This window comes from Plantibacter cousiniae (nom. nud.), from assembly GCF_977070315.1.
In genome coordinates this window covers 230534-334193 of record NZ_CDRVEU010000006.1, presented here as the reverse complement: position 1 = coordinate 334193, position 103660 = coordinate 230534, and the positions used below count along the sequence as shown (strand labels likewise).

95 protein-coding genes, 1 other RNA gene and 1 pseudogene (1 of these 97 only partly in view) are annotated in these 103660 nt (G+C 60.2%); 38 read left to right on the top strand and 59 right to left on the bottom strand.

Translation table 11 applies throughout. The features are described 5' to 3' along the window. Positions 1-220: 220 nt before the first annotated feature. Genes ACW55A_RS14520 through ACW55A_RS14505 form a run of 4 tightly spaced genes read right to left on the bottom strand, consistent with a single transcriptional unit; the run spans position 221 to position 3069 of the window. The gene (locus ACW55A_RS14520) at positions 221-955 is read right to left on the bottom strand and encodes an amino acid ABC transporter ATP-binding protein (RefSeq protein ID WP_003432251.1); all 735 of its coding nucleotides are present in this window, start codon (positions 953-955) and stop codon (positions 221-223) included. Then, entirely contained in the window at positions 942-1589 is a 648-nt protein-coding gene (locus ACW55A_RS14515) for an amino acid ABC transporter permease (protein ID WP_003432253.1), read from the bottom strand. Before ACW55A_RS14515 ends, ACW55A_RS14520 begins: the two co-directional genes overlap by 14 nt. Next, complete coding sequence (locus ACW55A_RS14510; protein WP_003365831.1) at positions 1589-2254, bottom strand: amino acid ABC transporter permease; 666 nt, start codon at positions 2252-2254, stop codon at positions 1589-1591. The genes ACW55A_RS14515 and ACW55A_RS14510 overlap by 1 nt, the downstream gene beginning before the upstream one ends. Positions 2255-2283: 29 nt before the next feature. After that, positions 2284-3069 (bottom strand): transporter substrate-binding domain-containing protein, encoded by a 786-nt coding sequence (locus ACW55A_RS14505; RefSeq protein ID WP_003432256.1) that lies wholly within the window; start codon positions 3067-3069, stop codon positions 2284-2286. 250 nt (positions 3070-3319) lie between these two features. Here ACW55A_RS14505 and ACW55A_RS14500 point away from each other — a divergent pair, with 250 nt between their 5' ends. From ACW55A_RS14500 to ACW55A_RS14475, 6 genes are all read left to right on the top strand, one after another. Beyond that, the gene (locus tag ACW55A_RS14500; RefSeq protein ID WP_003365835.1) at positions 3320-4024 is read left to right on the top strand and encodes a FadR/GntR family transcriptional regulator; all 705 of its coding nucleotides are present in this window, start codon (positions 3320-3322) and stop codon (positions 4022-4024) included. A 121-nt stretch (positions 4025-4145) separates the two neighbouring features. After that, complete coding sequence (gene trxA, locus ACW55A_RS14495; protein ID WP_003365837.1) at positions 4146-4475, top strand: thioredoxin TrxA; 330 nt, start codon at positions 4146-4148, stop codon at positions 4473-4475. Between the two features lie 231 nt (positions 4476-4706). Beyond that, a complete protein-coding gene (rho, locus tag ACW55A_RS14490) occupies positions 4707-5966 on the top strand; it encodes a transcription termination factor Rho (protein WP_002551560.1) in 1260 nt (419 codons plus the stop codon). A gap of 127 nt (positions 5967-6093) precedes the next feature. Then, positions 6094-7560, top strand: a complete 1467-nt coding sequence (gene ubiD / locus ACW55A_RS14485; RefSeq protein WP_003317344.1) for a 4-hydroxy-3-polyprenylbenzoate decarboxylase — start codon at positions 6094-6096, stop codon at positions 7558-7560. Beyond that, positions 7560-8528 (top strand): CDP-6-deoxy-delta-3,4-glucoseen reductase, encoded by a 969-nt coding sequence (locus ACW55A_RS14480; protein ID WP_003432257.1) that lies wholly within the window; start codon positions 7560-7562, stop codon positions 8526-8528. Before ubiD ends, ACW55A_RS14480 begins: the two co-directional genes overlap by 1 nt. Before the next feature lie 208 nt (positions 8529-8736). Further along, complete coding sequence (locus ACW55A_RS14475; RefSeq protein WP_003365840.1) at positions 8737-9405, top strand: gamma-glutamylcyclotransferase; 669 nt, start codon at positions 8737-8739, stop codon at positions 9403-9405. Here the strand turns inward: ACW55A_RS14475 and glpT are convergent, their stop codons facing one another. Further along, a complete protein-coding gene (gene glpT / locus ACW55A_RS14470) occupies positions 9406-10755 on the bottom strand; it encodes a glycerol-3-phosphate transporter (RefSeq protein WP_455808315.1) in 1350 nt (449 codons plus the stop codon). A 292-nt stretch (positions 10756-11047) separates the two neighbouring features. Between glpT and ACW55A_RS14465 the strand changes: the two genes are divergently transcribed. Then, on the top strand, positions 11048-11695 hold the full coding sequence (locus tag ACW55A_RS14465) for an energy transducer TonB (RefSeq protein ID WP_498811369.1): 648 nt from the start codon (positions 11048-11050) through the stop codon (positions 11693-11695). Next, positions 11692-12327 (top strand): hypothetical protein, encoded by a 636-nt coding sequence (locus ACW55A_RS14460; RefSeq protein ID WP_003432260.1) that lies wholly within the window; start codon positions 11692-11694, stop codon positions 12325-12327. Before ACW55A_RS14465 ends, ACW55A_RS14460 begins: the two co-directional genes overlap by 4 nt. A gap of 70 nt (positions 12328-12397) precedes the next feature. Here ACW55A_RS14460 and ACW55A_RS14455 read toward each other — a convergent pair whose 3' ends face one another. From ACW55A_RS14455 to ACW55A_RS14440, 4 genes are all read right to left on the bottom strand, one after another. Then, positions 12398-13180, bottom strand: coding sequence for a hypothetical protein (locus ACW55A_RS14455; RefSeq protein WP_455808313.1), 783 nt, complete (start codon positions 13178-13180; stop codon positions 12398-12400). A gap of 47 nt (positions 13181-13227) precedes the next feature. Further along, positions 13228-13497 (bottom strand): bacteriocin immunity protein, encoded by a 270-nt coding sequence (locus tag ACW55A_RS14450; RefSeq protein ID WP_072365143.1) that lies wholly within the window; start codon positions 13495-13497, stop codon positions 13228-13230. Beyond that, positions 13494-15467, bottom strand: coding sequence for a pyocin-S2/colicin E7-DNase domain-containing protein (locus tag ACW55A_RS14445; RefSeq protein ID WP_498811368.1), 1974 nt, complete (start codon positions 15465-15467; stop codon positions 13494-13496). Before ACW55A_RS14445 ends, ACW55A_RS14450 begins: the two co-directional genes overlap by 4 nt. 553 nt (positions 15468-16020) lie before the next feature. After that, on the bottom strand, positions 16021-17004 hold the full coding sequence (locus ACW55A_RS14440) for an NADPH:quinone oxidoreductase family protein (RefSeq protein WP_498811367.1): 984 nt from the start codon (positions 17002-17004) through the stop codon (positions 16021-16023). A gap of 130 nt (positions 17005-17134) precedes the next feature. Between ACW55A_RS14440 and ACW55A_RS14435 the strand changes: the two genes are divergently transcribed. After that, positions 17135-17542, top strand: a complete 408-nt coding sequence (locus ACW55A_RS14435; protein WP_003365857.1) for a flagellar basal body-associated protein FliL — start codon at positions 17135-17137, stop codon at positions 17540-17542. Between the two features lie 6 nt (positions 17543-17548). Here ACW55A_RS14435 and ACW55A_RS14430 read toward each other — a convergent pair whose 3' ends face one another. Continuing rightward, the gene (locus tag ACW55A_RS14430) at positions 17549-17998 is read right to left on the bottom strand and encodes an EVE domain-containing protein (protein WP_096137140.1); all 450 of its coding nucleotides are present in this window, start codon (positions 17996-17998) and stop codon (positions 17549-17551) included. Between the two features lie 194 nt (positions 17999-18192). On the opposite strand from ACW55A_RS14430, the gene ACW55A_RS14425 reads away from it, so the two are divergent. After that, complete coding sequence (locus ACW55A_RS14425) at positions 18193-18345, top strand: hypothetical protein (RefSeq protein WP_003317333.1); 153 nt, start codon at positions 18193-18195, stop codon at positions 18343-18345. Positions 18346-18390: 45 nt separating this feature from the next. On the opposite strand, the gene ACW55A_RS14420 is transcribed toward ACW55A_RS14425, so the two are convergent. The 4 genes from ACW55A_RS14420 to ACW55A_RS14405 form a co-directional block, all read right to left on the bottom strand. Next, positions 18391-19002, bottom strand: coding sequence for a 5-formyltetrahydrofolate cyclo-ligase (locus ACW55A_RS14420; RefSeq protein WP_498811366.1), 612 nt, complete (start codon positions 19000-19002; stop codon positions 18391-18393). Positions 19003-19096: 94 nt separating this feature from the next. Further along, positions 19097-19275, bottom strand: a non-coding RNA gene (ssrS, locus tag ACW55A_RS14415) — 6S RNA. 30 nt (positions 19276-19305) lie between these two features. Further along, positions 19306-19635: a cell division protein ZapA gene (locus ACW55A_RS14410; protein ID WP_003317331.1), complete on the bottom strand. Its 330-nt coding sequence runs from the start codon at positions 19633-19635 to the stop codon at positions 19306-19308. Next, positions 19632-19841, bottom strand: a complete 210-nt coding sequence (locus ACW55A_RS14405) for a TIGR02449 family protein (protein WP_002551573.1) — start codon at positions 19839-19841, stop codon at positions 19632-19634. Before ACW55A_RS14405 ends, ACW55A_RS14410 begins: the two co-directional genes overlap by 4 nt. 150 nt (positions 19842-19991) lie before the next feature. On the opposite strand from ACW55A_RS14405, the gene ACW55A_RS14400 reads away from it, so the two are divergent. From ACW55A_RS14400 to ACW55A_RS14385, 4 genes are all read left to right on the top strand, one after another. Beyond that, positions 19992-20546 carry a YecA/YgfB family protein gene (locus ACW55A_RS14400; RefSeq protein ID WP_003432285.1) on the top strand — a complete coding sequence of 185 codons (555 nt, stop codon included), beginning with the start codon at positions 19992-19994 and terminating at the stop codon, positions 20544-20546. 74 nt (positions 20547-20620) lie between these two features. Continuing rightward, complete coding sequence (pepP, locus tag ACW55A_RS14395; RefSeq protein ID WP_498811365.1) at positions 20621-21955, top strand: Xaa-Pro aminopeptidase; 1335 nt, start codon at positions 20621-20623, stop codon at positions 21953-21955. Continuing rightward, complete coding sequence (gene ubiH / locus ACW55A_RS14390; RefSeq protein ID WP_498811364.1) at positions 21952-23139, top strand: 2-octaprenyl-6-methoxyphenyl hydroxylase; 1188 nt, start codon at positions 21952-21954, stop codon at positions 23137-23139. The genes pepP and ubiH overlap by 4 nt, the downstream gene beginning before the upstream one ends. Before the next feature lie 51 nt (positions 23140-23190). Next, positions 23191-24420 carry a 2-octaprenyl-3-methyl-6-methoxy-1,4-benzoquinol hydroxylase gene (locus ACW55A_RS14385; RefSeq protein ID WP_455808309.1) on the top strand — a complete coding sequence of 410 codons (1230 nt, stop codon included), beginning with the start codon at positions 23191-23193 and terminating at the stop codon, positions 24418-24420. 177 nt (positions 24421-24597) lie between these two features. On the opposite strand, the gene ACW55A_RS14380 is transcribed toward ACW55A_RS14385, so the two are convergent. After that, entirely contained in the window at positions 24598-25590 is a 993-nt protein-coding gene (locus tag ACW55A_RS14380; RefSeq protein WP_003365871.1) for an AraC family transcriptional regulator, read from the bottom strand. A 610-nt stretch (positions 25591-26200) separates the two neighbouring features. Here ACW55A_RS14380 and ACW55A_RS14375 point away from each other — a divergent pair. From ACW55A_RS14375 to ACW55A_RS14355, 5 genes are all read left to right on the top strand, one after another. Beyond that, positions 26201-27511: an MFS transporter gene (locus ACW55A_RS14375; RefSeq protein ID WP_080266234.1), complete on the top strand. Its 1311-nt coding sequence runs from the start codon at positions 26201-26203 to the stop codon at positions 27509-27511. A 213-nt stretch (positions 27512-27724) separates the two neighbouring features. Further along, entirely contained in the window at positions 27725-28306 is a 582-nt protein-coding gene (locus tag ACW55A_RS14370; protein ID WP_003365875.1) for an alpha/beta hydrolase, read from the top strand. An 83-nt stretch (positions 28307-28389) separates the two neighbouring features. Then, a complete protein-coding gene (locus ACW55A_RS14365) occupies positions 28390-29340 on the top strand; it encodes a sigma 54-interacting transcriptional regulator (RefSeq protein WP_096107357.1) in 951 nt (316 codons plus the stop codon). A gap of 203 nt (positions 29341-29543) precedes the next feature. Further along, on the top strand, positions 29544-30326 hold the full coding sequence (locus ACW55A_RS14360; protein ID WP_455808307.1) for a MetQ/NlpA family ABC transporter substrate-binding protein: 783 nt from the start codon (positions 29544-29546) through the stop codon (positions 30324-30326). A gap of 316 nt (positions 30327-30642) precedes the next feature. Next, the gene (locus tag ACW55A_RS14355) at positions 30643-31824 is read left to right on the top strand and encodes an MFS transporter (protein WP_498811363.1); all 1182 of its coding nucleotides are present in this window, start codon (positions 30643-30645) and stop codon (positions 31822-31824) included. Between the two features lie 115 nt (positions 31825-31939). Here the strand turns inward: ACW55A_RS14355 and ACW55A_RS14350 are convergent, their stop codons facing one another. Next, positions 31940-35038, bottom strand: a complete 3099-nt coding sequence (locus ACW55A_RS14350) for an autotransporter domain-containing protein (RefSeq protein WP_498811362.1) — start codon at positions 35036-35038, stop codon at positions 31940-31942. 217 nt (positions 35039-35255) lie between these two features. Here ACW55A_RS14350 and ACW55A_RS14345 point away from each other — a divergent pair, with 217 nt between their 5' ends. The 8 genes from ACW55A_RS14345 (at position 35256) to ACW55A_RS14310 (ending at position 46281) form a co-directional block, all read left to right on the top strand. Further along, a complete protein-coding gene (locus ACW55A_RS14345; protein ID WP_003432305.1) occupies positions 35256-36152 on the top strand; it encodes a TauD/TfdA dioxygenase family protein in 897 nt (298 codons plus the stop codon). 16 nt (positions 36153-36168) lie between these two features. Beyond that, the gene (locus ACW55A_RS14340) at positions 36169-37050 is read left to right on the top strand and encodes an ABC transporter ATP-binding protein (RefSeq protein WP_455808304.1); all 882 of its coding nucleotides are present in this window, start codon (positions 36169-36171) and stop codon (positions 37048-37050) included. Positions 37051-37141: 91 nt separating this feature from the next. Continuing rightward, positions 37142-38008 carry an ABC transporter permease gene (locus tag ACW55A_RS14335; RefSeq protein WP_455808303.1) on the top strand — a complete coding sequence of 289 codons (867 nt, stop codon included), beginning with the start codon at positions 37142-37144 and terminating at the stop codon, positions 38006-38008. Between the two features lie 38 nt (positions 38009-38046). Next, complete coding sequence (locus ACW55A_RS14330; RefSeq protein WP_498811361.1) at positions 38047-39066, top strand: ABC transporter substrate-binding protein; 1020 nt, start codon at positions 38047-38049, stop codon at positions 39064-39066. 626 nt (positions 39067-39692) lie between these two features. Beyond that, positions 39693-40676, top strand: coding sequence for an RHS repeat-associated core domain-containing protein (locus tag ACW55A_RS14325; RefSeq protein ID WP_498811360.1), 984 nt, complete (start codon positions 39693-39695; stop codon positions 40674-40676). A 306-nt stretch (positions 40677-40982) separates the two neighbouring features. After that, entirely contained in the window at positions 40983-42101 is a 1119-nt protein-coding gene (locus ACW55A_RS14320; RefSeq protein WP_003432315.1) for an efflux RND transporter periplasmic adaptor subunit, read from the top strand. Then, positions 42098-43183 (top strand): efflux RND transporter periplasmic adaptor subunit, encoded by a 1086-nt coding sequence (locus tag ACW55A_RS14315; RefSeq protein ID WP_455808296.1) that lies wholly within the window; start codon positions 42098-42100, stop codon positions 43181-43183. Before ACW55A_RS14320 ends, ACW55A_RS14315 begins: the two co-directional genes overlap by 4 nt. Further along, positions 43180-46281 carry an efflux RND transporter permease subunit gene (locus tag ACW55A_RS14310; RefSeq protein WP_455808295.1) on the top strand — a complete coding sequence of 1034 codons (3102 nt, stop codon included), beginning with the start codon at positions 43180-43182 and terminating at the stop codon, positions 46279-46281. The genes ACW55A_RS14315 and ACW55A_RS14310 overlap by 4 nt, the downstream gene beginning before the upstream one ends. A gap of 52 nt (positions 46282-46333) precedes the next feature. On the opposite strand, the gene ACW55A_RS14305 is transcribed toward ACW55A_RS14310, so the two are convergent. From ACW55A_RS14305 to ACW55A_RS14245, 13 genes are all read right to left on the bottom strand, one after another. Beyond that, a complete protein-coding gene (locus ACW55A_RS14305) occupies positions 46334-46834 on the bottom strand; it encodes a hypothetical protein (protein WP_054081244.1) in 501 nt (166 codons plus the stop codon). Between the two features lie 138 nt (positions 46835-46972). Continuing rightward, a complete protein-coding gene (locus tag ACW55A_RS14300; protein WP_003365905.1) occupies positions 46973-47599 on the bottom strand; it encodes a class I SAM-dependent methyltransferase in 627 nt (208 codons plus the stop codon). A gap of 56 nt (positions 47600-47655) precedes the next feature. Then, complete coding sequence (locus tag ACW55A_RS14295; protein WP_044308745.1) at positions 47656-48300, bottom strand: methionine ABC transporter permease; 645 nt, start codon at positions 48298-48300, stop codon at positions 47656-47658. Further along, the gene (locus ACW55A_RS14290; protein WP_498811359.1) at positions 48290-49420 is read right to left on the bottom strand and encodes a methionine ABC transporter ATP-binding protein; all 1131 of its coding nucleotides are present in this window, start codon (positions 49418-49420) and stop codon (positions 48290-48292) included. The genes ACW55A_RS14295 and ACW55A_RS14290 overlap by 11 nt, the downstream gene beginning before the upstream one ends. Beyond that, a complete protein-coding gene (locus tag ACW55A_RS14285) occupies positions 49417-50205 on the bottom strand; it encodes a MetQ/NlpA family ABC transporter substrate-binding protein (RefSeq protein ID WP_003432321.1) in 789 nt (262 codons plus the stop codon). The genes ACW55A_RS14290 and ACW55A_RS14285 overlap by 4 nt, the downstream gene beginning before the upstream one ends. Positions 50206-50763: 558 nt before the next feature. Continuing rightward, a complete protein-coding gene (locus tag ACW55A_RS14280) occupies positions 50764-52122 on the bottom strand; it encodes an LLM class flavin-dependent oxidoreductase (protein ID WP_455808292.1) in 1359 nt (452 codons plus the stop codon). Further along, positions 52122-53327, bottom strand: coding sequence for an SfnB family sulfur acquisition oxidoreductase (locus ACW55A_RS14275; protein WP_003365915.1), 1206 nt, complete (start codon positions 53325-53327; stop codon positions 52122-52124). The genes ACW55A_RS14280 and ACW55A_RS14275 overlap by 1 nt, the downstream gene beginning before the upstream one ends. Before the next feature lie 25 nt (positions 53328-53352). Next, a complete protein-coding gene (locus ACW55A_RS14270; RefSeq protein ID WP_455808291.1) occupies positions 53353-54675 on the bottom strand; it encodes an SfnB family sulfur acquisition oxidoreductase in 1323 nt (440 codons plus the stop codon). Between the two features lie 388 nt (positions 54676-55063). Then, positions 55064-55783, bottom strand: a complete 720-nt coding sequence (locus ACW55A_RS14265) for a hypothetical protein (protein WP_024661618.1) — start codon at positions 55781-55783, stop codon at positions 55064-55066. Between the two features lie 577 nt (positions 55784-56360). Further along, positions 56361-57104 carry an L-cystine ABC transporter ATP-binding protein TcyN gene (tcyN, locus tag ACW55A_RS14260; protein WP_004409156.1) on the bottom strand — a complete coding sequence of 248 codons (744 nt, stop codon included), beginning with the start codon at positions 57102-57104 and terminating at the stop codon, positions 56361-56363. 3 nt (positions 57105-57107) lie between these two features. Next, positions 57108-57776 (bottom strand): cystine ABC transporter permease, encoded by a 669-nt coding sequence (tcyL, locus tag ACW55A_RS14255; protein WP_455808290.1) that lies wholly within the window; start codon positions 57774-57776, stop codon positions 57108-57110. After that, positions 57773-58570: a cystine ABC transporter substrate-binding protein gene (gene tcyJ, locus ACW55A_RS14250; RefSeq protein WP_065350837.1), complete on the bottom strand. Its 798-nt coding sequence runs from the start codon at positions 58568-58570 to the stop codon at positions 57773-57775. The genes tcyL and tcyJ overlap by 4 nt, the downstream gene beginning before the upstream one ends. 220 nt (positions 58571-58790) lie before the next feature. Beyond that, complete coding sequence (locus ACW55A_RS14245) at positions 58791-59789, bottom strand: D-cysteine desulfhydrase (protein ID WP_187809457.1); 999 nt, start codon at positions 59787-59789, stop codon at positions 58791-58793. A gap of 197 nt (positions 59790-59986) precedes the next feature. Between ACW55A_RS14245 and epsC the strand changes: the two genes are divergently transcribed. Beyond that, entirely contained in the window at positions 59987-60940 is a 954-nt protein-coding gene (gene epsC / locus ACW55A_RS14240) for a serine O-acetyltransferase EpsC (protein ID WP_003432332.1), read from the top strand. A gap of 12 nt (positions 60941-60952) precedes the next feature. Here epsC and ACW55A_RS14235 read toward each other — a convergent pair whose 3' ends face one another. The 6 genes from ACW55A_RS14235 to hutC all read right to left on the bottom strand — a co-directional run bounded on the left by ACW55A_RS14235 (position 60953) and on the right by hutC (position 65596). After that, the gene (locus ACW55A_RS14235) at positions 60953-61660 is read right to left on the bottom strand and encodes an anti-sigma factor (protein ID WP_455808289.1); all 708 of its coding nucleotides are present in this window, start codon (positions 61658-61660) and stop codon (positions 60953-60955) included. Next, a complete protein-coding gene (locus ACW55A_RS14230) occupies positions 61657-62223 on the bottom strand; it encodes a sigma-70 family RNA polymerase sigma factor (protein ID WP_003365926.1) in 567 nt (188 codons plus the stop codon). The genes ACW55A_RS14235 and ACW55A_RS14230 overlap by 4 nt, the downstream gene beginning before the upstream one ends. Before the next feature lie 104 nt (positions 62224-62327). Continuing rightward, positions 62328-62861: a DUF3455 domain-containing protein gene (locus ACW55A_RS14225; protein ID WP_003365928.1), complete on the bottom strand. Its 534-nt coding sequence runs from the start codon at positions 62859-62861 to the stop codon at positions 62328-62330. Positions 62862-62965: 104 nt separating this feature from the next. Then, positions 62966-64141 carry a Na+/H+ antiporter NhaA gene (gene nhaA / locus ACW55A_RS14220; protein WP_455808288.1) on the bottom strand — a complete coding sequence of 392 codons (1176 nt, stop codon included), beginning with the start codon at positions 64139-64141 and terminating at the stop codon, positions 62966-62968. Between the two features lie 49 nt (positions 64142-64190). Continuing rightward, positions 64191-64787: a HutD/Ves family protein gene (locus ACW55A_RS14215; protein WP_046718835.1), complete on the bottom strand. Its 597-nt coding sequence runs from the start codon at positions 64785-64787 to the stop codon at positions 64191-64193. Continuing rightward, positions 64784-65596 carry a histidine utilization transcriptional repressor HutC gene (gene hutC / locus ACW55A_RS14210; RefSeq protein WP_003414206.1) on the bottom strand — a complete coding sequence of 271 codons (813 nt, stop codon included), beginning with the start codon at positions 65594-65596 and terminating at the stop codon, positions 64784-64786. Before hutC ends, ACW55A_RS14215 begins: the two co-directional genes overlap by 4 nt. A 102-nt stretch (positions 65597-65698) precedes the next feature. Here hutC and ACW55A_RS14205 point away from each other — a divergent pair, with 102 nt between their 5' ends. Beyond that, positions 65699-67063 (top strand): formimidoylglutamate deiminase, encoded by a 1365-nt coding sequence (locus tag ACW55A_RS14205; RefSeq protein WP_044308736.1) that lies wholly within the window; start codon positions 65699-65701, stop codon positions 67061-67063. A 180-nt stretch (positions 67064-67243) separates the two neighbouring features. On the opposite strand, the gene ACW55A_RS14200 is transcribed toward ACW55A_RS14205, so the two are convergent. The 7 genes from ACW55A_RS14200 to ACW55A_RS14170 all read right to left on the bottom strand — a co-directional run bounded on the left by ACW55A_RS14200 (position 67244) and on the right by ACW55A_RS14170 (position 76578). After that, complete coding sequence (locus ACW55A_RS14200) at positions 67244-67786, bottom strand: lipocalin family protein (protein ID WP_498811358.1); 543 nt, start codon at positions 67784-67786, stop codon at positions 67244-67246. Between the two features lie 39 nt (positions 67787-67825). Next, positions 67826-68080 carry an outer membrane protein assembly factor BamE domain-containing protein gene (bamE, locus tag ACW55A_RS14195; RefSeq protein WP_003403102.1) on the bottom strand — a complete coding sequence of 85 codons (255 nt, stop codon included), beginning with the start codon at positions 68078-68080 and terminating at the stop codon, positions 67826-67828. A 251-nt stretch (positions 68081-68331) separates the two neighbouring features. Next, positions 68332-69342, bottom strand: a complete 1011-nt coding sequence (locus ACW55A_RS14190) for a class 1 fructose-bisphosphatase (RefSeq protein ID WP_003341445.1) — start codon at positions 69340-69342, stop codon at positions 68332-68334. 134 nt (positions 69343-69476) lie between these two features. Continuing rightward, entirely contained in the window at positions 69477-70841 is a 1365-nt protein-coding gene (locus ACW55A_RS14185; RefSeq protein ID WP_498811357.1) for a DUF3999 domain-containing protein, read from the bottom strand. An 11-nt stretch (positions 70842-70852) separates the two neighbouring features. After that, a complete protein-coding gene (locus tag ACW55A_RS14180) occupies positions 70853-73657 on the bottom strand; it encodes a DUF2339 domain-containing protein (protein WP_498811356.1) in 2805 nt (934 codons plus the stop codon). 267 nt (positions 73658-73924) lie between these two features. Continuing rightward, complete coding sequence (locus ACW55A_RS14175; RefSeq protein WP_498811355.1) at positions 73925-76375, bottom strand: glycogen/starch/alpha-glucan phosphorylase; 2451 nt, start codon at positions 76373-76375, stop codon at positions 73925-73927. 65 nt (positions 76376-76440) lie between these two features. Next, entirely contained in the window at positions 76441-76578 is a 138-nt protein-coding gene (locus ACW55A_RS14170; RefSeq protein WP_154583503.1) for a hypothetical protein, read from the bottom strand. A gap of 77 nt (positions 76579-76655) precedes the next feature. Here ACW55A_RS14170 and pip point away from each other — a divergent pair, with 77 nt between their 5' ends. The 4 genes from pip to mdoH all read left to right on the top strand — a co-directional run bounded on the left by pip (position 76656) and on the right by mdoH (position 82886). Further along, entirely contained in the window at positions 76656-77627 is a 972-nt protein-coding gene (pip, locus tag ACW55A_RS14165; protein WP_003365948.1) for a prolyl aminopeptidase, read from the top strand. A 39-nt stretch (positions 77628-77666) separates the two neighbouring features. Further along, complete coding sequence (gene dtd / locus ACW55A_RS14160) at positions 77667-78104, top strand: D-aminoacyl-tRNA deacylase (RefSeq protein ID WP_024662891.1); 438 nt, start codon at positions 77667-77669, stop codon at positions 78102-78104. 308 nt (positions 78105-78412) lie between these two features. Further along, positions 78413-80311 carry a glucan biosynthesis protein G gene (locus ACW55A_RS14155; RefSeq protein ID WP_498811354.1) on the top strand — a complete coding sequence of 633 codons (1899 nt, stop codon included), beginning with the start codon at positions 78413-78415 and terminating at the stop codon, positions 80309-80311. Then, positions 80304-82886: a glucans biosynthesis glucosyltransferase MdoH gene (gene mdoH, locus ACW55A_RS14150; RefSeq protein ID WP_065350831.1), complete on the top strand. Its 2583-nt coding sequence runs from the start codon at positions 80304-80306 to the stop codon at positions 82884-82886. The genes ACW55A_RS14155 and mdoH overlap by 8 nt, the downstream gene beginning before the upstream one ends. Before the next feature lie 463 nt (positions 82887-83349). Here mdoH and ACW55A_RS14145 read toward each other — a convergent pair whose 3' ends face one another. The 11 genes from ACW55A_RS14145 to ubiE all read right to left on the bottom strand — a co-directional run bounded on the left by ACW55A_RS14145 (position 83350) and on the right by ubiE (position 93604). Then, the gene (locus ACW55A_RS14145) at positions 83350-85293 is read right to left on the bottom strand and encodes a methyl-accepting chemotaxis protein (protein ID WP_498811353.1); all 1944 of its coding nucleotides are present in this window, start codon (positions 85291-85293) and stop codon (positions 83350-83352) included. A gap of 202 nt (positions 85294-85495) precedes the next feature. After that, positions 85496-87409, bottom strand: coding sequence for a HAMP domain-containing methyl-accepting chemotaxis protein (locus ACW55A_RS14140; protein WP_498811352.1), 1914 nt, complete (start codon positions 87407-87409; stop codon positions 85496-85498). An 88-nt stretch (positions 87410-87497) separates the two neighbouring features. Next, positions 87498-88205, bottom strand: coding sequence for a 16S rRNA (uracil(1498)-N(3))-methyltransferase (locus ACW55A_RS14135; RefSeq protein ID WP_455808285.1), 708 nt, complete (start codon positions 88203-88205; stop codon positions 87498-87500). Then, complete coding sequence (gene tatC / locus ACW55A_RS14130; protein ID WP_003365962.1) at positions 88202-89002, bottom strand: twin-arginine translocase subunit TatC; 801 nt, start codon at positions 89000-89002, stop codon at positions 88202-88204. Before tatC ends, ACW55A_RS14135 begins: the two co-directional genes overlap by 4 nt. Beyond that, positions 88999-89475 carry a Sec-independent protein translocase protein TatB gene (gene tatB, locus ACW55A_RS14125; protein ID WP_003365964.1) on the bottom strand — a complete coding sequence of 159 codons (477 nt, stop codon included), beginning with the start codon at positions 89473-89475 and terminating at the stop codon, positions 88999-89001. The genes tatC and tatB overlap by 4 nt, the downstream gene beginning before the upstream one ends. Before the next feature lie 4 nt (positions 89476-89479). Continuing rightward, positions 89480-89755, bottom strand: coding sequence for a twin-arginine translocase TatA/TatE family subunit (locus ACW55A_RS14120; RefSeq protein WP_003316632.1), 276 nt, complete (start codon positions 89753-89755; stop codon positions 89480-89482). 44 nt (positions 89756-89799) lie between these two features. Then, positions 89800-90132, bottom strand: coding sequence for a phosphoribosyl-ATP diphosphatase (locus ACW55A_RS14115; RefSeq protein WP_002551631.1), 333 nt, complete (start codon positions 90130-90132; stop codon positions 89800-89802). A 2-nt stretch (positions 90133-90134) separates the two neighbouring features. Then, a complete protein-coding gene (gene hisI / locus ACW55A_RS14110; RefSeq protein WP_003432368.1) occupies positions 90135-90527 on the bottom strand; it encodes a phosphoribosyl-AMP cyclohydrolase in 393 nt (130 codons plus the stop codon). A gap of 67 nt (positions 90528-90594) precedes the next feature. Further along, positions 90595-92214 carry a ubiquinone biosynthesis regulatory protein kinase UbiB gene (gene ubiB, locus ACW55A_RS14105; protein WP_455808284.1) on the bottom strand — a complete coding sequence of 540 codons (1620 nt, stop codon included), beginning with the start codon at positions 92212-92214 and terminating at the stop codon, positions 90595-90597. Beyond that, the gene (locus tag ACW55A_RS14100; RefSeq protein ID WP_003316636.1) at positions 92211-92834 is read right to left on the bottom strand and encodes a ubiquinone biosynthesis accessory factor UbiJ; all 624 of its coding nucleotides are present in this window, start codon (positions 92832-92834) and stop codon (positions 92211-92213) included. Before ACW55A_RS14100 ends, ubiB begins: the two co-directional genes overlap by 4 nt. Next, positions 92834-93604: a bifunctional demethylmenaquinone methyltransferase/2-methoxy-6-polyprenyl-1,4-benzoquinol methylase UbiE gene (ubiE, locus tag ACW55A_RS14095; RefSeq protein ID WP_002551635.1), complete on the bottom strand. Its 771-nt coding sequence runs from the start codon at positions 93602-93604 to the stop codon at positions 92834-92836. Before ubiE ends, ACW55A_RS14100 begins: the two co-directional genes overlap by 1 nt. 144 nt (positions 93605-93748) lie before the next feature. Here ubiE and ACW55A_RS14090 point away from each other — a divergent pair, with 144 nt between their 5' ends. The 3 genes and pseudogenes from ACW55A_RS14090 (at position 93749) to ACW55A_RS14080 (ending at position 94999) form a co-directional block, all read left to right on the top strand. Beyond that, positions 93749-94027 (top strand): polyhydroxyalkanoic acid system family protein, encoded by a 279-nt coding sequence (locus tag ACW55A_RS14090; RefSeq protein ID WP_003316638.1) that lies wholly within the window; start codon positions 93749-93751, stop codon positions 94025-94027. A gap of 64 nt (positions 94028-94091) precedes the next feature. Then, positions 94092-94211 (top strand): annotated as a pseudogene (locus tag ACW55A_RS14085) (phasin family protein); the annotation flags it as partial. An 86-nt stretch (positions 94212-94297) separates the two neighbouring features. Further along, the gene (locus ACW55A_RS14080) at positions 94298-94999 is read left to right on the top strand and encodes a phasin family protein (RefSeq protein WP_455808283.1); all 702 of its coding nucleotides are present in this window, start codon (positions 94298-94300) and stop codon (positions 94997-94999) included. Positions 95000-95152: 153 nt separating this feature from the next. Here the strand turns inward: ACW55A_RS14080 and ACW55A_RS14075 are convergent, their stop codons facing one another. The 6 genes from ACW55A_RS14075 to ACW55A_RS14050 all read right to left on the bottom strand — a co-directional run bounded on the left by ACW55A_RS14075 (position 95153) and on the right by ACW55A_RS14050 (position 102514). Next, positions 95153-95530, bottom strand: coding sequence for a gamma-butyrobetaine hydroxylase family protein (locus ACW55A_RS14075; RefSeq protein ID WP_003316640.1), 378 nt, complete (start codon positions 95528-95530; stop codon positions 95153-95155). A 92-nt stretch (positions 95531-95622) separates the two neighbouring features. Continuing rightward, complete coding sequence (gene hslU / locus ACW55A_RS14070) at positions 95623-96960, bottom strand: ATP-dependent protease ATPase subunit HslU (protein ID WP_455808282.1); 1338 nt, start codon at positions 96958-96960, stop codon at positions 95623-95625. Positions 96961-97026: 66 nt separating this feature from the next. Continuing rightward, positions 97027-97557 (bottom strand): ATP-dependent protease subunit HslV, encoded by a 531-nt coding sequence (hslV, locus tag ACW55A_RS14065; RefSeq protein WP_003392345.1) that lies wholly within the window; start codon positions 97555-97557, stop codon positions 97027-97029. A 206-nt stretch (positions 97558-97763) separates the two neighbouring features. Beyond that, positions 97764-98459, bottom strand: a complete 696-nt coding sequence (locus tag ACW55A_RS14060) for an SPOR domain-containing protein (RefSeq protein WP_002551645.1) — start codon at positions 98457-98459, stop codon at positions 97764-97766. A 1-nt stretch (position 98460) separates the two neighbouring features. After that, complete coding sequence (gene argS / locus ACW55A_RS14055) at positions 98461-100197, bottom strand: arginine--tRNA ligase (protein ID WP_003432149.1); 1737 nt, start codon at positions 100195-100197, stop codon at positions 98461-98463. 97 nt (positions 100198-100294) lie between these two features. Further along, positions 100295-102514 (bottom strand): primosomal protein N', encoded by a 2220-nt coding sequence (locus tag ACW55A_RS14050; RefSeq protein WP_498811351.1) that lies wholly within the window; start codon positions 102512-102514, stop codon positions 100295-100297. Between the two features lie 169 nt (positions 102515-102683). On the opposite strand from ACW55A_RS14050, the gene rpmE reads away from it, so the two are divergent. Further along, positions 102684-102905: a 50S ribosomal protein L31 gene (gene rpmE / locus ACW55A_RS14045; protein ID WP_002551648.1), complete on the top strand. Its 222-nt coding sequence runs from the start codon at positions 102684-102686 to the stop codon at positions 102903-102905. 64 nt (positions 102906-102969) lie between these two features. Further along, on the top strand, positions 102970-103660 hold the 5' portion of the coding sequence (locus tag ACW55A_RS14040; protein WP_498811350.1) for a thermonuclease family protein. 62 nt of this gene lie beyond the right edge of the window; only the first 691 of its 753 coding nucleotides appear in the window; its start codon is at positions 102970-102972; its stop codon lies beyond the right edge, outside the window.

Sequence of the window (103660 nt, the reverse complement as noted above, 5' to 3'; positions counted from 1 at the left end):
GGTGCAGCCCCTGAAAATATGGCGTTTGGACCAAAGTCTTCGTGAGCAAGCTCACTCCCACCAAGATTTCTGTCCAGTCCGATACAGCATGTAGCTGTGACGCAGAGCGTCACGAACTGCATTCCCACGCGGAGCGTGAGGAACGATAGGTGCGCGCAAGACCACTATCGATGCACCGCGTGCGCATGCCGTTCCGGACGCTCTGCTTCCAGGTCCAGCCTCAGGCGTGCTCCACTGTGCCGATGAAGTTCGCCAGTTCCGGGGTTTTCGGGTTGGCGAAGAGTTCTTTCGGATCGCCCACTTCGTGCACCTTGCCCTGGTGCATGAACACCAGCTTGTCACCCACTTCACGCGCGAAGCGCATTTCGTGGGTGACCATGATCAGGGTCATGCCATCGGCTGCCAACTGGCGCACCACGCTGAGCACTTCGTTGACCAGCTCCGGGTCCAGTGCCGAGGTGATTTCGTCGCACAGCAATACCTTGGGCGACATCGCCAGCGCTCGGGCAATCGCTACGCGTTGCTGTTGACCACCGGACAGGCGATCCGGGAAGGCGTCGAACTTCTCGCCCAGCCCGACGCGTTCGAGCATCTTCCTCGCCAGTTTGGCGGCCTCGGCCTTCGGTACTTTCTGCACGACCTGCGGCGCAAGCATGACGTTCTCACCCACGCTCAGGTGCGGGAACAGGTTGAACTGCTGGAACACCATGCCGACCTTCTGGCGCAGCGTGCGCAGGTCGGCGCGCGCGGCGTCCAGGTATTCGCCATCGACCTCGATCACACCATCGTTGATCGACTCCAGACCGTTGAGCGTGCGCAACAGGGTGCTTTTGCCCGAGCCGCTGCGACCGATGATCGCCACGACCTGGCCTTCTTCGACCGACAGATCGATGCCTTTGAGTACGTGATGATCGCCATAGTATTTATGCAGGGCGGAAATTCTAAGCAGAGGCATGCAGTCTCCTTTCCAGATGGCGCGCGCACAGCGACAAGGGGTAGCACAGGATGAAGTAGCCCAGAGCAACGAAGCCATAGACCATGAAAGGTTCGAACGTAGCGTTGGCCAGCATGCTGCCGGTCTTGGTCAGTTCGGTGAAGCCGATGATCGACGTCACTGCAGTGCCTTTGACCACCTGCACGGAAAAGCCGACCGTCGGCGCGACCGCGATGCGCAACGCCTGCGGCAGAATCACGTAACGCATCTGCTCGAATGGGGTCAGCGCCAGGCTCGCGGATGCTTCCCACTGGCCCTTGGAAATCGATTCGACGCAGCCACGCCAGATTTCCGCAAGGTAGGCGCTGGTAAACAGCGTCAAGGCCAGTGCCGCCGCAGCCCAGGGCGAAATGTTCATGCCCATCAGGGCGACGCCGAAGAACACCAGAAACAACTGCATCAACAGCGGCGTGCCCTGAAACAGTTCTATATAGAGTTTCGCGGTCACGCGCGGGCCGGATTTCTCCGAGGTGCGCATGCCCATGATCAGCAAGCCGATCAGCCCACCGCCGATGAAGGCCACCAGCGACAAGGCCACGGTCCATTGCAGGCCGATCAGCAGATTGCGCACGATGTCCCAGAGGGTGAAATCCATCAGCTGTTCCTCGAGATGTAGCGACGCCCGATCCAGGCCAGCAGTTGCCGGATCAGCAGCGCCATGGCCAGGTAGATCAGCGTGGTCACAATGTAGGTTTCGAACGAGCGGAAGTTGCGTGACTGAATGAAGTTGGCAAAGAAGCTCAGTTCTTCAGTGGCAATCTGCGAGCAGACCGACGAGCCCAGCATGACGATGATGATCTGGCTGCTCAGTGCCGGCCAGACCTTGCCCAGCGCCGGAACCAGCACTACGTGGCGAAAGGCTTCGTAACGGTTCATTGCCAGCGCAGCCGACGCTTCAAGCTGACCCTTGGGAATCGCCTGGATACCCGCCCGCACGATTTCGGTCGAGTAGGCACCCAGGTTGATGACCATCGCCAGCACCGCTGCCTGCCATTCCGTGATCTGCACGCCCAGCGACGGCAGACCGAAGAAAATGAAGAACAGCTGGACCAGAAACGGTGTGTTGCGGATCAGCTCGACATAGATGGCAAAGATCGTCGCAAAAGGCTGAATCTTCCAGGCCCTCACGACGGCACCGACAATACCGAGACTGACGCCCAGCAGGGTGCCAATGGCCGTCAGTTCCAGCGTGAACAAAGCCCCGCGCAACAGCAGATCGATGCTCTGCAGGACCGGTGTAAAGTCGAAGTGATAAGCCATTGGTGAATCCTGTTACCGGAAAGCAGTGATCAGAGATCGGCAGGCAGCGGTTGCTTCAGCCATTTCTGGGAAGCATTTTCCAGCGAGCCGTCAGCCTTGGCGGCATTCAGAATCTCATCGACCTTGCCCAACAGTTCCGGCTGACCCTTGTTCACGCCGACATACACGGGCGAGTCCTTGAGTTTCACTTTCAGTGCCGGGATGCGCTTGGGATTGCGCTCGCTGATCGCGACCATCACCACGTTGCCGCTGGCAATCAGGTCGGTCTGACCGGCCAGATAGGCTGCGATGGTGGAGTTGTTGTCTTCGAAGCGCTTGATGACCGCGCCTTCCGGAGCCACTTTCGACAGCTCGATGTCTTCGATAGCACCACGGGTGACGCTGATGGTCTTGCCTTTCAGGTCAGCGATGTCCTTGACCGGCGAATCAGGTGGACCGAATACCGCCAGGTAGAACGGTGCATAGGCGCGTGAGAAGTCGATGACTTTTTCGCGGTCCGGGTTCTTGCCCAGGCTGGAGATCACCAGGTCGACCTTGCCGGTGGTCAGGAACGGAATGCGGTTGGTGCTGTTGACCGGGGTCAGTTCCAGCTTGACCTTCAGCTTGTCGGCCAGCAGTTGTGCGGTGTCGATGTCCAGGCCGCGCGGTTTCATGTCGGGGCCGACTGAGCCGAATGGCGGGAAGTCCTGCGGAACGGCCACCTTGAGGGTGCCGCGCGCTACAACGTCGTCCAGGCCGTTGGCGTGGGCGGGTGTCTGGCTCAGCATCAGACTGGCAAACAGTGCAGTAAGCAGGGCGCTGTAACGCTTGGTCATATGAGGTCTCCGGGCGAAACGAAAGGTGTTGGCCTGTCTCCAGTGCACAGCGCATGCCATTCGGTCATTACCTGCCATGAATCAAGGTTTGCAGCGCATTTATGGTCTTACTGGTCTGACCAGTTGGAGGAGGCCTCGCCCTGCTTTGGCGCGCTTTAAAGCCTTGCTGCCCCAGTGCTGGGCGTCGCTTGCCGAATGTTCGAGATGGCGATAAAAGGGATTTTTACTGGACTGACTGGCCTGAACAGTGATGCCGCACACTTCACTCGCAGTACCCGAATCAGCCCTCCGGGCCATTCGCAAATTGATCGCCGAGCAAGGGTACAAGCCCGGCGAGAGCCTGCCGTCGCAACGCGATCTGGCGGTTTTGCTGGGGGTCAGTCGGGCATCCTTGCGTGAAGCCTTGTCATCGCTCAGCGCACTCGGAGTGGTCAGTGTCCAGCCCGGCAAAGGCGTCTTCGTGCAGTCGATTTCTGAACCAGAACAGCGCACAGGTGGTTTTTCCTGGCCTTATGAAGCTCAGGTTTCCCCGGCCGACACCTTTCAGTTGCGCTATGCACTGGAAGGTTTTGCTGCGGGAATGGCAGCGGTGACCCTGACCGCCGACGAGCGGGATGTGCTGGAGGACAACGTCGAAGCCATGCGCCTGGAGCTGCGTGCCGGTGACTTCGAGGCTGCGGCGCGGCTCGACTTCGAGTTTCATCGGCACATTCTGGTCGCCAGCGGCAATCAGGCGATGCTCGGGATCGTGACTGCCGGGGCCGACATCTTTCTGGAAAGCCAGAAGATGCCGTTCATCCGGGCGGCCAGGGTCATGGAAACCTGGCAGGAGCACCGCAAGATCCTTCGCGCGCTGGCCCGACATGCGTCAGGGCCTGCGCAAAAGGCCATGCAGGACCATATTCGTGGCGCGGCACTGCGCACCGGTATCGTGTTCGTTTCGCCCGCCAACTGAACGCCGGCCATAACTGCAGTCATGGCTCATCATAGTCAGACTCAATGAACCTTCGCTTCCTGAATCACCCGAGGCCCGCTATGATGAGCGTCGTTTTTAGCCTATGAACTCGGAGACTTCCATGAGTAGCGACCTTATCAAACACGTCACCGACGCCACCTTTGAAGCCGAAGTACTCAAGGCTCAGGGTCCTGTGCTTGTTGACTATTGGGCTGAATGGTGTGGCCCTTGCAAAATGATTGCCCCGGTTCTGGACGAAATCGCCAGCACCTACGAAGGCAAGCTGACTGTTGCCAAGTTGAACATCGATGAAAACCAGGACACTCCTGCCAAGCATGGTGTTCGCGGTATCCCTACGCTGATGCTGTTCAAGAACGGCAATGTTGAAGCGACCAAAGTCGGCGCCCTGTCGAAGTCGCAGCTGGCTGCGTTCCTCGACGCCAACATCTGAGGCGTTTCAAAGCCCCGCAAATCGCGGGGTTTTTTTCGGGTGTCGTACTAGACGCCTGGAAAATCAGGTGGTACATTCGGCCCCGCAACGGCTTCTCCGTTGCCCCCTGCTAGCCGTCGCCGACGCTCTCCTTTCGATTTAGTACGCGATCCTGTCGCCTTCTCTGCGGCGCGGCCTCATTAAGCCAAAAGCTTAATTTCCCCCTCCATACATGATTACGTCATTCCCCATATGAACCTGACTGAACTCAAGCAAAAGCCGATTACCGAATTGCTCGAAATGGCCGAACAGGCTGGCATTGAGAATATGGCCCGTTCGCGCAAGCAGGACGTCATTTTCTCCCTGCTCAAACGGCACGCCAAAAGTGGCGAGGAAATATCCGGTGATGGCGTGCTGGAGATTCTCCAGGACGGCTTCGGTTTCCTGCGCTCTGCAGACGCTTCCTACCTGGCCGGCCCGGATGACATCTATGTCTCCCCCAGCCAGATCCGCCGCTTCAACCTGCGTACCGGCGACACCATCGTTGGCAAGATCCGTCCACCCAAGGAAGGCGAGCGTTATTTCGCTCTGCTCAAGGTCGACACGATCAACTACGACCGTCCGGAAAACGCCAAGAACAAGATTCTGTTCGAAAACCTGACGCCGTTGTTCCCGACGATCCGCATGAAGATGGAAGCCGGTAACGGCTCCACCGAAGACCTGACCGGTCGTGTGATCGATCTGTGCGCACCGATCGGTAAAGGCCAGCGTGGTCTGATCGTTGCTCCGCCGAAGGCGGGCAAGACCATCATGCTGCAGAACATCGCGTCGAACATCACGCGTAACAACCCGGAAGTGCATCTGATCGTTCTGCTGATCGACGAGCGCCCGGAAGAAGTGACCGAGATGCAGCGCACCGTGCGCGGCGAAGTGGTTGCCTCGACATTCGACGAACCGCCAACCCGTCACGTACAGGTTGCCGAAATGGTGATCGAGAAGGCCAAGCGCCTGGTCGAGCACAAGAAAGACGTCGTTATCCTGCTCGACTCCATCACCCGTCTGGCTCGTGCCTACAACACCGTCATCCCGAGCTCCGGCAAGGTATTGACCGGTGGTGTCGACGCTCATGCACTCGAGAAGCCAAAGCGTTTCTTCGGTGCTGCGCGTAACATCGAAGAAGGCGGCTCGTTGACCATCATCGCCACCGCACTGGTTGAAACCGGTTCGAAGATGGATGAAGTGATCTACGAAGAGTTCAAGGGTACTGGCAACATGGAGCTGCCTCTGGATCGCAAGATCGCAGAGAAGCGCGTGTTCCCGGCCATCAACATCAACCGCTCCGGCACACGCCGTGAAGAGCTGTTGACCGCTGATGACGAGCTGCAGCGCATGTGGATTCTGCGCAAGCTGCTGCACCCGATGGACGAAGTCGCGGCTATCGAGTTCCTGATCGACAAGCTCAAGCAGACCAAGACCAACGACGAGTTCTTCCTGTCCATGAAACGCAAGTAACGGGCAGGCTGAAACAAAAAATGGTGCCCTTCGGGGCACCATTTTTTTTGCCTGCCTGCCGCCGATTAGCTGCCTTGAAGGGCTGGAGCAGGTACGATGTGCGTCTATTGGATAAATGGCCGGGTTAATGAAATTCAAAGATCTTAGGGATTTCGTGCAGCAGCTTGAGCAGCGCGGAGAGTTGAAACGCATCCAGATGCCGATCTCGCCTGTGCTGGAAATGACTGAAATCTGTGACCGTACCTTGCGTGCCAAGGGCCCGGCCCTGCTGTTCGAAAAACCGGTTGGTTTTGATATCCCGGTGCTGGGCAACCTGTTCGGCACGCCAGAGCGCGTAGCCATGGGCATGGGCGCCGAAGCGGTCAGTGAGCTGCGTGAAATCGGCAAGCTGCTGGCGTTTCTCAAAGAGCCTGAGCCACCCAAGGGTTTGAAGGACGCCTGGTCCAAGCTGCCGATCTTCCGCAAGGTCATCGCCATGGCACCAAAGGTCGTCAAGGATGCACCGTGCCAGGAGGTCGTCATCGAAGGCGATGATGTCGACCTCGGCATGCTGCCCGTGCAGACCTGCTGGCCGGGCGATGTCGCGCCGCTGATCACCTGGGGCCTGACCGTCACCAAAGGCCCGAACAAGGAGCGCCAGAACCTCGGCATCTATCGCCAGCAGGTCATCGGTCGCAACAAGATCATCATGCGCTGGCTCAGCCATCGCGGTGGTGCGCTGGACTTCCGCGACTGGTGCGTCAAGCATCCTGGCGAGCCTTATCCGGTCGCCGTCGCACTGGGCGCGGACCCGGCGACCATTCTTGGTGCGGTGACGCCGGTACCGGACAGCCTGTCCGAATATGCCTTTGCCGGGCTACTGCGTGGCTCGCGCACCGAGCTGATCAAGTGCCGTGGCAGCAATCTGCAAGTCCCGGCCAGCGCCGAGATCGTGCTCGAAGGCGTGATTCATCCGGGCGAGATGGCCGACGAGGGGCCTTACGGCGACCACACCGGCTATTACAACGAAGTCGACAGCTTTCCGGTGCTGACCGTCGAGCGCATCACGCACCGCATCAAGCCGATTTACCACAGCACCTACACCGGTCGTCCGCCTGATGAGCCGGCGATTCTGGGTGTCGCGCTGAACGAAGTGTTCGTGCCGATTCTGCAAAAGCAGTTCCCGGAAATCGTCGATTTCTACCTGCCGCCCGAGGGTTGCTCGTACCGCATGGCGGTGGTGACCATCAAGAAGCAGTATCCCGGCCATGCCAAGCGCGTGATGCTGGGCGTCTGGTCGTTCTTGCGCCAGTTCATGTACACCAAGTTCGTGATCGTCACCGACGACGATATCAATGCACGGGACTGGAATGACGTGATCTGGGCCATCACCACGCGCATGGACCCCAAGCGCGACACGGTCATGATCGACAACACGCCCATCGATTACCTCGATTTCGCCTCGCCGGTGTCCGGCCTGGGATCGAAAATGGGGTTGGATGCCACGAACAAATGGCCAGGTGAGACCAGTCGCGAGTGGGGCAGGGCGATCGTCAAGGACGAAGCCACCACACGCCGGGTGGATGAAATCTGGACTCAGTTGGGAATAGATTGATGCGCGTAACCTTGCAGCCATCAGGTGCGGTGCTGGAAACCCTGCCGGGCGAGCGGATACTCGATGCTGCACAGCGTCTGGGTTACGAGTGCCCGCAGAGTTGTCGCAATGGCAACTGCCATGTCTGCTCGGCTCTGCTGGTCGAGGGCCGTGTGATGCAGTCGGGGCAGACGCTCGATCACGGCGAAATTCACACCTGTGTGGCCGAGCCGCTGACTGAGTGTGTGGTGCTGTGGGATGGCGTGCTGGCCAAGGGTGAACTGCCGGTGCGCAGCTTTGCCTGCCAGTTGAGCGAATGTGTCGAGGTGGGTGGCGATGTCTGGCGGGTCGGCCTGCGCGCGCCGGCCGGCAAGCCACCGCGTTATCACGCCGGGCAGTACCTGATGATCGAGCGCGAGAACGGCGAGAAGTCGGCGTTTTCCATCGCATCGGCGCCGCACAGCGGTCGCGACCTGGAGCTGCACGTGCTGGCTCGTGAAGACAGTGCGCGCAGTCTGATCGAGCAGCTGCAACGCAACCGCATGGCACGGGTCGAGCTGCCCTTTGGCGACACCCACCTTGCAGAGCTGCCGGACGGGCCGCTGGTGCTGATCGCGGCCGGTACGGGCATGGCGCAAATGAACAGTTTGTTGGAACACTGTCGCTCCACAGGCTTCAGTCATCCCGTGCATCTGTACTGGGGCGTGCGTCGTCCCGAGGATTTCTACCAGGTCAGCCATTGGGATGAGTGGGCGAAACTGCCGAACCTGTTCCTGCACAAGGTTGTCAGCGACCTGTGCGGCTGGGAGGGGCGTTGCGGTCTGCTGCACGAGGCGGTTTGCGAGGACATCAAGGACCTTTCGGCCGTCCACGTCTACGCCAGCGGCTCTCCAGCGATGATCTACGGAACGCTGGACGCTCTGGTCGACGCCGGAATGGATGCCCATCAGATGCGCGCAGACGTATTCGCCTACGCACCGCGTCCGTAATGCCGGACTGACGGCTGCATGAGTGGAGTGTAAATTGCTTTAACTGATTACAACCGATGGCGACGCCTGTTCGTCGCCAGGCAAACTTTAGTAACGGCAGGTCCTTGGCCTGTGGCAACAACCGAACCACGACACCCTGATGCCGCTCAACCACGAGCGAGTCGGCGGGGCTCGGTAAAAACTGACAGTCAGACTGTCAGGGAGGCAAATGGAGAACCCAATCAACGAGTTGGCCGTTGCAGTGCATGACGGCCTTGGCCTGACGTACCCGCCCGTTATCGATATGGGCCCACAGCTTACCCGCGAGCAGTTGCTCGCATCCATGAACGCCACCATGCGTCGTCACAAGGGCGGCCCGGTCTGGCTGTTCGCTTACGGCTCACTGATCTGGCGTCCCGAGTGCACCGCCGTGGAGAGCCAGCGCGCCCGAGTGCACGGTTACCACCGCGGGCTTTACCTTTGGTCGCACGAACACCGTGGCACGCCGGAAGTCCCGGGGCTGGTATTTGGTCTGGACCGTGGCGGTTCATGCACCGGCTTCGCCTATCGTCTGCCGGATGAATGCCTGGAAAAATCGCTGCTGGCCTTGTGGGAGCGCGAGATGCCGTACCCCTCGTATCGCCCGCACTGGCTCAATTGCCGCCTTGAAGATGGCCGGAAGGTGCAGGCGCTGGGCTTCGTGCTCGAGCGGCATCTGCCCAGCTACGCAGGCAACCTGCCGGACAGCGTGCTGAGCCAGGTGCTCGCCAGCGCCAGAGGGCGCTATGGGACTACCCGCGAGTACGTGGAGCAGACCGCCAAGGCCCTGCGTAGCCACGCCATGCCAGACCTGAATCTGGAGGCGCGGCTCAAGCGCTGCAAGTCAGAGACTGCCTGATCAGCCTTTGATGTCGCGGGACGTGCTGGCGACCTGCTTGTGCCGCAGCGTCGGCGCAAGGAACGCCATCGCCAGAATGCACGCGCCGATCAACAGCACGAAGCCGCCATCCCAGCCGAAGTGGTCAACCGTGTAGCCCATTGCCGCGCTGGCCGCGACCGACCCGCCCAGATAGCCGAACAGCCCGGTAAAACCTGCCGCCGTGCCTGCTGCCTTCTTCGGCGCCAGTTCCAGCGCCTGCAGGCCGATCAGCATCACCGGGCCGTAGATCAGGAAGCCGATGGACACCAGGGCGATCATGTCGACGGTCGGATTGCCTTCAGGGTTCAGCCAGTACACCAGCGTGGCGATGGTCACCAGAAGCATGAACACCATGCCGGTCAGGCCGCGATTGCCCTTGAAGATCTTGTCCGACATCCAGCCGCACAGCAGCGTGCCCGGAATGCCCGCCCACTCGTAGAGGAAATAGGCCCATGAGGTCTTGTCGACCGTGAAGTGCTTGGCTTCTTTCAGATAAGTCGGTGCCCAGTCGAGCACGCCGTAGCGCAGCAGGTAAACGAACACGTTGGCCATGGCGATGTACCACAGGAATTTGTTGCGCAGCACGTACTTGATGAAGATTTCCCTGGCGCTGAATTCTTCTTCGTGGCTGGCATCGTAGCCTTCCGGATAATCGTTCTTGTAGTGCTCGATAGGCGGCAGGCCGACCGATTGCGGTGTGTCACGCATGGTCGCGAAGGCGAATACCGCGACCAGCAATGCAACCGCCGCCGGCACGTAAAACGCCGCATGCCAGTCGTTGGTCCAGCCCATGCCGAGCAGGAACAGTGGGCCGATCAAACCGCCGCCGACGTTGTGCGCCACGTTCCACACCGACACCACACCGCCGCGCTCTTTCTGCGACCACCAGTGGACCATCGTCCGCCCGCTCGGCGGCCAGCCCATGCCCTGTGCCCAGCCATTGATGAACAGCAGCACGAACATGATCGTGACACTGGACGTCGCCCACGGCGCGAAGCCGAAGATGAACATGATTCCCGCAGAGACCAGCAGGCCGAACGGCAGGAAGTAACGCGGGTTGGAGCGATCCGAAACGATGCCCATGAGGAATTTCGACAAGCCGTAGGCAATCGCAATGGCAGACATCGCCACGCCCAGCTGGCCACGCGTATAGCCTTCGTCGATCAGATACGGCATCGCCAGCGAGAAATTCTTGCGCAGCAGGTAGTAACCCGCGTAACCGATAAAGATGCCTGCGAAGATCTGCCAGCGCAGACGGCGATAGGTACTGTCGACCTTTTCTTCGGGAAGGGGTGCCTGATGCCTGGCAGGGCGGAAAAACCCAAACATGGAGAAGCTCCTGATTATTGTTGTTTTTGCGAATGCGAATATTACATTTTCATTACAGAAAAAAGCAGTGCCTTCGGGCTGATTCCTTGTAGGAAATGCAGGCGATCGGCTGTTCTTTTACGAACATTGCGCAAATGTTTAAAGGTGTTTCAAGTATTTGGGATGGGTCCTACAGCCGTATCGGAAGTCGTGTGCTGACTGATATGTCGGCAGGTTCTTACCATCGTCATCACTGCGCCCTGGAGGTGCACCACGACGATGAGCCCCTACAACAATGAGAATGACCGCGTTCATGATTGCCGCATCACTGGCCCCTCACGTAGGCGCTGCAGAGCCATTTCTGGTGCCGATATACACGCCGACACCGGTTTTTCCGCCTGAGCTGGTCAAGACCCGCTACGCAGTCAAGGTCCGCGCCCAGCTGTGGATCAAATCCGACGGGCAGGTTCGTGAAGCCAAGGCTATCGAGAGTGGGCATCCGCAGCTCGCCGCAGCAGTGGAGCAGGCACTCCGCCAATGGCGCTATAGACCCTGGGTCGGAACAGTCGGCGCGCCGCCCATGACCACGATCACCGTGCCCGTCATTTTTGGTTCCCACGGCTATCGGCGCTTCAACACCGAAGTGACCGTGGGCCTGGGCAATATCCGCTGTGGCTACCTGAACCACGAAGTGAAATCCGCCCGCCAGGACTATCCCAAGGAGCCGCTGAGTAAGGTCGACGTGTTCTGGTACACCGAGCAGGCACTGTTCGGCAGCCATGTTGCCCACCTGCGTAGCGAGCCGCAACGCCAGGTCTTGCTTGAGCAACTGGGCGCCGCGATACCGATGATGGTCAGCAATTGCCGAAGCAATCCCGATCGTCTGTATGGCGACTATCTGCCAGCGCCGATCAAGGCGTTGATGGTCGGGTTGGCCGAGCAAGCGGAGGGCGGCGAATGAGCCGCGTGCTGGGTTGCATGATGATTACAGGGTTGCTTTGGGCGGGGGGAGCACAGGCGTTGCCGTCGTATCCGGTGCCGTTGCATATGCCTGAGCCGGGCTATCCGACATCAATGCTTCGTTCCTCCGTAAAACGCAGTGTCAGCATCAGGGTTTTCATTCAGGCCGATGGAGGCGTGCGCTTCCTGGAAGTGCTGGGGGCGCCCGATCCGAGGCTCATCAGCCTGACCCGAAGTGCTGTCGAACAGTGGGTCTTCGAACCTTGGCAGCCGCCGGCCTCTCACCCCGAGGGCGAAGCAGTTACGGTCACGTTCAATTTCACAGGGCGGCCACATGTCAACCCGCCGCTGACAGCCAATGTCGAGCTGAAGCAGGTGTTGTGCTGGCAGCTGAATACGGAAATGTTCGAGGGACGCAAATGGCGCAAGGACGTCAAGCCGGATGCGCTGATGCGCACAGAACTGTACCTGTCGAGCAGTCCGGTCGTAGAGCAGTTTCTCACTCTGGACGAGCGTCAGGCCCTGGTTCTTGAGCTGCTGGAAGCGACGCCGGGTATTGTCGCTCAATGCCAAAAAAATCCGATGCGCAGGTATGTTGATTATTTGCCGGAGAATGTGAGGAAGGCGTTGTAAGGGAGGGCGCGTTAGCGAAATGCGGGGACCAAAGCATTATTGCCTTGGTCCCCGCACTGTTGGTGAGCGGTTAGTGAGTCGCGCTCATATTTTGAATCGCTTCAAGCTGACTCATATCGAACGCCCCGTGAGCGCTGATCGTATTCGAGAAGTCGGTGATCGCGATTTCGATAGTGCCTCTCAGCACCTTGATCGCATTATCGATTTCTCGCGACGCCTCAGGCCCGAACGTTACCTCGATCGCTCGGAAGGATTCCGCCTCTGTAGCGCGAGCTTCCTCGGCATTGCGTAGGGCCAACGCATGCTCGGCCTCTTCAATCTGACGCTGTGCAAGCTGGAACGCTGCCTCTATGGCTCGCTGCTGCGCAGCATGTTCTTCCGCGAGTCGGCGAGCCGCCTCTTCCGCCTCGGCTCGCGCGCGCGCTTCTTCTTCGGCTTGGCGTTGTGCGGCTTCTTGGGCCATGCGCTCTGCGTGTTGGCGACCAAGTTCTAATAGCCGAGTAAGTAAGTCTTCGATGCTGCGTTTGAAATTCTCTAGGAACAGGATACTTTCCATGAAGAATCTGGCTTCGGCAATTAAATCCATACGACCGTCACCAGGAAGAGTTCGTAGGTGTGCGCTCATTTCCATATCTTCTTTGGTTGAGCGTTGGTCACCCCAAAGTGTATGGGCATACTCGATATTGATCGGCTGCAGGGGCGCTCGTTTACTATTTATCAGATGGTTGACGGCCTGTATGTGTTTGTCGGTTATTTCGATATAATTCATCCCGCTCCAGTCGCCGACGTAAGCCGCAATCTCGGCTTGCAGAAAACCAGGTAATTGCCGTAGGTGATGATGTAGTTCTTCCATGGATGATTTCCTTTTTATAGTATTTGAACTGTTAGTTTGTGAAGTACTTAACTTTTGAATCCAGGCTTGCCATTTTTAGCTCGCCATTCTTTAATTTCTTTCATAACCCCCGCGGCGCTATCCTCCCGGCCTTCGGGTGGATAACATAATAAATCTGATTTTTCTGGATGTTCAGTCACTTCTGCAACGTGATCGATAAGGCTAATGACGTATTCTTCAGCATTTTCTTTGGTTGCGCTTACGCCGTTAAAAAGTTCGTTCAGGATTTCCATGAACTCAGCTTCGGTATAGTCGCTCAATTGAGATTTGAGTTTCATTGGTTTTTCCTGTGAGCTTGAATATGGTCTTTCGGCGTCATGATTACCAAATTGTCCAAGTCGTAAACTGCTCCGCCTTCGCTAATCCAGTGTTTGTGATGGATTTCATATTTCACACGTTTACCTACCCTATCTGCTGCCCTGACAAGAGGTGCACGTTTATCTGATACCTCAATACGGCTTAATTCCCCAAGATGTCGGCTCAACTCCGGGTCTTTGGATACTTCTAGCCAGATCGCTTCCCTCAGCTTGTCAAAACTTGCGAATGGTCGTCCTCTCAGCTTTTCCGCGATGCTCGAAGGAATGGGTGTCGGCTGACTTGCCGTCGGTCCCCTCAGCCAGCTAGCCGTCACCGGCTCACCATACCCACTCGCAACCCCCGGAATCGACCTCGGGTCCTTGAACAGCAGGTAGCTATTCGGCAGCCCTGAATCAATCGGCGATATGAGAATGTAATCATCAGGATCATCTCGATCAATCGCCGGGTAAGCTTCAAGCTCGGGTACAAAAGGTGTTACCACGTTGCCTGGATTTACCGGCAAAGCGGGTGGTCCTGCGGGTGAGCTTGTCGAGCTGTCCGCCGGTCGTGCTATTGGCGTCCATATCAGTGCCGGTGTCGATTCCCCGTCACGGATAAACTCGTAGGAATTGTTCTGTGCGTTATAGGTGAAAGTTCTTACGCGAACCTTGGTACCAACTTTCACACCGTCCGTAGCTACCCAGCGTGCAGCGCCGCTTGTGCCAGCTTCATCGGATGTCAGTCGATGAGGGACATCCAGCGTGCCCTTGACGCTGGCAAGGTAGTGCAGATCGATATGCGGCGGCAGGTTGAGCTGCGACAGAGGTGTGGCGATAACGGCGGGCGGCAGTTCTGCGTCGCCCAACGGTTGTGGATACATCGCCAGCAACGTAACCAGATTGCTGCCCAATGTTCTGGTCGCAATCCTGATGAGTTGATCCTTCGCGATGTTGGTCGCAACGGTTCTGATGCCTGGTGCTGCGGTGGTGGTTGACGCGGGGGCAATAACTGACCACAACTTGTCGATGCCAGCGGCCTGTCGTGCTTCCTGACTCGCCGGTTTATTGGCCAGCGACAGTTCAGCATGGCGCATGGAAAGCGCTGCTGATTGTTCATTGAGCAGCGTGACCGACTCGGCAAGAAGCTTTGCTTCGTAGGTTTGAGATAAAGCGTTTACCCACGCTTCATGGGCCTGCTGCACACGTGGCGGATCACCCTGGCTGTAGTTCACCAGGTAGTTCAGGTGGTCTTTTTGTGTAGCATGGTCAAGCTCTTGACCGGTGAGACTCAGAGCCTGAGTGCGACGCTCGTCCAGTAACGGTTGTTTGATTGCAAGTAAATAGTTAACCCTGGTTTTTTTCTGAAGTATAAGCTCAAGAGCCTGCTCGTCGCGTGGGGGATCAGCATTTAGATCATGACCTGACGCTAGTTCTTTTTGAAGATCATTCGGCAGCGATGCAGAAGCCAGTAAGTAGTTTTGTGCCAATCCAGATTGTAACGAGGGATAGGACGCTGTCAGCGTTTCAAGAGCCTGTCGATGTGCCTGATCTTTTTCGGCCTGTGCGCGCACCTGCGCTTCAACGCGCTCTCGCTCGGCGGCTTCCGCCATTGCCCGAGCATGCGCCTCGGCTTCTACTCGTGCGAGATGAGCCGCGTGTTCTGCCGCTTGCCGCTGTGCCAACGCATGCGCCTCTGCCTCTTGTTGCCTTAATAGACGTCTCAGCTGTTTATTAGTGATACCTCTTCGGCGACCGCGGCCTGGGCCTAGGCCGGTAGTGCTGGGTCCATTGCCGCTACCAACGACTCCAATGTTCCAACCGGAATTGCTGCCGTTGCTTTCCGCACCGATATGAAAGTTTTTTGATAAATCCGAATCCGGGCGCATCGGAATACCACGGTCTACCAGGATGTTTTTTTCCGGAGGGTCATCGTTACTGTTATTTTCGCTCATACAATTTCCTTTTTTTTGTATGGCGATAGGCTAACAAAGGCTTTTTTCTGAAAAGCCATAATTATGTATGGGTGATGTGCCAACTTCCTGATTTATAGTGTTTAGTAAGTTCGCAAATTTACTGCCTGCACTAAAGTCACTGTGATTATTTGAAGATGCTGCCTTAGTGGTTTATATATTTTCGCGTTTACCTTCTAATAAAGAAGGCTATGCGAGCAGTGTGAGGATTTCTTCTCGGTGCGTACAAAGCTTCAGTCACGGACAGCGTGAGCGCCGCGTACTTGTGGGAGTGAGCTTGCTCACGAAGACGTCGGTACAGCCGACGGATATCTCTCGTCTCGCACGCGTCAGCGGGAATGCCTTTCGTAAGGCTCCGCGTCACCATTCGCTCCATGATGCACATTCAAGATTGGACGCGGAGTCTCCAGAGAAGCATGAGCGAGCATGGCAACGAAAATGTTTGTTGCCCTGTGAATACGCCTTCGCGAGCAAGCGAAGCTTCGCTTGGATCGCATCCCCATGTCAGGGAATCTCGCGTGTATTTGCGTGAGTTTCAGGCTTTGCCAACCAAAACCACCACCTTCCCCACAGCCCTGCGCCCACCCAACAAATCAATCGCCTCCCCAGCCCTTTCCAGCGGATAAATCGTCGACACCAGTGGCTTCAATTTCCCTTCTTCAAACCACGCAAACAGCTGCTTGAAGTTCGCCGCATTGTCCTGTGGTTGTCGCTGCGCAAACGAGCCCCAGAACACGCCGACCACCGAGGCGCCCTTGAGCAGGGTCAGGTTGACGGGCAGTTCCGGAATGCGGCCGCTGGCGAAGCCGACGACCAGCAGGCGACCGTTCCAGGCGATGGCGCGGATGGCCTGGTCGAAAAGGTCGCCGCCGACCGGGTCGTAGATCACGTCGGCGCCGTTGCCATTGGTGAGACGTTTGATTTCGTCCTTGAGGCTGGTTTCGCTGTAGTTGATCAGTTCGTCCGCGCCTGCGTTTCTGGCGACTTCGAGTTTTTCTGCGCTGCTGGCGGCGGCGATGACGCGGGCGCCGAGGGCTTTGCCGATTTCCACGGCGGCCAGGCCGACGCCGCCGGATGCGCCGAGCACCAGCAGGGTTTCGCCCGCTTGCAGGTTGGCGCGTTGTTTGAGCGCGTGCATGGAGGTGCCGTAGGTCATGCTGAATGCGGCCGCCGTGGTGAAGTCCATGCCCTGCGGAATCGGCAGTACGTTGTAGTGGGGAACGGCGACCTGCTCGGCAAAGCTGCCCCAGCCGGTGAGCGCCATGACACGGTCTCCGGGTTTCAGGTGGCTGACGTTTTCCCCGACGGCGGCTATTACGCCTGCGGCCTCGCCACCCGGTGAGAACGGGAAGGGGGGGTTGAACTGGTATTTACCCTCGATGATCAAGGTGTCGGGAAAGTTGACCCCGGCGGCGCGTACTTCAAGCAGAATTTCGTTCTTTTTGATCGCGGGGCCGGGGACGTCTTCGAGCACCAGTGTGCTGGCAGGGCCGAATGCTTTGCATAACAGGGCTTTCATCGGGCTATTCCTTTTCCGGTAATGGCCGATAAAGTCAGTTAAGCGGGTTCCCGGGTCAACAAGCATGGCCCTGCCTGATAAGCACACATAAGCTGTAAGCTACGTGGCAAACCGTATTAAGGAGTGGACTGTGAAAGCGTGGATTCTGATGTTGCTGGCCTTGTCATTGCCTGTCATGGCGCAAGAGGAAGCCAAGGAAGAAGGTGGTGCGCCCAAGGCGGCTTATGTCTCGCTGACGCCTCCGTTCGTGGGTAACTACGCGCTCGATGGCGGCCCCAAGCTGCGTGTCTACAAGGCTGACATTTCCTTGCGTGTGACCGGTGCCGACGCCGAGGCCGCCGTGAAGCGCAATGATGCACTGATCCGCAATCAACTGGTTTCGCTGTTCACTCAGCAGACCGTTGATTCCATGAGCAGCGCCGAAGCGAAGGAAAACATTCGTCAGGAGGCACTCAAGCAGGTTCAGCGCGTTATGAACGATGAAGAAGGCAAGCCGATTGTCGAAGACCTGCTGTTCAATAACTTCATCGTTCAATAACGTCCGTCAGCGCAGTGCCAGTATCGCCGCCCATTGCTCGGCGGTGACCGGCATCACCGAGAGCCGGCTGCCTTTCTGTACCAGAGGCAGTTGCTCCAGCTGGCTTTGTTGCTTGAGATAGCCCAGCCCCAGCACGCTCTTGAAGTTCTCCACGAACTCGACGTCGATGGCACTCCACGGATTCTTTTCCTCCGTGGCCTTGGCGTCGTGATAGTGGCTCTCGGGGTCCAGTGCGGTGGGGTCCGGGTAGGCTGACCTGGCGATTTTAGCGATGCCGGCGATTCCCGGCTCCGGGCAACTGGAGTGGTAGAAAAAGAACGCGTCGCCCTCGGTCATGGCTCTCAGAAAATTACGCGCCTGATAGTTGCGCACCCCGTCCCAGCGAGCGTTGCCCAGTCGTTGCAGGTCGCTGATCGAGAATTCATCAGGCTCGGACTTCATCAGCCAATAGGCCATTGTGCTCACTCCACAGACAAAAAGTTCACGGTATTTCGAATGGCTTGATGACAAACCGACAATCGGTTCGCGCCACTATTTGCGTACTGGTTCACGTTACCGCAAAATGCCGCCCTTTAAAGTTCCACGCTGCTGCACGGCCTATACAAAAACCGATGCTGACATCGTATTGATTTGCCTAAGGAGGGCAGTCAATGAAACGCAAGCCTGATTTACTCTGGATTCTGGTTATTTTGTTTGGCTTGGGTGTCGTGACAACCGGTTATGCACAGAGCTTGTGGTCCACCAAGGATGACGCTCCAGTCGAGATCACTCAGCAGCAGCAAAAAGTCCCCGGCAGGCATTGAGCCCTGCTTGTACTCTGATCGTTGATTGCCCTGTTGGCTGAACGATCAGAGTGTCTGCGCCACATACCAGCCTTTATCCGATACCGTGCCTTGCAGCGGTACATCCCAACTGGCCTGCGCCAGTCGATCGACTTTCTGACACTCGTGAGCCAGTCCCAGTAACACCGGTTTGCGCCAGGTCTTTCTACGCGCCAGGTACGCCAGGCTGCGGTCGTAGAAACCTCCGCCCATGCCCAGGCGACCGCCTTCGTCATCGAAACCTACCAACGGCATCAGAATCAGGTCGAGCGCCCATATAGTGCGCTGTTTTGCCCGGTCAATGCGCGGCTCGGGGATGCGGAAACGGTTGGGGATGAATGTCTCGCCGGGACGCACGCGCTGAAAAATCATGCGGGTGCGCGGCCATGCGTTGAGCACTGGCAGATAGGTTGCCTTGCCGCGGCGCTGGGCTTCGTGCAGCAACAGCCGCGGGTCGATCTCGCCATCCATCGGCAGGTACAGCGAAACATGTCGGGCACGTCGAAACAGTGGGTGCTGCGCCAGTTGACGGTAAATATCCCGTGCGGCTTCGCGTTGCTGGCTGCGGCTCAAGGCTTTGCGTGCCTTGCGTAGCTGGCGGCGCAATTGCGGACGTGTAAGTGACTGGGCGCTGATCATGAGCAGGAGGTCATGCAGGCTGATCCGGAAAGGAGGTTGAAGCTTGAGCGGGGTCGTCGTTGCCAGACAACGGGGCTGGCAACTGACCGAATATGGACTCCCCGACGAACCGCTGTCGGTTTAGCCCTTGAACCCGAAAGTTCAAGGTGGAGATTGCAGGAGGTTTTAAGGCTTTCCGTCGAGCGGACATGCACACCAACCCCAACGTGCAACCCCCGTGGTTGTGCGTATCGGCTCAGGGACATGACCGACTGGCAAGCACTCCAGGGAGCAGCGCGAGTATACAGAAATGCCCCGCAATAATCAGCCCCGAGTTGAATCCGGTGTGCCGGGCGTGTCTGTCGCCAGCACCAGATCGACCTTGTCGAGCAGATCGCGGACCTGTTCGCGGGTGGAACCGCTGGTCTGTACGTCAGGCAGATGTTCCTTGTGCAGCAGATCGTGAGTGATGTTGAGAGCGGCCATCACGGCGATGCGATCGGCGCCGATGACTTTACCGCTGCTGCGGATTTCACGCATCTTGCCATCCAGGTAGCGGGCGGCGCTGACCAGGTTGGTGCGCTCTTCCTGAGGGCAGATGATCGAATATTCCTTGTCCAGGATCTGAACGGTAACGCTGTTGCCATTGCTCATGAGTCTTGCTCCAGGGCTTTAAGGCGCGAAATCATTGACTCGACCTTCTGCCGGGCGATTTCGTTTTTTTCAATCAGTTGGGCACGTTCCTCGCGCCAGGTCTTTTCCTGAGCTAATAAGAGTGCGTTTTGGCCTTTAAGTTGCTCGGCATACTTCAGGAGCAGCTCCACACGTTTCATCAGCGCTTGCAGGTCGGTGTCTTCCATTGTTTTCCACTGAATACTTTCTGATGAATGGCAGGGGGAGCGATGCTTGTGCTCAAGCTCGAACCACCGTCCGGGTGATCTTGTCGCGCGGATAGTCTAGGATACAAGGCCTTCATTCTAGACATTGCGCCGTTTGGCGACTAGCTACCCATGCCCATTCAGAATTCTCCGTACAAAGCGTTCGCCACTCTGCTCAACAGTGGCGGTCACCAGGTATCTCCTGCCGAGCTGCATGGCCTGTTGCTGGGGCGCAGTTGCGCAGCTGCCGGTTTCGACAACGAAGGCTGGTTCGCCGACGCGTCGCAACTGCTGGAAACCGAGCCGCAAGACAATATCCGTCAGGCGCTCATCGGTCTGCAAGAGATGGTCAAGGGCGAGCTCACCGGCGACGACATGACCGTTGTGCTGTTGCTGCCGGGCGACGACGAACCGCTGACCGAGCGCGCTGCTGCGCTGGGCCAATGGTGTCAGGGATTTTTGACAGGCTTCGGTCTGAACATCGGCGACAAGCCGCTGGGTACAGAGGCCAAGGCCGTTCTTGAGGATCTGGCGGCGATTGCGCAGGTTCAGGACGCGCTGGAAGAGTCCGAAGACGGCGAAACCGACTACATGGAAGTCATGGAGTACATGCGCGTAGCGCCGCTGCTGCTGTTCACTGAATTCAACGAGCCGTCCGCGCCGCAACCCAAGCCTTCACTGCACTGATAGCCGATCACTGCGACACCGGTCTGCGCGTGCCATAGCGCGAGCCGGTGGACTCCATCAGGACGCTGCTGCCCATGATTCAGATCCCTAAGTCCGAATACGCCCGCCGCCGCAAGGCTCTGATGGCTCAGATGGAGCCGGACAGCATTGCCATCCTGCCGGCCGCTGCGGTTGCCATTCGCAATCGTGACGTCGAGCACGTCTACCGGCAGGACAGTGACTTTCAGTACCTGAGCGGCTTTCCCGAGCCGGAAGCGGTGGTGGTGCTGATCCCCGGTCGTGAATACGGCGAGTACGTCTTGTTCTGCCGCGAGCGCAATCCCGAGCGCGAGCTGTGGGAAGGTCTGCGCGCAGGCCAGGAAGGCGCGATCCGTGAGTACGGTGCAGACGATGCGTTTCCCATCAATGACATCGATGAAATCCTGCCCGGCCTGATCGAAGGCCGGGATCGGGTGTATTCGGCGATGGGCAGCAATCCCGAATTCGACCGGCACCTGATGGACTGGATCAACGTGATTCGCTCCAAAGCGCACCTCGGTGCCGAGCCGCCCAAGGAGTTCGTGGCGCTGGACCATCTGCTGCACGACATGCGCCTGTACAAGTCCGCTGCGGAAATCAAAGTCATGCGTTGCGCGGCAGATATTTCGGCGCGGGCTCACGTGCGTGCGATGCAGGCCTGCCGCGCCGGGCTGCACGAGTTCAGCCTGGAAGCCGAACTGGACTACGAGTTTCGCAAGGGCGGTTCGAAGATGCCTGCCTACGGCTCGATCGTTGCCTCGGGGCGCAACGGTTGCATCCTGCATTATCAGCAGAACGACGCGGTGCTCAGGGACGGTGATCTGGTGTTGATCGACGCCGGCTGCGAAATCGACTGCTATGCCAGCGACATCACCCGTACCTTTCCGGTGAACGGCAGGTTTTCCCCCGAGCAGAAAGCCATTTACGAGGTGGTGCTCAAGGCCCAGCATGCGGCCTTCGAGGCCATCGGCCCCGACAAGCACTGGAACCAGGCACACGAGGCGACGGTCAAGGTCATTACCGCCGGGCTGGTCGAACTGGGCCTGCTGCGCGGCGACGTTGGCGAGCTGATCGAAAGCGAAGCCTACAAAATGTTTTACATGCACCGTGCCGGGCACTGGCTGGGCATGGATGTGCACGACGTAGGCGAATACAAGGTCGGCGGCGAGTGGCGCGTACTGGAGGTCGGCATGACGCTGACCGTTGAACCCGGGATTTACATATCCCCCGACAACCTGGAAGTCGCGAAGAAATGGCGAGGTATTGGTGTGCGAATCGAGGATGACGTGGTTGTGACCAGGCAGGGGTGTGAAATTCTGTCCGGCGGCGTGCCCAAGACCGTCGCCGAGATCGAGGCGCTGATGGCGGCTGCACAGGAACAGGTCGCATGAGCCGCTTCAATATCGCCATCGTCGGCGGCGGGCTGGTCGGTGCAAGCCTTGCGTTGTCGCTGCAGGCTGGTGCCAAGGCGCGCGGCTGGAAAATCGTGCTCATCGAACCCTTCGCGCCGGGTGAGGCCTGGCAGCCCAGTTACGATGCGCGTTCTTCGGCACTGTCGTTCGGCTCGCGACGCATCTATGAACGGCTTGGCCTCTGGCAGCAGATTTCCCGACGCGCCGAGCCGATCCTGCAAATCCAGGTGTCGGACCGTGGTCGCTTCGGCGCCACTCGCCTGCCTGCGATTGAAGAGGGCGTTCCGGCGCTCGGCTACGTAGTCGAAAACGCCTGGCTCGGTCAGGCTCTGTGGGCCGGGCTGGATCGTGATGTGGTCAGTTGGCGTGTGCCGGCCGAGGTCAAACACATGCAGCCATTGGCCGACGGTTATCGCCTGAGCCTGAGTGACGACAGCGAGCTGGACTGTGACCTGGCGGTGCTGGCCGACGGCGGCCGTTCCAGTCTGCGCGAGCAGCTGGGTATCGGGGTGCGGCAACGGCCCTACGACCAGCATGCGCTGATTGCCAATATCACGCCGAGCGAAGCTCACTGCGGGCAGGCGTTCGAACGTTTCACCGAGGACGGGCCGATGGCGCTGCTGCCATTGCCGGAAAACCGCTGTGCGCTGGTCTGGACGCGTCCGGGCAACGATACCCAGCGCCTGGCCGAGCTGGACGACCGCAGTTTTCTGGAAGAGCTGCAGGGCGTGTTTGGCTATCGCCTGGGCACGCTGCGTCAGGTCGGCGCACGGCATGTCTACCCCCTGGCGCTGATCGAGGCCGAAGAGCAGGTGCGTTCGCATCTGGTGATTCTGGGTAATGCGGCGCACAGCCTGCATCCGGTCGCCGGGCAGGGGTTCAATCTGTCCTTGCGTGACGCCGATGCACTGGCCGGGACGCTGCTGGACAGCGCCGCGCCGCCCGGTGAGTTGTCGACTCTGCAGCTCTACCGTGAGCGTCAGCGTCAGGATCAGCAATTGACCGTGGGCTTCTCCGACAAGGTGACACGCCTGTTCGGCAGCTCCCGGTCGGCGGTTGCCACCGGGCGTAACGTCGGGTTGCTCGGCCTCGACCTGCTGCCTGCCGCCAAGCGCTGGTTTGCCCGCCAGGCCATGGGGTTGGGGACTCGATCCGATGTGTGAATCACACACTTTAAACACAGGGCTTCGGCCGCAAGCGAGAACGGTTTGACCATGGAAACGCGCGCAGATGTGCTGATTGTCGGAGCCGGAATGGTCGGCAGTGCCCTTGCCTTGGCATTGCAGGGCAGCGGCCTTGATGTGCTGGTGGTCGACGGTGGGCCGCTGAGCGTCGAGCCATTTGATCAACAGTCGGGCTTCGAGCCACGGGTCAGCGCCCTGTCGGCGGCCAGCCAGCGAATCCTCCAGCGGCTGGGCGTGTGGGAAGGCATCGCAGCCCGGCGCATCAGCCCGTATGCGCATATGCACGTCTGGGACGGCAGCGGCACCGGGCAGATTCACTTCTCGGCCTCCAGCGTGCATGCCGACGTGCTGGGCCACATCATCGAAAATCGTGTGGTGCAGGATGCGCTGCTCGACCGCCTGCATGCCAGCGACATCGGTCTGCTGGCCAATGCGCGGCTTGAACAGATGCGTCACTCCGGCGATGACTGGCTGCTGACCCTGGCCGATGGTCGTCAGCTGCGCGCACCGCTGGTGGTGGCCGCCGACGGTGCGAATTCCGCTGTGCGCCGCCTGACCGAAACGCCGACGCGTGAATGGGATTACCTGCATCACGCCATCGTCACCAGTGTGCGTACCGCCGATCCCCACAGAAAAACCGCCTGGCAGCGTTTCACCGATGACGGGCCGCTGGCCTTTCTACCGCTGGAACGCGAGGGCGAGCACTGGTGCTCCATCGTCTGGTCAGTCACACCTGCCGAAGCCGAGCGCCTGATGGTGCTGGAGGATGACCTGTTCTGCCGCGAACTGGAGCAGGCATTCGAAGGGCGACTGGGCAAGGTGCTGTCTGCCGATAGCCGCCTGTGCGTGCCGCTGCGTCAGCGTCACGCCAAGCGTTACGTTGCCAGCGGATTGGCGTTGATTGGCGATGCGGCACACACCATTCACCCGCTGGCCGGGCAGGGCGTGAACCTCGGTTTCCTCGACGCCGCAGTGCTGGCGGAAGTACTGACCCATGCTGCAAAGCGTGGCGAGCGCTGGTCTGACCTGCGTGTGCTGGGCCGTTACGAGCGCCGCCGCATGCCGCACAACCTCGCGCTGATGGCCGCGATGGAAGGCTTCGAACGCCTGTTCCAGGCCGACCCGCTGCCCTTGCGCTGGTTGCGCAATACCGGGCTGAAAATGGTCAACCGCATGCCCGAAGCCAAATCGCTGTTCGTGCGCGAGGCGCTGGGGTTGTCGGGAGACCTGCCCGAGCTGGCGCGGATCGAAGCACACTAGAAGCCAATGGATACTCACGTGGAGCCCAGGCGCGACGGTGTTCTTGAGAGCACTATCGTTCCGCACGCCCCAGCGTGGGAATGCCTGTCGTGACGCTCTGCGTCATGGATGTGCGCTGCGCCGCTTGATCAAGAGTGGACGCGCAGCATGGGCACGATGGTGTGTCCCTGACAATGCTCAACGCACCACGCCGCTGCGGTACTGTTCCGGTGTCAGCCCGGTCCAGCGTTTGAAGGCGCGGCTCAGGCAGTCGGTGTCGGAAAAGCCCAGCAGGTAGGCGATTTCGCTCAGCGAGCTTTGCTGATCGTTCATGTGCAGCAGCGCCAGGTTCTGGCGGCATTGATTGAGCAGCAGGTCATAGCAGCAGCCCTCGTCGGCCAGATGGCGCTGCAGGCTGCGCGTGCTCAGGTGCAGGGCTTCGGCGATGCTTTGGGCGGTGGGCTCGCCGTCCGGCAGCAGGGTTTCGATGGCCGAGCGTACGCGCTGTTCCCAGATCAGTGACGGTAACGGATCTCCTTGGGATTCCTGGCCGTTCAGCTGTACCGGGCCGTCATCCAGGTGGCTGTCGAATTGGTCACCGCCAAACTCCAGCAGGTTCTCCTGCGCCGCAAACGTGACCGGTGAACGAAACAGGTCGTGCCAGGGCTGCGGATCCTCGGGTGCCGGACGTTGCAGGTGCACGGCGAGCGGCGCATAGCCCCGGCCTAGCCGATTGCGGCAGGTGCGTACGTAAATGGCGGCAAATGCATCCAGCAGCTCATGAACCGGTGACTGACAGGATGGCGGCGTACCGAAGCGAAATTCATAACGCTCGCCGACTGTTCTGAAATCCAGCTCCAGAGAGTCCTCGGCCATCGAGCGGTAACGTACGATGCGCTCGAAAACCTCGCGCAACGAGCCGCTGGCGACAAGCGTGTAGCCCAGCGCATGAAACGCCGTCGGGCTGACAAAGCGTGAAACACGCAAACCCAGGGCAGGGTCAAGGCTGGCTTGCACTGCGCGTTGCCAGAGCGCGGCGGTGACATCCGGCGAGAATTGCGCATCGGGTTCACTCAGCCTGTTCAGGTCAATACCCGCGCTTCGGCACAACGCATCGCTGTCCATACCCAAGGCAATGAGCTGCTTGCGCAGAGCGGGGGTCCAGCTGGCGAGACTGCTTGGCTCAGGCATGCGGACGCCTCTTCCTGGCATAAAGTGACTTCGGCAGCAGGCCGGTGCCGACAAGGCACCACCGGGCAACTCCATTGCCTGACGCCGTCACCAAGAATGAGAGCATTTGTGACAGTTGTGCAAGTGCCAGGACGCGTTTCTTGCCGTCACACGGAAAATAGTCCGCGCTCTAATCGCTGAGCAGTGCCCCATAGGCCCAAACGAGCTATCAGCAGTCGCCAATTGCGCAGTCGTCGTATAACGCGAAAACGCTCCTTCCCTTCTCAACACGTCGCCAGCCCATGCTGCTGAAGGTCAGATCGTTTCTGTCATTTGACACTGGAATGGCAAATGACTATAAGTTCTCCATGTTGTACGACAACATAAGACTCGAATAAAATTACAACCACAAAAATAATTCAAAGAGTAACAACCTCATGATCAGTCTGAATTCTCAGGCCATAAAGGCATGCTCCTCGTGCGAAAAATCTGTTTTTACGCATGATCGTCGGCAGAAAGCGCCTAAAAGTCTTCTGAAGAAACCGTAACCTGAAGTTACATAAAACCAGCCGCCTCACGGCCTTGGCCGCGGGACGCTCATCGCCAATCTAAAAATAAACAGGGTGAAGAGATGAAGATAAAAGGCATTCGGTGGTGGATGGTGGGGCTGGTCACGGCCGGCCTGGTCGTCAACTACCTGGCACGCAATACGCTGTCTGTCGCAGCACCGACGCTCATGAGCGAGCTGAGCATCTCCACCGAGCAGTACGCGCACATCGTGGTCGCCTGGCAATTGTGCTATGCCATCATGCAGCCCGTTGCGGGCTACATCATCGACGCAATCGGCACCAAGATGGGCTTTGCGATTTTCGCCATCGCCTGGTCTGCCGCCTGCGCTGCCGCCGCATTCGCAACCGGCTGGCAGAGTCTGGCGATCTTCCGCGGCATGCTCGGCCTGACCGAAGCCGCGGGGCTGCCGGCAGGCGTCAAGGCGACCACCGAATGGTTTCCGGCCAAAGAGCGCTCGGTCGCCATCGGCTGGTTCAACATTGGCTCGTCGTTCGGCGCATTGCTTGCACCCCCGCTGGTGGTCTGGGCCATTCTGCAGAGTGGCTGGGAGCTGGCGTTCCTGATTGTTGGCGGTCTGGGCATTGTGTGGAGCGGCCTGTGGCTGCTGTTGTACAAGCATCCGCGCGATCAGAAGCGTCTGGGCGATGCCGAACGCGACTACATCCTCAGCGGCCAGGAAGCGCGTCTGAAGGATGCACCTGCCCGGAAAGGCAGTTGGAAGCGACTGTTCAAAAACCGTAATTTCTACGCGATTGCTTCGGCGCGAATCCTCTCCGAGCCTGCCTGGCAGACCTTCAATGCGTGGATCCCGCTGTACCTGATGACCGAGCGCCACATGAACATCAAGGAAGTCGCGATGTTCGCCTGGCTGCCGTTTCTGGCGGCTGACATTGGCTGCGTACTGGGCGGCTACCTCAGCCCGCTGTTCCACAAGTACTGCAAGGTGTCGCTGTTCACCTCGCGCAAGATGGTCATGCTGTTCGGCTGCTCCTGCATGATCGGGCCGGCGTGCATCGGGCTGGTCGAAAGCCCCTACACCGCCATCGCCTTGCTGTGCATCGGCGGTTTTGCCCACCAGACCCTGTCGGGCGCGCTGTATTCGATCACCTCGGATTCATTCGGCAAGAACGAGGTGGCCACAGCGACCGGGATGGGCGGAATGTTCGGCTTTTTCGGGGCGGCGGCGTTCACCATGGTGTTCGGCGTGCTGGTCACCAAAATCGGCTACAGCCCGCTGTTCGTGGTGCTGGCAATCTTCGACATCGTCGCTGCGATCGTGGTGTGGAACGTTGCCCGTGAAGTCCCGCAGCACGACGAGCCGGTACCGCTGCCTGCGGGCGAGCAGGGCCCGCGTACTGTGCCTGCAACCTGAGGCCGTCGTAATCCTGTAACGAAGTACGGATAGTCTTTGCCCTGAAAGTGATTTTTATTAGAGGCCGTTCCTCGAAGGCAGGGAGTGGCCTCTTTTTTTGTCTATTGGCTGATATTCGTTTTGGGAATTAACAAATAGCTTCTTATTCCTTAGCGAATATAACTTCCATCCCTATACTCGTCTCATGAACGCATACATGCAGGAGGCGAATCCATGCATAACGAGTCGATCCGGTATCTGATCGTGCCAGGCTGGCAGGGGTCTCCTGATGATCATTGGCAGACCCACTGGCAGAACAGCCTGCCCAACAGCACACGCGTGGAACAGGCCGACTGGCTCAAGCCTCGTCGTGAAGACTGGGTCGGCGAGTTGCAGCGCACGATTGCCGCGCACGACACCCCCGTGATCCTGATCGCTCATAGCCTGGGTTGCGTCACCGTCGCGCATTGGGCTCAACTCGCGCCGCTGGAAACCTTGCGTCAGGTGCAGGGCGCGCTACTGGTGGCACCGGCGGACGTCGAGCGTCCGAATTGCCCGCCTGCGTTGCGTAATTTCGCGCCGATCCCTGCTGATCTGTTGCCGTTTCCGACGCAGATTGTCAGCTCTGACAACGACCCTGCGGTTAGCTCCCAGCGCGCCATGGAAATGGCCCGTCACTGGGGCGCGGAAGTCGGGTTTCTGAGTCAGGCCGGGCATATCAACGTCAAGTCCGGTCATCAGCGCTGGGAGCAGGGGTTCGCCTACCTGTACCGGCTGCAAAACCGTCTGGAGCAACACGCGCGTCGTCGCGCATGACCGGGCAGCCTGTTTATCGGACTCACCGGGTCCCGTCTTTTTAAACGCTTGAGCCATCGCAAGGGCTCAGGCGGGAGTGTGTCATGAGCCTTCACGAAAACTTCGGCCAGCCGCTGCTGACCTTTCCCGATGCGGAAAAAAGCCCACTGAGCATTCGCGCCAAGGCGCTGGTGTTCATCGACCCACGCTCGCGCCGATTGCGTGAAGAAATGGAGCAACTGGCTCCCCGTTCTCTACCGGTACTGATCCGTGGCGAGTCCGGGACCGGCAAGGAGTTGCTGGCCCGGCATATTCATCGCGGCAGTGATCGCTCGGGTTTATTCGTTTCGGTGAACTGCGGTGCGATCAGCCCGACCTATGCCGACGCCGAATTGTTCGGCTACGCCGCCGGAGCGCACAGCGGTTCGGTCAGCAGTCGGGCCGGCTGGTTTGGCTCGGCCAACGGAGGCACTTTGTATCTGGATGAAATCGGCGACCTGCCGTTGCCGATTCAGGTCAAGCTGCTCGCGGCGCTTGAGAATCACGAAGTCACGCGAGTGGGCGCGCAGCAGCCGAGCCCGGTCGATGTGCGTCTGGTCGCAGCCACCAGTATCGATCTGGCGCAGGCCGTGGCTGCCGGCAAATTCCACGAGCGGCTTTATCACTACCTGAGCGAGGGGCGTCTTGAACTGCCGGCGTTGCGCGAGCAGCCGGGCAACATCCTGCCGCTGGCCGAATATTTTGTCGGGATCTACAGCCAGCGTCTGAATCTGCCGGTGCAACTGATCAGCGAGGATGCGCAGCGCACGCTGGAGGCTCACAGCTGGCCCGGTAATACCCGTGAACTGGAGAACGTCATTCACTTTGCCTTGCTGGTCAGCAGCGGTGATGAAATTCGGGCTGAAGATATCAATCTGCCGGACATCGCCGATCCGTTCACGCTGATCGAGCGCCAGACGCAGCTATTGCTCGATGGTGGTGATCGCAGGCAGCTGTCCGCGCTCAGGCAACTGCTTGAAACAGTCACCTCAGAGCTGGCGCGGCGTCCTGCTTGAGCGCGCCCCAGCATGGTCCTGATGAGGTAGAGTAGATGCTGATGCAAAAAAGCATAAGCACTCGATTAAAAAGTATTTTATCGGAATATAAAACACCGGTAATGTCAGCGTGATGTCGCAGGGTTCGGATAGCTGTGACAAACCATTGAATAATAAGGTGTCATTTCTGGATGACGCTCTCGGATTTTCGTTAAGGACATTGCATGAAAAAGACGTTTTTGCTGACCGCTCTGGCGGCTGTGTTCTCCATTGGCCTGGCTCACGCAGGTGAAAAGCTGGTCGTCGGCGCGACGCCAGTACCGCACGCGGAAATCCTTGAGCTGATCAAGCCGACCCTGGCCAAAGAAGGCGTGGACCTGGAAATCAAGGTCTTCACTGACTACGTGCAGCCAAACGTTCAATTGAGCGAAAAACGCCTGGATGCCAACTATTTTCAAACCAAGCCTTATCTGGATGGCTTCAATAAGGGCAAAGGCACCAATCTGGTGACTGGCGTGGGCGTACACGTCGAACCGTTCGGCGGCTACTCCAGCAAGTACAAGACGCTGGCTGATTTGCCTGAAGGCGCAACCATCGCCATTCCAAACGAAGGCAGCAACGCAGGTCGCGCACTGCTGCTGTTGCAAAAAGGTGGCCTGATCACCCTGAAGGATCCGACCAACGCCCTGTCCACGCCGAAAGACATCGCGAGCAACCCGAAGAAATTCAAATTCCGCGAACTCGAATCGGCTGTACTGCCACGTGCGTTGAGCCAAGTTGACCTTGCCCTGATCAACACCAATTACGCGCTGGAAGCCAAGCTCAATCCGAAGAAAGACGCGCTGATCATCGAAGGTGCCGATTCGCCGTACGTGAACTTCCTCGTCACCCGCGAAGACAACGCTCACACCGACGCCATCGAAAAACTGTCGAAAGCGTTGACCAGCCAGGAAGTCAAAGACTTCATCAACAAGAAGTACGACGGCGCGGTACTGCCTGCGTTCTGACCACTGATTCTCGTTCCCCCGACTAGCATGCGACGCTCCGCGTCGCATGCCGTTCTGAACGCTCCGCGTCCGATCCTGAATGTGCGGCGCGGCACAGATTTGTGACGCAGAGCGTCACGAAAGGCATTCCCACGCCGGAGCGTGAGGAACGATAGTCGTCAGGGAGATCGCTGTACGGGTGGCGCGCGAGGTGTCCGGGCAAACACTATCGTACCCATGCTCCGCGTGGGTATGCCGTTCTGGACGCTCTGCGTCCTCTTCTAAGCATTACGCACGCAAATCCAATAAGCTCCAACGCCTGGCTCGGTTAATAGCGATGCACGTCCAGGCCCACAGGAGTTTTGCATGCGCAAGGATTACCTCGCTTTCTTCATCTCGCTTTTCCTGTGCGGGGCTGGCGTTTTTCGTCGAATCGTTACCGAGGTTTCTCGCGTTTCCGTTGTGCGGCGCGCTGTGCGACAAGTATTCGCCTATCAGAATTCTGCACATCAGCCAGGTCTACCGGGCATTGCTCTGCGTGCTGGCGATGGTGTTCTACGCACTCTTTGGTGGCATTGGATGGCTCGTGGTTCTCTCGGCATTGTGCGGGGTGCTGACCACGCAAGGCATCATGGCGCGCGAAGTGCTCATGCCGCATATCTTTCAGCACTACAGCTACACCAAAACGGTGTCCTATTCCCAGATCGCCGACCAGTCAGGACTGGTCCTCGGGCCGCTGGTGGCGGCACTGATGCTGGAGGTGTGGGCCTGGCACTGGGTAGTGCTCTGGATCGCCGGACTATTCCTGCTGGCAGACCTCTGCATGTTGGCGTGGCGACGTCTTGGCTGTTTTAAGCTGGAAGTGTTCGAGCAGCATCAAGACATCTGGCTGCAGCCACTGCGGATTGCGTTCGGGCATATCCGTGGCCTGGCCGAATTGAAAAAGATCATCACGCTGGCAGTAGGGGTCAACCTGATCGTCGGCGTCACGCTGGCGACCTCGGCAGCCATGGTCATCGGCGAGTACAGCGCAGGCAAGGATAACTATGCAGGGCTGCAGGCGGCGGGGGCAGTGACCACTATCGTGATCCTGTTCTTCCTGGCCCGTGTGGTGCTGCCTTTGCGGGTGCTGGGCGGTGTCGGGTATTCAATGATCGCGATCGGGGCATTTATCAGCGCCCTGAGTCCGAACCTGATTGGCTATGCGCTGGGGTTTCTGTTGATCGTCGGCTTCGACAAGATGTTCAACGTCTACATGCGCACCCTCCGGCAGCGGGTGATACCGCCCCAGGACTTCGGCAAGACGGTGGGCGTGATCACGTTGCTCAACAACCTGTCGCAGCCTCTGGCGGGTTTGCTGGTGGCCCTGCTCGCAGCGCCTTTGGGCATTCGCCAGGTCATCCTGAGTTTGGCCATGCTGACGAGCGTTATCGGGGCGGGTGCCCTGTGGTGGTTTGCAAAGGCACGCAGCCCATTCCCGACCCCGATTGTTGAGGCTGATCGGGAGGCCGGGAAATGAAAACGAGAGGGTTAGAGCTGGATGGAATTGAGGGTCAACGCAAGAGCGCTCAGACCCCCTGATAACTTTGGCAGGCTGCTCTCCGTCCCTACAGAGAGCAGCCGCCGCTTCAGCCTTAAAACGCCAACGTCACCCGAGCATTCAGCGACTGATCCGAAGCATCGTTACTCACCTGACCGTCGTAACTCAGGCCCACGCTCAGCGTATCGCTCAACCCCAGGTCGACGCCTGCGCCGAGCACGGCGGCGCTGCGGGCGATCGGTGCGCCGGAGAGTTCGAAGGTGCTGCCGCCGCTGAAGGCTGAGCGGCTTTCCGGGGTGACGTCACCGTAGGCGCGACGCCAGCCCAGTGTGGCGTTGGGTTTGATCACGACGCTGCCAGCGTTCAGGCGGGTCGCTGCACGCAGGCCCAGGGTACTGAAGGTGATGTGGTTGTCCTGGGATTTGTTCTGCAGGCTGATGGCGTTGCTGTTCTCGTCGAAGGCGTCGGTGTCGAGGCGCACATGGGCGAGGTTGGCGAAGGGTTCAAGCAGCGCATTGCCCATTTCGATGGAGTAGCCCAGCTCGCCGAATACCTGATTGGTCGCTGCCTTGTAGTCTTCCTTGAAGTGCTCGGACGAGCCCGGCAGGTCCAGCGTACGCTTGGCGGTCAGCTCATGCCAGGTGCGTACCGCGCCGAGGCGCAGGCCCAGTTGGCCCCATTTCGCGCCGCCGTAGACACCCAGATGATAGTTGTCGCTGTCGGTCGAGCCAGACGCGTGGCGCAGGTCGAAGCTGCTGTTGCTGAAGCCTGCCAATGCACCCACACGCCAGGTGTCGTCGAGCGGTACGTCGGCGCCGAACAACAGGCCGCTGGTGCGGGTTTCCAGGCCCGAGGCGTCGCGGCTGCTGTCGGTCTGGCCGGTCGCGCCGATGGCTTGGGTCCACACCACACCACGCGAGGCATCACCGGCGAGGGTTTGTGTGGTGCTGCCGAATGCCTGTGTGGATTGCGCTTGTTGCATGCGATCGTTCATGGCATTGCGCACCAGCCGGCTGTCTTCGATCAGTGCAGATTGGGTCGATGCATGCAGCTCGTTGGATAGCGCGCTGAACGTGGCCTGCGCCGTCGAGGCGTCGTCCTGCACCACCTGACGCCACAGCGCGTTGCCTGCGCCCGCGCTGTCCAGACCCTGCGCGACCGCCTTGGCGTTGCGCGTGGTCGCCAGGCTGGCGAAGGATTGTGCGTTGCGATCCAGCGTCAGCCCTACGTCGGTCGCGGTGTAGTTCAGCGTCGGGGTAAGGAACGCGAAGTTGGTTTGCACGGCGGCAAATGCACCGCTCACGCCACCGGCTGCGGAAATGATCGAGTAACGGCTGGCGGCCAGCCAGTTACCGCCTTCGACCAGCGACAGCGTGCTGTTATTGATCGTCGCGCGGCCGCTGGCGACGATGCGGTCGGCATTGCCATTGGCGTCCGATTCCACTTGATAAACCGAACCCTGAGCCAGGTTGACGTCACCGTTGACGTTCAGCTGCCCGACCGAATTACCCGGTGCGACTACGCCACCCTGAGCGACGTTGATGCCGCCGACGGTGCCGTTGCCACCCAGCGTCGCGCCTTGCTGCACGCTGACGATGGAGTTGCCGAGGTTGCCATTCACTGCCAGGCGACCGGCCTGCACGGTGGTCGCGCCGGACAGGCTGCTGTTGCCGGTCAGGTTCAGTGAACCCACGCCGCGTTTGATCAACGCGCCGTTGCCGGTCAGGGTGTTGGCGAGGGTGTCGTTGGTGGACTGTTCGACCACCAGCGTTGCGTTGTCGGTGATCGTGCCGCTGCCGAAGGCCTGGGCATGACCGGTCAGGGTGCCGCCGTTGATCAGCGTGCCGCCCGAGTAGGTGTTGTTGCCGGTCAGGATCAGGTTGCCCGTACCGTTCTTGATCAGCGCACCGCTGCCGCTGATGTCGTTGCGCCAGGCGTCGATGGCGTTATAGCCGCCCAGGCTGGCGTTCATGTTGACGGTGACGTTGGAATTGAACGCGCCGTAACCATCGCCTGCGGCATACAGGTTCAAGCGACCGTAGCCACCTGACTGATCGATCACTGCGTAGCCCGACGACAGCTCAGTGGTCGCCAGAATCTCGCGGCGCTGGCTGGCGTCCAGGTACGGGAAGCGTGTTTCCAGCAGCACTTCAGCGTTGGTCGGCACGACCGGCGCGAGATTGGTCGGGCCGACCGGGTCGAAGCCGTAAGTCATGCGCGCGGTATACAGCGCCTTGTCCTGCGCATGCTGGGAAGTGCGATCGGTGGCCGGGTCGATGGCCGTCATGCAATTGTTGATGTCGCCGCCGCACTGAGCGGTGAAGTAGGCCAGCGCCTGCGCGCGAGCATCGGCGCGCAATTGCGTGTTGGCGGAATTGGACAGGTTGTCGATGGCGAAATAGGTCGCGGTGATTCGCCCGCCCATCACGTCGAAGGGCGAGTGCATGCCCGCTTCGATGCGGTTGTCGCCGATTTCCGAAGCACGCAGCATCAACTCGCTGAACCGCTCGGGGATCGCGTAGGCCAAGGCGTAGGCTGACAGGTAGGCAGCGTTGGTGTGCCCGCTGGGGAAGCCCGAGTCACTGGCCGGCGTGGTGCTTTCGGCCGGGCGCAGGGACGGCGCGACGACGAATGCCAGGCTCTGTCCGTCGAGGCTCTGCCGCCATGGCCGTGGATACAGATAGTGGGACTTGGCCGGGGTCGTGGAGGCATCGTTACGCACGGCACCGACCAGATCGACCACCTTGCCCAGCGCCGAGGACGAACTGCCTGCGCCATTGCCCTTGTCGTCGTACCTGACGGTTTTATTGCTGTCGTCGAATTGCGTGATCGTCGTGAACGCGCCCGCGCCGGCTTTGTAAGCATCGCTCAGCGAGCCCAGGCCGCTGATGGCGCTGTAGCTCTGGTCGCGGCGGTCATCGAAGTAGGCGGCGGTTTCCTGCGCCAGCGTGCGCGAGTTGGCGCGGTCGACCACGATCTGCAGGTTGCGTCGCAGCAGGCTCTGACCGAGGGCAGTCGGCGTGCCGGTGTCCCAGGTCGCACCGGTCGTCCACAGGGTGTTGAACCCGGAGAGCAGGTCGACACCGTTTATACGATTGTCATTGGCACGGCTCGCTGCCTGAACCGAGACGGCAAGCAGCGAAAGTATCAACGACGACACCATTACATGGGCAACCGGTTTATTGGATCGCATAGCGGGCGCTTCACTCGATTCGGATGAGGCGCCGACCCTAGCAAGGCGGTCTTACACTTGGATGTATCTGTCGTGACACATTTATGCTGGCTGACACTACACAGCGAGGCAGTGAAAAAATCAGCACTATAGATATTCCTTAACGGTATTTAAATTATCTTTCTTATACCTATAGAGTTTCGTCTTTCAGTCACACAGTCTTGGAGTCGGAGTTCTCATGCCAGCAGCCTCCCTCGCTTCATCGTCCGCTCAACCTGCTTCGCAATCCTTCGAAGTGCGTCCATTCACCGAAAAGGTGGGCGCTGAAATCGTTGGGCTGGATCTGTCCAGGCCGTTGAACGATGCCGACTTCGCTCGTGTGCATCAGGCACATTTGGATCACCATGTCGTGGTGTTTCGCGATCAGCAGATCACGCCGCAACAGCAGATCGATTTCAGCCGGCGTTTTGGGGTGCTGCAGATCCATGTGCTCAAGCAGTTTCTGTTGGCCAACCATCCGGAAATCCTGATCGTCTCCAACATTGTCGAGAACGATAAGCCTGTGGGCCTGGGCGACGCCGGCAAGTACTGGCATTCGGACCTGTCTTACAAAGAGCTGCCGAGCCTGGGCTCAATGCTTTACGCCCAGGAGCTGCCAAGTGAAGGCGGCGATACGCTGTTTGCAGACATGCACCTGGCGTGGGAAACGTTGCCGCAACACCTGCGCGATGCGGTCGCAGGGCGCTCGGCGGTGCACAGTTACACCGCACGCTACGCCGAGGGCCATAACGCCGCCAACTGGCGTCCGACCCTGACCGCCGAGCAACTGGCTCAGGTGGTGGAAGTCAGCCACCCGATCGTTCGCACCCACCCTGAAAACGGGCGCAAGGCGCTGTTCGTCAGCGAGGGTTTCACGACGCGCATCCTCGGTCTGCCGGAAGACGAGAGCCGTCAGATTCTCAACGAGATTTACGCCCATAGCGTGAAGCCCGAGCACATCTATCGGCACCAGTGGCAGGCCGACGACATGGTGTTCTGGGACAACCGTTCCCTGATCCATCTGGCTGCCGGCTGCCCGGCGCACCTGCGTCGCAAACTGCATCGCACGACCATTCAAGGCACCGCGCCATTTTGATCCAGGAGAGCCGTTCATGAATGCTGTCGCGCAAGGCCACACGGCCAGCACCAGCACCCAACCGCAACCGGCTGAACAGCCGATTGCTGAAGCCTTGTTGCAAGTTCGCGGCGTCAGCCTCGAATACCGCACACCAGAACGTGTGGTACGGGCAACGCATCAGGTCAGTTTCGAAGTCGATCCGGCCGATCGTTTCGTGCTGCTCGGCCCATCCGGTTGCGGCAAGTCCACATTGCTCAAAGCCGTAGCCGGGTTCATCCGGCCCAGCGAGGGCGAGATTCGTCTGGCGGGTCATCAGGTCACCGAACCTGGCCCGGACCGCATCGTGGTGTTTCAGGAATTCGACCAGTTGCCGCCGTGGAAAACCGTGATCGAGAACGTCATGTTTCCGCTGCTGGCATCGCGCACCCTGAAGCGTCCCGAAGCGCTGGAGCGTGCACGTTACTACCTGGAAAAGGTCGGCCTCAGTGCGTTTGCCGATGCCTACCCGCACACCTTGTCCGGTGGCATGAAAGCCCGCGTGGCGATTGCCCGGGCCTTGGCCATGCAGCCGAAAATCCTGCTGATGGATGAGCCGTTTGCCGCGCTCGATGCACTGACCCGACGCAAGATGCAGGAAGAGCTGCTTGAGCTGTGGGAAGAGGTGCGCTTTACGTTGCTGTTCGTCACGCACTCCATCGAAGAAGCGCTGGTGGTCGGTAACCGCATCCTGCTGCTGTCACCGCATCCGGGCCGCGTACGGGCGGAAATCAACAGCCATCAATACGACCTGAAAAGCCTGGGCGGCGTTGGTTTTCAGCAGACCGCGCAGCGTATTCATCGTTTGTTGTTCGATGAGGGCGAGGCCGGTCCGGTGGAGCAGGATCTGAATTTTCAGGACATCCGGATTGCTTACTAGGCGACTGCCTTGATCGTTCCCACGCTCCGCGTGGTAATGCCTTTCAGGACGCTCCGCGTCCTATCTACACGATTACCGGGAAACCCGAATCATGAGCCTCGCACCTCCCGCTCGCGAAGAATATGAAATCACGCTGGAGCCTTTCACTCAGGAAGACCTGGCCCGCGACCTGCCCCTGGCACAGCGCATCTGGCAACTGGGCTGGGTGCGCAAATGCGTCATCATGGTCGCCCTGGCGGTGATCTGGGAACTGGCTGCACGTCTGCAGAACAACGACCTGCTGTTGCCGAGCTTTCTGCAAACGGCGTCCGCCTTTTATGACGGGCTGATCTCCGGCGAGCTTCCAGGCAAGGTGTGGATTTCCCTGACCGTACTGATTCAGGGCTACCTGATCGGCATCGTGCTGGCGTTCGCCCTGACCACCCTGGCAGTGTCCACCCAACTGGGCCGCGACCTGCTCGGCACGCTGACTGCGATGTTCAATCCGCTGCCGGCCATTGCCCTGTTGCCGCTGGCGCTGCTGTGGTTCGGGCTGGGCCAGAACAGCCTGATCTTCGTGCTGGTGCATTCGGTGCTGTGGGCGCTGGCGCTCAATACTTATGCGGGCTTTCTCGGTGTCTCGGAAACCCAGCGCATGGCCGGGCGCAACTATGGTCTCAAAGGCCTGCGCTTTGTCTGGCACATCCTGATTCCTGCTGCGCTGCCATCGATTCTCGCCGGTCTGAAAATCGGCTGGGCCTTTGCCTGGCGCACGCTGATCGCCGCCGAGCTGGTGTTTGGCGCGTCCTCCGGCAAGGGCGGTCTGGGCTGGTACATCTTCCAGAACCGTAACGAGCTGTATACCGACAAGGTCTTTGCCGGTCTGGCAGCGGTGATCCTCATCGGCCTGCTGGTCGAGAACCTGCTGTTCGCCAACATCGAGCGCCTGACCGTCAAGCGCTGGGGCATGCAGCGTTGAAACGCCGTCTTTTTTTGAATAATCAGGGTGGGAACCACATGAACACTGCATTTCAACGCCCGGCACGGACTGTGCTGGCGGCGACGCTTGGCTTGTTTGGCGCGCTGCTCAGTGGCGGCGCTCAGGCTGAAGGCAAGATCAGCATCGCTCAGCAATTCGGCATCGGCTACCTGATCCTCGACGTGGTGCGCGATCAGAAGCTGATCGAGAAACACGGCAAGGAGCAGGGTCTGGACATCAAGGTCGACTGGAACAGCATCTCCGGTGCCACGGCGATGAACGAAGCGCTGCTGGCCGGCGCGCTTGACGTGGTGTCGGCAGGCGTGCCGCCGATGCTGACCGTCTGGGACCGCACCAAGGGCAAGCAGAACGTCAAGGCGATTGCCTCGCTGGGTTCGATGCCCAATTACCTGCTGACCAACAACCCCAGCGTCAAGACCCTCAAGGACTTCACCGAAAAGGACCGCATTGCCGTACCGGCTGCGGGCGTGGGCTTCCAGTCGCGCACATTGCAGATCGAAACCGCCAAGCTGTTCGGTAACGACAACTACAAGAAATTCGACAACATCTCGGTCAGCCTCGCGCACCCGGACGCGACCTCCGCGCTGATTGCCGGTGGTTCGGAAATCAACTCGCACTTCTCCAGCCCGCCGTTCCAGTACCAGGAACTGGAGAACCCCAACGTGCATAAGGTGCTCAGTTCCTATGACGTGCTGGGCGGCCAGGCGACGTTCAACGTGCTCTATACCACCGAGAAATTCCACGACGAAAACCCCAAGACCTACAAGGCGTTCTACGACGCGCTGGCCGAAGCCGAGAAGATCATCAAAGCCGACAAGCCTGCTGCCGCGCAGACCTACATCCGCGTCGAGCAATCGAAGCTGCCGCTGCCACTGGTAGAGAAAATCGTCGCCGACCCGGAAATCGACTTCACCGTCACGCCGCAGCGCACCTTTATCTACGCCGAGAAACTGCATGAGCTGGGCGTGTTGAAAAACAAGGCGGCGAGCTGGAAGGACTACTTCTTCGAAGAAGCGCACGGCACCGAGGGCAGTTGATCGACGCGTTTTGAAGATGACGCGGAGCGTCATGAAGGGCATTCCCACGCGGAGCGTGAGGAACGATAGAAGATCTCCCGGGCGCCTATCGTTCCTCACGCTCCAGCGTGGGAATGCCGTTCTGGACGCTCTGCGTCATCTTCTGAACAAATCAGGTTACTTCCGCTCACGAAAAACCTGTCCTGCAGGACCTTTCTTTCAGTCTTTTCTCTTTCCTGCGTATGACCTTTCCTAGAAAATCCCGGGCCCTTGCGCCTGCCAAATCCGCACACTAGGCTGCGTCGGTCGCTGGTTTTTCAGCGATCGGGTTTAGCAGCCTGTCCAGAGACACGCAGCGCAATTACCGTTTTATGGCGGCTTTGCGTGGGGCACTTTCGAGTGCGCCGGGTCTGTGTTCTCTACCGGTCTGCTAACCCGCGTCAAAGTCGCCACCCTTGTTTGTTTAGCAGCAGGCATCTGATCAATATGGCCAAGGCCGAGCTGGAGCGCTCGCTGGAATGCGTCCAGAACCCCTGACATCCCTGATGCAACCTAGCAGTTCTACGAGTAGCCGCTGCGGTCCCTGCAATGCATTGTGTGCTTGAAGAGGCCTGTCTCGCTAATCAAGACCACTCCGGTTAATCGCCATGCGCCAGCAAACTACTCTGTGCCGTTACCGCTACGACGCGCTTGACCGGCTCGCGGCTCGCACGCCTGCGGCAGGGACCCTTGCCCGCTCGTACTATCAGTCCGACACCTTGGTCAGCGAGATTCAGGGTGCAGAACACGTTCGATTCCTGCATCACGGTCGTCAGTTGCTGGCCACGCAGTCAGCGCTCGCCACGCTGTTGATCTGCTCGGACCAACAGCACAGCGTGCTCCACACCGTATCGGCCAGCTTGTCTGACCCTATCGCTTACACCCCCTATGGGCATGGGCAAGCGTTGAACCAACTGCCAGGCTTCAACGGTGAGCGCCCCGACCCATTGACCGGTCATTATCTGCTGGGCAACGGCTATCGCGCCTATAACCCTGTTCTGATGCGCTTCAACAGTCCCGATAGCCTGAGTCCGTTTGGCAAGGGTGGAATAAATGCCTATGCGTATTGTGCGGGGGATCCGGTCAATCGATCTGATCCGACGGGGCATGGCTTTCTTGAGGATGTGGAAACTTCCCTCTACATCGGTGCTGCAATTCTGAGCGGCATTATTGGTTTGCTGGCGGTCCGTGCACCTATAAGAGCTGTACTAAAAGGTGTCAAAGTGAAGCCTCAGGCTGTCGCCAGCAATAACCTGGCTTTTCCCGTTCAGGAGACAAGAAGACCGGCGAATACAGCGGAAAAAATCTCGGCATTCACCGGAGTGTCTGCACTGGTTGCCACTTCGGCATGGGCCACTTCCTTCGTTCTGACAAAAACTGACCCTGAATCGCCAGCAATTCGCCCACTGAGGATTGCCGCTATCCTTATTGCTTACCCGACGGCTGGGCTGCGTGGCTGGTCAATTGCTCGTTCCATAATGGACAAGCGGGTCCAGAAAGCAGTGCCTGTGCTTCTTAATGGCCCTGCCATGAGAGGCTCAAGTAATGCGTCGAACATTCGTAATGCTTCGGTCATCCGAACGGACTTGTGATATTGGCTACCACTTGTCAGGCATCTTCCCCCCGATACTGACATTTCTGGCAATAGCCCCTCATCCCGAATCGGTTCAGGCTGAAGCCTTTACTCCATCATCAGGGGCCGATCACGGCTCTCCTCTGCCGATACACTTACGACCCGCCGGACCACGTTTCTTCGCTGACGCCACTCGCTCAAGCCGTCTCCCGGCGCTTCTACAACGCAAGCCCCAATGAACCCTCCCTCTCGCACACAGTCGCATACTCACGCTATTCTCTCGCCCTGATCACGTCCGCATCCGGCAGTTGCACAAGGAGTCTGCATGCCCGTTCGTATTTCAAGACTGGTTACGTTCGGTCTGGCTGCTGCATTGGCGGCGCTGGCCGGTTGTGGCGAGGAAAAACCGGCGGCGCCCGAACTGCCCAGGGTTTATGTGCAGACGGTAAAAAGTGCCGACTTCGCCGCCAGTGTCGCCCTGACCGGTGATGTTCAGGCGCGGGTGCAGACCCGGCTTTCATTCCGGGTCAATGGCAAGATCATTCAGCGTAATGTCGATGTGGGCGACCGGGTCACTGCCCGGCAGGTGCTGGCGCGGCTCGACCCCAAGGATCTGCAGGTCAATGTCGACTCGGCCGCTGCTGCTGTGGCCGCCGAGCAGGCCCGCGTGAATCAGGCCAGCGCTGCTTTCGTCCGACAACAAAAATTGTTGCCCAAGGGCTATACCAGCCGCAGCGAATATGACTCTGCACAGGCCGCCTTGCGCGGCAGTGAAAGTTCGTTGAAGGCGGCGCAGGCGCAATTGGCCAATGCCCGTGAACAACTGGGTTACACCGCTCTGGTCGCTGACGCACCCGGTGTGATCACCGCGCGTCAGGCTGAAGTCGGGCAAGTGGTGCAGGCCACCATGCCGATTTTCGATCTGGCGCGCGACGGTGATCGCGATGCGGTGTTCAACGTCTACGAGTCCCTGTTCGTCAAGCCGCCCACCGATCAGGCCGTGCAGGTCACGTTGCTCGATAACCCGACTATCAAGGTCAGCGGCAAAGTGCGTGAAGTGACCCCGGCGGTGTCGGCGCAAACCGGCACCTTGCAGGTCAAGATCGCGCTGGACCCGCTGCCTGAAGGCATGGACCTCGGCTCGGTGGTCAGCGTGGCACTGAGCGCACCGGCCAATGCCAGTGTCGAGTTGCCATGGGCGGCGCTGACCAAGGACCTCGGCGAGCAGTTGGGCAAGCCTGCCGTGTGGGTGGTGGACGAGCAGGGCAAGGTCAATCTGCGCAAGGTCACCGTCACCCGTTACCTGACCGCCAAAGTCATCATCGGCGACGGGCTCAAGAGTGGAGAGAAAGTCGTGGTGGCAGGCGGACAGTTGTTACACCCGGACATGCAGGTCGACATTGCCGAACAGCCCAAGCAGCAGAACGCACAGGTGCAGCCATGAAGCGTCTGTCATGCGTAACGCTGGGCAGCCTTTTGTTGAGCGGCTTACTATTGAGCGGTTGTGGCAAGGATGAAACACCTCCTGAACCGGTGCGTCCTGTCGTCTTCGTCGAAGCCCGACCTGAGTCCGTCCAGGATTTCGGGCGCTTTGCCGGCAATATTCAGGCGCGTTATCAGAGTGTGCTGGGCTTTCGGGTCGCGGGGCGCATCGCCCGGCGCGACGTCGACGTAGGCGCTGAAGTCAGGAAAGGCGATTTGCTCGCAACCCTCGATCCGACCGATCAACAGAATACAGTGCGTGCCCGGCAGGGCGACCTGGCCAATGTTCAGGCGCAGTACATCAACGCCCAGGCCAATGCTCGCCGCCAGCAGGAACTGTTCGATCGCGGCGTCGGTGCCCAGGCGCAACTGGACATCGCCCTGACCGATCTGAAGACCGCCAGCTCGTCGCAGGAACAGGCCAAAGCCGCGGCTCAACAGGCCCGCGACCAATTGAGTTACAGCGAGCTGCGCAGTGATCACGACGCAGTGGTCACCGAATGGAAAGTCGAAGCCGGGCAGGTGGTGACAGCCGGTCAGGAGGTCGTGACCCTGGCGCGGCCGGACATCAAGGAAGCGGTGATCGACCTCCCTGATACGCTGGCTGACCGATTGCCGTCCGACGTGGTATTCACCGTCGCCAGTCAGCTGAATCCGGAAGTGAACACCACCGCCACCCTTCGTGAAATCGAACCCCAGGCCGACCGCACGACGCGTACTCGTCGTGCGCGTCTGTCGCTGGCGCAAACGCCAGCGGCGTTCCGCCTGGGCACGGCCATCAGCGTGACGCTCAGTTCGACCATCACACCGCGCATGCGCCTGCCGATCAATGCCCTGCAGGAAGTCGATGGCAAACGCCAGATCTGGATCGTCGATTCGCAGAGCCAGACGGTTAACCCCAGAGCCGTCACTATTGCCAGCCGTGACAGCGACTCTTTCGTGCTGACCGATGGCGTCAAAGCGGGTGAAAAAGTGGTGAGCGCGGGCGTCAACAGCCTCAAGCCGGGCCAGAAAGTCAAAGTCGATGAGGAAAGCCCGCGATGAAAGGGAATTTCAATTTATCCGAGTGGGCCATCAAGCATCAGTCGTTCGTCTGGTACCTGATGTTCGTCGCGCTGTTGATGGGCGTGTTTTCCTACATGAAGCTTGGGCGCGAGGAAGACCCGTCCTTCACCATCAAGACCATGATTATCCAGACCCGCTGGCCGGGCGCGACGGTGGACGAGACCCTCGAGCAGGTCACCGACCGCATCGAGAAGAAGCTCGAAGAACTGGACTCGCTGGACTACGTGAAGAGCTACACACGACCGGGCGAGTCCACAGTCTTCGTGTACCTGCGTGACACCACCAGTGCCAAGGCGATACCGGAAATCTGGTATCAGGTGCGCAAGAAGGTCGATGACATCCGTGGCCAGTTCCCGCAGGGGCTGCAAGGCCCGTCGTTCAACGACGAGTTCGGCGATGTATACGGCTCGATCTATGCGTTTACCGCAGACGGTTTCTCGATGCGTCAGTTGCGGGACTACGTCGAGAAGGTTCGCGCCGACATCCGCGACGTGCCCGGCCTGGGCAAGGTCGAGATGATCGGTCAGCAGGACGAAGTGGTGTACCTGAACTTCTCGACACGCAAACTCGCAGCATTGGGCATCGACCAGAGCCAGGTGGTGCAAAGCCTGCAATCGCAGAACGCGGTGACGCCTGCCGGTGTTATCGAAGCCGGGCCGGAGCGGATCTCGGTACGCACCTCCGGGCAGTTCGCGTCCGAGAAGGATCTGGCTGCAGTCAATCTGCGCATCAATGACCGTTTTTACCGTCTGAGCGACATTGCTGACATCACCCGCGGCTACACCGATCCGCCCAAGCCGCTGTTCCGCTTCGATGGCAAACCGGCGATCGGCCTGGCCATCGCGATGCAGAAAGGCGGCAACATCCAGTCCTTCGGCAAGGCGCTGCACGAACGTATGGACGCTACCACAGCGGAGCTGCCAGTCGGCATTGGTGTGCACAAGGTCTCGGATCAGGCCGAGGTGGTGAACAAGGCTGTGGGCGGCTTCACCAGCGCGTTGTTCGAGGCGGTAATTATCGTGCTGTTGGTCAGCTTCGTCAGTCTTGGGTTTCGCGCAGGCCTGGTGGTTGCGTGTTCGATTCCGCTGGTACTGGCGATGGTGTTCGTGTTCATGGAATACAGCGGCATCACCATGCAACGGATTTCCCTCGGCGCGCTGATCATCGCCCTCGGCCTGCTGGTGGATGACGCCATGATTACCGTGGAAATGATGGTCACACGGCTGGAAATGGGCGAATCCAAGGAGCAGGCCGCGACGTACGCCTACACCTCGACAGCATTCCCGATGCTCACCGGTACGCTGGTGACTGTGGCTGGCTTTGTGCCGATCGGACTGAACAACAGCTCGGCGGGGGAATACACATTCACACTGTTTGCCGTGATTGCCGTAGCGATGCTGGTGTCGTGGGTGGTTGCCGTGCTGTTTGCGCCGGTGATCGGCGTGCACATTCTGAGCGCCAACATCAAGCCCAAATCCGAAGAGCCGGGCCGCATAGGCCGGGCATTCAACGGCAGCATGCTCTGGGCCATGCGTCATCGCTGGCTGGCGATTGCTATCACGATAGGGTTGTTCGCCGCGTCGCTGTTCTCCATGCAGTTCGTGCAGAACCAGTTCTTCCCGTCTTCGGACCGCCCGGAAATACTGGTCGACCTGAACCTGCCGCAGAACGCCTCGATCAACGAGACGCGCAAGGTGGTGGATCGTTTTGAAGCGAGCCTCAAGGACGATCCGGACATCGAGCGCTGGAGCACCTACATCGGCCAGGGCGCGTTGCGTTTCTACCTGCCGCTCGATCAGCAGCTGGAAAATCCGTTCTACGCCCAGCTGGTGATTGTCAGTAAAGGCCTGGAGGAGCGTGGCGCGTTGACTGCCCGTCTGCAAAAACGCCTGCGTGATGACTTCGTCGGCATCGGGTCCTATGTGCAGGCGCTGGAAATGGGCCCGCCGGTGGGTCGTCCGTTGCAGTATCGCGTCAGCGGCGAGAACATCGACAAGGTACGCCAGCACGCTATCGAACTGGCTACGCTGCTCGATCACAACCCGCATGTGGGCGAAGTGATCTACGACTGGAACGAGCCGGGCAAGGTCCTGCGCATCGACATCAACCAGGACAAGGCCCGGCAGTTGGGTCTGTCGTCGGAAGACGTCGCCAAGCTGATGAACAGCGTGGTCAGTGGTTCTACCGTGACCCAAGTGCGCGATGATATCTACCTGATCAACGTGATCGGGCGTGCTGAAGATGCCGAGCGCGGTACACCGGAAACCCTGCAGAACCTGCAGATCGTGACGCCGACCGGCACGTCGATCCCGCTGCTGGCGTTCGCCACGGTCGGTTACGAGCTGGAGCAGCCATTGGTCTGGCGCCGCGATCGCAAGCCGACCATCACGGTGAAAGGCGCCGTCCGCGATGCAATTCAGCCGACTGATCTGGTCAAACAACTGCAACCGGAAATCGACAAGTTTGCCGCAGGTCTGCCGGTCGGCTACAAGGTTGCAACCGGCGGTACGGTCGAAGAAAGCAGCAAGGCGCAGGGGCCGATTGCCAGCGTTGCGCCGCTGATGCTGTTCCTCATGGCGACGTTCCTGATGATTCAGCTGCACAGCATTCAGAAGATGTTTCTGGTGGCCAGTGTCGCGCCTCTGGGGCTAATTGGTGTGGTGCTGGCGCTGATCCCGACGGGGACGCCACTGGGGTTCGTGGCGATTCTCGGGGTGCTGGCGCTGATCGGCATCATCATCCGCAACTCGGTGATTCTGGTGACCCAGATCGATGCCTATGAGCGCAGTGGGTATCTGCCTTGGGACGCTGTGGTCGAAGCCACCGAGCATCGCCGTCGTCCGATCCTGTTGACGGCGGCAGCGGCCAGCCTGGGCATGATTCCAATCGCCCGTGAGGTGTTCTGGGGGCCGATGGCCTACGCCATGATCGGCGGCATCATCATCGCCACGCTGCTGACCTTGCTGTTCCTGCCAGCGTTGTACGTGGCCTGGTATCGCATCAAGGAACCGACCGATGAACAGCGTCGCGAAGCGGCTGACAAGGATGACGGCGAGCACGCGCAGCCAGCGCATTGAGGTCGGCGTGCCCTGCCGCCTGTGACGCGGGGCAGGGCTGCCGACCCGGCAATCAGTCGGTCTCGTCTGCGTCTTTGACGTCGATCGTGGACAGGCTGAGGTTGGCGAACCGTACCGGGCCGTACGGTGAAGCCAGCCTTGAGTTTGAGAGCGAGAAGCGGAACGTGTTCGAAGGCGCCGACAGATTCACGAAGCATTTTTCAAGCGCTTCTCCGAACGTAATGTCGCCTGAAAAATGTTCCCACTCTTCAGTGGCGAGGCCAATGACCGGTGTCAGATTCAGCGCGCCCTCTTTGTTGTAACCTCCCACGGCTATAACAAAGAGCGCCTCGTCTAATTTCAGGTCTGCGCTATGCACATCGAACTCGATATGCAGGGTAGAGTCAGGCAGCGCATTGATAAATTGGCTTACGGTCACTCCAGTCGCATCCAGTTTGATGCTCTGCCCATCCCCTGCGGGCCAAGGCTTGAAGTCAGGATCAAAGCCCTCCGGTGCTGCCCAGTACTTGAGATCGTCGCTGAAGTTGCCGTTTTTCACGAATTCGGTCGCCATGATCAGTTCCTTTGATCGGTTCAAATAGATTCCATTGCCAGCCGCCTGCGTAGGCGGATGGGAGTCCATCCTAAGGCGCGTGAGTATTTGCCGATACTGTCAGAAGTAACAGCACGCGGAACTGCACAGCGCCGGACATCACTGACGCCGCCAGACACTCGCCAGCCACGGCTGCTGCTCTCTCGGCAATCCGGCGGGGCGGTAGTAATGCTCCAGTTCGATAAAGCCGGCTTCGGTCAGCAATGTGCGCCATGATTCCAGGTCGTGATAAGCGCCGTAACGCTCGCCGTTCCAGCCTTCCTGATTCTCACCACGGGGGTTGGAGCTGAACAGCACGCCGCCCGGCTTGAGCGCGTCATGCAACTGACGCAGGACGCGCGGCAGCTCCTGTTTGGGGATGTGAAACAGCACCGCGTTGGCGAAAACGCCATCGAAGCGGCCGTGCGGCAGGTCGAGTTCGAGGAAGTTTTGTTGCAGCACTTCGCATCCGGTCTCGGCACGGGCCATCTCGGCGAAACGTTCGGACCCGTCGAGCCCGACCGCCACATGGCCCATCGCGGTAAACGTTTTCAGGTCGCGGCCCGGCCCGCAGCCGAAATCGAGAATCTGCCAGGGTGCCGGTCCTTCGATATGCCGCAGCAGGGCGTCGATGTTCTGGCTGACGTCGTGGTCGCGGGTGCCTTCGCGAAAGTCGTCGGCCACGCGGTTGTAATTGTCGAGGGTCGCGGAGGTGATCTGCGCAAGGGTCTGTGGATCGAGTTTCATCAAGGGCGGTCCGGTAAAGGAAGACCGCCAATATACCCTCGCTGCGTTGCGGCTGCTCAGCGCCTGTCGAAGCTGCGTGCCAGCCGGTCCCCGCCCAGCTGCACCAGCGCGACGACCGCTACCAGCAAGACAATCACTGTCAACATCACCTGCGTGTCGAAGCGCTGATAGCCATAGCGATAGGCAATATCGCCCAGCCCGCCTGCGCCGATGGCACCGGCCATGGCCGATGAGTTGATCATGGTCACCAGCGTGATCGTAAAGCCGCCGACGATACCGGGACGCGCCTCCGGCAGCAGCACATGCCAGATGATATGCCAGCGCCGACAGCCCATCGCTTGCGCGGCCTCGACCAGACCATGATCGACCTCCCGCAGGCTCACTTCAGCGACCCGCGCAAAGAATGGCGTGGCGGCAATGGTCAGCGGCACGACGGCTGCCCATACGCCATAGGTGGTGCCGACGATCATCCGCGTGAACGGAATCAGCGCGACCATCAGGATCAGAAACGGAATCGAACGAAACAGGTTCACGAAGCCACCCAGCACCCGGTTGATCCCCGGTGCTTCGTAGATGCCGCCTTTGGAACTGGTGACCAGAATCACTGCCAGCGGAATGCCCAGCAGCAGTGCGATCAATGACGACACACCGACCATCAGAAACGTGTCGAGGGTGCCTTGCAGCAAGCGATCAACCCACATAACCCAGTACCTCCGCGCGTGGCGCCAGTGTGCGGGCGCGCGCCAGCAGTTCTTCCCGGCTGTGTGGCGAGCCGGCAACCGACAGAATGAGATGCCCGATGGGCCGCTCCTGAATCCGCTCGACGCCGCCCTGCAGCAATTGCACCTTGCCGCCCAGCGCGGCAAACAGCGCGGCCAGATCCGGCCCTTCGTCACTGACACCGGTGAAATACACGTCCAGCAGCAGGGCCGCATCGGATCGTTGCGGCTGATCGCTCAGGCGCTCTGCCCACTCTTTCGGCAGCCCGGTTTGCAGCGGAGCCAGCAAGGTTTTGCTGACGTCGTGCTGCGGGTCGCCAAACACCTGCCATACCGGCCCCTGCTCGACGACTCGCCCCTGTTCCAGCACCACCACGCGTTGGCAGATATCACGGATAACCGCCATTTCATGGGTGATCAGCACGATGGTCAGGCCCAGGCGCTGGTTGATCTCGCGCAGCAGGCCGAGGATCGACTGGGTGGTTTCCGGGTCCAGCGCCGAAGTGGCTTCGTCGCACAACAGAATCGCCGGGTCGTGTACCAGCGCGCGGGCGATGCCGACACGCTGTTTCTGCCCGCCGGACAGTTGCGCGGGGTACGCCTTGTGCTTGTCCTGTAAACCCACCAGTTCCAGCAACTGCGCGACCTTGCGCGCGCGTTGCTCCTTGGGCACACCGGCAACCTTGAGCGGCAGTTCGACGTTCTGCCAGACGGTCTTGGCCGACATCAGGTTGAAGTGCTGGAAGATCATGCCGATGCGTCGGCGTAGCTCCACCAGCTTGTCTTCGTCGAACTCGCCGATGTCCACCTGATCGATCAATACGCGACCGCTGCTCGGTTGTTCCAGGCGATTGATGGTGCGGATCAATGAGGATTTGCCTGCGCCGCTGCGGCCGATAATGCCGAAGATCTCGCCGCGCTGGACGGCCAGATCGATATTGCCCAGCGCCTCCACCGTGCCTTGCTTGCCGTGATAGGTCTTGCCCAGGTTGATGAAGCGCACATGCGCGCGATTCAGCTCCGGGTGCAGCTCGGCCTGTTGCGCCCGTTGACCTGCGCCCGCAGTGTCGAGTGGCCGTTGGCGTTGCGCGGTCGCAGTCATTCTTTCCACCCGGCCTGATAAAGCTTGCCGTTGACCTTGTCCAGCGACGCGCGGACGACCGGCGAGTGTTGGTAAATGTCGACGAATTTCGCCAGCCGCGGGTCATCCTTGTGATCAGGTTTGATCACGAACTGAATCACGTATTCCGGGTGGTCCAGGCCGTCGAACAGGATCGCCGAGTCAGCGGGAAAGGTCTTGGCCAGACGGATGTAGGCGGGGTAGCCCTGCACCAGATCGGCATCGTCGTAGGCTCGCACCAGTTGCACGGCTTCGACCTGTATGAGCTTGAGTTTTTTCGGGTTGGCCGTGATGTCTTCTTCGGTGGCCTTGTAACCAACACCTTCCTTGAGCGTGATCAGCCCGGCCTTGGCCAGCAGTTGCAGGCCGCGTCCGCTGTTGATCGGGTCATTGGCGATGGCCACGGTGGCGCCGGTCGGCAGCTCATCGAAGCTTTTGTACTTTTTCGAGTACAGACCTACGTTGTTGATGATTCCCGGTGCGTAAGGCACCAAACCGAAGCCAGCGGCTTCGTTGGCATTGGTCAGGAACGGGATGTGCTGAAAGTAGTTCACGTCGATATCGCCGGCAGCGAGGCTGACGTTGGGCGCGATCCAGTCGGTGAACTCGACCAGCTCGACCTTCAGGCCCTGCTTGCCAGCCTCTTCGACAGCGGCTTCCAGCGGTATCGCGAAGGCTGCCGTGGTCCCGACTTTCAGGGGTTTATCGTCAGCGTAAGCGGTCAGGGTCAACAGGCCGAGGGCCAGTGCAGCGAGGGTTTTGCTCATGATGTGGTCCTTTTAAAAATCCCTAAGTCTCGTTCCCACGTCTTGCGCTTATCGATCCTGTGGGAGCGAGCTTGCTCGCGAATAGGCCAGTGCAGCCGCAGAAAACAGGGCGTCTGGGCAATCGCTTTCGCGAGCAAGCTCGCTCCCACCAAATCTGCGTACAACGCCAGACGCTTCAGCATGGGGCGCATGTCGTCATCAATACGCCGGTGTGCATCCCCGCAGCGCATCGGCCCTGTGGGAGCGAGCTTGCTCGCGAATAGGCCAGTGCAGCCACAGAGAGCAGGGCGTCTGGGCAATCGCTTTCGCGAGCAAGCTCGCTCCCACAAAAACTGTGTACAACGCCAAGCGCTTCAGCGTGGGTGCGCATGTCGTCATCAACTGCGCCGGTGTGCATCCCACTTAGCGCATAGGCCCTGTGGGAGCGAGCTTGCTCGCGAATAGGCCAGTGCAGCCGCAGAAAGCAGGGCGTCTGGCCAATCGCTTTCGCGAGCAAGCTCGCTCCCACAAAATCTGTGTACAACGCCAGGCGCTTCAGCGTGGGGGCGCATGTCGTCATCAACTGCGCCGGTGTGCCGCCCCCCCATGCCGTTGTGGTAAACGGTTGGTGCCTTCCGGAAACAGTTTTTTGCGCAGGCTGCCTTCTTCGTAAGCGGTCTTGTATGAGCCGCGGCGTTGCAGTTCCGGGATCACCAGGTCAATGAAGTCCTCGTAACTTTCCGGGGTGACGATGCGGGTCAGGTTGAAGCCGTCCAGGCCGGTTTCGTCGATCCATGACTCCAGTTCGTCGGCGACCTGTTCGGGCGAGCCGATCAAGGTGATGTAACGGCCGCCCAAGGCGTGCTGGTCGAGCAGTTTCTGGCGCGTCCAGTCGTTGTTTTTCAGGTTCCTGGTCGCCGATTGAATGGCGTTGTTTTTCACGTACTGAATGGGTTCGTCGAGTTCGTACTCAGAAAAATCGATGCCCGTGGACGCGGCGAAGTGCGCCACGCCGGCTTCGGCGCTGGCATGGCGGCGGTATTCGGCGTGCTTCTCCCTAGCCAGTGCTTCGGTGGCCGCGACGATCACGTTCAGGCCCATGAACACTTTGATGTCGTCCGGGTTGCGCCCGGCCTGCACGGCACTGGCGCGCACCTTGTCGACCTGCTCGCGGGTCGCTGCCTTGTTCTGCCCGCTGATGAAAACGCATTCGGCGTTCTTTCCGGCAAACTGCAGGCCGCGCTCCGAACTGCCGGCCTGAAACAGCACCGGCGTGCGTTGCGGCGACGGTTCGCAGAGGTGATAACCCTCGACCTGATAGAACTCGCCCTGGTGCCGGACCTTATGCACCTTGCCCGGCTGGGCGTAGACGCGCCGCTCGCGATCATTGATCACGGCATCGTCTTCCCAACTGCCTTCCCAGAGCTTGTACAGCACCTCCAGGTACTCGTCGGCCTGATCATAACGGCGGTCATGCTCGTTCTGCTCGCTGAGGCCCATGGCCCGCGCCGCGCTGTCGAGGTAGCCGGTGACGATGTTCCAGCCCACCCGGCCACGGCTCAGGTGATCCAGCGTCGACATGCGCCTGGCGAACAGATAGGGCGCGTCGTAGGTCAGGTTGGCGGTCAGGCCGAAGCCCAGGTGTTTCGTGACACCTGCCATCGCCGAGACCAGCAGCAGTGGGTCGTTGACCGGCAACTGGATCGCCTCCTTGAGGGTAACGTCCACCGAGTTCTGATACACGTCATACACGCCCACGATGTCGGCGATGAACAGGCCGTCGAACAACCCGCGTTCGAGCAGTTTCGCCAGGTCAGTCCAGTACTCCAGATTGTTGAATTGCGTCGAGGTGTCCCGTGGATGGGTCCACAGGCCATGGTTGATATGGCCGATGCAGTTCATGTTGAACGCGTTGAGGAGGATCTTTTTACGCGCCATCAGATCGTCCCCCGCAGGGGAGGATTAGTGTCGTTGAGGTAGTAATTGCCGATGGCGTGAAACTTCCAGCGTACCGGGTCGTGCAGCGTATGAACGCGCGCGTTGCGCCAGTGGCGATCCAGGCCATGTTCCGCCAGCGTGGATTGACTGCCCGCCAGTTCGAACAGCGTGCTGCCGGCTGCCAGGGAAATCTCCGTGCTGATGGCGCGCGCTTCGGCCACGGCTATCGAGGCAGCGGCGACGGTTTCGGCATTGCTGTCGGCCTGAGCGACATCGAGAAACTCTCCGGCGCGCTCGAGCAGTGCTTCGGCGGCGTGCAGGCGAATACCCAGCTTGCCGAAGCTGTGCAGCGTCAGCGGGTCATCCACGGCCTTTTCAATACCCGAATCGATCCATGGCCGGGTACGCGTCCGCACGAACGTCAGGGCGTCCTCGAAGGCTGCGCGGGCAATGCCGGTGTCGATCGCCGCATGGAGAATCTGCGCCAGTGGCCCGACCGTGGTGGGGCGCTGGAAGGCGCTCTGGAACGGCACCACATCGCGGGCGCTGACATACACATTGTCGAACACCACCGAGCCGCTGCCCGTGGTGCGCTGCCCGAAACCGCTCCAGTCGTCGATGACGCTGAGCCCCTCGCTGTCATGCGGCACGAACACCAGTTGCTGCACACCCTCGTCGTCAATCACCGAGGTGGGAATACGTTGCGCGTACAACGCGCCGGTGGCGTAGAACTTGCGGCCGTTGATGCGATAACCGTCCCCGTCGCGGCTCAGGCGAGTGGTGCGGTCATGTGCGGTTCTGGTCCCCAGTTCGGCCAGCGCATTGCCGAAGCGTACGCCCGCCAGTGCCTCGGCGTACAAGCGCGCCTGTTGTTCCGGACTGCCGTTCACGCGCAGCACTTCCAGGGCGTAAAAGTGGTTTTGCGGAATCTGGCCCAGCGAGCCATCGGCTTCGGAAATCAGCTGGATCACCTTGGCCAGCGTGACATTGGAAACACCCGCGCCGCCGAAGGCTTGCGGCACACTGATGCCCCACAGACCGGACTGGCTGAATAGGTCGAGTTCGGCATGCGGCAAACGGCGCTCGCGATCGCGTTGCGCGCTGTCGGTTTTCAATTGCAGGGCCAGTTCGCGGGCTGTGTGCAGGGCCTGAGCGTCACTGGTGATCAGCGCTGCGTTAACGCGCGCTTTTGGGTTGAAACTCATGAAGGGTGTTCTCCAGTGGTCTGGTTCAGATCCAGGAATGGCGAGCAGGCAGGGTGCCGTTCAAATGCCAGGTGCCGACCGCGTGGTATTTCCAGCGCACCGGGTCATGCAGGGTGTGGACGCGCGCGTTGCGCCAGTGGCGGTCGAGATTGAACTCGGCCAGGGTCGCGCGGCTGCCGGCCAGTTCGAACAGCTTCTCGCTGGCCAGTAGCGAGATCTCGGTGGTCAGGACTTTGGCCCGCGCCACTGCAATGGAGGCGCGGGCTGCCGATTGCTCATCGATAGGCGCAGCGCTGATTTCGTCAAGTTCCTGGCCCGCCTTGCGCAGCAGCGCTTCTGCGGCGTGCAGTTCGAGTTTCAGCTTGCCGATGTCGGCGATCACATAGAGGTCATCGCTGGCGCGCTCGACGTTGGCGTCGATCCACGGACGGGATTTCTCGCGTACAAAAGCTATCGCATCGTCGATGGCCCCGCGCGCTATGCCCGCATCGATTGCGGCCTGGATCAGTTGCGAAACGGCACCCTGAATGTTCGGCGTCAGGGACAGGCGCCAGTTATCGACCACCAGCCCGGCGTCCACCGGCACGTTGTCGAGCTGCACCGTGCCGCTGGCGGTGGTGCGCTGGCCAAAGCCCGACCAGTCATCAACGATGCGCAGGCCTGGTGTGCCGCGCTGGACGAAGGCCATGATCTGCCGTCCCTGGTCATCCAGCGCCTTGACGGCAACCCAATGCGCGAACAACGCGCCGGTGGAGTAGAACTTCTGTCCGGTGATGGCCAGGCGGTCGCCATTGGCGGTGATCCGTGCCTTGAGTTCCAGTGTGTTTTTGGTGCCGCGCTCGGGCCCGGCGTTGCCGATGCGCCAACCGTCCAGCACGCTCTGGAACAGTGTTTTCTTCTGTTGCTCGGTGGCGCTGCCCTGCAGCAGGTGCAGAATGCCGAACTGGTTTTGCGGAATTTGTCCCAGTGCCGGGTCGGCAGCAGAAATGATCCGGAAGACTTCAGCCACCGTGACGAACGATACTTGCGGGCCGCCGTATGCGCGCGGGATGGAAATACTGCCCAGTCCGCTGCGGGTGAACTGTTCGATTTCAGCCCATGGCAAGGCACGTTGTCTGTCACGATTGGCAGCATTGATCTGTGCGGCTGCGGCCAGTTCATGGGCTGCTGCAATGGCTTGCGCGTCGTTTTGCAACACGGTGGCCTTCAGCAGGCGGGGAGCAGCGTCAGGCTCTTGTGAAGCCTCGACGCGTTGGGTCGCTACCGTCGCCGGATCAGACTCGCGTCGCTCACCGTCAATCGATACGACCCTGGGTTTATCCACAGGGGTAGTTGTGAAAGGGACCATCGGAACCTCGTAGCAGTAGGCCGCATCAGGTGCGGCTGGAAAACATCACGATGTCCGGTGGTCCGGTGCATATACCCTAAGCGTGTATAAAAGTTTTTAAAACGTGCATTTTGGAATAAGCATAGACAGTTATTGTCAGTCGCCAATGCCGCTTCATATCCTCACCTCGCGTAACGCACGATGTTAGACGTGTGCGCAGAGCCAAGTACGGATGAAACATGGCGTATGCCGGAGCGACGTTGAACTTTCTTACACGCGTGGCCAATGTTTAATACAGGTAATGAGCGTGAATAAATAACGTTTCGTTTTTAGAATGGTCCGTACGGTGCTGTTCATTGAACAGTATTGTCGAGTGACGCGGTTTGTCCGACTTGCCGTCGTCAGGCATTCAATGCCCCAGCGGTTGGATCCTTATTATTCGGGGTGGTGCCCAGAGCGAGTTGTTGCCCACCCGGTCGATAACACAGTAACTCACTTCCAGCCGTTGTTCGTCTCCGCCTTCGCGTATCAACTCAGGCGGTACGACCAGGTCGACCGGCTCACCGATATCGTCGGCAGTGAGCGGCGGCAGGTCCATGCGCAGATCGCCCCAGCGCACGGTGATCTCGTCGTGAACAGCCATGTTCAGATAAGGCTCGATGGTCATCGGCAAGCCGCCTTCCAGGTGCCTGCGCGAGAGTCCGTGGCGTATGACCGATGGCGCAACATAGAGTGGCGCCAGCCCCTGGTTTTCTTCCGTGTTGGCGCTGACCAGCCGCCCTCCCGGTGCGTTCAGCTTGACCCATAGCTTGCGGCAGGGCGAGGTCACAGGCACTCCGCCTATCTTCATGACCCGGTAGTAGGTTCTCGCCTTGCCATTCTGCAGAAAGCTTTCCGGCACACGTAGGACGACAGGCTTGCCGACGTCGGATGCCTTCAAAATTGTTGACGCGACGTAACAGCCGTCCCAGAACAGTTCGATCAGATCGCCCTCTTCCATGCTGCCATAGGGTTCAACATGAACAACGAGTTGAGAGGCGTTCCTCACGCCTATGCCATGTCGGCTGGCCAGCGGAACAGAAGGGATAGGCAAGCCCAGGGGGCTGGCGTTGCAAGTGTTTTGACGCATGTCGGGGTACTCCAGATAATCAATGGTTCAAGTAAAGAATCGTCATAAGTTGTCATGTTCAAGTAATGAAGTGTGCGTTTCAGGCAGGGGGATAATTACCTTAAATATCCAAGTTATGGCAAACATTACAAACGGTATGAAAAGTGTGCTTGAAACTTTGCTGCCTCACTGAAATGCGTGAAGTAGGTGAGCTAATGGGCTTTGCGGGAACTTGTCAATGTGCGAAGTGCATTTAAGGACTGTTTACTTGAAAACCGGATACTTCCTACGCTGTGTGTTTGGAACCGTTGACTCCTCACGAAACAACCGTCCTACCACAAAGTATCAATGGCAACAGGCCGTAACCGACAGCAGAGTGTCCGGAAGGGAAAGTCTGGCAACACGGACGCGCAGTGGCGCGCCCGGCTACGAATCAAAGAGCAGGAAGGACGTGGGCTAATTTTATTATTTCGATGATTTTTCGGGAAATTACGCGGGAATTCAGCAAGGATATTGAACGATTAATCCTTCCGGAAATGTAAGAAAAAAGCAGCGCCGCTGGATGGACGCTGCTTTTTGCAGATGCTGATCGTCCTGATCAGGAGCGGGTACGCTCGAGAAACTGCCTGGTGCGTTCTTCTTTCGGGTTGGCGAACAGCGCCTTGGCTTCGCCTTGCTCCACGATCACTCCCTTGTCGATGAAGATCACCCGGTTGGCGACGTCCCGGGCAAAGCTCATCTCGTGAGTGACGATGACCATGGTGCGGTTCTCTTCAGCCAGAGCGCGGATGGTGGTCAGCACCTCGCCGACCAGCTCCGGGTCCAGAGCCGAGGTCGGCTCGTCGAACAGGATCACTTGCGGCTCCATCGCCAGCGCCCGTGCAATCGCCACGCGCTGTTGCTGCCCGCCGGAAAGGCGTCGCGGGTAAGCGTCTTCCTTGCCGCTCAGGCCGACCTTGGCGAGCAGCTTTCTGCCCAGCGCCTCGGCGGCTTCGCGGGCCACCTTCTTGACCACCACCGGACCTTCGATGACATTTTCCAGTGCGGTGCGATGCGGAAACAGATTGAAGTTCTGAAACACGAACCCGACCTGCTGACGCAACTGGCGGATCAACCCCTGTTGCTGGTTCATGGAGCGGGTGCCATCAATCTCGATGTCACCGACCTTGATCCTGCCGCTGTCAGGCGTTTCCAGCAGATTCAGGCAGCGCAGCAGGGTGGTCTTGCCCGAGCCGCTGGGCCCGATGATGGCCACCACTTCCCCGGCTTCGATACGCAGATCGATGCCCTTGAGCACCTCATTGCCCTTGAATGCCTTGGTGAGTTTTTCAACCACTATCATGTGTCAGGTCTCCAGATCGTGCCGGTTGACCCTGGCTTCCAGCTTGTTTTGCAGGTGCGAGAGCGCCGTGGCAAGGATCCAGTAGATCAGTGCAGCGGCCAGGTACATGGTGAAAATTTCGAAGGTGCGTGCGGTGATCAACTGCGCCTGACGGAACAGCTCCGGCACCTGGATGGTGGCTGCCAGCGCCGTGTCCTTGACCAGCGAGATGAAGCTGTTGCCCAGTGGCGGCAATGCGGTGCGTGCGGCCTGCGGGAGGATCGCCCGACGCATGGTCTGCCAGCGGGTCATGCCGATACTGGCCGCGGCTTCCCACTGGCCGCGCTCCACCGAACTGATGGCCGCGCGCAGGATTTCGCAGGCGTAAGCGGCCATGTTCAGGGAAAAACCGATCAGCGCAGCGCTCAGTGGTTCGAGCTGGATACCCAGCTCCGGCAGGCCGTAATAAATCACGAACAGCTGCACCAGCAAGGGCGTGCCGCGAAAGAACGACACGTAGAGGCGTGCTATCCAGTTCACCGGTTTGATGCGCGAGAGGCGCATCAAGGCCAGGCCGAAGCCCAGCAGCAAACCGAAAAACATCCCGCCAATACTGAGGAAGACAGTGTAGTACGCACCCTTGAGGAGGAAGGGCGCGGAGTCCAGCGCGAGCTGAAGGCTCTCTTCAATCATTTGGTGACGTCAGCGTTGAAGTACTTTTCCGACAATTTCTTCAGCGTGCCGTCGGCACGCAGCTTGTCGATGGCCTTGTCGATGGCCGCCAGCAATTCAGGCTCGCCTTTGCGCAGGGCAATGCCCGATTCCTGGCGGGAGAAGGCGTCGCCTGCAGGGACGAGTTTGTTTTTCGTTTTGGCAGCCATTTCCAGGGCGGCCAGACGGTCAACGAGGATCGCATCGATACGACCTACACTCAGGTCCTGGATCTTGCTCGGATCATCGTCATAGGTTTTGACGATCGCGCCCGGAACATTCGCCTTGAGCCATTCCTCGTAGTTGGTGCCCAGGCCCACACCGACCTTCTTGCCGGTCAGGTCTGTGGCTGTCTTGATCTTGTCTTGGTTCGTCTTCAGAACCAGCGCCTGAATGCCGGACACGGTGTAGGGCTCGGAGAAGTCGTACTTCTTCTTGCGCTCGTCGGAGATGGTCACCTGGTTGATCACCACATCCAGACGCTTGGAGTCCAGAGCGGCCAGGATGCCATCCCATTTCGACGGCTGGATCTTGGCCTTCACGCCCAGTTCCTTGGCCAGCGCTTCGGAAAACTCGACTTCGAAGCCGGTGAGCTTGCCGCTCTCATCGACGAAGCTGAACGGTGGGTAAGTGCCTTCCAGGCCTACATTGAGCGTACCGCTGTCCTTGATTTTCTGCAGTTGCTCGCCAGCCATGGCTTGCCCGGCGATACCGGCATTGAGCATCAAGCCCATTGCCGAGAAAAGAAACGTACGACGAATAGCGGAAATGTTCATGCAAGCCCCTTGTTGGTATGGAAGTGTCTGGCCATTTTCTGACCCGACTCAAGCAACTTCGTGCTGATTATTCAGCTTTTTTTCAGTCAGTTACGTCAGGTGTAAGGTTAAGCGTTGTGGTCTGCCGGGCGCGACTATATAGCCATCAGCTTATGAGGAAAAATAACAAAAAAAGTTATTTTCCCTCCACAAAAGCATAAAGGACCCGTTGGCTGAAACGTCACTGGTCGAACGCATCCGGATAGGCAAACAGCGCTGGCGCACCGCCGGTGTGCAGAAAGATCAGTGGGCCGTCGTTAAAGCGTTGACGACCGATACCATCGAGCAGACCGGACATGGCCTTGCCGGTGTAGACCGGGTCGAGCAACAGCCCTTCGTGGCTGGCCACCAGCTTGATGGCTGACAGCGTGCCGGCATTCGGTTCGCCATACCTTGGCGCGAAATACTCATCCCACAGTTCGACCTTGAAGTGTTCGGGCAACGGAGCGCCGAGCAACTCTGCGGTGCGCTCGGCCAGGCCCTGAACCTTGGGCAGCTGTGCTTCTTCACTGCGCGACACGGTCACGCCGATGACCGGCAATTGCGGCAGCTCGTGAGCCAGAGCCAGCGCCAGACCGCTGTGCGTGCCGGCACTGCCGGAGGCCAGAACGACGGCAGCAAACTCGATGCCGGTCTGCTTGATCTGCTCGGCCAGTTCCAGCCCCGCGCGCACATAACCCAGCGCCCCCACCGGGCTCGAGCCACCGATGGGCACCAGATAAGGCTTTTTGCCGCTGGAACGCAGGCGTGCTGCCAGGGCGTGCAGTTGCTCGTCGGCGTTGTCGAGGTTTTCCACCAGCTCGACCTTGGCATCGAACAGCTCCAGCAGCAGGCGGTTGCCGTTTTTCAGGTAACTGGGGTCTTCGGTGCCGATGGGGTTTTCCAGCAGCGCCACACAGCCCAGGCCCAGGCGCGCGGCCAGCGCTGCGGTCTGGCGGACATGGTTGGACTGGATGGCCCCGGCGGTGATCAGTGTGTCGGCACCCTGGGCCAGCGCATCGGCGGCCAGGTACTCGAGTTTGCGCACCTTGTTGCCGCCCAGGGCCAGCGTCGTGGTGTCATCCCGCTTGATGTAGATATCACGATCTGCCCAGACCGACAGGCGCTCGAGCTTTTCCAGAGCCGTTGGCGCGCTGATCAGGTCCAGGCGATTGAAGCGGGCAAGCTGATTTTTGATCATGGTGGTCGATAAGCCGTGTAAAGAGTCAGCGGACTATAGGCAGACGTTTCTCGCACGGCAACTTATCTGTGCGCACGGCTCTCTTCGCGTATTCCGACAGAAATTGTTGTTTTTTTCGTCTGAATGTTTGCCGTAGAGTGGCAACAGCAGCGGCCCGTACTGTCGGTCGCCACCCTTCACATCAAGGAGAGTCAAGCGTGAGCGATATTCCAGAAGCGTCCGCCGACGGCCGCTCCAGCCACTGGCAGTTGCAGCGCATCGTCAGCCAGTTGCGCAGCGCGCGTGAAGACTGGCGGGCTCGCAACAGGCGAGTGAGCGGTGAACACGGTGGGCGTGAGCTGCCTTCGCGTGCGGCCATGGGCGAGATTCTTGAAGCCTTGAGCGGCGCACTGTTTCCGATGCGTCTGGGCCCGGTGGACCTGCGTGAGGAAAGCGAGGACTTCTATGTCGGCCATACGCTGGATGTGGCGCTCAACGCACTGCTGGCTCAGGCCCGGCTTGAATTGCGCTACGTGGCCCATCAGCAGGGCGGTGACCTGAAGAGCATCGATGCGCGAGCACTCGAGCTGATCCAGGGTTTCGCCATGGCCCTGCCGGGTATTCGTCTGTTGCTGGACACCGACGTGCTGGCCGCCTATCACGGCGACCCTGCGGCGCGCAGTGTCGATGAAGTGCTGCTGTGCTATCCCGGCATTCTGGCGGTGATCCACCATCGGCTGGCGCATTATCTGTATCGCGCCGGCTTGCCGTTGCTGGCGCGTATCAGCTCGGAAATCGCCCATTCGGCGACCGGTATCGATATTCATCCGGGTGCGCAGATCGGCCCGAGCTTCTTTATCGATCACGGAACAGGCGTGGTGATTGGCGAAACCGCGATCATCGGCGAGCGGGTGCGGATCTATCAGGCCGTGACCCTGGGCGCCAAGCGCTTCCCGTCGGACGAGGACGGTCAGTTGCAAAAAGGCCACGCACGGCATCCAATCGTTGAAGACGACGTGGTGATCTATGCGGGTGCGACCATTCTGGGTCGCATCACCATCGGCAAGGGTTCGACCATCGGCGGCAATGTCTGGCTGACGCGCAGCGTACCGGCAGACTGCAACCTGACCCAGGCCAACCTGCTGCAACAGGACGACTGCAGCCGCAAGTAGGCGACCTTCGCGTCAGATCACCTTCACCGCCCGGCCGATGAACTGAATCGGCCCGGTGGGTTTGCCGATTGGCGAGCCAGTGGATTTCTCCAGTGTCAGCTCGAACAACTGGTTGGGTTGCAGCGGCGGCAGTTTATCCAGCGGCACATGCAGGCTCTCTCCCGGCTTGACCAGCCCAAGCGAAACCGGGCCTTGCCAGTCGTCACCCTTGGTCCAGAACTCCAGCGCCTTGTCGGTCGGAACCTCGAACACGCCCAGCGGGATAAGCTGTATTTCCTGCGGGTTACTGGCCTGCACGACCCAGCCGGGAGCCTTGTCCTGCGGTCCTACGAGGACCACCAGATAAGACGGTTGCGCCGGTGCGCGGGTCAGCAGCGTCATGCCCAGTACCAGTGAAGCAGCCAGGCCTGCTCCGGCCAGGCCGCGCCAGATCGACAGGTTGTCCCACCAGCGAACGCGCGGTCTTTGCGGCGTGCTGGCAGGCGCGGTCATGTCCAGCAGGTTACGTTCGATACGATCCCACAGGCCGGGCGAGGGCATCACCGGTTCGGCTAGTTCGGTCAGGGGCAGCATACGCTGTTCCCAGGCATCGACGGCGGCCTGCAGGTCGGGCTCGCGCGACAGGCGACGCTGTACGTCGAGCCGCTTCTGCGCCGAGAGCGTGCCGAGTACATACTCGCCCGCCAGCTCGTGAATGTTGTCGTCTAAAGGCCGGGTCATCCCATGCACTCCCGCAAAGCCGTCAGGCTACGCTTGATCCAGGCTTTGACCGTCCCCAATGGCGCGCCAATTTTCTGCGCGATTTCCTGATGCGAATAACCGTCCACGTACGCGTGAAAAACACAGTTGCGTCTTACCGGCTCCAACTGCTCCAGGCATGACGTGATCCGTCCTGGATTGACCTGCCAATCGAAGGCATCGCCGATTTCCTGCCAGCCTTCCAGTGTCGCCTGTTCATGATGATCTTCACTGCCGTCGTCCTCGACACGCACTTCGCGAGCCGTATTGCGCAATGTGTTGAGCGCCAGGTGGCGGGTCACGCTGAAGATCCAGCCACGTGCCGAACCACGCGAGGCATCGAAGCTGGCCGCGTGGGACCAGATTTTCAGGAACGCGTCATGCACGATGTCTTCGGCCAGCGCGCGGTCACGCACCAAGCGCTGAGCGACGCCGAGCAACCGGGCGCTTTCCTGTTGATAGAGACGCTGCAAGGCCTGCTTTTCACCGCGAGCGCAGGCCTGCAACGTCGCTTCGTAATCAAAGAGAGATTCGTGCGAAGACAAGATGATCCGCCATCAATGGAAGACTACTGCCTCGTTGACATCACGAGGCTCCCGCGCAGCAGCATAGACCACTGGCTGCGCAGTCACCCGGTGAATGATGGCTATCAGCTCGCAGTCCAGAACAGGTAGTCAGCCTGATACTTGACCACTTCCTTCGCGCCCTTGTTGCTCTCTGCGCAGGCTTTGGCCGGGGCAACGCCGCCTTTCAGGGCTACACGCTGAATGTACGTGACGCCGGTCATTGCGCCCTTGCCTTCGGCCGGGTTGGCCTTGACCAGCTGGTACGGCAGGTTGCCAGCGCTCGAAGGGGCCACGGCGACTTGAGTGCCGGTTATTTTGGAACCGTCTTTGGCTTCCCAGGTGGCAGGTGGGCCGTAGTAGGTGCCGACCTGTTTGCCGCTCTTGTCGTTGAGCACTGCTTTGGGACCGACGAACGCCCACTCCATTTCGTTGGGCATGTTGGCCTTGGCGCGGCACTCGTAGGTGATCTCGCCAACCCCGGTGGTTTGCATGCCGACCTTGTTGCCAGCCGGCACACGGACGCTTTCGGGGAGGTCGGTCTGAGCCATGGCAACAGACGACAGGCAAGTGAAGGCCAGAGTGGTACCAGCAAGGCAGAGCAAGCGTTTTGCGTTCATGCAGAAATCTCCAGAAGGTTTAACCGCGCTCAGCAACTCGAAGTGGCTGCTGAATGTACTACCCGCGAGAAACCCATCTGGATGCAGTGATTTGAAAATATTTTTCAGCGCCGGCTGAAACGGCTGCGCAGCAGCACAATCCCGGCAATCGCGGCCAGACCCGAGCCGATCAGTACGCCGACCTTCACCTCGTCGATCAGGTGTTGCGAGCCGGGGAACGCCAGGTTGCCGATGAACAGGCTCATGGTGAAACCGATGCCGCACAGAATCGCCACGCCGTACAGTTGCACCCAGTTGCTGCCCTCCGGCAACACCGCCAGCCCGGCGCGGATGGCCAGCACAGCGGCGAGAAACACGCCGATCTGCTTGCCCACGAACAGCCCCAGCGCAACGCCCAGCGGCACAGGATCGACCAGATTGCCCAAGGTAATGCCGGCCAGCGACACGCCCGCATTGGCAAAACCAAAGATCGGCACCACGGCGAAGGCCACCCAGTAGTGCATCTTTTCTTCGAGGAACAGCAGTGGCGAGCGGGCTTCTTCCTCGGGCTTGCCCATCGGGATGCACAGCGCCAGGGCCACACCGGCCAGCGTGGCGTGCACGCCCGATTGCAGGACGAAGAACCACAGCAGCGCGCCGAGCAGCAGATAGGGCAACAGACGGCGCACGTTCAAACGATTCATGACGATCAGCGCCGCCAAGGTCACGAAAGCGGCAGCCAGCATCGGCAGGTTCAGACCGGAGCTGTAGAAGAAGGCGATGATCGTCACGGCGCCCAGATCGTCGAGGATCGCCAGCGCGGCCAGAAACACCTTCAGCGAGGTCGGCACCCGATTGCCGAGCAGCGACAGCACGCCGAGGGCAAAGGCGATGTCGGTGGCTGCCGGTATCGCCCAGCCGCTCAGGGTCTGCGGATTGCCCCAATTGATCGCGATGTAGATCAGCGCAGGCACCAGCATGCCGCCTGCCGCTGCAAAGCCGGGCAGGGCTCGTTGCCCCCAGGTCGCCAGACCACCGGCGAGGACTTCACGTTTGATCTCCAGGCCGACCATCAGGAAGAAGATCGCCATCAGCCCGTCGTTGATCCACAGCTCGACCGAGAGGCCCAGCCAGACGCTGTGCAGGATCGAGAAATAGCCGGCAGAAAGAGGCGAGTTGGCAACGATCAATGCCGCCAGCGCAGCGGCCATCAACACGATGCCGCCGGCTGATTCGGAGGCGAGGAAGCGTGCGAGGACGGCAATGCCTCTGGGCGTTTCCCGGTTCGGAACTTGAGTCATGGTTGTCCTTGAAACGAAGCACTTTTTTATCGTAATGCCAGGAATGCGGTTACTGGCCTGTGGCAGTGAGCTCAATCAGGCAGCAACGGCTGGCGCGAGGCGATTGCAGTTCGACTTCGAGCAGACCGCCAGCATTGTCCACCTGAGCGCAATCGTGTTTGCCAAGAATTTCCCACGGCTGGCTGTCGACGCTGATCGCCACTTGCTCGGCCATACTGAACAGCACCAGGGTGCTGGCAGAGCTGAACAAGCGTTGCGGGTGACGCACGTCTATCCAGTGCAGACGTGCAGTGTAGCGGTGTGGGGCGTAGATCAGGTTGAAATCGCGAATCGGCCCGTCCAGCAAGGTGCAATTGACCTGGCTGTCACCGCTGAATGCGAACGGGTCCGATGGCAGCAGCGGACGACTGCTCAGACCATCCACGTCCAGCGTCATGCCCGTGCCCTGCAGGACGGTGATGATGCGTTGATAACCGGCGAACACCGAAAAGCCGCCCGAGGTTTCGATGTCGGCAATCGACAGCCGCCAACCGAAACCGTCCAGATCCTGGCCGGCGTCGCGAGCGATCTCTTCCGTGCTGCCACCGCCGTTTTTCCACGGCATGCGCGGGTAGTCGACGGCGCGCAAAATGCGGGTCTGGCTCATTTGGTAAAGCGTCCTTCCAGGCGATGACGGGAGCCGGGGTGGATCAGGCGCGCAGCGGTAACCGGCTGACGACCAGACCAGGTCCGACGGCGAATCAGCAGGCAGGGCTCACCCGCCTCAATCTGCAACAGCCTGCATTCATCGGCTTCGGCGAGAATCGCCTCGACCACATGCTCGCCTTCGGTGAGCGGCGCAACCTGCGAGAGGTAGGCGTAAGGCGTCTGCAGGGTAAAGTCCTGCCGGAGGTAGTCCGGAGCGACCTGGGCGTTCACGAAGCGGTCCTCGATCTGCACCGGGATGTCGTTCTCGTAATGCACGATCAGCGAGTGGAAAACCCGCTGGCCTTCGCGCATGTCCAGCGCCAGGGCGCGCTCGGAGCCAGCGGCTTCCTCCTTGAGGACCATGACCTTGCAAGTGTGGCGATGGCCGCGCGCGGCAATCTCGTCGGCAATGTTATGCACTTCGAACAGCGCCGACTGGCTCTTGGGCTCGGCGACAAAGGTGCCGACGCCCTGCATGCGCACCAGCAGGCCCTCGGCGGTCAGCTCGCGCAGTGCCCGGTTTATGGTCATGCGGCTGAAGCCCAGTTGCGTCACCAGTTCGCTTTCGGACGGCACACGGTGATGCGGCGGCCAGGTGCCGTTCTGGATCTGCAGAGCGATCATCTGTTTCACGCGGGCGTACAAGGGTGCGGGACTTTCGCCCATCTGGGCTGCCAGGGAAGAAGCGGCGGGCGGAGTCGACACGTGGGAGTCCTTGTTGTTCGAGACGGTGTTTTCGAGCGCATTCAGACGCTGCAAAGCGCTCACGCTAACCATTAACCTGCTGCTCGGCAAGCGTGCAGGCGGTTTACCGGCCGCTGAAACGTCTGTATATGTATATACAAATTACAGTGATGAGGTGTGAAGTCAATGTCAGCCTTCTTTGCCGAGCGCGCGTTACTCCCCGACGGCTGGGCCAGCAATGTGCGTCTGGAGGTCAGTCAGGACGGTATTTTGACTCGCGTCGAGGCCGATGCCGCTCAGCAGGGCGCCGAGAAAGTCAGCGGGCCTTTGCTGCCTGGCATGCCTAACCTGCACTCCCACGCGTTCCAGCGTGCAATGGCCGGGCTTGCGGAAGTGGCCGGCAACCCCAACGACAGTTTCTGGACCTGGCGCGATCTCATGTATCGCCTGGTGGGGCGCATCAGCCCGCAGCAGTTGGGCGTTATCGCTCGTCAGCTGTATATCGAGATGCTCAAGGGCGGCTACACCTCGGTGGCCGAATTTCATTACGTGCATCAGGACAGTGACGGCAAGCCCTATGCCGATCCTGCCGAGCTCGCGCTGCAGATCAGCCAGGCGGCCGGTTCGGTCGGTATCGGCCTGACCTTGCTGCCGGTGCTGTACAGCCATTCCGGCTTTGGCGGGCAGGCACCCAACGAAGGCCAGCGGCGTTTTATCCACAGCACCGACAGCTATCTGGATGTGCAGGCTCGTCTGCGTCCGGTTCTGGCGGCTCAGCCTGCCCAGCAACTCGGTCTTTGCTTCCACTCGCTGCGCGCGGTGACGCCGCAGCAGATCAGTGAGGTACTGGCTGCCAGCGACCGGCAGTGTCCGGTGCATATTCATATCGCGGAGCAGCAGAAGGAAGTCGATGACTGCCTGAGCTGGAGCGGTCGGCGCCCGTTGCAATGGCTGTATGAAAACGCGCCTGTGGATAACCGCTGGTGCCTGGTCCATGCGACCCATGCCGAGGCGGATGAAGTGGCTCTGATGGCGCAAAGCGGCGCGGTGGCCGGGTTATGCCTGACCACCGAGGCCAATCTCGGCGACGGGATCTTTCCGGCGGTGGACTACATTGCTCAGGGCGGTCGCTGGGGGATCGGCTCGGACAGTCACGTCTCGCTCAGTGTGGTCGAGGAACTGCGCTGGCTGGAATACGGTCAGCGTCTGCGCGATCAGCGCCGCAACCGGCTGTATCGCAGCGATCAGCCCATGGTTGGCCGCACGCTATATGACGCTGCACTTGCCGGTGGCGCGCAGGCATTGGGGCAGCAGATTGGTACGCTGCAAGTGGGTCAACGCGCCGACTGGCTGGTGCTGGATGGCAATGACCCGTACATCGCCACGGCCTCGGAAGACGCCATCCTCAACCGCTGGCTGTTCGCCGGCAGCGACCGGCAGATCCGCGACGTGGCGGTCAACGGGCGATGGGTCATACGTGAGGGGCGACACGCCGCAGAACAACAAAGCAACCGCGAGTTCGCGCAGGTGTTGAGGGAATTGCTCGGCTGATGCAAGAGAGGACGCAGAGCACTCGGCGTTATCCACGAGTCCGCTTCTGATTCTGGCCGCAGGCCGTGGGAGCGAACTTGTTCGCGAAGGGGTCGGAAAGCGTTCTGAAATTTATCGTTCGAACGACCGTCTTCGCGAACAAGTTCGCTCCTACCGGGCTTAGCCAGAATCCCGATTCGGTTACTTCTCGCCCTTGCCGATCTTCGAGTCATCCTCGCGCCAGATCAGGCGTGAGGTGTCGTAGCCTTGCTGGCGGGCCTTGCTCAGCATGTCTTCCCTGACCGATGCGGAGACGGTCGGTGTACGCGACAGCAGCCACAGGTATTTGCGATCCGGGTTGCCGACCACGGCGGTACGGTAGCCTTCGCTGACGTCCAGAATCCAGTAATCACCCTTGGCGACGCTGGGCAGCAGGCGCGAGAACCAGTTGTCGAACACAACCCACAGCTTGTCGGTCTTGCCCGCAACCTGCGGCGAAGCCGTACCCGTTGCTTCTTCCCACTTGCCTTCAATCGTGCGGCAGCGGTTGGTCACTGCGATGTTGCCGTCGTCCTTGAGCGTGTAACGCGCCTCGGACTGAGCGCACTTGCGCTGGAAAAACATCGGCAAGCGGGCGATCTCGTACCAGGTACCCTGATACTGCTTGAGGTCGACGCTACCTACAGTCTTTGGCTCGAGGTTGTCAGCCGAGTGGGCAAAACCGATGGCCAAAAAGCTGGCCATGACACAAATTCCAAAACGTACCAGTACCTTGATCATGGGTTATTTCAGACCCTGACCCGAGAACAGCACCACCTTGTCCGCTGCGTACTGCACGCTGATAAAGGTGTTCTGGTCGCCCCAGGTGCAGCTCGACATGCCCAAGGCACCGGAACATTCCGTCGGGCTGCCCAGCAAGGACTCGACTTGAGCCTTGGGCATGCCAGCGGACAGTTTGGAATAGTTTTCCTGAGTGATCTTGCTGCAGGCAGCCAGCAGGACGCAGAACGAGAGTAACGCGACAGAACGCAAGGACATGGATGTAGCTCCTGAACGGAAGGGGGTCGCGTCGCAGTGCAAGCCGGTGCAGTCTGGCGCTGGCGCAGTACCGCAAGCTTAGAAGAGAAAAAGGGACTCTGGTTCCCGGACGGCGCAAGGATTTGTGCCGAGGATCAGATAGTTGGCCCGCAGACGGGGCTGAGCGAATGGCTGACTGCTCGTGTTTCAGAGCATTGGCTCACTCGGCAGTGATCGAGCATGGCCCGATCACTACCGGTGCCGAAGGCGTCTTACGCCTTGTGATACGCGGTGGCGCGCTCGACTTCTTCCTTGGAACCCAGGTACACCGCTACGCGCTGGTGCAGGCCTTCGGGCTGAATGTCGAGAATGCGCTGATGGCCGTCGGTGGACGCGCCGCCAGCCTGTTCTACCAGGAAGGACATCGGGTTGGCTTCGTACATCAGGCGCAGCTTGCCCGGCTTGGAAGGCTCGCGGCTGTCGCGCGGGTACATGAACAGGCCGCCACGGGTCAGGATACGGTGCACGTCGGCAACCATCGCCGCCACCCAGCGCATGTTGTAGTTCTTTTTCAGCGGACCGTCTTCACCGGCCAGCAGCTCGCTCACGTAGCGCTGTACCGGGGCTTCCCAGTGACGCTGGTTGGACATGTTGACCGCGAACTCCTGAGTGGACTCCGGGATGGTGATGTCTTCGTGAGTCAGCACGAAGCTGCCCATTTCACGGTCCAGGGTGAAGCCTTTCACGCCATCGCCCAGGGTCAGGACCAGCATGGTTTGCGGACCGTAGATGGCGTAACCGGCGGCGACCTGTTCGGTGCCTGGCTGCAGGAAGGCCTTTTCATTCAGCGCTTCGTTCTGGCTCAGGTATTCGTTCGGGCAGCGCAGTACCGAAAAGATCGTGCCGACCGGTGCGTTGATGTCGATGTTCGACGAGCCGTCCAATGGGTCGAAAACCAGCAGGTAGGCACCCTTCGGGTATTTGCCCGGGATCTGGTAGGCGTTGTCCATTTCTTCGGACGCCATGCCGGCCAGGTGACCGCCCCATTCGTTGGCTTCGAGCAGAATCTCGTTGGAGATCACATCGAGCTTTTTCTGCACTTCGCCCTGCACGTTTTCGGTGCCCATGCTGCCCAGTACGCCACCCAGCGCGCCCTTGGAGACGGCGTGGCTGATTTCCTTGCATGCGCGCGCCACAACTTCGATCAGGAAGCGCAGATCGGCAGGGGTGTTGTTGCTGCGAGTCTGCTCAATCAAGTAACGACTTAGTGTAACGCGGGACATGGATAGCTCCGAAAATAGGGGGTATGAAAACCCGCGCAGTTTAACGCGAGTGGCGACGTAATACTGCTATGAGACTGGCTTAAGACTGTTTCAGTTCAGATGTCAGGCGAACCGCACCTGACAGGCCGCCCGTTTTAGCGTTTTGCAGCGCGCAGCGTGCTGAATGCCATCCAGCCAAGGAACACCACGCCAAGCAGCAGAAGGGCCCAAAGCCCCAGGCGTTTGAAGTCAGTAGGTTGTTGCACGGCGATCGGCGCAGCGGCCATGTTGGCCACGGTAGCCGTGGCCGGGCTTGCTGTGCCGAGAGTCGCGAGCTTCTCCGGGCTCAGGTCGGGAATCAGCGTGGCCAGCGACAGGTTGGCAGCCTTGACGCTCGGGTTGCCGATTGCCAGGGTGAAGGGCCCGTTACCGCGCGCCAGGAACACCACCTCCGTGGCAGGCACGGCCACACTCAACTGCGGCGCTTCACTGCCCAGTCCGCCGCCGCGATCATCCACCACCAGCTTGAGCTGCTGAACGATGCGTCCGGACAATTGCAACTGGTCCTGCAGGACATCGCTGTTGTTCTGCGACAACCGATACAGCAGGCCGCTGCTGATTGGCTGCCAGGGCTGCCCGGCATCGAGCCGGCCGTAGAGCGTCGCCGGTGCCAGGCTGTTGGGCTGGGTGATGTCGATCCTGACGCGGCCTATCGGCAAGCCGGTGGGCAGTTGCCAGACATACTCGTTGGGGCTTTCGACGCTGCCCTTGACCGGTGGCGACCAGGTCAGCGGCGTGGCTGGAGTGTCGCTGCTGGCACTCAGCAGGTGCGCAGAGATCAGCAGCGGCGCACTGTGCGGGGAATGCCACAGCAGGCGCAGATAGCGCGCGCTCTGGCCGGGCAGGCCGACTTCGCGCTGTTCGACCACTTCGTCGGCAAACGACAGCCGTGCAACCTGTCCCTCGCCCCAGTTGCGCCAGTGCTGCAGGTCATCACTGGCTTCGATGCTGAAGTTCTGGAAGCCCTCCCGCTCGGTGCTCCAGTCGATAACCAACTGCTCCAGCGGTGCCTTGATTGCGCTGGTGTCCAGCAACCAGCCGCGCAGCACTTCTTCGCCCGCTTCGATATCGCTTTGTGGCTGGACCTCGATCACGCTGCCGTTGCTGGAGCGCTCGATACGGATGACCGGCGCGGCGTCGGCTGACTCCTGTGTGCTGTACAGGGCGAACCAGTTGACCTCAATCGGCACCGGCTCCTGTTCGGGGGCGGGTTGGCGCGGCGTGATCGAGTAAGCCTGCGGCTGGCCCTCGGCATTGAACACGCGTACATCGCTCAGAGCGGTCTGCCGGGCATTCAACTGGACGGCAAGCGGCAACTCGATGCGATACCACGGCCCTTCGCCGCTCAGGCTCAGCGGCGTCTGGCTGGCAAAGTCCGCCGGTTTGTCCTGAGCGAGGGCGGTTATCGCCGTGCACAAGGCCAGGCCAAGCACGGCGATCTTCATGGCAGGATGACTCAAGAACGGTTTCCTCATAGCGTGTCCGGCGCGGCAGTCGAGCCTGGGCCGGGTTCTTCGCCGGCCTCTGTGGCAGAGTGTTTCGGCGGTAATGGTGCGAAATATCCCACCACCAATAGCAAAATGCCAACACCGATGAACGAGACGATGCGCTCCATGCCGCCACGATTGCTCAGCTCGACGAAGAACAGCTTGACCACCACCACCCCGATCAACGCTGCGCCGCCCAGCCACAGCTGGCGGTTGGAGCGCATGTGACCGCCGATCATCAGGGCCAGTGCCATCAGCGTCCAGACTATCGACAACCCGGCCTGGACGCGCATCGAGTCGAGCAGCGCCCCGGTGTTCCATGGCACATCAGCCCAATGATGCGCCGTGCGCATGACCATTGCCGTGACCAGCGCGAACAGCGAGGCGCCAGCCACCAGCAAGGCAGCGTTACCAAGGCGCATGACCTGTTTGCGCAGCCACAGGCAGACCCCTGCCAGTGACAATAGCAAACCGATTTCCAGCGGGTTGAACAGCGGGATATACGGCAGTGGTTCCGCTGCGCCGTCGCTCAAGGTATTCGCCAGCCAGAACCACGCCAGCATCAACACCGCCAGCGGCGCAGCGGCACAGAGGTGATAGGCTTCGGGGCATGCTTTTACCGGCCACGGCCATTGGCGCGCCGAGCTCATCGCCAGCAGGAACAGGCTCGGCAGAATCGCCCAGCCCAGCCATCGCCAGGCGTTGTAATGTTCGGACAGTTGCAGCAGGCCGAAGCGCAGTTCCAGGGCCAGCACGACGATGATCAGCAGGCAGCCCGCGGTGTGAGCGACACGTCGTGCGAGGATGGGCTGCCGGTCTGCCAGATAGCGCAGAGTCAGCAGGTGCACGGCGAGCACCACCAGCCAGGCCAGCCAGCCCCAGTGGGCGGCGGGGTGGTAATGCTCACTCAGCGAGCCCGACAGTAATGCTGCGCTGACGGGCGTAAGCGTGCTGCACAGCGCGGCGAGGTCTGGCCAGCGCAAGCGCACGGACAGCACTGTCCAGATTGCCATGCTGAGCGCGGCGGCGATCAACAGCACAGACGTCTGCACTCCAATGGGAACGTACAACTGCACGACGCTGATCAATGAAACCGACCACCAGATCGCACCCCATACGGTCAGCACGGTTCTGGCGACTTTTTGATCGATAAGGGTCAGGGTGTTGAAGCGGTACGCACTCCAGGCACTGACCAGCGCAGCGATGGCCAGGATCATCGGCGTCCAGTAGTCGTCAGCCGAGTCGGCGCTGCCTGACGCATTGATCAACATCACGCTGGCGCACAGTTGCAGCAGCAGGCCGAAAGCCTGTGCCAGCTTGCGCTGCTGCCGCAAACCCAGCCAGAAAATCGCCGCGCCTTCCACGGCCCACGCGCTCGTCGTCCACTGAGAACCCAGGCCCAACGGGATCGCCAGCGTGGCAAACACCACGCCCAGCGCCAGGCAGGTTTCCATCAGCAAGGCGGTTTGGCCCGGTGCACGTGCTGCCAGCCAGCGTGCCAGCGCCATGTAGATCAAGCCCAACCCAAGCGCGCTGAACGCAGCGCCGAATTCCAAATGCTCGACGAGCGCATATTGCAGGCCGAAGCCGACTATCGGCGTGCCCAGCAACAACGTGCCGTCGACGTAATCGCCCCGACGCGCAGCCCAGCGCAGCATAGCTTCGCGAGTATGGTCAGGTGGCGCGCTGTCCAGTTCGAGCAGTTTGCGGCGGGCAAACAGCAGGCCGATGGCCAGATACATCAGGAAGAACACCATCAGAAAGGGCTCGGTGCTCCAGAACAATGCCGGTGTATAGGCCTGCAGGCCCCAGGCGAAGCCGATGCCGAAGGTGCCGAAGAAGCCGATCAGGTTGAGCGTGCGCCAGGCCTTGAACCATGCGATGGCGATGATGCCCGCATTGAGCAGGGCAAAGTAACTGAACAGCGAGATATGGCTACCTTGCCCGGTCGAGGCCAGCAACGGTGCCGCGAAGCCGCCGAGCGCGCCAGCGCAGGCGAGTGCCAGCGAATCCTGCGTCAGCGCCAGAATGGCTGAGAAGCTGGTGACCGCAACCAGCAGTGCAAAGCCCAGGGTCGGGTCCAGCAGCGTGTGCAGTTTCATCGCGGCGAACACGGTCAGGTACAGCACCCCAACGCCTGCGCCTTGCAGCATCAAGGCGTAAGGACCGTTGCGCCTGCGCAGCCACCAGCCCAGACCGAGCAGGGCCAGCGCACTGGCGGCGACTGCGGCGTAGCGTGCTTCAAGCGGCACGACCATGCCCTCAGTGGCATAGCGCAGCAAAAACGCCAGGCCGAGGAACAGCACCACGACACCCACGCGCAGCACTGTATTCCCGCCCAACAGCCAGTCTTTTGCGGCGTTGATCGCGCTGTCCAGCGGGTTGGTTTTTGCTGTGTTGGTTGGCTCGTGTATCGGCGGGGCGGGCTCGACAGGTGTTGCTACCTGCGGCGCTTCGTCCGGCAGGTCCCAGATCAGCTCGGGGCCGTCGCCGGGTGCTTCGACAATGATCGCATCGAGTGGAAGCGGCGCAGGGTCCTGCGCAGGCGGTACGCCAGGCGCGGACTGACGTTCGAGTGCGCTCAGGCGCTGTTGAAGGGCGTCGAGGGATTCGCGGTTTGCGAGCAGTTGTTGCTGCTGATCAGCCGATTGCCTGCCAAGCACGCGCACGCGAATGCCGGCCCACACGGCCCAGCCCATGGCTGCACCAATCAGTGCACCGGCCCACTCGTCATAACTCAGCGAATAGCCCAGCGCCGCGCCGCCCAACACCAGACAAATCCAAAGCACGCGACGACATCCTTTTCGATGTGTGAAGGTTCATCGAGCGCAGTATATAGGGGCGGGCGGACATCGTTTGTAATGTTTTATGCCGGGGGCACCAGAGTCTCTGCAGGACTGAGACAGATCCTCGTGGCGCTTGTGGGAGTGAGCTTGCTCACGAAGGCGTCGTTTCGAGCGCCTTCTTTGCGGAGACCTTAATGGCCTCTTCGCGAGCAAGCGAAGCGTCGCCCGGCTCGCTCCCACTGGGGTTGTGAGTCTTTTCAGGCTCTGACGTCAGTCCAGCGCCTTCCAAATGTCTCCGGCGTACTCGCGGATGGTCCGGTCCGAGGAGAACCAGCCCATGCGTGCGGTGTTGAGGACCGCCGAGCGCCACCATTCCTTGGAGTCGTGCCAGCGCTCTTCGACCTTGGCCTGGGCCGCCCAGTACGAGTCGAAGTCTGCGCAGACCAGGAAGCGGTCATACGCCAGCAACTGATCGATCAGCCCCACATAACGGTTCGGATCATCCGGCGAGAACACACCGCCACGGATCGCCTGCAGGACATCGTTCAAGCGTCCGGAGGCGGCCACATCGTCGTGCGCGCTGAATTCACCTGCACGCTTGCGGGCTTCGACCTGTTGCGAGGACATGCCGAAGATGAACATGTGCTCCAGCCCGACCTGCTCGCTCATCTCCACGTTGGCACCGTCCAGCGTACCGATGGTCAGTGCGCCGTTGAGGCCGAACTTCATGTTACTGGTGCCGGACGCCTCCAGGCCTGCGGTGGAAATCTGCTCGGACAGGTCGGCCGCCGGGATGATGCTCTCCGCCAGGCTGACGTTGTAGTTGGGCGTGAACACCACTTTCAGCAGACCGCGCACCGTCGGATCGTTGTTCACGGTCCGCGCGATGTCGTTGGTCAGCTTGATGATCAGCTTGGCCGAGTGATAACTGGCCGCCGCCTTGCCGGCGAAGATCTTCACCCGTGGCACCCAATCGGTACCCGGCTCGGCGCGAATGGCCTGATACAAGGCAACCGTGTGGAACAGGTTCAGCAACTGGCGTTTGTACTCGTGAATCCGCTTGACCTGAACGTCGAACATCGCGGCAGGATTGACGGCAATGCCCAGGCGCTCGTGAATGATCGCGGCCAGCGCACGCTTGCTGTGCAGGCGTTGATCGGCCATTTGCTTACGGAACGACGACTTCTCGGCGAACGGCTCGAGCTCTTTGAGGCGCGTCTCGGCGTTGTCCAGAACATCCTCGCCGAGCGACTCGACAAGCATCTCGGTCAGCTTCGGGTTGGCCTGGAACAGCCAGCGGCGGAAGGTGATGCCGTTGGTCTTGTTGTTGATCCGCTCCGGGTAGATCTTGTGCAGCTCGGCGAACACGGTCTTGCGCATCAGCTGGGTGTGCAGCGCCGAAACGCCGTTGACGCTGTGCGAGCCGAGGAACGCCAGGTTGCCCATGCGTACCCGACGACCGTTGTCTTCTTCGATCAGCGATACGGCACGCAGTACGTTGACGTCGTCGACGCCTTTGGCGCGCAGTGTGTCAATGTGCTGCGCGTTGATCAGGTAGATGATCTGCATGTGGCGCGGCAGCATCCGCTCCATCAGACCGACCGACCAGGTTTCCAGCGCTTCAGGCAGCAGGGTGTGGTTGGTGTAGCCGAGGGTGCCGACGGTGATTTTCCACGCGGTGTCCCACGGAATGTTGTGGTTGTCGATCAACTGACGCATCAGCTCGGCCACTGCGATCGAGGGGTGCGTGTCGTTCATCTGAATCGCCGCGTGCTCGGACAGATCCGTCAGCGTGGCGTGTTGGTTCAGATGGCGGCGCAGCAAGTCCTGCAGCGACGCGGAGACGAAAAAGTATTCCTGACGCAGACGCAGTTCCTGACCCGCTTCGGTTGCATCGTTCGGGTAAAGCACGCGGGAAATGCTTTCGGCGCGCACCACTTCGGCAACCGCGCCGAAGTGATCGCCGGCGTTGAAGCGTTCCAGGTGCAGGTCTTCTACTGCACGGGCGCGCCACAAGCGCAGCGTGTTGACGCTCTTGCCACGCCAGCCTACCACCGGGGTGTCATAGGCGATGGCCCGAACGGTCTCGCCCGGACGCCATACCTGACGCGAGTCGCCTGCTTCGGTCGGGACAGTGTCGACGCTGCCGCCGAAGCCAATGGAGTAAACCACCTCAGGGCGTTCGAATTCCCATGGGTTACCGAAGTCCAGCCAGTTCTCGGTTTGTTCCTGCTGCCAGCCATCGACGATGCCCTGACGAAACAGGCCGTGCTCGTAACGAATGCCGTAACCATGACCCGCGATACCCAGGGTCGACATGCTTTCCATGAAGCACGCCGCCAGACGACCCAGGCCGCCGTTACCCAGTGCCGCATCCGGTTCAAGCAGGCGGATGCGTTCGATGTCCACACCCAGTTCGGTCAGCGCCTCGCGAGCGACTTCGAGCAGGCCGAGGTTACTGAGGCTGTCGTACAGCAGCCTGCCTATCAGGAATTCGAGAGACAGGTAGTAAACGCGTTTCTGAACCTTGCGATAGATCTGCCGCGTGTGGTCCATCCAGTGTTCGACCATGTGGTCGCGGGCGGCAAGGGCAACAGCTTCAAACCAGTCATGCTCAAACGCATGGTCGGGGTCCTTGCCCACCGAGTAGGTGAGTTTGGCGAGCACAGCGGCGCGAAAAGCGGCCACATCAGCGTCACGAACAAGTGGTTCCTGAGACATCGGTAAAACCTCAAGTAGTCTGACGAATGGAAAACGGGATTCTTAGACTGTAGGCGTGTCGTCAATTATTTCCTGAAAAAAAGAGAAATAATTGACGGCACAGCTCTCGCTTCGACCCAGCGCAACGGCTCTGGTTCGCGCACCGTTGAAATTGGCAAAACGCTTGCATCGTTCGTTCCATCCTGATCGATGACGTGCAGCATGCTGATTCTTCGTTTCGGGTTTATGATGCCCCACGGCAGAATAATAGAAGCCTCTAAATTGGACTTATGGAGCACTTATGCAGACTTTGTACCCGCAGATCAAACCCTACGCCCGGCACGATCTGGCCGTGGAACAACCGCATGTGCTTTACGTCGATGAAAGTGGCTCGCCAGAAGGGTTGCCGGTGGTGTTCATCCACGGCGGCCCGGGTTCGGGATGCGATGCGCACAGTCGCTGCTATTTCGATCCCAACCTGTACCGCATCGTTACGTTCGACCAGCGCGGCTGCGGTCGTTCCACTCCGCATGCCAGCCTTGAAAACAACACCACCTGGAAACTGGTGGAAGACCTTGAAGCGATCCGCGAGCACCTCGGGATCGACAAATGGGTGTTGTTCGGCGGTTCGTGGGGCTCGACCCTTGCCCTGGCGTATGCACAGACCCATCCCGACCGCGTGCACGCGCTGATCCTGCGTGGCGTATTCCTTGCCCGTCAGCAGGAAATCGACTGGTTCTATCAGGCAGGTGCCAGCCGTCTGTTCCCGGATTATTGGCAGGATTATGTCGCGCCGATTCCGCTGGACGAGCGTGACAACATTCTGGCTGCCTTCCACAAGCGGCTCACCGGGCCGGATCAGATTGCCCAGATGCATGCCGCCAAGGCCTGGTCGACCTGGGAGGGGCGTTGCGCCACCTTGCGGCCCAATCCGCAAGTGGTCGATCGCTTCGCCGAGCCGCACCGTGCGTTGTCCATCGCGCGCATCGAATGCCACTACTTCATGAACAACGCCTTTCTGGAAGACAACCAGCTGATTCGCGACATGCCGAAGATCGCGCACCTGCCGGCAATCATTGTCCACGGTCGTTACGATGTCATCTGTCCGCTGGACAATGCGTGGGAGCTGCACCAGAACTGGCCTGGCAGCGAGCTGCAGGTGATTCGCGAGGCCGGGCACTCGGCAGCCGAACCCGGTATCGCCGACGCACTGGTGCGGGCCGCTGCAGAAGTTGCGCGCAACCTGCTCGACCTGCCGCCCGAAGAAGCGTGACAGTGATCCGGTATTGGTTTTGAGTCTGGAAAGGCATCTATGAAAGGTTTGTTGCAGCGCGTGCGAAGTGCGCGCGTCGAGGTCGGCACCGAGGTGGTGGGTGCCATTGAACAGGGCATACTGGTGTTGGTGGGAATAGAGCCTCAAGACACCCGCGCCAGTGCCGATAAGTTGCTGCACAAGTTGCTCAATTATCGAGTGTTCAGCGATGCCGAGGGCAAGATGAATCTGTCTTTGCGCGAGGTGAGTGGCGGCTTGTTGCTGGTTTCCCAGTTCACGCTGGCTGCAGACACCAAAAGCGGGTTGCGCGCGGGCTTCTCGAAAGCCGCGCCTCCAGCGCTGGGTGCCGAGTTGTTCGACTATCTGTTGAGCCAGGCCAGAATCGCGCATCCCACGGTAGCGGCGGGCCAGTTTGGTGCAGACATGCAGGTGCACCTGATAAATGATGGCCCCGTGACATTTTTGTTTGATACATAAGCTACGATTTCACTTTGTCCCCCTGAATTCATCTGTCTTGCGGGAATAAATTTCTTTGTCATACCTGATGCGTTGTGGCGCGTGCTACTGGATAATCGCGCGCTACGGGGATCGACACTGTTGGTCCATTTGGTATGACAAAAGCGGTTCTGACACCGGGTTGGGGAATCATTAAGCCCATTCGGAGTCGGAACAATGCTCGCCAACCCGGCATTGATAGCTGGCCGTTGGTTTTTTCATCTGTTTTTCGGCGAGGGTTGCTCGTGATTGTTAGTCCCTGTGATGCTCCAAAGACACCTGTCAAGCGGTTGCGTAGTGCACTTCTGGCAAGCTCGGCCCTTGTATGCCTGTTCAGTGCAGGTCAGCTGTGGGCGTTCAACCTTGATGATGTAGCGGCGAAGGCCAAAGAAATGGCCGGGCAGAAGTTCGAGGCTCCGAGGAGCAATCTGCCGAACGAGCTGCGCGACATGAAGTTCGCCGATTATCAGAAGATCCGCTTCCGTGATGACAAGGCCGAATGGGCGGGCGAAAAGACTCCGTTCAAAGTGTCTTTCTACCACCAGGGCATGCACTTCGACACGCCGGTCAAGATCAACGAAGTGACCGCGACCAGCGTCGACGAGATCAAATACGACCCGAGTCGTTTTGACTTCGGCGATCTGAAGATCGACCCAAAATCCACCGAGAAACTGGGTTATGCCGGTTTCCGTGTCCTGTATCCGATCAACAAGGATGACAAGCAGGACGAAATCATGACCATGCTGGGCGCGAGCTACTTCCGCGTGATCGGCAAGGGTCAGGTTTATGGCCTGTCCGCGCGCGGCATGGCGATCGACACTGCCTCGCCGTCCGGTGAAGAATTTCCGCGCTTCAAGGAATTCTGGATCGAGAAGCCGGGCCCGGATGACAACCATCTGGTGATCTTCGCACTGCTCGACTCGCCGCGTGCCACTGGCGCCTATCAGCTGACCCTGCGTCCGGGTACCAACACCCTGGTTGACGTGAAGTCGCGCATGTTCCTGCGTGACAAGGTCAACAAGCTGGGCGTTGCTCCGCTGACCAGTATGTTCCTGTTCGGCGCCAACCAGCCTTCGCGTGTGCCTAACTACCGTCGTGAACTGCACGATTCCAGCGGTCTGTCGATCCAGGCGGCCAACGGTGAGTGGCTGTGGCGTCCGCTGAACAACCCTAAACATCTGTCCATCAGCAGCTTCTCGGTCGAGAACCCGCGTGGTTTCGGTCTGCTGCAACGCGGCCGCGACTTCAGCCAGTACGAAGACCTGGATGACCGCTACGACAAGCGCCCAAGTGCCTGGATCGAGCCGAAGGGCGATTGGGGTAAAGGGACTGTCGAGCTGGTCGAAATCCCGACTGCCGACGAGACCAACGACAACATCGTGGCCTACTGGAAGCCTGAAACTCTGGCAGAACCTGGCCAGGAAATGGCGTTCGACTACCGTTTGCACTGGACCATGCAGGAAAACTCGATCCACTCGCCGGATCTGGGCTGGGTCAAGCAGACCCAACGCTCCATCGGTGACGTGCGTCAGTCCAACCTGATCCGTCAGCCGGACGGCAGCCTTGCCTTCCTAGTCGACTTCGTGGGCCCGGTTCTCGCCGCACTGCCGGAAGACAAGACCATTCGCAGCCAGGTGACCACTGACGACAACGTCGAACTGGTGGAAAACAACCTGCGCTACAACCCGGTCACCAAAGGCTACCGCCTGACCCTGCGGGTGAAGGTCAAGGACTCCAGCAAGCCGACCGAAATGCGCGCCTACCTGTTGCGTGAAATCCCTGCCGAACCAGGCAAGGAGCCTGCGCTGCTCGTGGCTGACAAGGCCGAAGAGAGGAAGGCTGCCGCCAAGGAAGCTGCCAAGCCGGCAGTCGCCAAGGAGTCCGCCAACGACCAGGTAGAAATCGCCAAGGCCGACGCGCCGAAGGCCGAAGCTGCCAAGCCTGAGACTGCCAAGTCTGAAGCTGGCAAGGCTGACGCAGCAAAAGCTGATGCAGCCAAAGGCAAAGGCGAAGTCGCCAAGGCCGACGCAAGCAAAGCCGACGCATCCAAGGCTGAAGTAGCCAAGGATAAAGACGGTAAAGAAATTCAGCAGCCTGAAACCGAGGCAGCGCCCACCCATCCGGAACCGGCCAAGACGTTGCAAGTCATGACCGAGACCTGGAGCTATCAGTTGCCGAGCGATGAGTAATTCTCTACCGGTGCCAATGTCTCTGAACGAGTACCTGGCGCATTTACCGATGAGCGACGAGCAGCGGGCAGAACTTGCCGGCTGCACGACCTTCGCCGAATTGCATGAGCGACTTTCCGCGCAGCCGGTCACTGACCCTGCCGAGGCCGCTCAGGCTTCGGTGGGTCGCCGTCTGACGCTGACCACCGCAGATCAGCTGGAGGACGCCGAGATGCTCGGCGTCGATGCCAGCGGTCGCCTGTGCCTGAAGGCGACACCGCCGATTCGCCGGACCAAGGTCGTGCCAGAGCCATGGCGCACCAACATTCTGGTGCGCGGCTGGCGTCGCCTGACCGGCAAGACCAACCCGCCCAAGCCCGCGCATGATGATCTGCCGCGGGATCTGCCGAAGGCGCGCTGGCGCACCGTCGGCTCGATCCGTCGCTACATCCTGCTGATCCTCATGCTGGGCCAGACGATCGTGGCTGGCTGGTACATGAAGGGCATCCTGCCGTATCAGGGCTGGTCGCTGGTTTCGCTCGACGAAATCACCCGTCAGACCTTCGTGCAGACCGCCTTGCAGGTCATGCCTTATGCCTTGCAGACCAGTATCCTGTTGCTGTTCGGGATTTTGTTCTGCTGGGTATCGGCCGGTTTCTGGACCGCGCTGATGGGCTTCCTTGAGCTGCTCACCGGTCGCGACAAATATCGCATCTCGGGTGCCAGTGCTGGCAATGAGCCGATCGAAAAGGGCGCACGTACTGCGCTGGTCATGCCGATCTGCAACGAGGACGTGCCTCGGGTTTTCGCCGGTCTGCGCGCTACGTTCGAGTCGGTAGCTGCCACGGGTGACCTGGATCGTTTCGATTTCTTCGTGCTCAGTGACACCAACGAAACCGACATCGCCGTTGCCGAGCAACAGGCGTGGCTGGACGTGTGCCGCGAGACCAAAGGTTTCGGCAAGATCTTCTATCGTCGCCGTCGCCGCCGCGTAAAACGCAAAAGCGGCAACCTCGACGACTTCTGCCGTCGCTGGGGCGGTGAATACCGCTACATGGTCGTGCTGGACGCCGACAGCGTCATGAGCGGTGAGTGTCTGACCAGCCTGGTTCGCCTGATGGAAGCCACGCCGGACGCTGGTATCATCCAGACCGCGCCACGTGCGTCGGGTATGGACACGCTGTATGCACGCATGCAGCAGTTCGCTACCCGGGTCTATGGTCCGCTGTTCACCGCCGGTCTGCACTTCTGGCAGTTGGGTGAATCCCACTATTGGGGTCACAACGCGATCATCCGCATGAAACCCTTCATCGAGCACTGCGCCCTGGCGCCGTTGCCCGGCAAGGGCGCGTTCGCCGGTGCGATCCTCTCCCACGACTTCGTCGAAGCTGCGCTGATGCGCCGTGCCGGCTGGGGCGTGTGGATTGCTTACGACCTGCCAGGCAGTTACGAAGAGTTGCCGCCCAACCTGCTGGACGAACTCAAGCGTGACCGTCGCTGGTGCCACGGCAACCTGATGAACTTCAGGCTGTTCCTGGTCAAGGGCATGCACCCGGTTCACCGTGCGGTGTTCCTGACCGGTGTGATGTCTTATCTGTCGGCACCGTTGTGGTTCTTCTTCCTCGTGCTGTCCACGGCCCTGCTGGCGGTGAACACGCTGATGGAGCCGACCTACTTCCTTGAACCGCGTCAGCTGTATCCGCTGTGGCCACAATGGCACCCGGAAAAAGCTGTTGCGTTGTTCTCGACGACCATCGTCCTGCTGTTCCTGCCTAAACTGCTCAGCGTTATTCTGATCTGGGCCAAGGGCGCGAAAGGCTTCGGTGGCAAGTTCAAGGTCACCATTTCGATGCTGCTGGAAATGCTCTTCTCGGTGCTGTTGGCTCCGGTGCGCATGCTGTTCCACACCCGCTTCGTACTGGCCGCTTTCCTGGGCTGGGCCGCGACCTGGAACTCGCCGCAACGCGACGATGACTCCACGCCGTGGATCGAAGCAGTGAAGCGCCACGGTCCGCAAACCCTGTTGGGCGCGTGCTGGGCCTTGCTGGTGTTCTGGTTGAACCCAAGCTTCCTGTGGTGGCTAGCGCCGATCGTGGTGTCGTTGATGCTGTCGATTCCGGTGTCGGTGATTTCCAGCCGTACCAATCTGGGCGTCAAGGCGCGTGACGAGAAGTTCTTCCTGATTCCTGAAGAGTTCGAGCCGCCGCAAGAGCTGATCTCGACGGATCAGTACACCTACGAGAACCGCTGGCATGCGCTGAAGCAGGGCTTCATTCGGGCTGTGGTCGACCCGCGACAGAACGCCTTGGCTTGCGCCCTGGCGACGTCGCGTCACCGTCAGGCTCAGCCGATTGAAGTGGTGCGTATGGAACGTGTTGATCAGGCACTCAAGGTCGGCCCGGCAAAACTCGGCAATCAGGAACGCCTGATGCTGCTGAGCGACCCGGTCGCCCTTGGCCGCTTGCACGAGCGCGTCTGGAGCGAAGGTCACGAAGAGTGGCTGGCCGCGTGGAGAGCTTCCATCGAAGCCGATCCGCACGCGCCTTTGCTGCCTTTGCAGCCTGTAGGTAAAGCATCGGAGCCGGTCCCGGTCTAAAACCGCCCGGCTACGAAAAGAGCCCCTGACGCCTAGCGCGTCGGGGGCTTTTTTATTGGGCTTTGTGGCACATACATGCACAGGACATGGTCAAGACGGGTTCTTCAGAACTCCGATCGTTCCTCACGCTCCAGCGTGGGAATGCAGTTCACGACGCATCGCGTCGCAAGAGGACGCAGAGCGTCCAGACCGGCATGCCCACGCTGGAGCATGGGCACGATGGTGTTATCCCTGCCGACTATCGTTCCTCACGCTCCAGCGTGGGAATGCAGTTCACGACGCTCTGCGTCGCAAGAGGACGCGGAGCGTCCAGACCGGCATACCCACGCGGAGCATGGGTACGATAGTGTTATTCCTGCCGACGATCGTTCCTCACGCTCCAGCGTGGGCACGATGATGTTCTCCGGTATGCCTGCGGGCACGATGGCGTTGTCCGGACGTCTACCGGCGTGATGGCATGGGTTCAACCCACCCTGAATTTCCCCACCAGTGTCTGCAGGTGCGTTCCCAGCCTGGCGAGTTCGACGCTGGAGGTTGCGGTTTGCTCGCTGGCTGCAGCGGTCTGTTCGGAGATGTCGCGTACGCTGATGACGTTACGGTTGATCTGTTCGGCGACTACGCTCTGTTCCTCGCTGGCGGTAGCGATCTGTTCGTTCATGTGCTGGATCGTCGCCACGGTGCGGGTGATCTGCTCCAGTGCGCCACCCGCGCGACGGCTCAGCTCAACCGTGTTGTCGGTCAGGGTGCGGCTGTTATCCAGGGCGGTTGCGACTTGTTGGGTGCCGGTTTGCAGGGCAGCGATCAGCTCTTCGATTTCCTCGGTAGACTTTTGCGTGCGTTGCGCCAGACCACGTACTTCATCGGCAACCACCGCGAAGCCGCGCCCGGCCTCTCCCGCGCGGGCTGCCTCGATGGCCGCATTGAGGGCCAACAGGTTAGTCTGCTGTGAAACAGACTTGATCACATCCAGAACGCCAACGATCTTGTTGCTTTCCTGCTTGAGCGCGCTCATCGACTGCGTGGAGTTCAGCACCTTGAGAGCCAGTTGCTCGATCTGACTGATCGCCTGCCCGACCACTTCATCGCCACTGCGCGCCTGTTGATCCGCCTGAGCGGCCGCCTGCGACGCTTCCTGCGCATTGCGCGCGACTTCCTGCACGGTTGCGGCCATTTCATTCATGGCCGTGGCCACCTGATCGGTTTCGTCTTTCTGACTGGTGACCCCGATGCAGGTCTGCCTGGTCACTGCTGACAATTGCTCGGCCGCGCTGGCGATCTGCGATACGCCCTCGCTGATGCCGCCAACCAGTTCGCGCAGGCTGATGGTCATGGTCTGCATGCTGCGTTGCAACTGACCCATTTCGTCACGGCGTGTGACCGATATGTCCCGACTCAGGTCGCCCTGGGCGATGCGTGCTGCGGCGATGAGTGTCTGCTGCAACGGTACGGTGATCTGCCGGGTCATGATCCAGGCGGCAAGCAATCCGATCAGCAATGCCAGGCCTGCAACACTGCTCAGCATGGCGCTGGAGTTGGCCGCCTCGCTGTCACGCTGGGCAGTCTGCAGGCGGTTCAGCGCCGCGACGGAGTCCAGCAGCGTTTCGCCAAGACCTTCCATGATTTCCTGATCCGCTTCGGCCTTGGTCTGTATCTGCTTGAACTCGCCAAGCCGTTCCCGATAACTCTGCAAGGCGGCGGTCGCCGGGGTCAGGCCCTGAAGGCTTTCATTGCCCTGATCCTGAGCGATCTGCCCGATCTCCTTGAGCGCTTCGTCGATGGCCGCAATGGCCGCGTGCTCATCCGCGTCGCGGGTGGTGAAGGTATACGCCTGCACCTGATAACGAGCGGTCTGCACCTGCTGCCTCAGTTGGGAAATGTTGGTGAACTCCTCCATCCGCTCGCTGCTGTCCTGTTCCTGGCTGACGCTTTTGAGTACCTCTACCTCAACCTGCGCGATGGCCTGCAAGGCCTGTTCGGACGTCTGCTCCAGGCGCGCGCGTATCTGGTTGCGGGTTTGTCGGTTGGTGCGAACGTCCGCGAAGGTCTTTTCCAGCCTGTTCAGCATCTCGAACTGGCCGTTTAGCAGCTTGATGGTTGCCTCCTCCTCACTCTGTGTGTGCAGGAGGGTGAGTTGGGCTTTCATTTCATTGAGCTTTTCTGTGACCAGCGCGGTGCTCTCCGGCGTTTTTTCAACGCGGTCGGTGATTCGCTCGGCGCGCAGGTCTTTGGTCAGACCGTTGAGCTGGGCGATGTCCGAGAGCGACTCCGAGCGGTCGATCATGGTGTACAGGCCATGCCAGCCGGTCAGTGTGATGATCAGCGTCAATAGCAGCACCAGGCCGAAACCCAGGGACAGCTTGAATCTGACGTTCATGTTGCCGAGCGCTTGATTGATCAGTCGGAACATTGGAATCTCCTGCAATGAGCGAACAAAAGCACGTTCCGAACCCGTCGGGACGTGCGTTGTGAGCGCATCGGCGTGGTGACTCATTGCGTGACCTGAGAAGGTCGTAGGAGATTTCCGAGTACGAAGGAGGGGTGAACGCTGTCACATTTAGTTGGGGAAAATGGCCCGCGCCGAGTGCGGGCGCGGGCTGTGTGCTGACAGGTCAGACGGTGAAGCGGCTCACCAGCACCTGAAGGTGGTTGCCCAGTCTTGCGAGTTCTACGCTGGAAGCCGCGGTTTCTTCACTGGCCGCCGATGTCTGCTCGGACACGTCGCGGACGTTGATGATGCTGCGGTTGATCTCTTCGGCGGTGGCGCTCTGTTCTTCGGCGGCGGCGATCTGCTGATTCATCGCCTGGATCGCCGAGACGGTTTTGGTGATGCTTTCCAGCGATCCTCCGGCCCGACGTGTCAGTTCCACGCTGCTGGTGCTCAGCTCGCGACTGCTGTCCATGACCGTTGTGGCCTGCTGTGTGCCGCTTTGCAGGCCGGCAATCAGTGCTTCGATCTCTTCGGTGGATTTCTGCGTGCGCTGCGCCAGACTGCGCACCTCATCGGCAACCACAGCAAAGCCCCGGCCGGCCTCACCGGCGCGGGCTGCCTCGATAGCGGCGTTCAAGGCCAGCAGGTTGGTCTGTTCGGCGACCGATTTGATGACGTCCAGCACGCTGCCGATCTTGTCGCTTTCCTGTTTCAGCGCGCCCATCGCTTCGCTGGAGTTGCCCACCGCGGAGGCAAGACGTTCGATTTGCGCAATGGCCTCGTTGACCACTCGTTCGCCATCACGGGCCTGACGGTCTGCCGCCACTGCTGCTTCCGAGGCTTCCTCGGCGTTGCGCGCAACCTCCTGAACCGTTGCCGTCATTTCATGCATGGCGGTGGCGACCTGATCGGTTTCGACCTTCTGGCTGTTGACTCCGGCGCTGGTCTGCTCGGTGACCGCTGACAGCTCTTCCGCCGCGCTGGCGATCTGGGTGACGCCATCGCGAATACCGCCGACCAGCTCACGCAGGCTCACCGTCATACGTTGAATCGTGGCCTGCAGTTTGCCCAGTTCGTCCTTGCGATCAACCTTGAGGTTGCGACTCAGGTCGCCCGAGGCCACCCGCTCCACTACTTCGAGGGTCTCCTGCAACGGGGTGGTGATCTGGCGAGTGATGACCCACGCCGCGAGAATGCTCAGCATCAGCGCCAACGCCGTAGCGGCAGCGATCATCGTGACCGACTTGGCGCTGTCTGCGTCACGGCTCTTGTTCTGCCGGATGATCAGGTCGTTGCTGGTGTCGAGCATGCTGACGCCCAACGTGGTCATTTTATCCAGTGCGGCCTTGGAGGCGGCCTGGGCATCGCGGTAGCGGCCCACAGCCGCGCGGTAGCCATTGAGCCCGGCGATGGCCTGTTGCAGCATGGGCGAATAAGTGGAAGAAATGTCGCCAGCCAGCGTGTTGATCCCGGTCACCGCGTCATCGATGGCCTTATTGGCGTCTTTTTCGAAATCGGGACGGCCGCTGTAGGTGTAACCACGTACCTGAAAACGCGCCTGCTGAATCAGCTTGCTGACGCCGACGATGCCATTGAAGGCCAGGATGTTATCTTCCTTGAGCAGTTCGGCTTCGATCCTGTCGGCCTGATCCACGGCCTTGTCGGCGTTTTCGCCCATCTGGCTGCGGCTCGCTTCGCGGGTTTCGATCGCCTTGCTCATGTCCTCAAACGACTGGCGATAGTCGCGGGTCGCCTGAATCTGGGCATCCAGCAATTGCAGGTTCTCGGGGGATCGCAGCAGGTTCCTGGCGCTTTGCAGCGCGGCGTCCAGTTGATCGAGCGTACTTCTGACCTGCGCTGCGGTCTCTGCGTTGTACAGCGCCTCGTAGCTCATACGGTTGATGCGCAACTGAAGGGTCAGCTCATTGACCTGCGCAATCGCAGTAACACGGTCCCCACGATCAATAAGGGCCTGATTGCTGAACCAGCCGGTGGCCGAAATCATCAGCGTCATCAACAGTACCAGGCCAAAGCCGATCGCCAATTTCAGGCTGACACTCGCATTGGCGAGGCTTTTGGATAACCCACGAGACATGACTACTCCTTGACGTCTTTTGCTCTAAGTATGCAATTGCATCGGCCAGTTATCGGTTAACTGAAGCGATTGAGTCGACACTGACAGCTTAGAACAAGCGGGCGAGAAGGGCCGTTACAGCGGTTTCGACGCGCAGGATACGTTCGCCCAATTGCACGGGCTGCAAACCCGACTGACGCAACAGATCGATTTCGTAGGGTATCCAGCCCCCTTCAGGGCCGATGGCCAGCGTGACTTGCTCTGTGACCGCACGAGGGCAGGCGGGGAAATCACCGGGATGGCCAACCAGGCCCAGTGTGTCGAGCGCGATCTGCGGCAAGCGATCTTCAACGAAAGGCTTGAAGCGCTTTTCGATCACAATCTCAGGCAGCACCGAATCGCGCGCCTGTTCCAGGCCCAGAATCAGTTGCGCGCGGATGGCTTCAGGCTCTAGAAACGGCGTCTGCCAGAAGCTTTTTTCCACCCTGTAGCTGTTCAGCAGGATGACTTTCGGCACGCCCATGGTCGCGACGGTCTGAAACACCCGGCGTAACATCTTGGGACGTGGCAACGCCAGCAGCAGGGTGAGCGGCAGTTTTGCCGGAGGAGCACTCTGCAGTTCGACACGCAGCTCTGCCTCATGGGGTTCAAGGCGCAGCAGTTCGGCATTGCCCAGCAGGCCGTTGACGCGGCCCACCCGCACACTGTCGCCGGCCTCTGCGCGGTGCACCTCCTGCATGTGCTTCAGACGGCGATCACGCAGGACCACCCGGTCAGCCGCAATGAAATCGGCTTCCTCAAGCAGCAGCAGGTTCACGGTGTGGTCGCGGGCGGCTGGTCCTGCTTGTCAGCGTCCTCGGTCTCATCGTCCGGATGTTCGCCACGCTTCTTGATCATCGTGCTGCACAGTACGCCCAGCTCGAAGAGCAGCCACATTGGCACCGCCAGCAGCGTCTGCGAGAAGATGTCCGGCGGCGTCAGGATCATGCCGACCACGAAGCAGCCGATGATCACGTAAGGGCGGATCTTCTTCAGGTATTTGACGTCGACGATGCCGATCCACACCAGCAACACCACGGCCACCGGGATTTCGAAGGCCACGCCAAAGGCGAAGAACAACGTCATCACGAAGTCCAGGTAACTGGCGATGTCGGTCATCATCGAAACGCCTTCCGGCGTCACGCTAGCGAAGAAGTGGAAAATCAGCGGGAAGACCAGAAAGTAGGCAAACGCCATGCCTGCGTAGAACAGGATGATACTCGACACCAGCAGGGGCACCGCGACGCGCTTCTCGTGCTTGTACAGGCCTGGCGCGATAAAGCCCCAGATCTGATGCAGGATGACCGGCATGGACAGAAACAGCGCGACCATCATGGTCAGCTTGAACGGCGTGATGAACGGCGAGGCCACATCGGTGGCGATCATCGTTGCGCCTTCAGGCAGATAGACTCGCAGCGGCGCCGAGACCAGTGTGTAGATCTTCTGCGTGAAGTAGAACAGGCCGGCAAAAATCAGGAACACTGCCGCAACACAACGCAACAGACGTGTACGCAACTCGGTGAGGTGCGAGATCAGCGGCATTTGCTGATCGTTTTCCGGGATATCAGCGCTCATGGTGCTCGCGGTGGCAATGACGAATCGTGGGCGGGAGGCGTCGGGACCGGTGTGCCGGCGTCAGCCGGTTTCGCGGTTTTCTCCAGCGACAGCTCGGTCTTCGGCGCCGCAGGTTGTGCCGGGCCGATTTCATGGTGTGCGGCTTCATCGTGCGCGGGGCTTGCCGCTTCGGCTGCTGCCGGTGCGGGCGACGGGTTTACCGGCTCGGAGCCGTTCTCGGGCGGCTGATTGGGCGCGAACATTTTGCGCGCTTCGTCTTCCAGCGAAAGAATGTGCTCGTTGTGCAACTGCCGACGAATCTCGTCAGCCCCGATTTCACGTTCAACTTCCTGTTTGATCGCATTGAAGCTGCGCTTCAACCGACCGATCCATAAGCCTGCGGTGCGTGCAGCACCCGGCAGGCGCTCGGGACCCAGTACCAGCAAGGCAACCAGGCCAACGAGCAGCAGTTCAGAGAAGCTGATACCGAACATGGGCTTAAACCTGGTCTTTGCGGATCGGCTCGTCGACTTTGTGCGCCTGAGCGTCAATAGTGTGTGGCTGATTCAGCGGCGAGCCCTGTGGCGCTGGCTGGGCCTGCTGGGGTTGAGGTGCAGGCTGTTCGGCTGGCTTGTCGTCGTCATTCATCGCCTTGCGAAAGCCCTTGATCGATTCGCCGACGTCGCTGCCCAGGCCCTTGAGTTTCTTGGTCCCGAAAACCAGTACAACGACGATCAGGATGACGATCCAGTGTTTCCAGTCAAAAATACCCATGAAACAGTCCTCGTAAAAGATTTCAAGCTTGAAAGGGGAGAGCGTTACTCTGCCGTGCGAGCGGCTTTTTCCGCGTGGCCGGACAAGCCGAATCGGCGGTCCAGTTCATCGAGCACGGCCTGCGGGTGCTGACCCAGCGCGGCGAGCATCACCATGCTGTGGAACCACAGGTCAGCGGTTTCATAAATCACGTCACTGCAATCACCGCTGACCGCAGCGTCCTTGGCAGCGATGATGGTCTCGATCGACTCTTCGCCGAGCTTTTCCAGAATCTTGTTCAGGCCCTTGTGATACAGGCTTGCGACATAGGAGCTGTCGGCAGCGGCGTCCTTGCGTGATTCCAGCACTTCGGCCAGACGGGACAACGTATCAGTCATGTTCAATGGCCTGCCTGGTAAATAGCATCAGGATCTTTCAGAACCGGGTCTACGGTCTTCCAGCCTGAATTTTCATACACTCGGTAGAAGCAACTTTCGCGGCCGGTATGGCAAGCGATGCCACCGATCTGCTCGACCATCAGGATAATGACGTCGGCGTCACAGTCCAGGCGCAGTTCATGCAGCTTTTGCACATGACCCGATTCTTCACCTTTGCGCCAGAGTTTGCCACGCGAACGCGACCAATAGATGGCACGGTTCTCGGACGCCGTCAGGCTCAGGGCCTCGCGGTTCATCCAGGCCATCATCAATACCCGGCCGGTCTTGTGATCCTGAGCAATTGCAGGCACCAGACCGTCGCTGTTCCAGTGAATCTCGTCCAGCCAGTCTTTCATATCTACTCCGGCAGCCGGCGTTCATGCCCGGCGGATTGAACAGTGTGCCAGCGCCATCCGCTGCTGGCTATCGGCGAACGATCAGATACAGCCCGGCGATGAGCATGATCGCCGCCGGCCACGCGGTGAGCGTCAGCAACTGGGTAGCGGCCTCGCTCATCACCCAGCCCTGTATCGCGCCGCCGACCAGCAATGCCGCGCCGATCAGCCGCAGGACCGGCTCGTCCTTGCGATCGTGCCACGGGCGCGGCGGATCCGAGGCGTGCGGGCGGGACATGCGCTCCAGCAGGTCACGGGTCATGCCCGCGATGTGCGGCAGTTGCTCGACCTGTGATTGCAGATTGCCCAGCATGGTCTTCGGGCTGACCCGTTCACGCATCCAGCGCTCCAGATAAGGCTGCGCGGTGCTCCACAGGTCCAGATCAGGGTACAACTGACGACCCAAGCCTTCGATGTTGAGCAGGGTCTTTTGCAGCAGAACCAGTTGCGGCTGGACTTCCATATTGAAGCGGCGCGCGGTCTGGAACAGGCGCATCAGCACCTGGCCGAAGGAAATATCCTTGAGCGGCTTCTCGAAAATCGGCTCGCAGACCGTGCGGATGGCCGCTTCGAATTCATTGAGCTTGGTCTCTGCCGGCACCCAGCCCGAATCGATGTGCAGTTGCGCAACGCGACGATAATCTCGTTTGAAAAAGGCAAACAGGTTACGCGCCAGATAATCCTGATCTTCCGGGGTCAGACTGCCGACGATACCGCAGTCGATGGCAATGTACTTCGGCGCCCACGGGTTGACCGTGCTGACGAAAATGTTGCCAGGGTGCATGTCGGCGTGGAAGAAACTGTCGCGAAATATCTGCGTGAAGAAAATCTCCACACCGCGCTCGGCGAGCAGTTTCATGTCGGTGCGCTGATCGGCCAGCGCGGCCAGATCGGTTACCTGAAGCCCGTAGATACGCTCCATGACCAGTACTTTCGGGCGGCACCAGTCCCAGTAGACTTGTGGCACGTAAAGCAGGTCGGAGCCTTCGAAGTTGCGTCGCAACTGGCTGGCGTTGGCCGCTTCACGCAGCAGGTCGAGTTCGTCGTAGATGGTCTTTTCATAATCCATCACCACCTGCACCGGGTGCAGCAGGCGGGCATCGGCGGAGACGCGCTCGGCGGTGCGGGCGAGAATGAACAGCCACGCCAGATCCTGGCCGATGATCGGCTTGAGGCCGGGGCGTACCACCTTGACCACGACTTCTTCGCCGGTCTTCAGGCAGGCGGCATGCACCTGAGCGACCGAAGCGGATGCCAAAGGCTTCTCGTCAAAGCGGCTGAACACGTCACAGATGCGCGCGCCGAGCTGTTCTTCGATCAGCTTGATCGCCAGTTGCTGATCGAACGGCGGCACGCGGTCCTGCAGCAGCATCAGTTCGTCGGCGATGTCCTCGGGCAACAGGTCGCGCCGGGTGGACAGCAATTGTCCGAACTTGATGAAAATAGGCCCCAGGTCCTGCAGCGCCAGACGAAAGCGTACGCCCCGGCTCAGCTCGGATTTGCGCCGTGGCAGCCAGCGCCAGGGCAGCACGAAACGCAGCGCGAGCATCCACCACGGCAGGGGCAGGGCGAACAACAGGTCATCGAGGCGATAGCGGATAACGACACGTTGAATGCGAAACAGACGGCGGACGGCAAGCAGCTTCATGCGTTATCGCTGGTATTGAGGGAGTGGGCAAGGCGGGCAAAGCGCGCCTCGAGGCGTTCCAGATCGAGCTTGATCTGGTCGAGTTCGGCGAATCGTGCTTCGGCTTCGTGTTTGCCCACCAGCGTGCGCGATTCTTCGCTGAGGTAGTCGGCAACGTTCTGGCTGAGGCTGTTGAAGCTTTCCCGCGTCCAGCGCCCACTGTTGCGCAGGTGGCTGCTGAACAACTGGCTGGCCACCGGGCCGATCCAGTTGGACAGTTCGTGTTCCCAGTCCAGCTCCAGGTCCTGAAGAATGCCGACCAGTTCCAGCAGCGCGCCGCTGTCACCGTCGAGTTCTACATCCGGGCCGTGCAACACAGCGGTTTTGTCTTTGCTCAGGGCCAGCCGCACCAGGCTGGAAGCCGGCGCGCGCAGGGTGCAGTCAGCCTCGGCAGCCCAGTCAGCGGCGAGCAGCAAGCCTTCGTCGCTGGGCAGGATGAACAGCTTCAGGGACGGATCGCGACAGTCCACCGCAATGACACGTCCGGACAGACGCGCCATGCGTGGCAGCGCGGTGCTGTCCAGGCGCAGCACCCGATTGATGCCGTGCTCGATGCTGGCGAGCAGCCCCCGGAGCAACATCAGGGTTTGATACCGCGATGCAGGGCCACGACGCCGGCAGTCATGTTGTGATAGGTCACGCGGTCAAAACCGGCTTCTACCATCATCGACTTGAGGGTTTCCTGGTTGGGGTGCATGCGGATCGATTCGGCCAGATAACGGTAGCTTTCCGAGTCATTGGTGACCAGCTTGCCCATCAATGGCATGAACGCGAACGAGTAGGCGTCGTAGGCCTTGGACATCAGCTTGTTGGTCGGCTTGGAAAACTCCAGTACCAGCAGACGACCACCCGGCTTGAGAACGCGCAGCATGGAACGCAGGGCGTCTTCCTTGTGCGTCACGTTGCGCAGGCCGAACGCGATGGTCACGCAGTCGAAATGGTTGTCCGGAAATGGCAGCTTTTCGGCGTCTGCCTGGACGAACTCGACGTTGCCCGACACACCCAGGTCCAGCAGGCGGTCACGGCCGACCTTGAGCATGGAGGCGTTGATATCAGCCAGTACCACCTGGCCGGTCGGACCGACCAGGTTGGAGAATTTGCGGGTCAGGTCGCCCGTACCGCCAGCAATATCCAGCACGCGGTTGCCGGTGCGGACGCCGGACAGCTCGATTGCGAAACGCTTCCACAGGCGATGCATGCCGCCGGACAGCAGGTCGTTCATCAGGTCGTACTTGGCCGCTACCGAATGGAAAACCTCAGCGACTTTTTCTGCCTTCTGGCTTTCCGGTACATTTTTGTAACCGAAGTGAGTCGTAGGTTCGGCATCGCTGCCTTTGCGCTGATCGTTCATATCGCTTCACCGGAATAGAGTGCGGGTCATTCTAATCGCCAAGGCCGGCTTTGTCTTGACAAGGCTCACCTGCAACGCTTTCTTGGATGCGGGCGGGTGTATATAGTTGCGCCGCATTTCATATGACGATCAAGGAAGCCTCCGATGGCCAAGATAACCGTTGAACGCCCGCACGCCCTGGGCCTTGAGAAGGCTCGCGAAAAGGCCGAGCAACTGGTCGAGAAGCTGTCCACCCGATACGGACTGGCTCACGAATGGGCTGGCGATACCGTAAAACTGGAGGGCAAGGGAGCCAAGGGTGAGGTCGAGGTCGAAGAGGCTTTGATCCGCGTCAACATCGAGCTGAACTTCATCCTGTCGGCCATGAGCGGTTCGATCAAGACTGAAGTCGAGCGCGTTCTGGACAAGGCGCTCGCTGCCTGAGCGTTGTACGCAGCCCATTTTTTTCTTCGCCGCCGTATGCCCATGCGCTCTTTTGTGAGCGCAAATCGACAGAATCGAGCGTGCTTTCGACCTTAGAGTCGCAAAGGCCTTGAACCGGGTCGGTATCCCGTCTAAACATGATGTAGACACGCTCTTTGCCTGGCTCGATGAGCTGACGGCATTGCTCGAGCGTGTCGGGCCGATAAAAGCTCGAACGCTGCGTGCCGAAACGACTCGGGTGTTCCAAGTCTGGACGATAAGGAGAACAGGATGGCTGGCAAGAAAAAAACCGACAAAGATGGCAGCTCCTGGATGGGCGAGGTTGAGAAGTACTCTCGTCAGATCTGGCTGGCTGGTTTGGGCGCGTATTCCAAGATCAGCAATGATGGCAGCAAGCTTTTCGAGACCCTGGTCAAGGACGGCGAAAAAGCCGAGAAGCTGACCAAGGCCGAAGCGCAGAAGCAGCTCGATGACGTCAAGAGCACCAGCAAGTCGGCCAAGTCCCGTGTGGACGACGTGAAAGACCTTGCGGTTGGCAAGTGGAACGAGCTGGAAGAGGCTTTCGACAAGCGTCTGAATGGCGCGATTTCACGCTTGGGTGTGCCGAGTCGCACTGAGGTGCAGGCGCTGCACAGCAAGGTCGACCAGCTGAGCCGACAGATCGAACTATTAGTGGGCGCGAAAGCCAAACCGGCTGCCTCGCGCACTGTGGCGGCCAAACCGGCAGCGGCGAAGAGCGCGGCAAAACCGTTGGTCAAGGCTGCTGCCAAACCTGTCGCCAAAGTGGCGGACAAGTCAGCCAACAAAACCGTAGCAGCCAAGCCTGCCGTCAAGAAAGCAGCGGCCAAGCCCGTCGAGGCTGCCAAAAAGCCTGCCGCAGCGAAAAAACCAGCGGCAAGAAAGCCGGCCGCCAAACCTGCGGCCAAGCCTTCTACGCCGGCTGCATCGGAAAAACCCGCTATTCAGTCCTGATACCCGGCTGCAACAAAGAAGACCAGACGTAGAGCGTCCAGAACGGCATACCCACGCGGAGCATGGGCACGATGGGGCTCTTACGGACACCTATCGTTCCTAGCGCTCCAGCATCGGCACGATGCTGTTCATGCGGACACCTGTAAGGCGGGGTCAGAGCATCAGTTTGATGACGTGTTCGGAAGGGTCGCGGGATTTGCCGGCTTTCTCAAGCTCCTGCAAGTAGTCTTCCCACAGCGAAGCCTGGCGTGTGGCCAGTTCGTACAGGTATTCCCAGGTAAACAGGCCGCTGTCATGGCCGTCATCGAAGGTGAGCTTAAGCGCATATTGCCCGGCAGGCTCGACCTTGGTCAGGCCGACTCCCAGTTTGCCGAATTGCAGGATCGGCCGGCCGTGGCCCTGAACTTCCGCAGAAGGGGAATGCACCCGCAGAAATTCTGCGGGCAAATGGTATTCCTCATCCGGCGCGTATTTCAGCGTCAGGGTCTTGGAGGCCTTGTGCAACTGGATGGCAGTGGGCAGAGCGGGCATGGCTGCAGTCTCGGGTTTTAAGCGTCGGGCAGAAGCAAAAAGCTGCAAGAGTGAACAACCTCTTGCAGCCTGAAATGCCAACCGCGTGTGGCTTAGAGAATATAACGCGACAGGTCTTCGTTTTCTGCCAGATCACCCAGGTGACTATTGACGTATTCCGCGTCGATCTCGATCGGCGCTGCGTCAGGGTTGATGGCCAGGTCACCGGCGCTGAACGAGACTTCCTCAAGCAGGCGCTCAAGCAGCGTATGCAGGCGGCGGGCACCGATGTTCTCGGTCTTCTCGTTGACCTGCCAGGCAATCTCGGCCAGACGCTTGATGCCTTCAGGCTTGAACTCGATCTTCAGGCCTTCGGTCTTGAGCAGCTCGCGGTACTGTTCGGTCAACGACGCATGCGGCTCGCTGAGGATGCGCTCGAAGTCCTGTGGCGACAGCGCCTTGAGTTCAACGCGAATTGGCAGGCGGCCCTGCAGCTCGGGGACCAGATCGCTCGGTTTGCTCAAATGGAATGCGCCCGACGCAATAAACAGGATGTGGTCGGTCTTGACCATGCCCAGTTTGGTGTTCACGGTGCAACCTTCGATCAGCGGCAGCAGGTCGCGCTGCACGCCCTCACGGGACACGTCGACACCGCCCGAATTACCGCGCTTGGCAACCTTGTCGATTTCGTCGATGAACACGATGCCGTGCTGCTCGACCGCTTCCAGTGCCTTGGCTTTCAGCTCTTCTTCATTGACCAGACGGCCAGCTTCTTCTTCGCGTACCAGCTTGAGCGCTTCCTTGACCTTGAGCTTGCGGCTCTTGGTTTTGCCCTTGCCCATGTTGGCAAACAGGCTCTGTAACTGATTGGTCATCTCTTCCATGCCAGGCGGCGCGGAGATATCGACACCAACGGCTTCGTTGATCTCGATTTCAATTTCCTTGTCATCCAGCTGGCCTTCGCGCAGGCGCTTGCGGAACAGCTGACGGGTGTTGGAATCGCTGCTCTGCGCCGGGTCTTCGTTGAAGCCGACCCGGGCCGGTGGCAGCAGGGCGTCGAGAATGCGCTCTTCAGCGGCATCTTCGGCGCGGTGACGCACCTTGACGATTTCCTGTTCGCGCAGCAGCTTGATCGCAGCGTCGGCCAGATCACGGATGATCGACTCTACATCACGACCCACATAACCCACTTCGGTGAATTTGGTGGCTTCGACCTTGATGAACGGTGCGTTGGCGAGCTTGGCCAGACGACGGGCGATTTCGGTCTTGCCGACACCGGTCGGGCCGATCATCAGAATGTTCTTGGGGGTTACTTCGACACGCAGGTCTTCAGGCAACTGCATGCGGCGCCAGCGATTGCGCAGGGCAATGGCCACGGCGCGCTTGGCATCGTCCTGGCCGATGATATGGCGATTAAGTTCATGGACGATTTCGCGGGGAGTCATTGACATGGTTATTCACGGTCCTCTGTTGCGGGCAAGTCGGTGGGGCCACAGGGTGTGCGGCCCGGCAGCGGCTTAGCCAGCGAGGTCCTGCTCCTCAATGGTGATGTTGTGGTTGGTGAACACGCAGATGTCGCCGGCGATATGCAGGGAAGTCTCGGCAATTTCGCGGGCCGACAGGTCGGTCTTGAGCAGCAGGGCGCGTGCTGCGGCCTGAGCGAATGCGCCGCCGGAGCCCATGGCGATCAGGCCGTCCTCGGGCTCGACCACGTCACCGTTGCCGGTGATGATCAGCGAGGCGTCCTTGTTGGCGACGGCCAGCATGGCTTCAAGACGGCTCAGTGAGCGATCGGTGCGCCAGTCCTTGGCCAGTTCGACGGCTGCACGAACCAAATGCCCCTGGTGTTTTTCCAGTTGGGCCTCGAAGCGTTCGAACAGCGTGAATGCATCGGCGGTCGCGCCAGCGAAGCCGGCGATCACTTCACCGTGATACAGGCGGCGTACCTTTTTGGCGTTGCCTTTCATGACGGTGTTGCCCAGAGAAACCTGGCCGTCGCCAGCCATGACGACTTTACCGTGGCGGCGCACTGAAACGATGGTGGTCAAGGGAGAATCTCCACACTGCGGGGCGAAAATGCCCTGATGCAAACTCATATGGGGGTGTGGGTGAGTATTTCAACCTTGAGGATGAACAGCGGGGATAACTGGCAGCTGACTGCCGGAGGCATAAATCTCCGGCAGTTGTAACGGCCTCTTCGTGAGCAAGCTCACTCCCACCTATAGCGCAGAGCGCTTTGCGCGCTCTGTTTCAGCTAGCGGCTCTGACGCTGTTGCAACAACAGGTTACTAAATCCGCCGCTTGCCAGTTGTTTCTGGGCGGTGGTCAGTTGTTCGCGGTTGCTGAACGGGCCGACCAGTACGCGGTACCAGGTTTCATCCTTCACAGTGCCTGACTCGACGGTAGACGTCTGGCCCAGCAGGATGATTTGCGCGCGAACCTTCTCGGCGTCAGCCTGTTTGCGGAACGAGCCCGCCTGCAGGAAGAACGTCGTCACCGCGGCCGGCTTGGTGGTCGCAACCGGTGGCGCTGGCGGAGGCGTCAGGCCGCTGAGGGCTGCCTGGGCGCGTGCCGTGTCGATCTTGGCTGCCTGTTCCGGCGAGACCGGTGCTGTCGGTGCCACAGGCGGCGGTGTCTTCTCCGGCACGGCTTCGTTCGGCACGATCACTTCCGATTCCGGCAGCAATGTGTAGAAGTCGTACTTCGGCTTGACCGGAGCCGTCGGGCTCGGTGGTGTTTTATTCGCCTCGGCGATCTTCGCGGCCTTGGCGTCCGCCTTGACCCGCTTGACGTCTTCGCCGCCCGGTTCAAGCTTCATCAGAAAGACCACGAATGCGCCCACGGTCAAGCCAATCGCCAGCCACAACCATCCTGGAATCGGCTTCTTCGCGGGTGCCTGATAACGGCTGGCGCCCCGCTTGGGTGCCGGTTTCTTCTTCGCAACTGCCAACTTACATACGCTCCAGAGTTTCCAGACCCAACAGGTCCAGGCCTTGCTTGAGGGTGCGGCCGGTCAGGGCAGCCAGACGCAGACGGCTTTGCTGCTGATCGGGATTTTCCGCACCAAGGATCGGGCAGTTTTCGTAAAAGCTCGAAAACAGACCCGCAAGGTCATACAGGTAAGCACAAAGTACGTGCGGTGTGCCTTTTTCTGCGACGTTGTTCAGTGTTTCGGTGAATTGCGCCAGACGTGCGGCCAGTTCCTGTTCCTGCGGCGCTGCGAGGACAATCTGGCCCTTGCTGGCGTCAAACGCGCTGCCCAGCTTGCGGAACACGCCCGCCACACGGGTGTAGGCGTACAGCAGGTAGGGCGCGGTGTTGCCCTCGAAACTGAGCATCTGATCGAAGTTGAAGCTGTAATCGCTGGCGCGGTGCTTGGACAGGTCGGCGTATTTCACCGCACTGATGCCCACGGCCTTGGCAATGCTGCGCAATTCTGCTTCAGCGACTTCCGGGTTCTTTTCCTTGACCAGGGTGTAGGCGCGCTCTTCGGCTTCATCGAGCAGGTCGATGAGTTTGACCGTGCCGCCGTCGCGGGTCTTGAACGGGCGGCCATCGGCGCCGTTCATGGTGCCAAAACCCATGTGTTCCAGCTGCATGCCGTCGTGGACGAAACCGGCGCGGCGCGCCACTTCGAACACCTGCTGGAAGTGCAGGGCCTGACGCTGGTCGACGAAATACAGCACGCGGTCGGCCTTGAGCACCTTGCTGCGATAGCGGATCGCTGCCAGGTCGGTGGTGGCGTAGAGATAACCGCCACCGGCCTTCTGCACGATGACCGGCAACGGCGTGTCATCGGCGGTGCGGAATTCTTCGAGGAACACGCATTGTGCGCCATTGCTCTCGACCAGCAGACCTGTGGCTTTCAGGTCGTTGACCACATTGGCCAGGTCATCGTTATAGGCGCTTTCGCCCATCACGTCGGCCGGGGTCAGCTTGACGTTAAGGCGCTCGTAGGTCTCCTGGCAGTGCGACAGCGAGATGTCCTTGAAGCGCGTCCACAGCGCCAGGCACTCGGCATCGCCGGCCTGCAGCTTGACCACCAGACCACGAGCACGCTCGGCGAACTCTTCGGACTCGTCAAAGCGCTGCTTGGCGGCGCGGTAGAAGTTTTCCAGGTCGGACAGCTCGTCGCTGGTCGCTGGCTTTTCCTGCAGATAGGCCAGCAGCATGCCGAACTGGGTGCCCCAGTCGCCCACGTGGTTCTGACGAATGACCGTGTCGCCGAGAAACGTCAGGACGTTCGCCACGCCGTCGCCAATGATGGTCGAGCGCAAATGGCCAACGTGCATTTCCTTGGCCAGATTCGGTGCCGACAGATCGACGACCACGCGCTGTGCAGCGCCCGCCTTGCGGACTGACAGGTGCGCGTCGGCCAGTGCAGCGTCGAGGCGTGCGGCCAGCGCGGCAGTGTTCTGGAAGAAGTTCAGGAAGCCCGGCCCGGCAATTTCGACCTTGCTGACCTGCTCGTCGGCCGGCAGTGCGGCGATCAGCTTTTCAGCCAGATCGCGCGGTTTCATGCCGGCAGGCTTGGCGAGCATCATCGCGATATTGCTGGCGAAGTCGCCGTGCGTCTTGTCGCGGGCGTTTTCCACCTGAATCGCCGGCGTCAGCCCTTCTGGCAAGACGCCCTCGGTGACGAGACGGGTCAGGGCTTGTTGAATCAGCTGGCGAATCGTGTCTTTCATGGTGCTCTCTTCGACCGCAAGCGCGGTGGCGCTTCGATGCGCGGGTGGAAAAACTCTGCATTATCCGTTGCTCAAGCCTGCTTGCCAACGGCGTGACTTAATAAAGATCCACAGGATCCACATCCAGCGACCATCTGACCTGCCGGCCGCTGGGCATTTGCTCCAGCGCGAGCAGCCAGGTGGCAAGCAATTTATGCAAGGGCGCACGGGCGCTGGACTGCACCAGCAACTGCGCGCGATAACGTCCGGCGCGGCGTTCCATCGGTGCCGGAACCGGGCCCAGCAGCTCAATGCCGCCCAACGCCATCCGCGCAACCAGTTGCTCCGCATCGCTGCAGGCCTGATCGAGAAACGCCTCGGCCTGTCCCGGCTTGTGCGCTTCGGCGCGCAGCAGTGCGAGGTGTGAAAACGGTGGCAGACCCGCCGAACGGCGCTCGCTCAAGGCCTGTTCGGCAAAGGCGAAATAACCCTGCTCGGTCAGCTGGATCAGCAGTGGATGGTCGGCCAGGTGGGTCTGGATGATCACCTTGCCAGGTTCTTCGGCGCGCCCGGCACGGCCTGCCACCTGCACGATCAGTTGCGCCATGCGCTCGCTGGCGCGGAAGTCGCCGGAAAACAGCCCGCCGTCGGCGTCCAGAATCGATACCAGCGTGACCCGGGGAAAGTGATGGCCCTTGGCGAGTATTTGCGTGCCGACCAGAATGCATGGCTGGCCGCGCTGGATCGTCGTGAACAGCTGGTTCATGGCGTCCTTGCGCGATGTGCTGTCGCGGTCGACACGCAGCACGGGGTAGTCCGGAAACAGAATCGCCAGGCGCTCTTCGGCGCGCTCGGTGCCCGCGCCCACCGGGCGCAAATCCACCTTGCCGCACGACGGGCACTGGCGCGGTACACGCTCGACATACCCGCAGTGATGGCAGCGCAGTTCGCCCGAGCGCTGGTGCACGGTCATGCGTGCATCGCAGCGCTGGCAGCCGGACATCCACCCGCAGTCGTGGCACAGCAAGGTGGGTGCAAAGCCGCGACGGTTGAGGAACACCAAGACCTGCTGGCCTGCCGCGAGCGTCTGACCGATGGCCTGCTGCATGGGCCCGGAGATGCCGCTGTCCAGCGGTCGGCTCTTGACGTCCAGGCGCATGAAACGCGGCTGCTGTGCGCCGCCCGCGCGCTGATTCAGGCGCAGCAGGCCGTAGCGGCCGGTGTAGGCGTTGTGCAGGCTTTCCAGGGACGGGGTGGCCGAGCCCAGGACAATCGGAATGTTTTCCTGACGCGCCCGCACCAGGGCCAGATCGCGGGCGTGATAGCGCAGACCTTCCTGCTGTTTATAGGAGCCGTCGTGTTCCTCGTCGATGATGATCAGCCCGGGGTTTTTCATCGGCGTGAACAGCGCCGAACGCGTGCCGATGATGATGTCCGCCTCGCCATCGCGAGCCGCCAGCCAGGCATCCAGCCGTTCGCGGTCGTTGACCGCCGAGTGGACCAGCGCAATGCGCGCATTGAAGCGCTGCTCGAAGCGCGCCAGTGTCTGTGGGCCGAGGTTGATTTCCGGGATCAGCACCAGCGCCTGCTTGCCCGCCTCGAGGGTCTCGCGGATCAGTTGCAGATAGACTTCGGTCTTGCCGCTGCCGGTGACGCCGGCCAGCAGGAACGCATGAAAGCTGTCGAACCCGGCGCGGATCGCTTCGTAAGCGGCGCGTTGTTCGGTGTTGAGCGGCAATTCAGGCTGGGCCAGCCAGTGTTCATGGCGTGCGCTGGGCGCATGGCTGCGGACCTCGACGTACACCAGCTCCTTGGCCAGCAACAGGTTGAGGCTGTCCTTGTTGAGCATCAGCTTGCTGAGCAGTTGATGCGCCACCCCGTGCGGGTGCTGGGCAAGGGTGGTCAGGGCCTCGCGCTGCTTGGGCGCGCGGGCGATGCGCGGATCGTCGACGCTGGCACCCGGTGCAACGTGCCAGAAGCGTTCCTGGCGGCTTTCGGCCAGTTCGCCCTGACGCAGCAACACCGGTAAGGCCCAGCTCAGCGTGTCGCCCAGGCTGTGCTGGTAATACTGCGAGGTCCACAGGCACAGTTTGAACAGCGCAGGTGGCAGCGGCGCTTCGCTGTCGAGCAGGGCGATTGCCGGCTTGAGCTTGTCGGCTGGCACTTCGCTGTGATCGACCACTTCCACCAGAATGCCGATCATTTCCCGGCGTCCGAACGGCACTCGCAGACGCATGCCCGGCTGCAAGGCGCTGCGCGACACGCCCGCTGGGGCGCGGTAGTCGAACAGGCGGCGAAGCGGCGAGGGCAGGGCAAGGCGCAGGATGGCGTCGGGCACGCGGTGTTTCCCTGTGGTGATAAGTGATGACGGAGGCGCGATCTTAGCAGACGACCGGTGTGAAGGTTCGCTTGCGTCGTTGCAATTGTCTGGTACTATCCGCAGCCTATTTCCGTGCGGTATTCAACAATAGTGTTGAGTGGCGGCGCGTTAGACCGAGGAAGTACCGATGAAAGCTGATATCCATCCAGTTTACGAAGCCATTGACGCTACCTGCAGCTGCGGCAATGTCATCAAGACCCGTTCCACCCTGGCCGCTCCTCTGAGCCTGGACGTGTGCAACGAGTGCCACCCGTTCTACACCGGCAAGCAGAAGACGCTTGACGTTGGCGGCCGTGTCGACAAGTTCAAATCCCGTTTCGGTGCGTTCGGCGCTACCAAAGCGAAGTAAGACTGGCTGCCCTATGGGCATCTCCAGACTGCTTGAAAAGGCGCTCCTTGTGGGCGTCTTTTTTATGCCCGCGATTTGGGTGTCCGGCGCGCAGGCCTTCTGCCCGGCACCTGCCTCGTTGCCGGTCGCACAGGTACAGCGTGTAGTCGACGGCGACACCTTGAAGCTGACCGATGGCCGCAGCGTGCGGATGATTGGGCTCAATACGCCTGAAACCGGCAGGAAAGGCCGGTCTGCCGAACCGTTTGCCGAGGCTGCCAAAAAGCGCTTGCAGGCGCTGGTGAATGAAAGCGGCGGCAAGGTTGGTCTGCGTATCGGTCAGCAGGGCAAGGATCATTACGGCCGCACGCTGGCCAACGTCTATGACCGTAAAGGCGCCAACCTAGAGGCGCAGTTGCTCAGCGAAGGGCTGGGCTATCTGGTGGCCGTTGCGCCCAATGTCAGGCTGGTCGCTTGCCAGCAGCGCGCGGAGCGTCAGGCACGTCAGGCGCGGCTGGGTGTATGGCGTAATTCGCCAGTGCAGTCCTCGACCCGGCTGAATAAAAGCGGGTTCGCGATTGTGTCCGGTCAGGTCAGGCGTGTGCAGCGCAACCGCGGTGGTATCTGGATCGAGTTGCAGGGCTCGCTGGTCTTGCGTGTCGCGCCTGACCACCTGAGTGCCTTCGATACGGCGATGCTCCAGCGCCTCGAAGGGCAGCAGGTCGAAGCGCGTGGCTGGGTCGTCGATCGCTCCCGACGCGGAGGCCTTGAAGCGG

What these genes read in the sequence shown, in the direction of transcription:
- ACW55A_RS14520 (WP_003432251.1), bottom strand. Translation starts at nt 955, where the DNA reads ATGCCTCTGCTTAGAATTTCCGCCCTGCATAAATACTATGGCGATCAT.
- ACW55A_RS14515 (WP_003432253.1), bottom strand. Translation starts at nt 1,589, where the DNA reads ATGGATTTCACCCTCTGGGACATCGTGCGCAATCTGCTGATCGGCCTG.
- ACW55A_RS14510 (WP_003365831.1), bottom strand. Translation starts at nt 2,254, where the DNA reads ATGGCTTATCACTTCGACTTTACACCGGTCCTGCAGAGCATCGATCTG.
- ACW55A_RS14505 (WP_003432256.1), bottom strand. Translation starts at nt 3,069, where the DNA reads ATGACCAAGCGTTACAGCGCCCTGCTTACTGCACTGTTTGCCAGTCTG.
- ACW55A_RS14500 (WP_003365835.1), top strand. Translation starts at nt 3,320, where the DNA reads ATGCCGCACACTTCACTCGCAGTACCCGAATCAGCCCTCCGGGCCATT.
- trxA (WP_003365837.1), top strand. Translation starts at nt 4,146, where the DNA reads ATGAGTAGCGACCTTATCAAACACGTCACCGACGCCACCTTTGAAGCC.
- rho (WP_002551560.1), top strand. Translation starts at nt 4,707, where the DNA reads ATGAACCTGACTGAACTCAAGCAAAAGCCGATTACCGAATTGCTCGAA.
- ubiD (WP_003317344.1), top strand. Translation starts at nt 6,094, where the DNA reads ATGAAATTCAAAGATCTTAGGGATTTCGTGCAGCAGCTTGAGCAGCGC.
- ACW55A_RS14480 (WP_003432257.1), top strand. Translation starts at nt 7,560, where the DNA reads ATGCGCGTAACCTTGCAGCCATCAGGTGCGGTGCTGGAAACCCTGCCG.
- ACW55A_RS14475 (WP_003365840.1), top strand. Translation starts at nt 8,737, where the DNA reads ATGGAGAACCCAATCAACGAGTTGGCCGTTGCAGTGCATGACGGCCTT.
- glpT (WP_455808315.1), bottom strand. Translation starts at nt 10,755, where the DNA reads ATGTTTGGGTTTTTCCGCCCTGCCAGGCATCAGGCACCCCTTCCCGAA.
- ACW55A_RS14465 (WP_498811369.1), top strand. Translation starts at nt 11,048, where the DNA reads ATGATTGCCGCATCACTGGCCCCTCACGTAGGCGCTGCAGAGCCATTT.
- ACW55A_RS14460 (WP_003432260.1), top strand. Translation starts at nt 11,692, where the DNA reads ATGAGCCGCGTGCTGGGTTGCATGATGATTACAGGGTTGCTTTGGGCG.
- ACW55A_RS14455 (WP_455808313.1), bottom strand. Translation starts at nt 13,180, where the DNA reads ATGGAAGAACTACATCATCACCTACGGCAATTACCTGGTTTTCTGCAA.
- ACW55A_RS14450 (WP_072365143.1), bottom strand. Translation starts at nt 13,497, where the DNA reads ATGAAACTCAAATCTCAATTGAGCGACTATACCGAAGCTGAGTTCATG.
- ACW55A_RS14445 (WP_498811368.1), bottom strand. Translation starts at nt 15,467, where the DNA reads ATGAGCGAAAATAACAGTAACGATGACCCTCCGGAAAAAAACATCCTG.
- ACW55A_RS14440 (WP_498811367.1), bottom strand. Translation starts at nt 17,004, where the DNA reads ATGAAAGCCCTGTTATGCAAAGCATTCGGCCCTGCCAGCACACTGGTG.
- ACW55A_RS14430 (WP_096137140.1), bottom strand. Translation starts at nt 17,998, where the DNA reads ATGGCCTATTGGCTGATGAAGTCCGAGCCTGATGAATTCTCGATCAGC.
- ACW55A_RS14425 (WP_003317333.1), top strand. Translation starts at nt 18,193, where the DNA reads ATGAAACGCAAGCCTGATTTACTCTGGATTCTGGTTATTTTGTTTGGC.
- ACW55A_RS14420 (WP_498811366.1), bottom strand. Translation starts at nt 19,002, where the DNA reads ATGATCAGCGCCCAGTCACTTACACGTCCGCAATTGCGCCGCCAGCTA.
- ACW55A_RS14410 (WP_003317331.1), bottom strand. Translation starts at nt 19,635, where the DNA reads ATGAGCAATGGCAACAGCGTTACCGTTCAGATCCTGGACAAGGAATAT.
- ACW55A_RS14405 (WP_002551573.1), bottom strand. Translation starts at nt 19,841, where the DNA reads ATGGAAGACACCGACCTGCAAGCGCTGATGAAACGTGTGGAGCTGCTC.
- ACW55A_RS14400 (WP_003432285.1), top strand. Translation starts at nt 19,992, where the DNA reads ATGCCCATTCAGAATTCTCCGTACAAAGCGTTCGCCACTCTGCTCAAC.
- pepP (WP_498811365.1), top strand. Translation starts at nt 20,621, where the DNA reads ATGATTCAGATCCCTAAGTCCGAATACGCCCGCCGCCGCAAGGCTCTG.
- ubiH (WP_498811364.1), top strand. Translation starts at nt 21,952, where the DNA reads ATGAGCCGCTTCAATATCGCCATCGTCGGCGGCGGGCTGGTCGGTGCA.
- ACW55A_RS14385 (WP_455808309.1), top strand. Translation starts at nt 23,191, where the DNA reads ATGGAAACGCGCGCAGATGTGCTGATTGTCGGAGCCGGAATGGTCGGC.
- ACW55A_RS14380 (WP_003365871.1), bottom strand. Translation starts at nt 25,590, where the DNA reads ATGCCTGAGCCAAGCAGTCTCGCCAGCTGGACCCCCGCTCTGCGCAAG.
- ACW55A_RS14375 (WP_080266234.1), top strand. Translation starts at nt 26,201, where the DNA reads ATGAAGATAAAAGGCATTCGGTGGTGGATGGTGGGGCTGGTCACGGCC.
- ACW55A_RS14370 (WP_003365875.1), top strand. Translation starts at nt 27,725, where the DNA reads ATGCATAACGAGTCGATCCGGTATCTGATCGTGCCAGGCTGGCAGGGG.
- ACW55A_RS14365 (WP_096107357.1), top strand. Translation starts at nt 28,390, where the DNA reads ATGAGCCTTCACGAAAACTTCGGCCAGCCGCTGCTGACCTTTCCCGAT.
- ACW55A_RS14360 (WP_455808307.1), top strand. Translation starts at nt 29,544, where the DNA reads ATGAAAAAGACGTTTTTGCTGACCGCTCTGGCGGCTGTGTTCTCCATT.
- ACW55A_RS14355 (WP_498811363.1), top strand. Translation starts at nt 30,643, where the DNA reads ATGCACGTCCAGGCCCACAGGAGTTTTGCATGCGCAAGGATTACCTCG.
- ACW55A_RS14350 (WP_498811362.1), bottom strand. Translation starts at nt 35,038, where the DNA reads ATGCGATCCAATAAACCGGTTGCCCATGTAATGGTGTCGTCGTTGATA.
- ACW55A_RS14345 (WP_003432305.1), top strand. Translation starts at nt 35,256, where the DNA reads ATGCCAGCAGCCTCCCTCGCTTCATCGTCCGCTCAACCTGCTTCGCAA.
- ACW55A_RS14340 (WP_455808304.1), top strand. Translation starts at nt 36,169, where the DNA reads ATGAATGCTGTCGCGCAAGGCCACACGGCCAGCACCAGCACCCAACCG.
- ACW55A_RS14335 (WP_455808303.1), top strand. Translation starts at nt 37,142, where the DNA reads ATGAGCCTCGCACCTCCCGCTCGCGAAGAATATGAAATCACGCTGGAG.
- ACW55A_RS14330 (WP_498811361.1), top strand. Translation starts at nt 38,047, where the DNA reads ATGAACACTGCATTTCAACGCCCGGCACGGACTGTGCTGGCGGCGACG.
- ACW55A_RS14325 (WP_498811360.1), top strand. Translation starts at nt 39,693, where the DNA reads ATGCGCCAGCAAACTACTCTGTGCCGTTACCGCTACGACGCGCTTGAC.
- ACW55A_RS14320 (WP_003432315.1), top strand. Translation starts at nt 40,983, where the DNA reads ATGCCCGTTCGTATTTCAAGACTGGTTACGTTCGGTCTGGCTGCTGCA.
- ACW55A_RS14315 (WP_455808296.1), top strand. Translation starts at nt 42,098, where the DNA reads ATGAAGCGTCTGTCATGCGTAACGCTGGGCAGCCTTTTGTTGAGCGGC.
- ACW55A_RS14310 (WP_455808295.1), top strand. Translation starts at nt 43,180, where the DNA reads ATGAAAGGGAATTTCAATTTATCCGAGTGGGCCATCAAGCATCAGTCG.
- ACW55A_RS14305 (WP_054081244.1), bottom strand. Translation starts at nt 46,834, where the DNA reads ATGGCGACCGAATTCGTGAAAAACGGCAACTTCAGCGACGATCTCAAG.
- ACW55A_RS14300 (WP_003365905.1), bottom strand. Translation starts at nt 47,599, where the DNA reads ATGAAACTCGATCCACAGACCCTTGCGCAGATCACCTCCGCGACCCTC.
- ACW55A_RS14295 (WP_044308745.1), bottom strand. Translation starts at nt 48,300, where the DNA reads ATGTGGGTTGATCGCTTGCTGCAAGGCACCCTCGACACGTTTCTGATG.
- ACW55A_RS14290 (WP_498811359.1), bottom strand. Translation starts at nt 49,420, where the DNA reads ATGACTGCGACCGCGCAACGCCAACGGCCACTCGACACTGCGGGCGCA.
- ACW55A_RS14285 (WP_003432321.1), bottom strand. Translation starts at nt 50,205, where the DNA reads ATGAGCAAAACCCTCGCTGCACTGGCCCTCGGCCTGTTGACCCTGACC.
- ACW55A_RS14280 (WP_455808292.1), bottom strand. Translation starts at nt 52,122, where the DNA reads ATGGCGCGTAAAAAGATCCTCCTCAACGCGTTCAACATGAACTGCATC.
- ACW55A_RS14275 (WP_003365915.1), bottom strand. Translation starts at nt 53,327, where the DNA reads ATGAGTTTCAACCCAAAAGCGCGCGTTAACGCAGCGCTGATCACCAGT.
- ACW55A_RS14270 (WP_455808291.1), bottom strand. Translation starts at nt 54,675, where the DNA reads ATGGTCCCTTTCACAACTACCCCTGTGGATAAACCCAGGGTCGTATCG.
- ACW55A_RS14265 (WP_024661618.1), bottom strand. Translation starts at nt 55,783, where the DNA reads ATGCGTCAAAACACTTGCAACGCCAGCCCCCTGGGCTTGCCTATCCCT.
- tcyN (WP_004409156.1), bottom strand. Translation starts at nt 57,104, where the DNA reads ATGATAGTGGTTGAAAAACTCACCAAGGCATTCAAGGGCAATGAGGTG.
- tcyL (WP_455808290.1), bottom strand. Translation starts at nt 57,776, where the DNA reads ATGATTGAAGAGAGCCTTCAGCTCGCGCTGGACTCCGCGCCCTTCCTC.
- tcyJ (WP_065350837.1), bottom strand. Translation starts at nt 58,570, where the DNA reads ATGAACATTTCCGCTATTCGTCGTACGTTTCTTTTCTCGGCAATGGGC.
- ACW55A_RS14245 (WP_187809457.1), bottom strand. Translation starts at nt 59,789, where the DNA reads ATGATCAAAAATCAGCTTGCCCGCTTCAATCGCCTGGACCTGATCAGC.
- ACW55A_RS14235 (WP_455808289.1), bottom strand. Translation starts at nt 61,660, where the DNA reads ATGACCCGGCCTTTAGACGACAACATTCACGAGCTGGCGGGCGAGTAT.
- ACW55A_RS14225 (WP_003365928.1), bottom strand. Translation starts at nt 62,861, where the DNA reads ATGAACGCAAAACGCTTGCTCTGCCTTGCTGGTACCACTCTGGCCTTC.
- nhaA (WP_455808288.1), bottom strand. Translation starts at nt 64,141, where the DNA reads ATGACTCAAGTTCCGAACCGGGAAACGCCCAGAGGCATTGCCGTCCTC.
- ACW55A_RS14215 (WP_046718835.1), bottom strand. Translation starts at nt 64,787, where the DNA reads ATGAGCCAGACCCGCATTTTGCGCGCCGTCGACTACCCGCGCATGCCG.
- ACW55A_RS14205 (WP_044308736.1), top strand. Translation starts at nt 65,699, where the DNA reads ATGTCAGCCTTCTTTGCCGAGCGCGCGTTACTCCCCGACGGCTGGGCC.
- ACW55A_RS14200 (WP_498811358.1), bottom strand. Translation starts at nt 67,786, where the DNA reads ATGGCCAGCTTTTTGGCCATCGGTTTTGCCCACTCGGCTGACAACCTC.
- bamE (WP_003403102.1), bottom strand. Translation starts at nt 68,080, where the DNA reads ATGTCCTTGCGTTCTGTCGCGTTACTCTCGTTCTGCGTCCTGCTGGCT.
- ACW55A_RS14190 (WP_003341445.1), bottom strand. Translation starts at nt 69,342, where the DNA reads ATGTCCCGCGTTACACTAAGTCGTTACTTGATTGAGCAGACTCGCAGC.
- ACW55A_RS14175 (WP_498811355.1), bottom strand. Translation starts at nt 76,375, where the DNA reads ATGTCTCAGGAACCACTTGTTCGTGACGCTGATGTGGCCGCTTTTCGC.
- ACW55A_RS14170 (WP_154583503.1), bottom strand. Translation starts at nt 76,578, where the DNA reads ATGCTGCACGTCATCGATCAGGATGGAACGAACGATGCAAGCGTTTTG.
- pip (WP_003365948.1), top strand. Translation starts at nt 76,656, where the DNA reads ATGCAGACTTTGTACCCGCAGATCAAACCCTACGCCCGGCACGATCTG.
- dtd (WP_024662891.1), top strand. Translation starts at nt 77,667, where the DNA reads ATGAAAGGTTTGTTGCAGCGCGTGCGAAGTGCGCGCGTCGAGGTCGGC.
- mdoH (WP_065350831.1), top strand. Translation starts at nt 80,304, where the DNA reads ATGAGTAATTCTCTACCGGTGCCAATGTCTCTGAACGAGTACCTGGCG.
- ACW55A_RS14145 (WP_498811353.1), bottom strand. Translation starts at nt 85,293, where the DNA reads ATGTTCCGACTGATCAATCAAGCGCTCGGCAACATGAACGTCAGATTC.
- ACW55A_RS14140 (WP_498811352.1), bottom strand. Translation starts at nt 87,409, where the DNA reads ATGTCTCGTGGGTTATCCAAAAGCCTCGCCAATGCGAGTGTCAGCCTG.
- tatC (WP_003365962.1), bottom strand. Translation starts at nt 89,002, where the DNA reads ATGAGCGCTGATATCCCGGAAAACGATCAGCAAATGCCGCTGATCTCG.
- tatB (WP_003365964.1), bottom strand. Translation starts at nt 89,475, where the DNA reads ATGTTCGGTATCAGCTTCTCTGAACTGCTGCTCGTTGGCCTGGTTGCC.
- ACW55A_RS14120 (WP_003316632.1), bottom strand. Translation starts at nt 89,755, where the DNA reads ATGGGTATTTTTGACTGGAAACACTGGATCGTCATCCTGATCGTCGTT.
- ACW55A_RS14115 (WP_002551631.1), bottom strand. Translation starts at nt 90,132, where the DNA reads ATGACTGATACGTTGTCCCGTCTGGCCGAAGTGCTGGAATCACGCAAG.
- hisI (WP_003432368.1), bottom strand. Translation starts at nt 90,527, where the DNA reads ATGAAAGACTGGCTGGACGAGATTCACTGGAACAGCGACGGTCTGGTG.
- ubiB (WP_455808284.1), bottom strand. Translation starts at nt 92,214, where the DNA reads ATGAAGCTGCTTGCCGTCCGCCGTCTGTTTCGCATTCAACGTGTCGTT.
- ACW55A_RS14100 (WP_003316636.1), bottom strand. Translation starts at nt 92,834, where the DNA reads ATGTTGCTCCGGGGGCTGCTCGCCAGCATCGAGCACGGCATCAATCGG.
- ubiE (WP_002551635.1), bottom strand. Translation starts at nt 93,604, where the DNA reads ATGAACGATCAGCGCAAAGGCAGCGATGCCGAACCTACGACTCACTTC.
- ACW55A_RS14090 (WP_003316638.1), top strand. Translation starts at nt 93,749, where the DNA reads ATGGCCAAGATAACCGTTGAACGCCCGCACGCCCTGGGCCTTGAGAAG.
- ACW55A_RS14080 (WP_455808283.1), top strand. Translation starts at nt 94,298, where the DNA reads ATGGCTGGCAAGAAAAAAACCGACAAAGATGGCAGCTCCTGGATGGGC.
- ACW55A_RS14075 (WP_003316640.1), bottom strand. Translation starts at nt 95,530, where the DNA reads ATGCCCGCTCTGCCCACTGCCATCCAGTTGCACAAGGCCTCCAAGACC.
- hslU (WP_455808282.1), bottom strand. Translation starts at nt 96,960, where the DNA reads ATGTCAATGACTCCCCGCGAAATCGTCCATGAACTTAATCGCCATATC.
- argS (WP_003432149.1), bottom strand. Translation starts at nt 100,197, where the DNA reads ATGAAAGACACGATTCGCCAGCTGATTCAACAAGCCCTGACCCGTCTC.
- rpmE (WP_002551648.1), top strand. Translation starts at nt 102,684, where the DNA reads ATGAAAGCTGATATCCATCCAGTTTACGAAGCCATTGACGCTACCTGC.